Annotated in this window: 83 protein-coding genes, 2 pseudogenes and 1 CRISPR repeat array (1 of these 86 running past the window's edge); of the genes and pseudogenes, 56 read left to right on the top strand and 29 right to left on the bottom strand. The window is 38.2% G+C overall.

What is annotated here, in order from left to right; genetic code table 11:
* A protein-coding gene (locus ACM03V_RS10520) for a valine--pyruvate transaminase (RefSeq protein ID WP_414620723.1) crosses the window boundary here: on the bottom strand, positions 1-525 show its start. It extends 756 nt beyond the left edge of the window; only the first 525 of its 1281 coding nucleotides appear in the window; its start codon is at positions 523-525; its stop codon lies beyond the left edge, outside the window.
* 143 nt (positions 526-668) lie between these two features.
* Between ACM03V_RS10520 and ACM03V_RS10515 the strand changes: the two genes are divergently transcribed.
* Both ACM03V_RS10515 and ACM03V_RS10510 read left to right on the top strand, forming a co-directional pair.
* Complete coding sequence (locus ACM03V_RS10515; protein ID WP_414620722.1) at positions 669-1781, top strand: S-(hydroxymethyl)glutathione dehydrogenase/class III alcohol dehydrogenase; 1113 nt, start codon at positions 669-671, stop codon at positions 1779-1781.
* 274 nt (positions 1782-2055) lie between these two features.
* Positions 2056-2718: a Uma2 family endonuclease gene (locus tag ACM03V_RS10510; protein ID WP_414620721.1), complete on the top strand. Its 663-nt coding sequence runs from the start codon at positions 2056-2058 to the stop codon at positions 2716-2718.
* A 4-nt stretch (positions 2719-2722) separates the two neighbouring features.
* Here the strand turns inward: ACM03V_RS10510 and ACM03V_RS10505 are convergent, their stop codons facing one another.
* Positions 2723-3349: a type I restriction endonuclease subunit R gene (locus tag ACM03V_RS10505; protein WP_414620720.1), complete on the bottom strand. Its 627-nt coding sequence runs from the start codon at positions 3347-3349 to the stop codon at positions 2723-2725.
* A 55-nt stretch (positions 3350-3404) separates the two neighbouring features.
* Here ACM03V_RS10505 and ACM03V_RS10500 point away from each other — a divergent pair, with 55 nt between their 5' ends.
* Positions 3405-3965 carry a GNAT family N-acetyltransferase gene (locus ACM03V_RS10500; RefSeq protein WP_414620719.1) on the top strand — a complete coding sequence of 187 codons (561 nt, stop codon included), beginning with the start codon at positions 3405-3407 and terminating at the stop codon, positions 3963-3965.
* A 185-nt stretch (positions 3966-4150) separates the two neighbouring features.
* The gene (locus tag ACM03V_RS10495; RefSeq protein ID WP_414620718.1) at positions 4151-5266 is read left to right on the top strand and encodes an ABC transporter permease; all 1116 of its coding nucleotides are present in this window, start codon (positions 4151-4153) and stop codon (positions 5264-5266) included.
* Between the two features lie 138 nt (positions 5267-5404).
* On the opposite strand, the gene ACM03V_RS10490 is transcribed toward ACM03V_RS10495, so the two are convergent.
* Both ACM03V_RS10490 and ACM03V_RS10485 read right to left on the bottom strand, forming a co-directional pair.
* Entirely contained in the window at positions 5405-6127 is a 723-nt protein-coding gene (locus tag ACM03V_RS10490; protein WP_414620717.1) for a 4'-phosphopantetheinyl transferase family protein, read from the bottom strand.
* Positions 6128-6274: 147 nt separating this feature from the next.
* A complete protein-coding gene (locus tag ACM03V_RS10485) occupies positions 6275-7315 on the bottom strand; it encodes a YheT family hydrolase (protein WP_414620716.1) in 1041 nt (346 codons plus the stop codon).
* 156 nt (positions 7316-7471) lie between these two features.
* Here ACM03V_RS10485 and ACM03V_RS10480 point away from each other — a divergent pair, with 156 nt between their 5' ends.
* Positions 7472-8227, top strand: coding sequence for a response regulator transcription factor (locus tag ACM03V_RS10480; RefSeq protein WP_414620715.1), 756 nt, complete (start codon positions 7472-7474; stop codon positions 8225-8227).
* Positions 8228-8465: 238 nt separating this feature from the next.
* Here ACM03V_RS10480 and ACM03V_RS10475 read toward each other — a convergent pair whose 3' ends face one another.
* The gene (locus tag ACM03V_RS10475; RefSeq protein WP_414620714.1) at positions 8466-9383 is read right to left on the bottom strand and encodes a DUF6816 family protein; all 918 of its coding nucleotides are present in this window, start codon (positions 9381-9383) and stop codon (positions 8466-8468) included.
* A 558-nt stretch (positions 9384-9941) separates the two neighbouring features.
* On the opposite strand from ACM03V_RS10475, the gene ACM03V_RS10470 reads away from it, so the two are divergent.
* The 30 genes and pseudogenes from ACM03V_RS10470 (at position 9942) to ACM03V_RS10325 (ending at position 52621) form a co-directional block, all read left to right on the top strand.
* Complete coding sequence (locus tag ACM03V_RS10470) at positions 9942-10823, top strand: DUF4388 domain-containing protein (RefSeq protein ID WP_414620713.1); 882 nt, start codon at positions 9942-9944, stop codon at positions 10821-10823.
* A complete protein-coding gene (locus ACM03V_RS10465) occupies positions 10823-11380 on the top strand; it encodes a GTP-binding protein (RefSeq protein ID WP_414620712.1) in 558 nt (185 codons plus the stop codon). The genes ACM03V_RS10470 and ACM03V_RS10465 overlap by 1 nt, the downstream gene beginning before the upstream one ends.
* Positions 11381-11571: 191 nt before the next feature.
* The gene (locus ACM03V_RS10460; RefSeq protein ID WP_414620711.1) at positions 11572-12162 is read left to right on the top strand and encodes a roadblock/LC7 domain-containing protein; all 591 of its coding nucleotides are present in this window, start codon (positions 11572-11574) and stop codon (positions 12160-12162) included.
* Positions 12163-12299: 137 nt separating this feature from the next.
* A complete protein-coding gene (locus ACM03V_RS10455; RefSeq protein ID WP_414620710.1) occupies positions 12300-12758 on the top strand; it encodes a hydrocarbon-binding protein in 459 nt (152 codons plus the stop codon).
* A gap of 132 nt (positions 12759-12890) precedes the next feature.
* A complete protein-coding gene (locus ACM03V_RS10450) occupies positions 12891-13445 on the top strand; it encodes a protoglobin domain-containing protein (RefSeq protein ID WP_414620709.1) in 555 nt (184 codons plus the stop codon).
* A gap of 824 nt (positions 13446-14269) precedes the next feature.
* Positions 14270-15175, top strand: a complete 906-nt coding sequence (locus tag ACM03V_RS10445) for a WecB/TagA/CpsF family glycosyltransferase (protein ID WP_414620708.1) — start codon at positions 14270-14272, stop codon at positions 15173-15175.
* Positions 15176-15345: 170 nt separating this feature from the next.
* Positions 15346-16296 (top strand): beta-1,6-N-acetylglucosaminyltransferase, encoded by a 951-nt coding sequence (locus ACM03V_RS10440; RefSeq protein WP_414620707.1) that lies wholly within the window; start codon positions 15346-15348, stop codon positions 16294-16296.
* An 87-nt stretch (positions 16297-16383) separates the two neighbouring features.
* Positions 16384-17346, top strand: a complete 963-nt coding sequence (locus ACM03V_RS10435) for a glycosyltransferase family 2 protein (protein ID WP_414620706.1) — start codon at positions 16384-16386, stop codon at positions 17344-17346.
* Positions 17347-17348: 2 nt separating this feature from the next.
* Positions 17349-18770, top strand: coding sequence for an oligosaccharide flippase family protein (locus tag ACM03V_RS10430; RefSeq protein ID WP_414620705.1), 1422 nt, complete (start codon positions 17349-17351; stop codon positions 18768-18770).
* A gap of 108 nt (positions 18771-18878) precedes the next feature.
* Positions 18879-19862, top strand: coding sequence for a glycosyltransferase (locus ACM03V_RS10425; protein ID WP_414620704.1), 984 nt, complete (start codon positions 18879-18881; stop codon positions 19860-19862).
* A 110-nt stretch (positions 19863-19972) separates the two neighbouring features.
* Positions 19973-21130, top strand: coding sequence for a glycosyltransferase family 4 protein (locus ACM03V_RS10420; protein ID WP_414620703.1), 1158 nt, complete (start codon positions 19973-19975; stop codon positions 21128-21130).
* Positions 21123-22265 carry a glycosyltransferase gene (locus ACM03V_RS10415; protein ID WP_414620702.1) on the top strand — a complete coding sequence of 381 codons (1143 nt, stop codon included), beginning with the start codon at positions 21123-21125 and terminating at the stop codon, positions 22263-22265. Before ACM03V_RS10420 ends, ACM03V_RS10415 begins: the two co-directional genes overlap by 8 nt.
* A gap of 101 nt (positions 22266-22366) precedes the next feature.
* The gene (locus ACM03V_RS10410; protein ID WP_414620701.1) at positions 22367-23707 is read left to right on the top strand and encodes an O-antigen ligase family protein; all 1341 of its coding nucleotides are present in this window, start codon (positions 22367-22369) and stop codon (positions 23705-23707) included.
* A gap of 113 nt (positions 23708-23820) precedes the next feature.
* The gene (locus ACM03V_RS10405) at positions 23821-25881 is read left to right on the top strand and encodes a GumC family protein (RefSeq protein ID WP_414620700.1); all 2061 of its coding nucleotides are present in this window, start codon (positions 23821-23823) and stop codon (positions 25879-25881) included.
* Positions 25882-26864: 983 nt separating this feature from the next.
* The gene (locus ACM03V_RS10400) at positions 26865-27764 is read left to right on the top strand and encodes a WecB/TagA/CpsF family glycosyltransferase (protein ID WP_414620699.1); all 900 of its coding nucleotides are present in this window, start codon (positions 26865-26867) and stop codon (positions 27762-27764) included.
* Between the two features lie 230 nt (positions 27765-27994).
* Positions 27995-28969: a glycosyltransferase family 2 protein gene (locus ACM03V_RS10395; RefSeq protein ID WP_414620698.1), complete on the top strand. Its 975-nt coding sequence runs from the start codon at positions 27995-27997 to the stop codon at positions 28967-28969.
* Positions 28962-29900, top strand: a complete 939-nt coding sequence (locus ACM03V_RS10390; RefSeq protein ID WP_414620697.1) for a glycosyltransferase family 2 protein — start codon at positions 28962-28964, stop codon at positions 29898-29900. Before ACM03V_RS10395 ends, ACM03V_RS10390 begins: the two co-directional genes overlap by 8 nt.
* 235 nt (positions 29901-30135) lie before the next feature.
* A complete protein-coding gene (locus tag ACM03V_RS10385; RefSeq protein WP_414620696.1) occupies positions 30136-31062 on the top strand; it encodes a glycosyltransferase family 2 protein in 927 nt (308 codons plus the stop codon).
* A gap of 92 nt (positions 31063-31154) precedes the next feature.
* On the top strand, positions 31155-32624 hold the full coding sequence (locus ACM03V_RS10380) for an MOP flippase family protein (protein ID WP_414620695.1): 1470 nt from the start codon (positions 31155-31157) through the stop codon (positions 32622-32624).
* A gap of 185 nt (positions 32625-32809) precedes the next feature.
* Positions 32810-34060: a polysaccharide pyruvyl transferase family protein gene (locus ACM03V_RS10375; RefSeq protein WP_414620694.1), complete on the top strand. Its 1251-nt coding sequence runs from the start codon at positions 32810-32812 to the stop codon at positions 34058-34060.
* A 125-nt stretch (positions 34061-34185) separates the two neighbouring features.
* Positions 34186-35343: a glycosyltransferase family 4 protein gene (locus ACM03V_RS10370; protein ID WP_414620693.1), complete on the top strand. Its 1158-nt coding sequence runs from the start codon at positions 34186-34188 to the stop codon at positions 35341-35343.
* 8 nt (positions 35344-35351) lie between these two features.
* Positions 35352-36686, top strand: coding sequence for an O-antigen ligase family protein (locus ACM03V_RS10365; RefSeq protein ID WP_414620692.1), 1335 nt, complete (start codon positions 35352-35354; stop codon positions 36684-36686).
* Positions 36687-36771: 85 nt separating this feature from the next.
* Positions 36772-38799 (top strand): GumC family protein, encoded by a 2028-nt coding sequence (locus tag ACM03V_RS10360; protein WP_414620691.1) that lies wholly within the window; start codon positions 36772-36774, stop codon positions 38797-38799.
* Positions 38800-40429: 1630 nt separating this feature from the next.
* The gene (locus ACM03V_RS10355; RefSeq protein WP_414620766.1) at positions 40430-41263 is read left to right on the top strand and encodes a WecB/TagA/CpsF family glycosyltransferase; all 834 of its coding nucleotides are present in this window, start codon (positions 40430-40432) and stop codon (positions 41261-41263) included.
* A gap of 387 nt (positions 41264-41650) precedes the next feature.
* Positions 41651-43219, top strand: a complete 1569-nt coding sequence (locus ACM03V_RS10350) for a cation:proton antiporter (RefSeq protein ID WP_414620690.1) — start codon at positions 41651-41653, stop codon at positions 43217-43219.
* Positions 43220-44758: 1539 nt separating this feature from the next.
* A complete protein-coding gene (locus ACM03V_RS10345; protein ID WP_414620689.1) occupies positions 44759-46273 on the top strand; it encodes a pentapeptide repeat-containing protein in 1515 nt (504 codons plus the stop codon).
* A 590-nt stretch (positions 46274-46863) separates the two neighbouring features.
* A complete protein-coding gene (locus ACM03V_RS10340; protein ID WP_414620688.1) occupies positions 46864-48666 on the top strand; it encodes a pentapeptide repeat-containing protein in 1803 nt (600 codons plus the stop codon).
* A gap of 364 nt (positions 48667-49030) precedes the next feature.
* A pseudogene (locus ACM03V_RS10335) lies at positions 49031-49270 on the top strand (pentapeptide repeat-containing protein); the annotation flags it as partial.
* Between the two features lie 11 nt (positions 49271-49281).
* On the top strand, positions 49282-49599 hold the full coding sequence (locus tag ACM03V_RS10330) for a pentapeptide repeat-containing protein (protein ID WP_414620687.1): 318 nt from the start codon (positions 49282-49284) through the stop codon (positions 49597-49599).
* Positions 49600-50278: 679 nt separating this feature from the next.
* On the top strand, positions 50279-52621 hold the full coding sequence (locus ACM03V_RS10325) for a glycoside hydrolase family 31 protein (RefSeq protein ID WP_414620686.1): 2343 nt from the start codon (positions 50279-50281) through the stop codon (positions 52619-52621).
* Between the two features lie 105 nt (positions 52622-52726).
* On the opposite strand, the gene ACM03V_RS10320 is transcribed toward ACM03V_RS10325, so the two are convergent.
* Positions 52727-53266 carry a dihydrofolate reductase family protein gene (locus tag ACM03V_RS10320; RefSeq protein WP_414620685.1) on the bottom strand — a complete coding sequence of 180 codons (540 nt, stop codon included), beginning with the start codon at positions 53264-53266 and terminating at the stop codon, positions 52727-52729.
* Between the two features lie 119 nt (positions 53267-53385).
* Here ACM03V_RS10320 and ACM03V_RS10315 point away from each other — a divergent pair, with 119 nt between their 5' ends.
* Together ACM03V_RS10315 and ACM03V_RS10310 are read left to right on the top strand one after the other, a co-directional pair.
* Positions 53386-53793, top strand: a complete 408-nt coding sequence (locus tag ACM03V_RS10315; RefSeq protein ID WP_414620684.1) for a XisH family protein — start codon at positions 53386-53388, stop codon at positions 53791-53793.
* A complete protein-coding gene (locus ACM03V_RS10310; protein WP_414620683.1) occupies positions 53784-54119 on the top strand; it encodes a XisI protein in 336 nt (111 codons plus the stop codon). Before ACM03V_RS10315 ends, ACM03V_RS10310 begins: the two co-directional genes overlap by 10 nt.
* Positions 54120-54257: 138 nt before the next feature.
* On the opposite strand, the gene ACM03V_RS10305 is transcribed toward ACM03V_RS10310, so the two are convergent.
* The 6 genes from ACM03V_RS10305 to treS form a co-directional block, all read right to left on the bottom strand.
* Positions 54258-54968, bottom strand: a complete 711-nt coding sequence (locus ACM03V_RS10305) for a hypothetical protein (RefSeq protein ID WP_414620682.1) — start codon at positions 54966-54968, stop codon at positions 54258-54260.
* A 619-nt stretch (positions 54969-55587) separates the two neighbouring features.
* Positions 55588-57201 carry an ArnT family glycosyltransferase gene (locus ACM03V_RS10300; RefSeq protein ID WP_414620681.1) on the bottom strand — a complete coding sequence of 538 codons (1614 nt, stop codon included), beginning with the start codon at positions 57199-57201 and terminating at the stop codon, positions 55588-55590.
* Positions 57202-57324: 123 nt separating this feature from the next.
* Positions 57325-60117 carry a malto-oligosyltrehalose synthase gene (gene treY / locus ACM03V_RS10295; RefSeq protein ID WP_414620765.1) on the bottom strand — a complete coding sequence of 931 codons (2793 nt, stop codon included), beginning with the start codon at positions 60115-60117 and terminating at the stop codon, positions 57325-57327.
* 154 nt (positions 60118-60271) lie between these two features.
* Positions 60272-62104 carry a malto-oligosyltrehalose trehalohydrolase gene (gene treZ, locus ACM03V_RS10290; protein ID WP_414620680.1) on the bottom strand — a complete coding sequence of 611 codons (1833 nt, stop codon included), beginning with the start codon at positions 62102-62104 and terminating at the stop codon, positions 60272-60274.
* A 214-nt stretch (positions 62105-62318) separates the two neighbouring features.
* Positions 62319-64472 carry a glycogen debranching protein GlgX gene (gene glgX, locus ACM03V_RS10285; RefSeq protein ID WP_414620679.1) on the bottom strand — a complete coding sequence of 718 codons (2154 nt, stop codon included), beginning with the start codon at positions 64470-64472 and terminating at the stop codon, positions 62319-62321.
* Between the two features lie 284 nt (positions 64473-64756).
* On the bottom strand, positions 64757-68134 hold the full coding sequence (gene treS / locus ACM03V_RS10280) for a maltose alpha-D-glucosyltransferase (RefSeq protein WP_414620678.1): 3378 nt from the start codon (positions 68132-68134) through the stop codon (positions 64757-64759).
* A gap of 119 nt (positions 68135-68253) precedes the next feature.
* Here treS and malQ point away from each other — a divergent pair, with 119 nt between their 5' ends.
* The 7 genes from malQ to ACM03V_RS10245 all read left to right on the top strand — a co-directional run bounded on the left by malQ (position 68254) and on the right by ACM03V_RS10245 (position 76419).
* Entirely contained in the window at positions 68254-69768 is a 1515-nt protein-coding gene (gene malQ, locus ACM03V_RS10275; RefSeq protein WP_414620677.1) for a 4-alpha-glucanotransferase, read from the top strand.
* A gap of 270 nt (positions 69769-70038) precedes the next feature.
* The gene (locus ACM03V_RS10270) at positions 70039-70884 is read left to right on the top strand and encodes a DUF2382 domain-containing protein (protein ID WP_414620676.1); all 846 of its coding nucleotides are present in this window, start codon (positions 70039-70041) and stop codon (positions 70882-70884) included.
* A gap of 503 nt (positions 70885-71387) precedes the next feature.
* The gene (locus tag ACM03V_RS10265) at positions 71388-72272 is read left to right on the top strand and encodes a DUF2382 domain-containing protein (RefSeq protein ID WP_414620675.1); all 885 of its coding nucleotides are present in this window, start codon (positions 71388-71390) and stop codon (positions 72270-72272) included.
* A 176-nt stretch (positions 72273-72448) separates the two neighbouring features.
* Complete coding sequence (locus ACM03V_RS10260) at positions 72449-73339, top strand: DUF2382 domain-containing protein (protein ID WP_414620674.1); 891 nt, start codon at positions 72449-72451, stop codon at positions 73337-73339.
* Between the two features lie 581 nt (positions 73340-73920).
* The gene (locus tag ACM03V_RS10255) at positions 73921-74739 is read left to right on the top strand and encodes an SDR family NAD(P)-dependent oxidoreductase (protein WP_414620673.1); all 819 of its coding nucleotides are present in this window, start codon (positions 73921-73923) and stop codon (positions 74737-74739) included.
* 150 nt (positions 74740-74889) lie between these two features.
* Positions 74890-75192 (top strand): hypothetical protein, encoded by a 303-nt coding sequence (locus ACM03V_RS10250; protein ID WP_414620672.1) that lies wholly within the window; start codon positions 74890-74892, stop codon positions 75190-75192.
* 156 nt (positions 75193-75348) lie between these two features.
* The gene (locus tag ACM03V_RS10245; protein ID WP_414620671.1) at positions 75349-76419 is read left to right on the top strand and encodes a class I SAM-dependent methyltransferase; all 1071 of its coding nucleotides are present in this window, start codon (positions 75349-75351) and stop codon (positions 76417-76419) included.
* Positions 76420-76634: 215 nt separating this feature from the next.
* On the opposite strand, the gene ACM03V_RS10240 is transcribed toward ACM03V_RS10245, so the two are convergent.
* The 3 genes from ACM03V_RS10240 to ACM03V_RS10230 all read right to left on the bottom strand — a co-directional run bounded on the left by ACM03V_RS10240 (position 76635) and on the right by ACM03V_RS10230 (position 80747).
* Positions 76635-77204 carry a hypothetical protein gene (locus ACM03V_RS10240; RefSeq protein WP_414620670.1) on the bottom strand — a complete coding sequence of 190 codons (570 nt, stop codon included), beginning with the start codon at positions 77202-77204 and terminating at the stop codon, positions 76635-76637.
* A gap of 145 nt (positions 77205-77349) precedes the next feature.
* On the bottom strand, positions 77350-79908 hold the full coding sequence (locus tag ACM03V_RS10235; protein WP_414620669.1) for an EAL domain-containing protein: 2559 nt from the start codon (positions 79906-79908) through the stop codon (positions 77350-77352).
* Between the two features lie 176 nt (positions 79909-80084).
* Positions 80085-80747, bottom strand: coding sequence for a DUF928 domain-containing protein (locus ACM03V_RS10230; RefSeq protein WP_414620668.1), 663 nt, complete (start codon positions 80745-80747; stop codon positions 80085-80087).
* 533 nt (positions 80748-81280) lie between these two features.
* Here ACM03V_RS10230 and ACM03V_RS10225 point away from each other — a divergent pair.
* From ACM03V_RS10225 to ACM03V_RS10200, 6 genes and pseudogenes are all read left to right on the top strand, one after another.
* On the top strand, positions 81281-82996 hold the full coding sequence (locus tag ACM03V_RS10225) for a filamentous hemagglutinin N-terminal domain-containing protein (protein WP_414620667.1): 1716 nt from the start codon (positions 81281-81283) through the stop codon (positions 82994-82996).
* Positions 82989-85586 (top strand): CHAT domain-containing protein, encoded by a 2598-nt coding sequence (locus ACM03V_RS10220; protein WP_414620666.1) that lies wholly within the window; start codon positions 82989-82991, stop codon positions 85584-85586. Before ACM03V_RS10225 ends, ACM03V_RS10220 begins: the two co-directional genes overlap by 8 nt.
* A gap of 441 nt (positions 85587-86027) precedes the next feature.
* Positions 86028-86204: pseudogene (locus tag ACM03V_RS10215) on the top strand (ATP-binding protein); the annotation flags it as partial.
* A 246-nt stretch (positions 86205-86450) separates the two neighbouring features.
* Positions 86451-86666 carry a transferase hexapeptide repeat containing protein gene (locus tag ACM03V_RS10210; protein ID WP_414620665.1) on the top strand — a complete coding sequence of 72 codons (216 nt, stop codon included), beginning with the start codon at positions 86451-86453 and terminating at the stop codon, positions 86664-86666.
* Positions 86667-86965: 299 nt separating this feature from the next.
* Positions 86966-88432, top strand: coding sequence for a glycosyl hydrolase family 57 (locus ACM03V_RS10205; protein WP_414620664.1), 1467 nt, complete (start codon positions 86966-86968; stop codon positions 88430-88432).
* 219 nt (positions 88433-88651) lie between these two features.
* Entirely contained in the window at positions 88652-88975 is a 324-nt protein-coding gene (locus tag ACM03V_RS10200; RefSeq protein ID WP_414620663.1) for a DUF3084 domain-containing protein, read from the top strand.
* A gap of 71 nt (positions 88976-89046) precedes the next feature.
* Here ACM03V_RS10200 and ACM03V_RS10195 read toward each other — a convergent pair whose 3' ends face one another.
* From ACM03V_RS10195 to kdpB, 4 genes are all read right to left on the bottom strand, one after another.
* Positions 89047-90165 carry a sensor histidine kinase KdpD gene (locus ACM03V_RS10195; RefSeq protein ID WP_414620662.1) on the bottom strand — a complete coding sequence of 373 codons (1119 nt, stop codon included), beginning with the start codon at positions 90163-90165 and terminating at the stop codon, positions 89047-89049.
* A 132-nt stretch (positions 90166-90297) separates the two neighbouring features.
* Positions 90298-90870, bottom strand: coding sequence for a K(+)-transporting ATPase subunit C (kdpC, locus tag ACM03V_RS10190; RefSeq protein ID WP_414620661.1), 573 nt, complete (start codon positions 90868-90870; stop codon positions 90298-90300).
* A 3-nt stretch (positions 90871-90873) separates the two neighbouring features.
* Entirely contained in the window at positions 90874-91143 is a 270-nt protein-coding gene (gene kdpF, locus ACM03V_RS10185) for a K(+)-transporting ATPase subunit F (protein ID WP_414620660.1), read from the bottom strand.
* 103 nt (positions 91144-91246) lie between these two features.
* Positions 91247-93337 (bottom strand): potassium-transporting ATPase subunit KdpB, encoded by a 2091-nt coding sequence (gene kdpB, locus ACM03V_RS10180; RefSeq protein ID WP_414620659.1) that lies wholly within the window; start codon positions 93335-93337, stop codon positions 91247-91249.
* Positions 93338-93472: 135 nt separating this feature from the next.
* On the opposite strand from kdpB, the gene ACM03V_RS10175 reads away from it, so the two are divergent.
* A complete protein-coding gene (locus ACM03V_RS10175; protein ID WP_414620658.1) occupies positions 93473-94414 on the top strand; it encodes a lysylphosphatidylglycerol synthase domain-containing protein in 942 nt (313 codons plus the stop codon).
* A gap of 37 nt (positions 94415-94451) precedes the next feature.
* Here ACM03V_RS10175 and kdpA read toward each other — a convergent pair whose 3' ends face one another.
* Positions 94452-96146: a potassium-transporting ATPase subunit KdpA gene (kdpA, locus tag ACM03V_RS10170; RefSeq protein WP_414620657.1), complete on the bottom strand. Its 1695-nt coding sequence runs from the start codon at positions 96144-96146 to the stop codon at positions 94452-94454.
* A 417-nt stretch (positions 96147-96563) separates the two neighbouring features.
* Here kdpA and ACM03V_RS10165 point away from each other — a divergent pair, with 417 nt between their 5' ends.
* The gene (locus tag ACM03V_RS10165) at positions 96564-97658 is read left to right on the top strand and encodes a sensor histidine kinase (RefSeq protein ID WP_414620656.1); all 1095 of its coding nucleotides are present in this window, start codon (positions 96564-96566) and stop codon (positions 97656-97658) included.
* A gap of 4 nt (positions 97659-97662) precedes the next feature.
* Complete coding sequence (locus ACM03V_RS10160) at positions 97663-98340, top strand: response regulator (protein WP_414620655.1); 678 nt, start codon at positions 97663-97665, stop codon at positions 98338-98340.
* A gap of 428 nt (positions 98341-98768) precedes the next feature.
* On the opposite strand, the gene ACM03V_RS10155 is transcribed toward ACM03V_RS10160, so the two are convergent.
* Positions 98769-100130: a sensor histidine kinase gene (locus ACM03V_RS10155; RefSeq protein WP_414620654.1), complete on the bottom strand. Its 1362-nt coding sequence runs from the start codon at positions 100128-100130 to the stop codon at positions 98769-98771.
* 239 nt (positions 100131-100369) lie between these two features.
* On the opposite strand from ACM03V_RS10155, the gene ACM03V_RS10150 reads away from it, so the two are divergent.
* Positions 100370-100831: a VOC family protein gene (locus ACM03V_RS10150; RefSeq protein ID WP_414620653.1), complete on the top strand. Its 462-nt coding sequence runs from the start codon at positions 100370-100372 to the stop codon at positions 100829-100831.
* Between the two features lie 131 nt (positions 100832-100962).
* Positions 100963-101238: a hypothetical protein gene (locus ACM03V_RS10145; protein WP_414620652.1), complete on the top strand. Its 276-nt coding sequence runs from the start codon at positions 100963-100965 to the stop codon at positions 101236-101238.
* Between the two features lie 105 nt (positions 101239-101343).
* Here the strand turns inward: ACM03V_RS10145 and ACM03V_RS10140 are convergent, their stop codons facing one another.
* The 8 genes from ACM03V_RS10140 to ACM03V_RS10105 all read right to left on the bottom strand — a co-directional run bounded on the left by ACM03V_RS10140 (position 101344) and on the right by ACM03V_RS10105 (position 112029).
* Positions 101344-102273, bottom strand: a complete 930-nt coding sequence (locus ACM03V_RS10140) for an ABC transporter permease (protein WP_414620651.1) — start codon at positions 102271-102273, stop codon at positions 101344-101346.
* Between the two features lie 394 nt (positions 102274-102667).
* Positions 102668-103681 (bottom strand): ABC transporter permease, encoded by a 1014-nt coding sequence (locus ACM03V_RS10135; RefSeq protein ID WP_414620650.1) that lies wholly within the window; start codon positions 103679-103681, stop codon positions 102668-102670.
* Positions 103682-104080: 399 nt separating this feature from the next.
* A CRISPR array of direct repeats spans positions 104081-104624; the repeat unit is 36 nt; unit sequence CTTTCCGATACCTTTGCCCCGAAAGGGGATGGAAAC.
* Positions 104625-104841: 217 nt separating this feature from the next.
* Positions 104842-105492 (bottom strand): DUF4276 family protein, encoded by a 651-nt coding sequence (locus tag ACM03V_RS10130; protein ID WP_414620649.1) that lies wholly within the window; start codon positions 105490-105492, stop codon positions 104842-104844.
* Positions 105489-106577, bottom strand: a complete 1089-nt coding sequence (locus ACM03V_RS10125; RefSeq protein ID WP_414620648.1) for an AAA family ATPase — start codon at positions 106575-106577, stop codon at positions 105489-105491. The genes ACM03V_RS10130 and ACM03V_RS10125 overlap by 4 nt, the downstream gene beginning before the upstream one ends.
* 182 nt (positions 106578-106759) lie before the next feature.
* Positions 106760-108256: an ABC transporter ATP-binding protein gene (locus ACM03V_RS10120; RefSeq protein ID WP_414620647.1), complete on the bottom strand. Its 1497-nt coding sequence runs from the start codon at positions 108254-108256 to the stop codon at positions 106760-106762.
* A gap of 295 nt (positions 108257-108551) precedes the next feature.
* A complete protein-coding gene (locus ACM03V_RS10115) occupies positions 108552-109553 on the bottom strand; it encodes a BMP family protein (RefSeq protein WP_414620646.1) in 1002 nt (333 codons plus the stop codon).
* A 92-nt stretch (positions 109554-109645) separates the two neighbouring features.
* On the bottom strand, positions 109646-110410 hold the full coding sequence (locus tag ACM03V_RS10110) for a class I SAM-dependent methyltransferase (RefSeq protein WP_414620645.1): 765 nt from the start codon (positions 110408-110410) through the stop codon (positions 109646-109648).
* Between the two features lie 47 nt (positions 110411-110457).
* A complete protein-coding gene (locus tag ACM03V_RS10105; RefSeq protein ID WP_414620644.1) occupies positions 110458-112029 on the bottom strand; it encodes a metallophosphoesterase family protein in 1572 nt (523 codons plus the stop codon).
* A 321-nt stretch (positions 112030-112350) separates the two neighbouring features.
* Between ACM03V_RS10105 and ACM03V_RS10100 the strand changes: the two genes are divergently transcribed.
* A partial coding sequence (locus tag ACM03V_RS10100) for a HEAT repeat domain-containing protein (RefSeq protein ID WP_414620643.1) occupies positions 112351-115343 on the top strand: 2993 nt, incomplete at its 3' end.

Raw genomic sequence — 115343 nt, 5'->3', positions numbered from 1 at the left:
GGGACGATATTTAAACCTATGGGCTGGTGCGTCAATATCTAAAGTTGGTTTGTAAGCAAATAAAGCTTCGGGAACCAAACTAACTCCACCGTAGCCCGTATAATCGGGACTCAAAGGAAGAACAATTTGTTTGAGTTGATTATTAGTTGTATAACCGCCGAAGACATTTGCAGCGTAGAAATAAAGCGTTTGGCTGCCGGGAGTAATTAAAATATTGCGCTCGGTAAGCTCTAAGCCATAACGTTTGTTAAAGTCTTTGGCAACAGCTTCGATTAACGGCGTATAACCCTTAGAATAACCATACCGACAAACAACTTCACCATACTCCGCACTTGCTAAAAGTTCCGCAGTACAATCGCGCCACAGTTGTTCGACTTCGGGCAAAATCAACGGATTACCCGCACTCAAATTCATCAACTCCTGCCCAATACCTGCACGTAAAGTTTCATTGATATCCTTCATAATCGCTCTCACGCCGGTAAGCTTGGACATTTGAGCGCCGAATTTAGTTAGGGCAGGTTTCATAAGCAATCAATTATAAATACAGATATTTTAACTATAATATTCGATTGGCATCGAGAATTGGGTATGGGGCATGGGGCATGGGGGATTGGTAATTGATAATTGGTAATTGATAATTGGTAATTGAACGAACAAGAAGGTGAACAGTGGAAGTTAAAGCAGCAGTAGCTTATGAAGCGGGTAAGCCGTTAAGTATTGAAACGGTTAATTTGGAAGGGCCAAAATCTGGTGAGGTATTAATAGAAATTAAAGCCAGCGGAATCTGTCATACCGATGCTTATACGCTTTCGGGTAAAGATCCTGAAGGTTTATTTCCGGCTATTTTGGGACATGAAGGTGCTGGGGTTGTTGTAGATGTAGGAAAAGGTGTTACCAGTGTCAAAAAAGGCGATCGCGTTATTCCTCTTTACACTCCCGAATGTCGTCAGTGTGAATATTGTCTAAGCTTAAAAACTAACCTTTGTCAAGCTATTCGCACTACTCAAGGTAAAGGCTTGATGCCAGATGGTAGCAGCCGTTTTTCCATTGGCGATAAGAAACTTTATCACTACATGGGTACGTCAACTTTTGCTAACTATACGGTGTTGCCAGAAATTGCCGTTGCAAAAATTCGTGAAGATGCACCTTTTGAAAAAGTCTGCTATATCGGTTGTGGAGTTACTACGGGTATCGGTGCGGTTATTTACACGGCGAAAGTCGAACCCGGTTCAAAAGTAATAGTTTTCGGTTTGGGTGGTATCGGTTTAAACGTGATTCAAGGCGCAAAAATGGTAGGTGCCGATATGATTATTGGCGTAGATATTAATCCTGCAAAACGCGAATTAGCAGAAAAATTCGGGATGACACATTTTGTTAATCCCAAAGAAGTTGAAGGTGATTTAGTTCCTTACTTAGTAGATTTAACCAAAGGTGGAGCCGACTATACCTTTGAATGTATTGGCAACGTAAAAACAATGCGTCAAGCATTAGAATGCTGTCATAAAGGTTGGGGACAAAGTATTATCATTGGCGTTGCTGGTGCCGGAGAAGAAATAAGTACTCGTCCATTTCAATTAGTAACTGGAAGAGTTTGGAAAGGTTCGGCTTTTGGTGGTGCCAGGGGACGTACCGATGTGCCTAAAATAGTAGATTGGTACATGGAAGGAAAGATAAATATTGATGATTTAATTACTCATGTAATGCCGATAGAAAAGATTAACGAAGGTTTTGAATTGATGCATAAAGGCGAATCAATTCGTAGTGTAGTTACATTTGATTGATTAATTATATAAATGTAGAGACGTAGCAGTGCTACGTCTCCAAAATCTAGTTAATATTCAGGTGTAGGTTGGGTTAGACGCTTTTATGATTTAAAGTTTAATTACCGAATCTATATAGCGTCGTAACCCAACATCTTTAGCGGTATTCTGGCAATTTTTATTTATTGACAATACTGGTGTTGGGTTACGACACCATAGTTAAAATTATCGTTACAATCAATTTTAGTTTTGGTGTCTAACCCAACCTACAAATTGCAAACTACAAATACAAAAAATGGTCACAATTAACGAAATAATAAACAACGCTGATATCGAGCAATTTTTACCAGAAAAACGAGTTGCCGTCTTTAATATTACCTGGCAAGCTTACGAACAAATTTTAAACGCTTTAGGCGAAAACCGAGCGGCAAGGATACATTATTACCAAGGTGTTTTAGAAATCATGACTCCGTTAGAGGCACATGAAAGCAGCAGTGAAAATATAGGAATATTGATTCATATTCTTACAGAAGAACTAAACTTAAATATCAAGAGTTTGGCTTCAACTACACTCAAAATACCAAATAAAAAAGCTGGTGCAGAACCAGATAAATGTTACTACATAAAAAACGAGCCTGCCGTTCGTGGTCAAACCGTAAATTTAGAGATAGATCCATCTCCAGATCTAGTTTTAGAAGTTGATATTACTCATACCGATATTAATAAAAAACAACTTTATCAAGATATACAAGTACCCGAATTTTGGCGCTATAACGGTAAAAAAATAACTATTTATGTATTAAATCAAAATGAATATCAAGAATCAGAAACTAGTTTAAATTTTACCATATTAACTAAAGCAATGATTTATGAATTTATCTCGCAATGTCGTAACAACGGTGAAACTCAAGCAAAACGAGAATTTCGCAGCAAATTACGCGAAATATTAAATAATTGACACTTCATACCTTAATAACCAATTCAGCAACCCGCTTCAACACGCTTAAAACCTGTTCAAATTCACCATCTTTCTCAATTGACAAAGCATAAGAACGAGCATATTTTATTTCTTCTTGCTTAACTAATTTCACAAAAACAAATTCCCTCCCATTCACAAGTAACCCAAAACTAGGTTTTTCCCGATTCGGAGAATTCAACATATAAGCTAATGCTTCAGGCAGCGCTACCATCACATCAAATTTAGTACTCTTTGATTCAATTACAAGTATCCAAAAGTTTTTTTGCACCACCAAAACATCAATATTACCTTTTAACTTAACACCCTCTTCCTCTGCTATAATTTCCACAGAAGTTTCAGTTTCGATCTCAAAAGGTGGTTGATATAAACCAGCCAAATCCAGCAAAGGAGACAGCACCACCATTTTGACTGCTTCTTCTGAAATCAAACGTCGTCGAGTTAAATTAAAATAATTACTTTGAACTCGCTTTAAAGATTGCTTTTCTATTTCTGTTAACGGAGGTAAATTATCCATCCATTCAGTCAAAAAAGCTGTATCTGTAGAAAGCTGCAAACAAAACTTTTCTTCTAATTCGTAAAGGCTTATATCTCTAGCTTGAATTGTTTGCATAACAGGTAAAATGATCGGATTAATTTTACTCTATTTCATTATAAAACATAATAAAATGTTATCTCAATTTCCCGAATTAGAAACAAAAAACTTAGTCTTAAGACAAGTAAATCAATCTGACGCAGAAGCAGTTTATCAGCTTTTCTCAGACGAAGAAGTTTTGAAATATCATGATTTAGAAGCACTTACAAATCTCGAACAAGCAAAAGAATTAATCAACAGTTTTGACGAAAAATTTCATAGTCAACAGATGATTCGCTGGGGAATTGCCAAAAAAGAAGACAATGTTATCATTGGCACTTGCGGTTATCACAATTGGGTTAAAAACCACTTCTGTGCAGAAATTGGTTACGAACTTTCTCAAGCTTATTGGCGAAAGAGAATTATGACAGAGGCGTTAAGCGCTATGATAAAATTCGGATTTGAAAAGATGGAATTAAACCGGATTCAAGCAACGGTAATGTTGGAGAATATCGCTTCTATGCAACTTTTGGAAAAATTAGGTTTTGTACCAGAAGGTATTTTAAGAGAATACGGTTTTTGTAAAGGTGAATTTCATGATTTAAAGATGTTTGCTTTATTGAAAAAGGAAGCATCATCGAATTTTGGATTTTAGATTTTAGATACTTCGGTAAGCTCAGTACAAGTTTTGGATTTTGGAATCTTCACGAAATGTTCATTTCCCTGCTTTCTATCCTCATCCTCTAAAAAAGTTAAGATTTGTTAAATATTCCCAGGATTTATAATTTATCAAGAATAATGTGTGCTTTAACATTCATAACCAAATAACTCGTATAAATTATGAACTGGTGGCAAAGACTCAAGAAAAATCCTTTAGCGCGATTTGGGGCAATTTTACTGATAATCTTTTATATAACGGTAATTTTTGCGGATTTTGTAGCGCCTTATGACCCTTATTATTCGCAGCCAAATGGTTCCTTACTGCCACCAACTCGCGTATATCTAAATACCAGAGATGGAAAATTTATTGGTCCTCACATTTATCCGACTACTCAAGGTGATACGGATTTAGAGACTGGCGATCGCGAAATTATTGTAGATTACAGCAAACCTTCTCCTCTACGTTTATTTGTCCAAGGTACCAAATATAATCTGTTTAAATTTAGCTTACCGCTACCGCCGAAATGGCAGGAAGTCACGATATTTCCCGGTATTCCGTTAAATTTACATTTATTTGGTACTACTAACGATACAAGATTCAATCTTTTAGGTACCGACGATCAAGCACGAGATGAATTCAGTCGTTTGCTATATGGTGGAAGAATCAGCTTATTTATCGGAATTTTGGGTGTTGCGATTTCTTTTCCGTTGGGTATGTTAGTTGGGGGGATTTCCGGTTACTTCAGCGGTTGGACTGATTCAGTAATTATGCGGCTAGTGGAAGTACTGATGACTTTTCCCAGTATTTATCTTTTGGTTACATTAGGTGCAGTCTTACCACCGGGATTAAGCAGTACTCAACGCTTTTTACTGATTGTTTTGATTACTTCCTTTATTGGCTGGGCTGGTTTAGCGCGGGTAATTCGCGGGCAAGTTTTGTCAATTAAAGAAAGAGAATTTGTTCAAGCAGCCAGAGCAATGGGAGCTAAACCTTTATACATCATTCTTCGCCACGTTTTACCGCAAACTGCAACCTATATTGTTATCTCAGCAACCCTTTCTATACCAAGCTTTATCGGTGCAGAAGCGATATTGAGTTTGATTGGTTTGGGAATTCAGCAACCAGATCCTTCTTGGGGTAATATGCTATCTTTAGCAACCAATGCTTCTATTTTGGTACTGCAACCGTGGTTAATTTGGCCGCCAGCATTAGTAATTATCTTGACAGTTTTAGCATTTAATTTACTCGGCGATGGATTAAGAGATGCATTAGATCCAAGGAGTTTAGGACGGTAATTGGTAATTGGTAATTGGTAGTAGGTGAAAATAGTTTTGTAGGGTTTTGGTAAGAGTTCTCTGAGAAAGCTGAGAGGTTCGTAGTAGCGCTTCAGCGCATCCAGATTCCGCTCGGCACTGAAGCGCGATTACAAACCCTCAAGCAAAATAATCCCAATATTTAAACTGCAAATTTGTCCCCGCAACAGCGATCGCACCAGCGCAATTAGAAAAAGGCTTGATTTCTAACAAACTCCATTCACCAGAATTTGGAATATTTGGAATCATTAACTCAGCAGGTTGTTCTAGAGTTAGAGAAATTTCGACTTTCTGCAAATCTTTTAATCCCGTTCCCGTTGCTTTTAAATAAGCTTCTTTACAAGTCCAATACCGGAAAAATAGCTGTTGCTGTTGCTCTTGAGGAGCCGATTCGATGACAGCAAATTCACTTGGTGCAAAAAATCTTTGAGCTAAAGAAACCACATCGGTAGTAGAGTTAATACATTCTAGATCGACACCGATAGAATTATTTAAACTCACCGCATACAAAGCAAAATCTTGCGAGTGAGACACATTAAATTTGAGATTATTTTCGTGGAAATTTTGGTCTAAAAATGGTTTACCGCGAGCTTCGTAACCAAACTTTATTTTAGACGCTTCAATATTCAAATAGCGACCTAATATATTTCTAAGAATACCGCGAGCCGCAATAAAACGCTGCCGATGTTGCTCAAAATGAAATCTTTTGGCTCTAACCAACTCATCTTCCGAAAGAATCCGCGTCAAATCATCCAAAAATGGTATTGCATTATCAAGATTTTCTCGCCAAACATGAACTTCGTTAAATAATAATTCTATATTCGTCGGCGCTTTTAACCACATTTTACAGTTAGCAGTGAACAGTGAGCAGTTAGGAGTAATTCTGGTTAAAGGTCAAAGGTTAAAGGTTAATTGTATAAATATCTTGTCCTCCCCATCTCCCCATCTCCCCATCTCCCCATCTCCCCATCTCCCCATCTCCCCATCCCCTCACTCCATCCAATCCAACACCCGATTCCAAGCCCACCACGGGTCACTATCTCCGCATTCGTGCTGACACTGGTTGCTGCTTAAATAACCAACGTGACCGCCGTGTTTAGTAAGCATTAAGTCTATGGCTGGGTTTTGGGCGCTGGCTGCTTGTAATTCTGGGATGATGGCTGGTGCAAAAAATGGGTCGTCTGCGGCGTAAATAATTAAGGTTGGTTTGGTAAGGTTCGGCAAAAGATGTAGGGCGCTACTTGCTTGATAATAAGCTTCTACTGAGGGAAAACCTAATTTTTCTATCACCAATTCGTTGTCAAATCCCCATATGCTGTTTGCTCTTTCGATTGAGAAGGGATTTAAACTTCCTGGGTGAGTATCGTGAATTTTCCATGCCAGTTTTTTCAATGCTTTAGCAATTCTTTGTTCTAAAAATCTACCTACTGGATAACTTGTTAAATATTTAAGCGAAGGATTTGAATCTAAACTGGGACAAATTACTGCACCACCACCGATATCGCTTGATTTTATGTTAATTTCCGGATCTTTGGTGGAGTCTACTGCTGCTTTAATTCCCCACAACGCCAACTGCCCTCCCAATGAAAATCCGGTAAACCAAAATTTCGGGGGACATCCCATTGATAACGCTGCTGCGGCGATGCGAACGAAATCTTCTCCTTCGTACAACCCATCGCTGGTTAAAGTTGGCGATAATTCTGCTGTTTTACCGTGGGCACGCCAATCAAATAATACTACCGCGTAACCTTGAGCGTAGGCTTTACGTCCTAAAATTTTCAGAAACCATTCTTCTTCTAAGTCCCCGATAATGCCGTAGGTACCTACAATTGTTCCGCGAGCATTCTCTGGAATCGCGACTAAGCCAAATATCGGTACTCCTTGTGCCCCTGTAAATATTTGTTCTTGATAACTAGGCTCCGGTAGGTTGAGACTGGTTTCCCAATTATTTTTTCCCCACAATGCTGCACCGACTGTCATTGACACGCCGTTTCGTAAAAACCAAGGTGGATTGTAGGTTGAAGAATGCATTGTATAAGATATTCTGTCTAATTTGTAGTTTGTTTGAGAATATTTTAATTTTAAGCTTTATGTTAAATTTCAAATTTTTTTTATAATCATTAAAGCAATCTTTGTATTTTCCAAGGATTCTTAACTTACCTTAACGCCTAGTAACAATTTTTCATAATGCCGAGAATTCTTGTCATAGATGACGATCCAGCAATCTCAGAGTTAGTAGCCGTTAATTTAGAAATGGCTGGCTATGATGTTAGCCAAGCTGAAGATGGTATCAAGGGGCAGGCTTTAGCTCTCCAGCTACAGCCCGACTTGATTATGTTGGATTTGATGTTGCCCAAAGTCGATGGATTCACCGTATGTCAGCGCTTGCGGAGAGATGAACGTACTTCTGATATTCCGGTTTTAATGTTAACGGCTTTAAGCCAAACTCAGGATAAAGTTGAAGGCTTTAATGCTGGTGCGGACGATTATCTCACCAAACCTTTTGAAGTAGAAGAAATGTTGGCACGAGTAAGAGCATTGCTCCGACGTACCGATCGCATACCCCAAGCAGCGAAGCACAGCGAAATTCTTAACTATGGTTCGTTAACTTTGGTTCCCGAAAGATTTGAGGCCATATGGTTTACTCAAACGGTGAAATTAACTCACTTAGAATTTGAACTACTTCATTGTTTGCTGCAACGACACGGACAAACCGTTTCTCCCAGCGAAATACTCCGAGAAGTTTGGGGTTACGATCCGGATGATGATATTGAAACCATTCGCGTTCACGTTCGACACTTGAGAACTAAGCTGGAACCAGATCCTCGCCATCCCCGCTATATAAAAACGGTATATGGTGCTGGATATTGTTTGGAATTACCCAGTAATCCCCCATCAACTGAAGAATTATCAACAAAGGAAGTCGGAACTAGTCCAAATTAAGTTCCAGTTTTTTAAATAAATTAATTAATTACAAATTTCTCCCATGTCAATTTTTAATCAAAAAAACTTGGGAAACATTCTTCATGGAATTTCGGATTTTGAGTTATGGGATTTTGAGTTATAGGTTAGTAGTTAGAGACTTTAAATTTCTCCTTGTCTCCCCATCTCCCCATCTCCCCATCTCCCCATCTCCTTGTCTCCCCATCTCCCCATCTCCCCATCTCCCCCCAATTCCCAATTACTTAATAGGAAAAAATTCCAACCGATATTTATATAAAGCAACTGGTTTGTTAATTGCCTTAAAGTAATTTGGATCTTGAGATGATAGGTATACGGCTGTAACTTGATTCGCTTCAATCACTGGTTCTGATATAGATGATGTAGATAATAGTCTATATGCCGTAGTTGATTCTACTGAATTAATGTAGGGACGCGAACCGCCTTTAAATAGCTGTTTGAATACTTCCGTTGCAATAAATCTACCGTCTGCGCTGTTTTCAGTAGCGCGATTTTTGACTATGGAAATAAGTTGGCGATCGCAAATAACCTCTTCAACACATTGGCTCTGCAAAAATGTAATCTGACGGTTGGGAGAATCGGGATCTACTTTTACTGCTTTGACTGCATTGTTACCCAAAACTGCTCTTGCTAAGTTCAACCCGTTGTATGCGCGATCGGCAATTACAACCTCACCCCCTTCCCCTCTCCTTGTCAAGGAGAGGGGTGTCCGATAATTTACCTCATATCCTTCCCTTCTCCTTAATAAGGAGAGGGGTGTCCGATAGGACGGGGAGCCACTGCGTTGCTCTGGTTCCCTCCGTTGTAGCAAGTGGCGTGTGAGGTTTTCCGTTTTCGATTGTTCGACAAATCTTACCTTAAAACTAACTGGCACATCGAGATACTGACGATTACTTTCAAATCCCGGTGTCACAATATCTGGCGCTAAAGGAGCAACTAAATCTACTAAGGTACTTTTTACGAACCATTCTCCCTTCATCCATTGGGGATAAATTAAATCTCCTACCGCAGGTTGCACCTCGGTTAATTTCTCCCATTTAGGAAAATTTTCTAATCTTAGATTCAATTCTCCAGCATTAGCATTATCGGTACAGAAAATTGACAAAAAAGTCAAGCAAAGAATCAAAATCAGCTTCATAGTCAGTGTTTTCAATATATATTAATAAATGTTAATTATTCTCTGATTAACTGCTCATCCAATCAAACGAAATGTTGCGATTTATTTATCAAAATTAACGGTCTTCGTCAATAATGTATACATAAACATGGCTTTATGTAGAGGTAATGAAATAAACAATTATAATGGCGGAAAATGACATGAACTTTTTAGATTAAATAGCTAATACTAGCACCAACTATTCGAGTAATATTACAAAAATACAGATAAGTATAAATTCTGGCATTAATAGAGATAAAAATTTTATAAGTTACCTGAAATACATTATATATTTAATTGAAATAATACTTAATAGTGTTAATTGTTAAGGGTTATCACTTAGAATAGTGTAGTTAGTGAAATTGTATTGAATTTTATATGCCGATATTTGAGCTGCAAAGCTAGTACCATGCTTTTAAAACGATAGTATACGTCACAAGTCGGCTGCTTTAAGTTGCTATAAATTCCGGAAATCTAAGAATACAGGGTTGCAGTCTCAGTAACAAAATAAACATTATTATAAGTAATAATTAAACAATTATGAGTCTTAGCAGTTCCTTTACAGATTTTTCCTTAGCTGAGTTGTTTCAATTAATTGATCGAGGACGCAAATCGGGTTGTTTAAGTGTATGTAGTTTGCCAGATATTAATTCTGCCCAATCTAAAGCAAAATACTTTTATATTTGGTTTAGAAGCGGGCGTGTTGTTGCAGCGACACATCGTTTAACTGGTAGAGGTTTAGTTTCCAAAATTGCCCAAAGAAGTTGGGCAGAACCTTCTGTTATAGAAACTATTTATAGTAATGCATCTACAACTACACCTTTGGGTTTGCAGTTCAAAACTCAAGATATTTTAAGTGCAGAACAATTAAACTTATTATTTGCCAATCAACTACAGCAAGTTCGTCAATTATTTGAAATTCAAAAAGGCGTATTTAAACTAGATTGCAAAGCTGTTTTACCAATGTCTGAGATGACAGGATTAAGTTTGAGGGCGAATGAAGTCACTTTAATGGCTCTAAGAGTCTTGAAAAATTGGCAAGTTCTCGAAGATGCACTTCCAAATCAAGAATCCGGCATCAGAAATATTACTAAAAATCAACCGGAAATGCGCTTAAATCCCTTTGAATGGCAATTGTGGGAATTTGCTTCGGGGGATATTTCTATCAAAGATATTGCAGTTCAACTGAATCAACCAACCATCAAAATTCAGCAAGCAGCTTTCCGATTAATGCTTGTAGGTTTGATAGAAGAAGTACCCCAAATAGCATCAAATTGCCATGAGTACCATTATGATATGGATTTGACTTGGGTAAGCAAGTACGGTTCGCGAGCAGCTAAAAAATATCGAGAATCGCAAGCGCCCACAGTCAGTAGCTCGTTGCTGCAAAATCTTGTCGGGTATTTAAGGAGTAAAGCTTAATGTCATCAGAAATTCTCCGCATTGTAGTTACAGGAGGTGTAGGAGCGGGAAAAACTACGTTTATTCAGACAATCAGTGAAATTGATGTAGTTGATACCGATAAAAGAGCAACCGATGAGCTAGCCGAATTCAAGGAAAAAACCACAGTCGCTTTGGACTTTGGAAAACTAACAATTGCATCCAATCAATCATTACACTTATACGGTACTCCCGGACAAGCCCGATTTGATTTTATGTGGGACATTTTGATTGAAAAAGCCCATGCTTACATTCTTTTAGTAGATGCACATCGTCCGAATCAATTCCGTCATGCACGCAAACTTTTAAACTACATGAATCAATCTGCGTCCATTCCGGAATTGATTGGAATAACCCACACCGATTGTGCCGATGCATGGGAAATAGAAGACATAGCCTTAGCTTTAGGATTTCAAGACGAAACCAATTTACCCCCCATAATCACCGTCAACCCTAACCAACGCGAATCCGTATTTCAAGCATTAATTACAATTGTCGAGCAGTTAGAATCCAGCCGTGAAAGGGAGATGATGGGGTAGAGGAGTTAGGAGTTAAATTGAATACTGATAACTGCTCACTGTTTTGTAAAACATAAAGTATAAATAATCTTTTCTTATTCTCAAATTAACCTTTTTCGTTTTAAAATTTACCAAGTCTTGAGGATTACCATTTTTTAGTTACGCTTTCTTGTAATTAAAACTCAAGATCAAGCTAGCTGAGTCAGTAATAAATGCCTCTGGGTAAAATTATCAATCTTCTAAAGGGAGTATTTCAAAAGCTTCCTGCTGAGTCAGTAGATTCTTCGGAGTTACCCGAAACGGAAAACTATCCATCGAGGCAAACTACGGAAAATACTGATTTATCGCAAAAGAATGTTAGTGAAAATACATTCACTGAGTCTACTGCGGAAACTTCTCAAACATCTTTACCAACAATTTTGGAGGAACAAAAAATGATTAACGTTTCCATGCTGCAAGACGAACTGCAAAATTTTGTCAGTGCTGCTTCTGATGTTCAAGGTGCTGCTTTGGTAAGTCCTGATGGTTTAGCTTTGGCATCGGTTTTACCTGGAGGAATGGACGAAGAACGTACTGCTGCGATGTCTGCATCCATGCTTTCGTTAGGCGAACGTATTGGTAGAGAATTAGCCCGTGGAAGCATCGATAGAATTGTTGTAGAAGGTGAAAAAGGCTATGGAGTATTGGTTGGCTGTGGTGCTGATGCTGTTTTATTAGTTTTAGCTGGTGCGGGTGTTAAGCAAGGTTTATTGTTTTTAGAAGTTAAAAGAGTTGTTGCCAAAATTGCGCCGTTAATGGCTTAACTAAAAACTTCAAATAATCCTTATAGCGATGTTTGGATTGGCGATTTCATTTAATTTCAGTCCAAATTTTTTGCGCGGTTTTGATTCTCTTGCCACAAATAATTCAATTTTAATTCAATTCACTCATACTTAAATTTATGTTGCGTCAAACTTTAGGGGATTTTAGCAGTATTGTTTGCTTCAAAGCTGCAATAGTTGGAATGGAAGATGCTCTGGGAGAAAGAGCCGCTGCGATTGCGTTGATAGCGGCAGGTCGTCAGCGCGGTAAAAGTCTTGCCAAAGAATTAGGTTTAGAAACTTCTACTTCCTTGGATGAGATTGCGGCAAAAATGAGGTCTGCTTTTGGAGAAGAAGGTACAAGATTATGTACTGTTGAAAATATTTCTTCAGAAGGAAGCTTAATTAAAGTTTATACTTCAGAAACTCTGTGTTCTGCTGGTGAGGAAGAAGGTTCAAGTCGTAAATGCACTTATACCTTGGGAGCAGTATGGGGTGTTTTAGAGCAAGCTTTGAGCAAGCGCTTTCAAGGAAAACACACCGAATCCGTGCTTCGCGGTGGAAAAAATGATGTGTTTGAGTTTATGGAATTTCAATAAGTCATTTTGTGTTTTTTATCACCAAATGTAGCAAATTGACTTGACTTGGTTTCAGTATTAAACAATAAAAAGACTGATACGAAGATTTATATTTTTGACGATTTGTTTGATAAATAATAGGAGTTACTTGAAATGGCTATAGAACCACAAGCGTTTATGTCTACTTTAGAAAAGCGCGTTTGTTTAACAGCGGAAGATAAAGCGCTGCTTAAGTCTGAAGCAGATTGGGGAAAACAAATTGCTCCGGAAATGGCAGAACATTTTTATGCTTATTTAGGGCGCGATGAAGAAATGAATTCAATCTTAACCACCTCTGAAGGACGTATGCATCGTCTCCGAGAAACATTTATTGAATGGTTCCACGAAATGTTTACAGGCATGGATGAGTGGGGTAAAGATTATGCCGATCGCCGCTGGAACATAGGTTTAGTTCACGTTCGTATCGGTATCGGACCTCAGCACGTGGTACCCGCGATGGCAACCGTAATTAGAGAAGCTGGCAAGCAGGCAAAAAGTGACGGTAAAAGCGAAGAAATTAAAGACGCTTTGGGGCGAATTTGCATGATTGACTTAGCTTTTATCGAACAGGCTTACGTAGAAGTATCTTCAGAAGCTGTTTTGAGAGAAACTGGTTGGACTGAAGGTTTATTCAGACGTTTGATTGCTACTGGTGCTAATTCGATGTAAAGACTTTCTCGATCAAAAATGCAAATCGAAGACCACACAATGTTATAGAAGATAACGGACATCAGGAGTTAGAAATTGGAAATAAGATATTTCTTTCTCCTGATTTCATCAGTTTAAAATTACTGATTAATTAAGCTTATAAAGCATTTTATTATACTCATGGTTAGCATAATAGCTCGATCAATATGTCGCTAACTCTCAGTTGATAAAAATTAATACCACAATAAATAATACTTTATTGATATGCTAAGAAGCCTTGAGAGAAGATGTAGAAAATACATTAAAGCACAAGAATTATATTATTTAAAGTTATTTTAAGTAAATTGTCATCATCCAAGAATATATCAACAATATATAGATTTTCAAATAACTCCTTTTTATTCATAATTTTTTTATTTGTCAATAGTTGATTCGGTAATTTGATATATTCTAACTTTCGGGCTATTCCTATAGATAAAATTAACTAGTTGCAGTATTAACTTACATTTTCTTCATTTTCTTTGTCTTTCCTGACTTTTCTGTCTGTATGAAAAGTTTAGGATTTACTGTTTTATAATTTTTTACTTAAAAATTGTATCTAGACATACTTTTATTTTTTAAATCCTTAATTATACTGACCGCAGAAAAATAAAGTTGAACGGGTGTTTCTACCGAAGCGATTTAATCGCTTTGACAATAAGACTTCTGACCGCACAATATGTAATTGTGAGGGTCGTACTTTTTATTGTTGTTAAATAAACTGTACGATTCCTTGTCAGTTTTTTTGGTAATCTACATAGTCTAGTAAGGTCTGCTTATTCACGTTTGCAGGGCAATTATTGTGTATGGCAAGCTCTTTTTCCTTTTTAAGAACACATGAGGATCTTCATTCCGATCTTCAAGTAGAAAATACCTATAATCAAACAGTAAATGATACTCAAATAGACAAACCCACGGCTTTAAGTGTCTATTTATTGGAGCGAAGAATAGACTGTATGTCTATCTCTTCAATTGTGGAAGCAATTCATAAAGCTTGTAGAGAAAACAAGAAAATAACTGTGGCGAATTATAATATTCACAGTTTCAATTTATCTATGCAACTGCCTTGGTATTACGAATTTCTTCAAAGTGCAGAAATTGCTAATTGCGATAGTGTTGGAATATTAAAAGCAATCGGGTATATGGGATTGGATTTACCTTTAGATTATCGAACTTCCTATACGCTTTTAATGCCTACAATTTTAGAAAACTGCGATCGCAAAAATTATTCAGTGTTTTTACTGGGTGGAAAGCCTCAATATTTACAAACTGCGATTGATAATTTGCAATTTAAGTATCCTAGAGCTAGTTTTGCTGGACATCATGGATATTTCGATAAACAAGATCCTCAAGCAAACCAATCGGCTATTGACAAAATCAATCAGTTCAAGCCAAATGTTTTGATTGTAGGTATGGGAATGCCGATTCAGGAACATTGGGTACAGCAGCATCGCCATTCTTTACAAGTTAATGCGATCATGCTTGGTGGAGCAATTATTGATCGCATGGCTGGAGCCGTTCCAGACTGCCCGCACATGATATCTGACGTTGGGCTTGAGTGGTTTTATCGCTTCTGTCGCGAACCGAAACGTTTAGCAGCGCGTTATTTGCTAGGAAATCCGGCTTTTGCATTACATATAGCTTTAGCAATGTTTCATCAAATGTCTTTACGAGTTGAATTAACACCGAAATTAGAAAATTTAGATTTATAGCAATAAAGGTTTGTAGTAAGAGTTTTAACTCTCCAAGGACTAAAGTCCTTACTACAAACCCCTTAAAATTAAGGCTAATAAAAGTTTGTAGTAAGAGTTTTAACTCTTGCCTATTTCCTACTCTCTACTACCTAAAACGCAACAAAATTATTACTTCGATTGGTAAAATAATGAAAATTTGTTATTTGATACAAACTCATCAAAATCCGGAGCAAATTTATCGTTTGATTAAAACAATTCAAACGTCGGAAACTGACAATCAAATAATTATCAGTCATGATTTTACTACTTGCAATTTAGATATAAATAGTTTAGAAAAGAATAACGTTAAAGTTTTAAACGGAAAGGGAGGACGTGGAAACTTCTCGTCAGTGCAATCCTACTTAAATGCTATAAAATGGCTAGTTGATAATCGGATCGAATATGATTGGTTAATTTATATATCCGGACAAGATTATCCAATTAAACCAATAGCAGAAATTGATCATATTTTATCAAAAACCGACTATGATGGCTTCATGGAATACTTTAATGTTTTTTCATTACTAAGTCATTGGAGTATACAAGAAGGTCAAAGCCGCTATTTATTTCAATACCAATCGGTTGAGTTTCTGAAAAAACTGCCAAATTGGCTAAAACAGTTATTAACACCAATAAAAATTATCAATTATTTACAGCCTTTCTTCAGAATTAATTTGGCATATGAAATGTTTGGTGTACGAAGGAAATCATTATTCAATAAAGATTTTCTTTGCTATGGTGGTTCTTTTTTCACAAGCTTATCTAGAAAATGTGTAGAGTATTTGCATACTTTTTGTCAAAAGCATCCGGAAGTAGTCGAATATTATCAGAAAGTATGCGTATCGGATGAATCTTTTCTGCAAACAATTTTAGTCAACAGTAGAAAATTTCATTTATGTAATGATAATAAATTATACTTTGATTTCTCTACAACTCAAAATGGGCGACCCAAAGTTTTAGGCATCAGCGATTATAATGCAATATTGCAAAGCCATGCTCATTTTGCAAGAAAGTTTGATATGGCTCAAGATCGAATAATTTTAGATATTTTAGACGAAAAAATTACGGTTCTTCCCCACTTGTTATCCGGCATGAAATAGTCGTAGAAGAAAAAACGGGGAACGGGGAATAGGCAACAGAGAATTCCCTAATCCCAATTACCAATTACTAATTATCAATTACCAATTATGCCCAAAATACCAAAAGTTAGCGTTATAGTTCCTGCTTATAACGTTAGCAAGTATATTCAAGACGCTCTAATTTCTTTAGAAAAGCAAACATTTTCAGACTTTGAAGTATTGATTGTTGATGATGGTTCAACTGATGATACTGCGGCTGTTGTGCAAAAATTTACTCAGCGAGATTCTAGATTTAAGTTATTAGAGAAAGCGAATGGAGGCTTATCTTCAGCCCGCAATTACGGTATTAGTCACGCCCAAGGTGAATATATTGCTTTACTCGATGGCGATGATGTTTATCACAAAGATAAGTTAGCAACTCATGTCGCTCGATTGTATAGTAGAGCCGATGTTGGGGTAGTTTATAGCGCTTCGCAGACGATTCGCGATGATGGTAAACCAACGTTTATTAGTTTGAGCGGTAAACCAGTTCATCCAAATCCTCTATTAGCTTTACTGTGTAAAAACTTTATCGGACATGGTTCTAATGCGGTGTTTCGTCGTTGTTTGATTTCGGAAGTCGGCGGGTTTAATGAAAGCTTGCTTAGTTGGGAAGACGTTGATTTGTGGTTGCGAATAGCTGCCACGCAAAAATGGCGTTTTTATCGGGAAAAACGGATTCTATGCTACTATCGCGTGCGTGCTTCTGGATTATCTTTTAATATCGCGCAAATGCAGGCTTGTGGCGAACAGGTTATCAAAGATGCTTCTCAACGTTCTCCAGAAATTAAACCGATGTTACCGACTGCTTACGCTTATATGTATCGCTATCTGACTCGCTTGTCTCTTCAGGGTGGAGATATAGAAACAGCGCGTAAGTTTATTAAACAAGCTTTGATTTGCGACAAGTCAATTTTTTACCGCGATATTCGTTCTTTACTGACTCTGATATCGGTACGTTTGTCACCATTAGCAAAACTAGCCATCGTCCATTCTATTGGTTTTGCAAAAACAGCAAAAGGTAAGCACTGATAGTGAAAGCAACTGCACTTTTCAAAAATGGTTTATGGATTTCCTATGCGACATTTATCACCCGTATCTTTGCGTTTCTTAGTAGTCTGGTTTTAGCAAGGCTGTTACAACCATCTGATTTCGGAATCATCGGTATTGCCTATGTTTTCTGGTCTTTTTTCTCATTGTTCATTCAAGGCACAGCGGGTGCTTTCATCATCTATAAAGGTATAGAACATCCAAAATATGTCAACACTGCTTACACTATTAGCTTACTAGTAGGATTAGCTTTAGCTGTGGGAGTGGCAGTAACAGCTCCCTTAGTGGCTATGTTCTTTCAAGAGCCAATATTAACGGGGATATTATTTGTTTTTGCGTTTAATCTATTACTGTCTTCTGCTAGTAATGTTTACTCTAGCGTGATGACAAGGCAGATGAAGTACCGGGCGATCGCAAATATCACCTTAGTTAACTCGATTACGCGACTAATTTGCACTACAGGTGCTGCATTATTGGGATTTAGTTATTGGTCTTTTGTGATTGGTGATACTGCTTCTTGGATAGTTAATTGCGTTCTCAATAGGTACTATTCCAAGTATGAATTCCGCCTGCAAATTGATTCAGAAGTTAAATCTGAAGTTCAATCTTTTTACTTTAGTACTATTGCTTCTAGCTTCGGTTTATATACCAATTTCAACATAGATAATTTTGCTGTAGGAAAACTTTTAGGTAGTACCAGCCTTGGTTATTACAATCTTGCCTATCAACTAACAAATGCATTTTCAACCATTGTGGGTGCTATCTTTAATCAACTGGGAATGCCAGTATTTGCTCAATTACCACAGGAAAAGCAAGAAAATATTCTCCTAAAAGTAGTAGAACAAACCGCAATTTTAACGGCTGCAATTTGCGCTCTAATTTTCCTAATAGTAGATTCGCAGGTAGTAACTTTAGTTTTTGGAGCAAAGTGGCTGCCTATTATACAAGTAATTCCCGGTTTACTAATTTTTTCTTATTTTCGTATCATTAATTCTTCACTTTTTTCAATGCTAGTTGCTAAAGGTCGTCCCGATATCAATGCTAAAGTAAACTTACAGATTGCTCCGATTGCAGTTGGTAGTTTTATACTTGGAGCGAATTTAGGTGGAATTGTAGGAGTAAGTTTAGCGGTTGCAATAGTATTAGGAATTGGCTGGACTCTTTACTGGTGGTGGGCAGCTTGTCGAAACTTACACTGGTCATTTTCTAAATTTATTACTCCCTGCTTTATTCCGATTTTATTAATTATTCCAGGCTTAGTACTTTCAGTTAATTTACCCCTATTTATTCGACCATTTGCGTTTATTTCAATTTACTTAATTGCCATACGTGTTTTTCAGCCTCAGATATTTATGCAGTACAAAAAAAAATTCAATCAATTGGTTAGTAGTGCGATCGGTGGTTGAATTTGATATTTTAATCCGGCGGTTGAACCTGGCGGTTGAAACCGCTGCTACACAAGCAAAACCCACCTCCGTGGGTTATAAGATTCCCTGTTCCCTATTCTCTTTAAAATGATAAATCACACACCACTTATATCTGTAATTATCCCTGTATACAATGGAGAAAAAACAATTGGTGAAACAATTTATTCTGTTGTAAATCAAACTTATAAAAATCTAGAAATAATTGTAATCAATGACGGCTCTCTGGATTTAACTTTAAATGTAATTTCTAATATTAAAGATACTCGTTTAAAGGTATTTTCTTATAAAAATGCTGGTAAATCAATTAGTCGCAATCGTGGAATTGAACGAGCTGACGGTGAATTTATTTCCTTTCTGGATGCTGATGATATTTGGACTCCAGATAAACTTGAGTCGCAATTAAAAGCTTTACAGGCAAATCCTCAAGCCTCAGTTGCTTATAGTTGGGTTGATTATATTGATGAATATGGCGAATTTTTTCGTCATGGCAATCATATAACTATTAATGGTAATGCTTACGAAAAAATGTTGATCCAAAACGTTTTAGAAAATGGCTCCAATCCTTTAATTCGTAAGGAAGCATTAACTGAGGTTGGTTATTTTAACCAGTCATTAAAGCACGCTGAAGATTGGGATATGTGGTTGCGTTTAGCGGCTCGCCATGATTTTGTTACGGTATCACGTCCTCAGATTTTATACCGTACTTCTTCTAAATCTTCTTCTAGTAATGTTTTGGCAATGGAAAAAGTTTGTTTACAATTTATTGAACAAGCTTTTATCAGCGCTCCTACATCGCTGCAATATTTAAAAAGAAAATCTCTTGCAACCCTTTATAATTATCTGACTTTTAAATCATTAGAATCTCCTTCGGGACACAAAAGCGCTATTACAGCTATGCGATTTTTTTGGAATGTCATTCGGAATGATTTATCAGTAATTATTCAATGGCAAACCATCTCTAAAGTATTATTCAAAATTTTGATGGTGTTTCTTCTCTCACCCCAACAATATAAAGGTTTGAAAATTAAACTTAAAAGGTTTTTTGTGAAAGAGAACCCGGTGATGGGGTGATGGGGAGATGGGGAGATGGGGGGATGGGGGATGGGGGGACAAGGGGACAAGGAGAATTTTAACCTTTAACTCCTAACTACTAACTACTAACTACTAACTACTAAAAATAAATGTTTAATTTTGGTTTTATTGTAGAGCAGGCGCTGGGACATATTACTCACTATCAGAATTTAAAATATTGGGTAGATAAGGATACTAATATTAAACCGAATTGGATGCCTGTGGGAGCAAGCACAAATGATATTTGGGAGAAATTGCCGGTTATTCGGAATAATTGGTCGCTGCAAGTTAGTTTGCGTACCCGTAAGGCGATAAAGACGGCGATTAAATTGCAAAAACCAGATGCATTGTTTTTGCATACCCAAACGCTGGCGCTGTTTTCTATTCCTTTTATGCATCGCATACCAACAATAATTTCTACCGACGCTACACCTTTTAATCTCGATAGTATTGCTACTGGCTACAACCATAAAGTCGGCGGTAATTATTTAGCGGAACGTGGTAAATATGAGTGGAATAGAAGTACATATAATGCTGCCGCAGCAATTATAACTTGGTGCGAATGGGCTAAAGATTCGCTGGTTCATGATTATGGGATACCTGCCGAGAAAGTCTTGGTAATTCCACCAGGTGTCGATTTAGAACAGTGGAATTTTAAGCACAATCCCAGTTTAGAATCTATAGAATCTACTCCCGAAAATCCTTTACGGTTGCTGTTTGTAGGAGGAGATTTTGCTCGTAAAGGTGGTTATACTCTACTGGAAGCTTTTCTTAACGGTTTAGATCGCGATTTTAGGCTAGATATCGTTACCAAGGATACCAACTTAAAACGGGAATTAACCGGAATCGAGAACATCCGGGTATATTGCGATTTAACTCCTAATAGCCAGCGTTTAAAACAACTTTACGCTCAAGCAGATATTTTTGTCTTCCCAACACAAGCAGATTGCTTACCCAGTGCGATTTCCGAAGCGATGGCAGCAGGTTTACCAGTCATTACTACTGATATTGGTGCTTTGTGCGAGCAAGTTGAACATGGAGTTAATGGCTTAATTGTGCCACCATCAGATGCTACAGCTTTGGCGATCGCACTGCGAATGCTCAAAAATAATCCAGAAAAAATACGATGCATGGCTGCCGCGAGTCGTCGGATAGCCGAAAAGCGTTTTGATGCTCAACGCAATTATGGTGCGATTCTCAACTTAATGAAAAGCATATCCCATAAATCTGGGTTGCAATATAAAGCGGGGAATCTTTTCCATGTCTAAGACACCCCCCGATATTGCCATCTTTCTGCGCTGTCTTTATAGCGGTGGTGCGGAACGAGTAGTGTTGAATTTAGCTCGCGGTTTTGTACGGCAAGGGCTGAAGGTTGATATGGTACTTGCAAAAGCCTGCGGTTCTTTATTAGAACAATTGCCGTCTGAAATTAGACTGATAGACTTAAAAGCAGAATCCAAGATTAGTACTCTGCCTAAATTAATTAAATACTTGCGAGAGGAAAATCCGGAGAGTATGTTAGCAGCTTTACATTATCCTTGCGAAATAGCTCTCCTAGCAAAACGCATTGCTAAGGTACCAACCAGAATAGTAGTATCCGAACACAATCATCTTTCTTTAGAAGCCAAACGCATTTCGCAACTTTCAGTACGTTTGACACCACTTGCAGCAAGACTTTTGTACCCGTGGGCTGATGGAATCGTCAGCGTTTCCCAAGGAGTCGCAGAAGATTTAGCCAAGGTGACTAAGTTACCCAAGAAACGCATCGATCTAATTTACAATCCAGTGATTAGTCCCGAACTGTTTGTTAAAGCACGAGAAAAAATAAATCATCCGTGGTTTCAACCAGGAGAACCGCCAGTTATCCTAGCTGTAGGAAGATTGCATTTGCAAAAAGACTACCCGACTTTATTACGTGCATTTCTCCAAGTCCGACAATTACGTCGATGTCGGTTAGTAATCTTAGGGGAAGGGCCAGAAAAAGATAATTTAACTAATTTAGTTAACGAATTAGGGTTACAAGCAGATGTTGCAATGTTGGGTTTTGTCGATAATCCTTATGCTTACATGGCTCATAGTGCAGTTTTCGTATTATCCTCTGCTTGGGAAGGTTTTGGTAACGTGATTGCAGAAGCCTTAGCAGTTGGAACTCCAATAGTATCAACAAATTGCGAAAGCGGCCCTGCCGAGATTTTAGCAAACGGTAAATATGGTGAATTAACCCCAGTCGGCGATGTCAAAGCTATGGCAGAAGCTATTTTAAGCGTACTCGCAGGCAACACCAAACAAGTAGATGCCCAATGGCTAAATCAATTTCAATTAGAAACCTGTGCCGAAAAATATCTAAAGGTATTGCAGTTACCAGTGAGCAGTGAGCAGTTAACAGTTAGGAGTAGTAAGTAGAGAGTAGCAAGTAGGTAAGGAGTGATGGTTTTTTATCCCCTTGTCTCCCCACTCTTCCCCCTCTCCCCCCTCTTCCCCCTCTTCCCCTCTCTCTTCTAAAGATGTTCGCATTCAACCCTCCAGTTAAAACCCGCAATCAATCTAATTCAAAATCCGAAGCTAAATCATTTGCTGAACGGATAATTTACTGGACAATTGTTTTGACACCTGTTTGGTGGCTGTTGGGATTGCAAACTATTATCTACCCGGTTGTGAGCGCGTTTTTGCTAATAGCTGGCTTACGTCTAGATAAGCTGATTAAAAAATCTTTACCGATTTGCAATTGGGCATGGTTGGGAATGGTTTTTGCCGCACTTTGGACGAATATTTTCGGGTTAGAAACAATCGGCTTTGAGGCTTTAAAAACAGCAGCGACTTTGTTTACTTTATTTAAAGGCTATTTGATGATATTTGCCTGCATGACTTTACCCTTTTGGCATCGCATCAGGGTACAAACCATTACAAGGGCTGTATCGTTGATGGCAACTAGCTATTCAATACTTTTAACAATTCAACTTTTAATACTTTTTGGTTTAGGGCCGCAAGAACATTTTTTACCACCTTTAGCTCGTTTAATTCCAGGTGAAAAAACCAGCTTGATGGTTAAATTTGCCGAAATTCAACCTTTTTTCGGCATTCCTTTACCAAGAACAGACCTTTATACAGCCGATCCTCCGATTTTAGGAGTTTGCGGTCTTTTATGTTTCTTCATGTGCTTAAGCGAAACTAATAAAAACTGGCGAAAATTGGCTTTAGCTGGTAGTTTTATTAGTTTAATAATTTCTCAAAGTCGTCTTGCTTGGGTATGTTTTCCCTTAGTTTGGCTAATTATATATTGTTTCCGCAGCGGGTTAGCTCGACAAGCTTATTTATGGGTAATATCTATTATTTCTTTATTCGCTGCTGTATTGAGTTTGACTATAAAAGATTTAATTGCTTCACCTTTAGCCACTTTTAACAGCGCTCGTGCGGATTCATCAAAAGATCGAGAATATATTGTGAGTGCAACTATTGATGCGTGGAAAGAATCGCCGTGGCTGGGATGGGGAATTATGGAGAAAACAGCAAGCTGGGGAAACGGAGCTTTTGTATTGCCTTTAGGAACCTTTTCTTCCTATGCTCAAGTGCTTTATGTACACGGTATTTTTGGATTTATTTTCTTTGTCACCGCTCTTATTTCAACACTGTGCAGCTTTTGGCAACCTGCTATTAAAGGAAACCAGCTTTGTCAGCGGGCATTCGGTTGTTTAATCGCTTTATATTTACTAATTCACGCCACAAATTTAACCTGGATGGTGATTTATTTCTGGTTCTTTTTTATCTGGTTGGGAGCGATTCTTTCTCAACTACAACAGCAAGGATTAGATGTTACCGAATGGGAAGAATTATCAAATCGATTTTAGATTTTAACAACGGATGTTTTTAACAACGGATGCGTTTGGTTTGTTTTGGATTTTGGATTTTAAATTTGAACAATTCATAACTGTTCACTGATAACTGATAACTGATTAATATTATGAATAAAATAACTGCGATCGCGATTAGACATTGGAAGCCGGTAATACTCTGGAATCTTTTGATTGTAAGTTTAACTGCTTATATCGCCACAGTGACACCACAAGTGTGGAATGCTACAGCACAATTGACGATTCCTGCAACAAATGGCAATTTGGATGCTAGTTTGGGTATTTTGGGTTCTTTTAGAAAAGATTCCAGTGGTATTTCTGCAATTAGCGACAGTCAATTACAAATGCAAAAAAGCATTTTAACCAGCGATAGTTTGATGGAAAAGGTACTTAACATAGATCCACAAAAAACTAATTTTAATAGTGTAGGTGGTTATAAGTCGCTATTTGAAGTTTCTGTTGATGAAGCTTCGCGCATCATTACCGTAACTACTAAAGGTTTGTCACCTGAATTAGCTAAGTTACGAACGAATAATCTCATAACTTTATATCAACAGCGCCTTAAAGAACTCCGACAGCAAAATCGTTTATCAAAAAGAGAATTTAGTGCGGTTGAGTTAGAAGAAGCTGGCAATAATTTGATGTTGGCGCAACAAACTTTAGCACAGTTTAAGCAATCTAGCGCATTAGTTGATGCAGAAGAACAAACTAAGGCTATTGTTACCACAATTGATAGTTTAACTAAAGCTCAATTAGAAGCAGTATCTCAAGCTGAATATAATCAAAATCGCGTTAATACTTTGTCAAATATGCTGAGTATGTCGTCAAATCAAGCGATTCGTTCTTTAAGCTTGGGTGAAAATAGGGACTATCAATTTATGAGAGGAAAGCTAGCAGAAATCAAAGCCGAATTATCTAGTTTGCGTGCTAAGTATACCGATAATCATCCCGCCGTTCGAGAACTTTTACAGCAAGAGCAAGTATTATCAAATCGGATACAAAACCAAGTCAAACAAACTGCTGGTGGTATTCCCATCGACACTACAGTAAGCGGTGAAGGTGAAGGGCGTGCTGGCTTAATTGAACAATTAATTTTGGCAGAAACTGAAGCTTCCGGTCAACAACGTCGCGCTCAACTGATACAAAGTCAAATAAGCCAGCTAAAAAATAACTTAAATTCTATCCCCGAACAACAAAAGAGATTATCAGAACTTCAACGCAGTGTTGATGTTGCTGAAGGAGTTTATAAAGGTTTAGTTGCTCAAGTTCAGCAAACTAATATTGATGTTTTTGATGTTTATCCTAATGTAGAAATATTAGATTCACCTAGAGCTAGCAATAAACCTATTTCTCCCAAAAAATCCTTAATGATTTTAAATGCTTTATTAGCAGTAATAACAGGCAGCATTGCTTTAATATTACTTTTAGAAAGACGCAACCCATTATTAAGTCCTCAAGATTTGAAAGATATGAAATTTCCAATGGTTGTTTCTATCCCCCGACTTAAAAATGCGGATCTAACATCTGATGATGATGATAAACAGGTAAATTTTCAACGTCTTGCTTCAGCACTTAGTTTACAACCTTTAAATAATCGTCATCTTTTAATTACCAGCGCGATGGAAAGCGAAGGTAAAACAACTGTAACTTTAGGGCTAGGAAAAGCATTAGTAGATTTAGGTTTTCGAGTGTTGGTAGTTGATGGAGATTTTATCCGAGCAGAATTAACTCAAAACTTAGGTTTCACTCAAGAATTAAACATTACAAACGAAGTTATCTCCATAGCACCCAACTTAGATTTATTACCTACAACACCACGAAGCGGCAAAATCGTAAAAATGGTATCCGAGGGAAGGTTTCAAAAATCGTTAGCAGATGCCGAATCTCATACTAAGTACGATTATGTTTTAGTTGATACTGCTCCGGTAAGTGCTACAACTGCTACAGCATTAATGACTGCTCAAATTCCGAATGTATTGTTTGTCGTCAAACCGGGTATGAGTTTCAGTAACTCAGTTCGCGATAGCTTGCAGCAGTTAATGGAACATCAGGCTCAAGTATTAGGTTTAGTTGTCAATGGTGTGGAAATGGATGCTAAACCTTATAAGCAGCGGTTAGTCAATGAACAATTAACAATTAACAATAGAATTTACGTAAAAAACTCGCAATGACAATTAGACATCTCCGAAAAAGAAAAACACCCCTCTCCAAACCTCTCCCCCACAGGGAGAGAGGCTTTAAAACCCCACTTCCCTGCTCCGGGAAGGGGGGCAGGGGGGTTAGGTTTACGTATAAAATTAAACTACCTAAATGTTTTCCGGAGATGTCTATTCTATTCCCCCCTGAGTTTAAGAAGTTTCACATTTAACAGGAATATTTTTCGTACACATTGGAAGCTTATCTTTTCATATGTAATAATAAATGCTTGAAAAAGCTACGTATAATTAAATAAGCTTCATAGATAGAACTAGCTATTTGTGCCCACTTTCCATTTTTAGGGAGTGGGTTTTTAAAATCTTTCTCCGTATCAATATTAATATTAGTAGTAAATATAATGCAATATTTGTTACTTAATATATTTAATTTTTAATAGTTTATTCGGATAGCCAAAGATATCACCAATCCTTCAAAACACCCTTTTAATTACAGCTACAAAAAAAATGTATGATAAATAACTTGACAGTTGGTGATTTTTGATTATATTGGTATCTATAGAGACAAATAATTATAGGTTGCTGTTTCTACCAGAGTAAGTCTATTTTCATGCCAAAAAATAGCGCTTTGTAACAAAGAATTTTGCATTTCACTTCCCATTGCACTTAGACGTAAGCGCATGGTGTTTTTTTTGAGCATCGAACTATATCATCGAAATCTATGTTAACTTCCATGCCAGAGGTTAATTCTGAGAACAAAACAATTGATTCCGTTTGTGTTTCCGGCGGATTAGTGAAGTAATCAAGCTTACTATATTGCTTGGTATATTTAGCGTTTGAAAATGCGTTATTTGGTGCCAAAGCAACATTTTGATTAGCGATCGATTGCTGAATTTTGTTTGCATTTACTAAAGGTACACGATAAATTTACCATGCATTTTTGCAGGTTAAATTGTATTGTTATGTATCGGCTGCTTCAAGCTATTTATAGGTAACTACAAATGAAAAATTTTCATTCTCGGCTACTAGAGTCCCAAATTGATGATGGCGTTCGATTGAAAAATACAAGCGGTGAAGTTGCTAGTGAAAAAGAAAAAGTAACCGCTTTAAGCGTGTATTTGTTAGGGCGGCGAATTGATTGTATGAATATCTCTTCGATTGTAGAAGCTGTTCGGAAGGCTTGTATAGAAGGCAAACAAATAACCGTAGCACATTACAATATTCACGGCTTCAATTTATCACTACAATTCCCTTGGTATCATCAGTTTTTGCAAAGCGCAGATATTACTAACTGTGATGGCATGGGAATATTGAAGGCGATCGCCTTTATGGGCTTGGATTTACCTTTAGATTATCGGGTTTCCTATACCTTGTTAATGCCCGAAATATTGGAAAGTTGCGAACGGAATGAATTTTCAGTATTTTTCTTGGGTGGAAAGCCCGAAAATTTACAAGCTGCGATTGATAACCTGAAATTAAAGTATCCAAAGGTTCGTTTTGGGGGACATCATGGATATTTTGATAAAGAAGATCCACAAGTTAATCAAGCTGCCGTAGAGCAAATCAATCAGTTTAAACCCAATATTTTGATCGTAGGTATGGGTATGCCAATTCAAGAATATTGGGTACAGAAGCATCGCCATAGCTTACAGGCGAACACTATTATGGTTGGTGGAGCGATTATCGATCGCATGGCTCGAATAGTTCCCGACTGTCCGCATTTTATATCTAATTTAGGTTTTGAGTGGCTCTATCGTCTCGTGCGCGAACCTAAACGGCTTGCTGCTCGGTATTTGTTAGGAAATTCGGCTTTTGCGCTACAGATTGCTTTGGCAATTTTTAATCAGTCGTTGTTACGAGTAGAACTTACTCCAAAGGTAGAAAGCATTGATTTGAATTAGTAATCTGGTAACTGAAAAATAACGGGTGGGGAGTAGGGAATGGGCAACAGGGAACAGCCATACAACTGACATCTTGCACCATTTTCAACACCGACTGGGAATTTATTCCTGGGCTGCACAAACAAAGTCGTCTTTAGACGACTAGGTATGGGATGAGAGTGTGTTTTAACATACTTTGCATATTGCCATGATTATTTACCAAATATATTTCAAAATAAGGAGGGGATTTTTTGAAACCCTTAGTTAGTGTAGTAATTCCCACTTTTCACAGAGCGCAATTAGTAAAGCGTGCTGTCATGAGTGCATTGACGCAAAGTTTGCAGGAAATAGAAGTTTTAGTCGTCATAGATGGAATAGATAAAGATACAAGTTTAACGCTTTGTGAAATAGATGATTCGCGACTGCAAGTAATTGAATTATCTACAAACCAAGGAGCCTGTTTTGCTCGCGATTTTGGTGTTAAATCTGCTGTTGCAGAATGGATTGCTTTTTTAGATGACGATGATGAATGGATGCCGCTAAAGTTGGAATTACAGCTTGAGATAGCAAAGGCTTCCGATCATAAATTTCCGATTGTTAGTAGTTATCTAATTGCGAAAACACCACAAGGTGAAGCGATTTGGCCCCGTCGGCTTCCCAAAAAAACAGAGCCTCTGTGCGAATATTTATTTGTTCGCAATACTTTATTTATGGGAGAAGGATTAATTCAAACCTCAACTATATTTACCAAAAAGGAGTTATTACAGAAAGTATCTTTCGATAACCATCTTAAGAAACATCAGGATTGGGATTGGATTTTACGGGCAATTTCCATTAAAGATGCAGGATTGGAATTTGCACCTCAAGTACTGGCAATCTGGAACTTAGAAAGAACGCGCCAAAGTTTGAGTAAAAGTTTTTCTTGGCAATCTTCACTTAACTGGATTCAAAGCAGACGAAATTTAGTTACCCGAAAAGCTTATTCATCTTTTATCCTGGCAGAAGTCAGTGCGCGGGCTGCTAAGGATGGCGATCGCCATGCATTTTTACTTCTGTTGCGCGAAGCTTTTCGATTTGGAAAACCTCAACCAATGGATATTTGCCTGTATTTGGGAATGTGGATATTTCCTCAAAGTATTAGAGGTAGATTGCGAAATATTTTGAAGCGAAAACCCAAAGTAATTGCTGTAGAGATCAAGTCAGAAGGAGCGATTTTTAATGTTTGAGATACCAAAAGTAAGTGTAATAGTTCCGGCTTATAATGTCGGCAAGTATATTCAAGAGGCTCTAGTTTCTTTAGAAAAGCAAACATTTTCAGATTTTGAAGTATTGATAGTTGATGATGGTTCAACTGATGATACTGCGGCTGTTGTACAAAAATTCTGTCAGCGCGATACTCGTTTTCAGCTATTAAAAAAAGAAAACGGCGGTTTATCATCAGCACGCAACTACGGTATTCGTCATGCACAAGGTGAATATATTGCTTTACTCGATGGTGATGATATTTACCATCGAGATAAAATAGCAACTCATATAGCTCGATTGTATAATCAACCTGATGTTGGGGTAGTTTACAGCGCTTCGCGGACGATTCGCGATGATGGAAAACCTACATTTATTTGTTTGAGCGGTAAGCCAGTCCATTCAAACCCAATGCTCGCCTTACTTTGCAAAAACTTTGTCGGACATGGTTCTAATGCAGTTTTTCGTCGTTGCTTAATAGATGAAGTCGGGGGATTTGATGAAAGCTTACGCAGTTGGGAAGATGTGGATTTATGGTTGCGAATAGCTGGAACACAGAAATGGCGTTTTTACCGAGAAAAGCGGGTTTTATGCTACTATCGCGTGCGTTCATCTGGATTATCTTTCAATTTCGTACAAATGCGGAATTCTGGGGCAATTGTCATTGAAACTGCTTATCAACGTTCGCCAGAGTTGATTAAGCCAATGTTACCAACCGTTTACGCCTATATGTATCGCTATCTATCGAGGTTATGTCTTCAGGGTGGCGATATGCAAACAGCCCGCGATTTTATCGATCAAGCTCTGGTTTGTGACAAGTCTATTTTCTATCGGGATATTCGTTCTTTATTAACTTTGGTATCGGTACGTTTATCACCCGTTGCCAAATTCGCTATTGGGCGATCGCTCGGTTGAGTTATTTGTAAAACACCAGCAATAGAGCTAGTACTCGAACACATAAATAATAAGAGGTAATCATGGCTCGTAGTAGCGCTATACTCGCCTCATCTTTCCGAATTAGGAGACGCTTAAGCGCTACTACAAAACAATAAGAATTAATGTTGCGGAGTAATTAAAAAAAAGGAAAACGTACAGATTTATTTTTCTTCCCCATTCCCACTTCCCTACCCATTCCAATCAAGGAGAAAAAATGCGAGTTGCTGTATGCATAATAACTTGTCAACGTTCTGAAGGCTTAAAACGTTTGCTTAATGGTCTAAATAAACTCAAATTTAAACTTTGCGAACAACCTTCTCTAGAAATTATTGTTGTTGATAACGACGAAAATTGCTCTGCTCGTCAACTTTGCTGCGGGATGAATTCGCAAATTAAATGGACGCTAAAATATTGCGTCGAGCCACGTAGGGGAATTCCTTTTGCTAGAAATAAAGCCATTAATTGCGCTGGAGAAAGTTTTGATTTTATCGCTTTTATTGATGATGACGAAGTTCCTCAAACATCGTGGTTAGATCAACTTTTGCACGTTCAAAGTTTATATAGTGCAGATGTAGTTGCGGGCCCAGTATTACCTTATTTTCATCAATCTGTTCCCAATTGGATTATAAAAGGAGAATTTTTTGAGCGCTTACGTTATTCTACAGGTCATATTATCGAAGGAGCGGCTACTAATAATGTGTTGATTTGTAGAGAAGTTTTGCAAAAATTGCAGCCATGTTTTGATGAGCGTTTAGCATTAACTGGTGGTTCGGATTGGCACTTTTTCCGACGTGTCTTTTTTGCAGGTTATAAAATGGTATGGGCAAACGATGCTTTGGTTTCAGAGTGGATACCGGCGAGTCGTGCTAATTTAGTATGGCTGCTGAAGCGGAATTATCGATTGGGAATTACTGAAAGTTTCTGCGAAGTCGAATTAAATCCTTCAGTTTTAGTGCGAGCTACGTGCATTTTCAAAGGAATTAGACGAATCATCAAAGGAACTTTATTTATTCCACTATCTTTAATTTGGGGTAAACATGAAGTCTTTCAAACCTTGAGATATATTTACCACAGTGCGGGAATGCTTGTAGGTATAACAGGTAAGAAATATCAAGAGTATGAAAAAATTCACCAAGTTTAAACGGTTGTCAATAAACTAATACAGGCTTCTTTTTCTATTCCCCGTTCCCTATTCCCTATTCCCTATTCCCTATCTTGACGAAAAGGTAATTAATGAACAATCTCAAAGAAAAAGCAATCAAAGGCGTGGTTTGGACTGCAATGGAAAAATGGGGCAGCCAAGTTATTTCCTTTGCTGTTTTTCTTATTCTTGCACGTTTACTTGAACCCGAAATTTTTGGTTTAGTAGCTTTAGCCAACATATTCTTTGCTTTGATGCAGGTATTCCTCGATCAAGGATTTAGTAAAGCGATAATCCAACGTCAAGAAATAGAGCGCGAACATTTAGATACTGCTTTTTGGACTAACATAACTATTGCGGTACTGCTATTAGGAATTAGTCTTGCTGGGGCTGGATTTATAGCTAATTTATTCAAACAACCTGCACTTACACCGATTATCCGTTGCTTGTCATTTAATTTTGTATTTGCTGCTCTTAATAGCGTACAAAGCGCCCTTTTATATCGGCAATTAGCTTTCAAGACTTTAACTACTCGGACACTTTTGGCAACCTTTACAGGTGGTACGGTTGGTGTAGTCATGGCATTTTTAGGATTTGGTGTTTGGAGTCTTGTTGGGCAACAGTTAACTAATGGTTTTGTAGGGGTTTTAGTTCTGTGGTGGAGTACTGATTGGAAACCAGGATTTCAAATTTGTAGAAAGCATTTTAAGGAATTGTTTTCTTTTGGAATTAATGTAGTTGGGATTCAAATACTAGACTTTTTTAACCGTCGCTCTGACGATTTGTTAATTGGTTATTATCTGGGTTCTGTTGCTTTAGGTTATTATACGGTTGCTTACCGCTGGTTACTGATTATGACGCAGTTATTAACGAGCGTTACCAATCAAGTGGCAATGCCTGTATTTTCTAAACTACAAAAAGAACCAGAATTATTAAAACGTGGATTTTACACCACCACACAATTAACAAGCTTAATTTCCTTTCCTGTATTTACAGGTATGGCAGTATTGGCACCCGAAATAGTCAAGAGCTTATTCGGAGAAAAATGGATGCCTAGCGTTCCAGTTATGCAAGTTTTGGCTTTTATTGGCATTCTTCATTCTCTACAATACTTCAATGGCAGCATAATTATGGCGATGGGAAAGCCTTTGTGGAAGCTGAAGCTCAACTGCTTGCACGCTACGGCGAATGTAATTGCTTTTGCCTTAGTTGTGCGCTGGGGAATTCTAGCAGTGGCAGCAGCCTACGTTATTCGCGGCTATCTGCTTTCACCAATAGAACTATTTATCATCCGCAAATTAATTCCTATTAATATCGGTACATATCTTCGTCAATATATTGCTCCACTAATAGGAACAATCGTAATGGCAACCACAATGCTGGGATTCAAATATTTATTCGGTAATTACTTAATACCTCCTGCATTATTAGTCATTTCTACGATTTTAGGAATAGTAACTTATACGGTGATGATTATACTTCTGGCACCCAAACTAACACGCAAAATATTTAAGACTTTTCACCTAGCTATGCCTGTAAAGCTTAGAAATATCAAAAGATAAAGGAACAGGGAACGGGGAAAAAAGACGGTATTACTTTCTTCCCGGCAGAAGATTACTAATTAAAAAAAATCGCAGAGGCGCAGAGTACGCAGAGGAAAGAAGTAAAGAGAGATAGACAATTTTAGAGCGGAAAAGAAGTAGTTATTTCAGTTTTTGTAAACAATCTCAATGTAGAGAAGGTAAAAATGAAGATTAAACAGTTTCTAAAGTTTTCGATGCTCGCGTTGTACGCTAATTTATTGCGATTAAAACGAGTTTTTCAATGGAATCAAAAACAGAACGATTCAGTTCTTTTACTTCCTCCAGCAAGATTTGGCAGCCTTGGCGATGAAGCAATGATCACCGCTGTAATAGAATATTTTAAAGGTGAAGGTGCAAAACAAATAGGCTTTATTTCCTATAGTTTAGCCAGTAACTGGGAGAATTTTAAGCCCGCAGTTACAGGAATTAATACTGTTTGTCATTCATTAAGTGATTCTTGGAAAGAGAATTTTCATCTCGTGACTGTAGCTAGCCGTTATGATAAATTTTATTGTTTGGGAGCAGATGTAATGGATGGTTTCTACAGCGAAAAATCTTCTCTTACAAGATTGAAATACGTTTCATTAGCCAAGCAAACAGGAGCAGAAGCTGCCATTCTTGGCTTTAGTTTTAACGAACAACCAGCACCCAAAGTTATTCAAGCTTTCCGCAATTTATCTTCGGAGATAAAACTATATTCACGAGATCCTGTTTCACATAAACGCTTAATTAATTACCTACAACGTTCCGTCACTCTTGTCGCAGATTTGGCATTTCTTTTACCCCCAGCGGAAAATCCAGGAGCGTTGTCTGAGATTTTACAATGGATTAAACTTCAGCAGCAGAATCAGCGAATATTGATTGGTATTAATGCAAATTCACAGTCATTCTCTAATATAGATAAAGAATCAGTTCATGAAATAATCAAAATTTATGTAGATACTTTGGTTGAAATTCACTCAAAATATCAAAAATGTAGTTTTGTATTGATTCCTCATGATTTCCGTAACACTGACAAGCAGTCGAGTGACATTAGGTTATCCGAAGCTATACTAAACGCCCTTCCGAAGGGAATTCGATCTGATTGCGTGAAAGTACCAACACCTTTTAGTGCAGCAGAAATTAAGTCTGTATGTAAACATTTGGATATAGTTTTGACTGGGAGAATGCATCTTTGCATTGCCTGTTTGAGTCAAGGTACTCCTGTAGGCTGTATAACTTATCAAGGTAAATTTCAAGGGTTATTTGAGCATATTGAACTAGATGGAATGCTGATCGATCCAGAGCAGGCTTGCCAACCCGGATATCTCAGTAATTTCTTTATTCCTCTCATACAGCACAGAGAATATAACCGTCAGCGCATACAAGAAATTATTCCCAAAGTTAAGCAGTTAGCACTAGCCAACTTTAAATAGTAGGTTTCATTTGTTCCGACGGGTTGTAGAGACGTTATATATAACGTCTCCCGACGGTAACAGGAAAAAGAAACCATTCAAAATTCATACAATCGTGTTAATTTTCTATCTAATTAATTAAAAATATGAACAAATTACAAACACCCACAGAAGCTAATTCGGACAAATCCCAATTTGAACTTGATCGCATAGTTGAACAAGTTAGCCGCACGAATAATTTAAAGGCAATCTTTCTACCAGTATTCGATACAATAAATCCTTACCAAGAACAATTAATTGAACATTTAGTTGACTTGGGTATGCAAATAGAGAAAGGTAATCCTAGCAATTACCTTATCCCAACTGTAATCAAAGAAGGAAAGCCACATATCTTACATTTACATTGGCTGCATCCTTTATTTGTGAGAAGCAATTGGCTAAAATCCCTTATTAGATTAACCATATTAATTACCGAACTCTATATTCTCCGACTCATGGGTGTCAAAATAGTTTGGACTGCCCACAACCTCAAAAATCATGATAGCTTGTACTTGAAATTCGATCAAATATGTACCAGGTTTATAGCTAAAATTAGTCATGGAATAATTGCTCATTCTCATACAGCTAAAGCCGAAATTATCAAAACATTAGATATAAAAGATCGGAATAAAATATTTGTAGTACCTCACGGCAATTATATTGGCTACTATGATAATAATATTGGTAGAGTAGAGGCACGAAAAAAATTAAATATCCCAAATCAAAAGATTGTAATGCTATTGCTTGGTTCGATTAGGAGCAATAAGGGAGTATTAGAATTAATTGAAGCTTTTAAACGATTAAAACAGGAAAAAGTAGAATTATTAGTTGCTGGCAAACCAGCTAATAAAGAATTTGAACAACTCATAAAGCAGAAAATATCAGAACATGAGAATATCCAACTAAAATCTGGATTTGTCCCCGATGAAGAAATTCAAACATACATGAATGCTTGTGATGTGGTTGTATTTCCTTACCAAGAAATTCTGACATCAGGTGCAGTATTCTTAGCTATGTCATTTAGTAAACCATGTATTGCTCCCCGTAACTGCTGTTTGGGTGAAGTATTAGATCATGATGGAGCTTTTCTATATAATTCAGACTGCCAAGATGGTTTATTGCAAGCTATGGAATATGTAATAAACAATCAGTCGAAACTGATAAATATGGGCAAACATAATCTTCAGTTAGCCGAGCAATTCAATTGGAGTAAAGTTGCCGATATGACAATCAAACTTTATCGAAATTGTTTAGTTAAATCGTAAAATTTGGAATGTCAGACACAACCTTTAGTACGCAAACATTTACAAAGTACGGCTTCAAGCTAGGTAATCTGTCACTTGCCGAAAAAGTGATTTACTGGACAATTATCTTGACACCTTTATGGTGGATATTAGGAATACAAACTATTTTGTACCCAACAGTTGCTGCTTTTTTGCTAGTAGTTAGATTCAAGTTTGACAAAATCATCAAAGGTTCGCTGCCAATTTGTAATTGGGCTTGGCTGGGAATGATTTTAGTTGCGCTTTGGACTAACATTATAGGATTGGAATCAATAGGTTTTCAAATATTAAAAACAGCAGCGACATTGTTTACTTTATTTAAAGGTTACTTTTTGATCTTTGCTTGTCTAACATTACCATTTTGGCATCGCATCAGGGTAAAGGTAATTACGCGAGCCGTTAGCTGGATGAGTGCAAGTTATTTAGTTATTCTTACGATTCAATTTCTGATACTTTTTGCAATAGGGCCTCAAAAATCTTTTTTACCTCCACTAGCTCGTTTAATACCGGGAGACAAATTAAGTTTGATGATTAAATTTGCAGTCATCCAGCCTTTTTTTGGTATTCCTTTACCTAGAACAGATTTATACACGGCAGATCCTCCAATTTTAGGAGTTTGTGCCCTTTTATGCTTTTTTATATGTTTAGAAGAATCTAACCGCAGCCTGCGTAAAGTGTCTTTAATTGGTTGCTTAGCTGCACTATTAGTATCTCAAAGTCGTCTTGCTTGGGTATGTTTTCCGTTAGTATGTAGTATTATATATTGTTTTCGTAGCGGGTTAGCTCGACAAGCTTATTTATGGGTAATATCTTTGCTAACTTTATTTGCTGCTGTATTAAGTTTGAGCCTTAAAGATTTAATCGCTTTACCTCTAACAACTTTTAATAACGCTCGCGCTGACTCTTCTAAAGATAGAGAATATGTTGTAAACGCAACCATTGATGCTTGGAAAAAATCACCATTCGTAGGTTGGGGATTTATGGAAAAAACAGTAAGTTGGGGAAATGGAGCTTTTGAAATGCCCTTGGGAACGTTTTCTTCATATGCTCAAGTGCTTTATATACACGGTATTTTCGGTTTTATAATCTTTATTTTGGCGCTAGTTTCAACTTTGTGTAGCTTTTGGCAACCTGCTATGTTCGGAAACATAATTTGTCAGCGAGCATTTGCTTGCTTAGTGGCTTTATATTTACTTCTTCATGCCACAAATTTAAGTTGGATGGCGATTTATTTTTGGTTCTTTTTTATTTGGCTGGGAGCAATTCTTTCTGAAGTGCAACAGCTTAATGTTACCGAATGGGAAGAGTTATCAAATCGATTTTAGATTTTGGATTTACAATTTTAAATTTGAATAATTGATAACTGCTCACTGATAACTGCTCACTGCTCACTGATAACTGATTAATATTATGAATAAAATAAGTGCGATCGCCTTCCGACATTGGAAACCTGTAATGGTTTGGAACCTATTCGTTTTAGGTTTAACTGGTTACGTCGCAACAGTTACACCCCGCGTATGGAGTGCAACGACACAGTTAACTGTTCCTGGAAGCAGTGGTAATTTAGATGCTAATTTAGGTATTTTGGGTTCTTTGAGAAATGATGCTCCTAATATTTCTGCTGGAAATAGTCAATTAGAAATGCAGCAAAGAATTCTCACCAGCGATACCTTGATAGAAAATGTACTCAGTATAGATCCAGAGAAAGCTGATTTTGCTAGTTTATCTGCTTACAAATCGCTATTCGAGGTTATCGTTGATGAAAATTCACCCATTTTAACTATTAACGTTAGTAGCTCAACTCCAGAATTAGCAAAAATCCGAGCAAAAAATCTCATCAATTCCTATCAAAAGCGACTAAATCAACTTCGCAAACAAAACCGTTCATCTAAAAGACAATTCAGTGCGGTTGAATTAAAAGATGCTCAAAATAATTTAATTTTGAGACAACAAGCTTTAGCACAATTTAAAAGAAGCAGTGCATTGGTTGATGCTCCAGAACAAACAAAAGCGATTGTGACTACGATTGACACTTTAACAAAAGCACAATTAGAGGCATTATCTCAAGCCGAATATAATCAGAATCGTGTTAATACTTTATCAAATCTTTTAAGTATGTCCTCCAACCAAGCAATTCGTTCTTTAAGCTTAGGTGAAAATAAAGATTATCAATTCATTAGAAATCAACTATCAGAACTAAAAGCCGAAATAGCGAAGAAACGTACTAAGTATACTGATAATCATCCCGTACTCAGGGAACTTCTACAAGAGCAACAAGTATTATTAGATCGAATGCAGAGTCAAGTAGAAAAAACTGGCGACGGTACTGCTTTTGACACAACCGTAAGCACAGAAGGAAAAGGACGTGCTGGTTTAATAGAAGAATTAGTCTTGGCAGAAACCGAAGCCTCCGGTCAACAAAAACGCGCTAAACTAATACAAAGTCAAATAGATACGCTAAAAACTAATTTAACTTCTATTCCTAATCAACAAAAAAGGTTGATAGAACTTCAACGCAATGTAGATGTCGCGGAAGGTGTTTATAAAGGTTTAGTTGCTCAGGTACAGCAAACTAATATCGATGTTTTTGATGTTTATCCTAATGTGGAAATATTAGATTCCCCTAGAGTTAATAGCAATCCTATTTCTCCAAAAAAATCGTTAATGATTTTAAATGCTTTTTTGGCGGGAATCATTGGCAGTATTGCCTTAATTTTATTCTTAGAAAGACGCAATCCATTATTAACTCCTCAAGACTTAAAAGATATGCAATTTCCTATAGTTGTCTCTATTCCCCGATTCAAAGGTGGCAAACTAAAATGGAAATTAGATGATGATAAACAAGAAAAGTTTCAACGTCTTGCTTCAGCCATTAGCTTGCAATCTTTAGATAACCGTCGTCTATTAATTACCAGCGCCATGTCAGGTGAAGGTAAAACAACTGTAACTTTAGGGTTAGCAAAAGCATTAGTCGATTTAGGTTTTCGAGTATTGGTAATTGATGGAGATTTTATCCGAGCAAAGCTGACTCAAAATTTGGGTTGCGCTCAAGAATTGAACATTACAAATACAGTTATTCCTATCGAAGCGAATTTAGATTTATTGCCTGCAACACCACAAAGCGGCATTGTGAAAATGGTGTCTCAGGGAGGATTCCGACAATCGCTGATAGATGCAGAAACCCACAATAAATACGACTATGTTTTAATTGACACTGCTCCGGTGAGCGCTACAACTGCTACAGCATTAATGACGGCTCAAGTTCCCAACGTATTATTTGTTGTCAAGCCCGGTATGAGTTTTAGCAACTCGGTTAGCGATAGTTTACAGCAGTTAATGGAACATCAGGCTCAAGTATTAGGTTTAGTTGTCAATGGTGTGGAAACGGATGCTAAACCTTATAAGCAAAGTTTGCATTCGCTTGTACAGCAGATTTGATTTCAGTTAAGATTTACGCACTCGTAACAACAGATAAGGCTTTGTGAGAAAAGGCACGTCATGACTTCAGTAACGAGTTTTTTGCTATAACTCAAATCTTGCACCATTCGAGGGCACGCATAAAGAAACCGAGTTTCTAACATTGGTGCAAGATGTCAATTGTGATAGACTTGAATTCGGCTCTGCCCTTCATTCATCCTAAAGGTAGAATCTGTAAAATTAAGAATTCATTATTAAAATTATTTTGTCTGTAAATCATAATACCTCACTAAAAACACCATACTTCGGCATCTTAGTGTAAATTAATTCTTTTTATGGCTCGATTGCGGATATTTATGCTTGTAATCTGTATAATGCTTTATCTGCATCAAAAGGCTTTAGCCATTTTTGTGTTGAACTTTTTAAGATCGCTCTTAGCCTTGATTAAGCGTATCTTTTTGATTTTTAAATTCTATCTCGAGCAGAATACTATGATATGTGCAATATAGCTTCTATCTTAGGAAGTAGACGTTTGGATTTAAGGTATAAAGTAAATATACTTGTATTTTAATACTTACTTGACATATTAAGATAATTTCATATACTGATATTTATACCCAATTAACACCTGAGTGTTTTTACTGTAATTGCGCTATTTTTTGCCAAGATAGTGTATTATCGCAGAAACGCTTACAGTAGATTTTTTATTGTGCCAAAATGCAAAGATATAAATAGACTTTAGTTAATTGGCTAAATCAGTTAAATTTCAAATTAACTTGAATTAAACGTTAATTAAGGTAAATAAATTCCGTTTTTAGCGGATTTATATGCTTGCAATTAGGATAATAACTTCTTTTGCTAAGTATGTTCCTCAAGAAAATTGTAATTACCTCCTCTATCCCTCTTGAGTGTTTCCTAATAGTAAGTAAGCAATTTTATAGACATATTGCTTATCGAACAGAACTATTGAATTTTTTCCTCTTTAGGTTCGCGAAAGCTGGATGAATTCTAAATAGCTATGATTTGTTTACCTTTCTTTTTGTTAAAGGTTTAGTATACGACTACCACGAATTTTTGACAGGGCTGAATCATTTTATCTACCAAAGGCTTACTAATGTTTAAGCAGATTTGTCTAATCAAATACTTTCTTTTTTCGGTGGCACGGACTCTATTCAATAAAGATTATTTTCAATCGAAAAATACGCAAAACAAAGCTATAAATACTATTATCTTACAAAGAATAATTGGTGTAAAGTGGTAAATATTAACACTGCATTTTTTGATATATCTATATGACAAATTAAATAAATATAGGTTAGAAGTTTTTTTAAGTTACCTGCATAATATAAACAGTGTTGTCTAGTAGCTAAATTAAATGATTCCGAAGAATAAGCTACTTTTTGGTATATAGTGAATTCACAGGCTTTTCCTTAATTTAAAAAGGATGTTTGGAGTATTCATTCTCCCAATGCATTCACAGAATGTATCACGTTCCAAACTCAAAGGTTAGATAATATATTACCAACAAAGTTCAAAATTGATTTGAACAAGATTAGTTTTGCCTTATTATTATCTCTTTGCAAGTGTGTTTCTCAAAATAATATCAGCGAGGTCAGACAAACAATTATATTCTTTACTCATAGATAAAAACATGAAGCAAATTAATTTACTCAATCTGAATATTCAAAATATTACTATGTCGGAGCTTTTAGAAAAGCTTCGATTTGGTGGTGTTGTATTTACTCCAAACTTAGACCATTTGATGAAGTTACAAAAAAACTATAACTTTTATCAAACCTATAAAAAAGCCGATTATGTAGTTTGTGATAGCAAAATACTAATGTACGCATCAAAGTTTTTAGGTACTCCACTTCAAGAAAAAATATCTGGATCTGACTTATTTCCAGCTTTTTATAATTATTACAAGAATGATAGTAAAATGAAAATTTTCTTATTAGGAGGTATAGGAAAAACGGCGAAAATAGCCCAACAAAAAATTAATTCAAAGGTTGGTAGAGATATGATCGTAGCGACCTACTCACCTCCTTTTGGATTTGAAAATAATCAGCAAGAGTGCCAAAAAATCATTGACTTAATTAACCATTCAGGAGCAACCGTACTAGGTATTGGTGTTGGTGCCCCAAAACAAGAATTATGGCTCGATCAATTTAAAAATCAATTAAAAAACGTTAAAGTATTCTTAGCGATTGGCGCAACAATTAATTTTGAAGCTGGTGATATCAAACGTGCGCCCAAATGGATGAGCGAAATTGGTTTAGAATGGTGCTATAGGCTTTTATCTGAACCTAAGCGTCTCTGGAAAAGATATTTGCTTGATGATTTACCATTTTTCTGGTTAGTTTTGCAACAAAAATTTCGACTTTACAAAAACCCTTGGTCGTCAGTTCAGCAATATCATTCGACGATGTTGAACTTTAAAAATCAAACGGTCAAAAACGAATCGAAGATTTCAAAAGAATGCTAAAGAAAACAGTTATAAAAACTAATATTAATTAGTAATATCTAGTTGATAGCAGGAAGGTGGAGAGAGAAGAAGAAGAAAAAACCATTCATTAGCGATCGCCATACACTCGTTGTTTGATCGCCCCCAACGTGCTTTGCATTTAACGCACAGAATGAAAAAAAGCCAGATTGTATAGCCCAATAAGGCGATAAATATTGATCAACTTTGTTGCCAGCCACGAAAAGCAACAAATGTTTAATTTTTTTGTACAGATATTTTGTCTAACAACCGCCTAAAATGGATTGTTGCAACCTCAAATGTTTGGCAGATGCTCGTAATAAAACCAGCAGGAAAGCCAAATATGAATATCGGGGTGCGACAAATAAAAACAAATCTACAAATTAGGCTATGGCAATTGAAGCTGCGGTGGGTGAATCTGCCGGTATCGAACAAAATCTCAAGCAATTTCTCTTAGTACTGTCCGTATCTCTAAGCGTAGCGACGTTACCGCAAATTTTTAGCTGGTTTCGCCAAATCCCTTACACTTTATTGTTGGTAATCGCCGGTTTGGGTTTGGCGTTTATTGATGTACGGCTGGTAAATCTTTCTCCCGCATTAATCCTAGCGATTTTCCTGCCTCCTTTATTATTTGAGGCAGCATGGAATTTAAAGTGGTCGAATTTAAAGCGAGATTTCTTTCCTATAACTCTTTACGCTGTAGTCGGAGTTGTAATTTCCATTGTTGGTGTAGCGCTGGGTTTAAATCAAATTGCTGGCTTACCTTTAACTACAGCTTTACTTATAGGTGCAAGTCTTTCTGCTACAGATCCGGTTTCGGTAACTGCTTTGTTTCGCGAATTGGGAGTTGACAAACGCCTTACTACTTTAATGGAAGGGGAAAGTTTGTTCAACGATGGGATGGCAGTTGTTGCTTTTGGTTTCTTGGTTGCGTTGCCTTTGGGAACGGCGAAACTAGGAGTATCAGAAGTTGTCTTAGAATTAATTAGCGTTATCGGTATCGGGCTTGCGGTTGGTGGATTAATTGGTTTTGGTATCTCCTACCTAACTCAAAGATTTGATTTACCGTTGGTAGAACAATCATTAACATTAGTATCAGCCTATGGTACATATATAATTGCTGAAGAATTCGGCGGCTCCGGTGTAATTGGAGTTGTTACCACCGGCTTAATTTTAGGTAACTTTGGTTCCCGAATCGGCATGAACCCGCGTACAAGGGTAATTGTCAGCGAATTTTGGGAATTTGTCGCTTTCTTTGTTAATTCAATAGTTTTCTTATTAATTGGCGATCAAATAAGATTTTCCAACCTTGCAGATAACTTATTAATTATTGGCGTAACCATTGCGGGAATGATTGGATCGAGATTAATCTCCGTCTACGCTTTAGGTTTCTTCAGCAATCGCATAGTTAATTCCAATATTAGTTTAGCGGAACAAACAATACTTTGGTGGGGAGGTTTGCGGGGTTCGGTTTCTATTGCTCTAGCATTAAGCGTACCAACTATATTAGGTAAAGAAAGAGAAGACATCATTTCTACAGTATTCGGCGTAGTTTTATTCACTTTATTAGTACAGGGATTAACTACGAAACCTTTACTAAAAAAGCTGAATCTTCTCGGCGATCAACCTTTACGTCAAGAATATATGCAGTTAGTAGCCCGTGAAAATGCCCTACAAAGAGTTTTGAAATATTTAGATGAAGTAGACGACGAACGTCCCGGACTTGATATGGAATTTTGTCGCTACCAAGAAGCATTAATAAAAGGAGAATTGAGTAATATATCAGGAAAGATTGCTAAATTACAGATTGAGCATCCCAGCTTAAGAACATTTGCCAGCGAACAATTACGAAACGAACTATTAGCAGTAGAAGCCGATACTTATGCTGAATTTGTGCGTAATGGTCGATTAAATCAAGAACTTGCACCTTTGTTGCAAGAGGTTTTGGAAGAAAATTGATACAGGGCAAAGGTTAAAGGTCAGTTTTTGTATGTAGGGTGCGTTAGACTTTGGTCATAACGCACCGAAAACAATACTGGATCGTTGTTGCTTACAGGTTAAATTAAAATACTGATTCATTTGTATTTCTGGAAATATAAAAAATTATATTTTCTTAAGAAAATTATCTATTTAATACTTACACTTTTTTAATTGACTTTCTATTTATGAGTCTATACTGAACTGACTATTCAGTTATGGAAAACTAAAGAAATTATAAACTTTCTGTAAAGTAAAAAAAGCAACTTTTATTTTTTGAATGTTTTACGCAAACAGAACTGTTTTTATACTACGAACAGAGAAATAATATTTTTTATTATACTAACCCAAATGCACGTTAGCAGAGCGTTTCGGAGATTTTGCCTTCTCCCAAAATGATATTTGTAAGTCGTTTTTAGTCTAAAAGTCACAAAGGTAGTAATCCTAGGGTGAGGGGTGAGACCCCTCTTGAAGTTTAAGAAAAATTAGGAGCTAATTATATTTGTAATCTTTTGAATACTACTAAAAAAACTTACGGATGTTAAATCATGGGTTTAAAGTGTTAACACTTCAGTGGATAAATTTTGTTTAAGTTAACACTTTGGGGGATAAAATTTTGTTTAAATGTGTTATCATTCTTTTGCTACATTAATTTTTTTGTAAGTATGTTTAAGTCGATACTCTTGCTGTGTAAGGGGTTAACTTAATCATTAAATAATAAACTCAAAGGATAAAGTAAGTAACGGTTTTTACTAAGGTTTCCGAGAAATCCTCATGTGATAAGCTAACGCTTTTTATGGATTTGGTGGTCTATCAAAAGTGTTTTCTAGAGGCTTTCTACTAGTTTTTCAAGGTAGCATTGGAGAAAGTTTTGTCTACAATGCTCTAAATGTTTGCAACCTTATCTCTTAGGGACTTCTAACTTGGAAAATATCCAACTTGGATTGTGTATGTAGTACGAATCGAAAAGCTCTCTTAAGACATAGAGCCAGCAAGATGCTTATCCTTGCGGACACGCTTTACTAACGCACTCCTATCATTGGATAAATTATTTTTTGGAAGTTCTTTACAGCTTTAAAAACTCGACAAATTTTTGTGTTCTTTGCCGAAAAAGTTAATATTAAAACCATTGGTATTTGACAACAGTCCTGTAGTTCTGTTTGTTGAATCACCAGACTAAGTAGAAGTTCGCAAAACAATGGCTAGAGTATTTGTTAAGTACACGCTACGCAAACACTTTTGAGAATCAAAAATCATAGATTTCTGGCTATGAAACTCCAGCGAAGTAACTCTTAAAAGATTAGTTTTCAAGAGTTTATTGAGCGCTATTAATTCCTATCCGAATTCTATTTACTCCCAGGTATTGAATATGTTGACAGAGTGCTATTTACAGGATTACTGCTTCAAATCTCCTCTCATCATGTCTTTTTTACCCCTCTCCTAAATTCTGGAGGGGGGTAGATATGGTGAGCTTGTCGATCAACTTAATCGTTTTTTGATTTTTGAAGGAGTACTGAATTTATGGCAGTCCAGAATTTTAACGAACAGACTCTGATTAACCAAAGTTTCCATGGTCAGAATCTTAATGGTTCTACCTTCGTGAAAACCAAGTTTGAAGGTGGTTCCTTGGTTAACACACGTTTGAGAGGGACTAACTTTAGCGAAGCAGAATTGTTAGGTGTGAATGCAACTGGTGCTAATTTTCAACCCAATAACAATTTCCAGACAACCAGCTTCGCTAAAGCCAAGTTAGAGGATAGCAATTTCACCAATGCTAACTTCCAAAATGTGCAATTCTCAGATGGTGTAGAATCTGCTGAAATCATCGGCGGAAATCTCACTGGAGCTAACCTTCGGGGAGCTAATCTGTCTGGAAGCAAGATTGAGGGTGTCACTATCGGTAACAACACCAGATTTATCTTGGCTAACCTCAGTGATGCCGAACTTAGTACTATCTCAAATGGTAATCCTAGCTTCCAAGGTGCTAATTTAACCAATTTATCAGCTGAAGGTAGCGATTTAAGCGGTGCTAACTTTACTGCTTTTAATGGAACAGCGACTAACTTCACAGGCGCACAACTAAAGGGTGCTGATTTATCCGGTAGCAATTTCACAGGTGTTTCTGTACCAGGGATTTCTTTTGAAGAAGTCATTTTAAGTGACGCTAACTTGACAGATGCCAATTTTAGTGGAGCTGTCTTAGATAAAGCTAATTTAAGCAACGGTACATTTATCGACGGTGCTGATGCTGGTACAGTTGGTACTAACTTCTCCGGTGCCTCACTTGTTGAAGTAAATGGAGTTGGTGGCGACTTCACAAATGCTTCCTTTGTCAATGCTGACCTCAGCAAAGCCGACTTTACAGGAGCTAACTTCACTGGAGTCGATTTGACTGGCGCTATCTTGACAGATACTATTCTTCCTGTCAGTGGAATCACTGGAACTGCTGGTGCGGATTTATTAATTGGCACAGGTTTACCTGACTTAATTGACGGCTTAGCAGGTGCTGACACTCTCCGGGGCTTAGGTGCTAATGACACTTTGTTAGGTGGCAATGGTGCAGATAGCCTCGAAGGTGGAGATGGTGACGATTCTCTTGATGGAGGAGCAGGAAGAGATACTCTACTAGGTGGTAACGGTATTGACCTTCTATTTGGTGGAGCTGGCAACGATGTTCTCAACGGTGGTGAGGGCAACAATATCCTCGACGGTGGTGATGGTAGCGATACCTTAATTGGTAGTTCTGGCACTCTTGAGGGTGAAAATGAGATTATCCTCGGTTCTGCTGACCTTTTCAGTGGTGTAGCTAGTGTTGACACCATTCAAGGCTTCTTTGATGGTCAGGATGCGTTTGAATTCTTTGAAGACCCCGCTGGACTCTTTGAAATCGACCCTGGTGATTTGCAGGTCGTAGGAGTCGGCAGCAATGCTGTAATTCAATGGGATAATCCGTTGACTGCTGCGGAGACCTTCCAAGATATTGCGATTGTTCAAGGTGTATCCGTCGAAGTTGTCGAGGCTAACTTGGCTCTTTAAGGTTATTCACGACAAGCAATAGCGATATTCTGTTTCAATGGTTTGAGAAGTAGTTATGCAAGACAAATTCTGTAAATAAATGGTAAATAGCAACCATTATTGCCTTGAGAAACGTTTACCCAAGAAAAAATCAGTTTTTTCGGGTCAGTCAGTTGGAGATTCATCAGTAATCAATGTTTGAGACACTTTATTTCTGGCAAAATAAGGTGCATTGCTCTCAATCAACTGTCTATAAGGTTTCTGGCATTGCTTGAATACCGATTCTAAATTTACAGAACAGGTCTCGCACAATACGGCTTCAATTACTATTTACCAGATTGGTAATTTTCCAAAATTAACATGGGGTGAGGTTGTTTTGCAACCTCTCTAATTTCCCTTTTGGGTTTGTAGATAATCTCATTCGTCGGGTTTTTATAGGGCTTATCTTGTCAGTTTTGCCGAAATTTATCTAGGCTCTTATTTTGGCAAAGGTATTGCTTGTATTACAGATATTTATGCTAAAAACCCGACTGCCCGAAACTACTAACAGACAATATTTTTTTGCAATTTTTTGCAATTTTAAAAATTTCAAATAAAAGAGGTATCTAGTTATGGCAGTTTTCAATTTTAGCGAACAAAAACTGGAAGGAAATAATTTTAATGGTCAGAATCTTAATGGTTCTAACTTTTTTAAAACAGAATTGCTCGGTGTTTCATTTGTGGATACATTGCTCAGAGGAACTAACTTTGAAGAATCAAAGTGGTTAAATGTAAATGCTTCCAATGCTAACTTTAGACCTAGTGCAAATTTTCCGACAACCACTTTCTTTAAAGCAAATTTAGAGAATGTTAATCTGAGTGGTGCGAACCTACAAAATGTGAATTTGTCAGAAATTAGCATTAATAAGGGTATTAATCTCTCGAATGCCCAATTACAGAATGCCAATTTGTTCAAAGCTGATATCAGTGGTGAACAGTCGGAGCGTCCAAATTTTACTGGGGCTAACTTGACGGGAGCTAATCTAACTGAAGCCGGTTTGAAAGCTGCTAATTTAACAGATGCTAATTTGACCAATGCTAATTTGCAAAAAGCTAGCCTTGAAGAAACTATTTTAGTGAATACAAATTTCACAGGAGCTGACTTTAGGGAAAGCAATTTCACGGATATTACTCTGAGTAACTCTATCTTTGATTTGGCAAACCTCAGCGATGTGCAGTGGAGTGATGTTTTGCCAGCTTCGGGAAGCTCAACCAATTCTAGTTTCCGGGGTGCTAATTTAACCAACTTTAGCGCCGAAGACTTGAATCTTGCTGGTGCTGACTTCACTAACTTTGATGCAAGTAACCCGACTCTACTGACTGGTATTAGTCTGGCTGACACTGTACTTAATGGGGCTAATTTTAGTGGTGTTTCTGCTGAAGGTATCTTCCTTGAAAAGGCTGATTTAACTAATGCTAACTTGAGTGGGGCAGACTTCAGTAATGCCAATTTAAAAAGTGCAATTCTTACCGGAGCAAACTTAACGGGAGGAATTCAACTTGATGGTGCATTTCTCGAAGAAGTAAATTTAAGTGGAGTTGACCTCAAAGATGGTAATTTAGCTGGTGCTAACTTAAATAAAGCGAATTTAAGCAACGGTATATTTATAGACAGTGCTGATGCTGACACAATTGGTGCTGACTTCTCCGGTATTTCATTTGTTGACGGTATTGCAATTGGTGGTAACTTTACGAATGCTTCCTTTAGAAATGCTGACCTCAGCAAAGCCGATTTTACAGGAGCTATTCTCACTGGAGCCGATTTCACTGGTGCGAATTTGACAGATACCATCCTCCCCCCAATTATTCCCCCTAATACAAACCCTGCAACTAATGGTGCGGATTTACTTACAGGAACAGCCCTGGCTGACTTGATTGATGGCTTAGGAGGAAATGACACTCTCCAAGGTTTGGATGGTAATGACACCTTATTAGGTAGTGGAGGTGCTGATTCCCTTCAAGGTGGAGCCGGTGACGATTCTCTCGAAGGAGGGAATGGAGCAGACACCTTACTTGGTCAAGCTGGGAATGACTTCCTCTTTGGTAACGGTGGTAATGATTCTCTCCAAGGAGGAGGTGGAGAAGATTTCCTCGCGGGAGGAAACGGTAATGATACCTTGGTTGGTGGAGGAGCAGCCGATGAATTTGAAATCGGTCAAGGTGGTACTGATATCATCAAAGACTTTGTGGATGGTGTTGATGTATTTGCCTTGTTTGAAGGAGCAACAACAGAAATCGAATTTACTGACTTGACAATTGGAGCAGACCCTGGTAATAGCAACAATACTTTGATTTCCTTGAGTGCTACTAACCAAATTATTGCAATTGTAGAGGGTGTAAATTCCAGCTTAATTACCGTAGCTGACTTCGATTAAGTTGATTTTATAGGGTAGGGCGATGGATAACGCATTCGTAGTGCGTTATCCATCGCATCGCACTACCGAACACCTATCAAAGACGCAGTGACAAACTACTAATCATTTTTCTCTAATGAGATAAAAATAGTCATTGCAAGCCCCTTTATGATTAGGGTGCGAAATTTGAGATTAGAAATTTGAGATTAATTTATAGCTTGTGTGCAATATGTTCACAGATTTCTATCTGTTCAATTACGACTTCAAATCTCCTCTCATCATGTGTTATTTACCCCTCTCCTAAATTTTGGAGAGGGGGAGATATGGTGAGGCGAGTTGATCGATTTAATTGTTTTTTGATTTTTGAAGGAGTACTGACTTTACACAAGCGAATCTAATTGAAGCGAATCTAAAAGCTGCTGACTTAACAGGTGCAACATTAGTAAATGCTAACTTGAACGGAGCTAGCCTTGAAGAAATTATTTTACAGGATGCAAATGCTAGAGGAGCAGACTTTAGCAATACCAATTTCACTGATATCTTCTTGTTGAATAATAATTTTAACCTTGCGAACTTTGAAGGTGTCTCGTTTAGCGATGTCAATTCATCAAAGGTGCGAATTTAACAGGGGCTGATTTGACTGGAGTTAACCTGAGTGGGGCTGACTTGACAGAGGCTAATCTTACTGGTGCTGAATTGGATGATGCCAATTTGTTTGGTGCTATTTTAGACAAAGCTGATTTTACCAGCAGTATATTTATTGATGGTGCTGATGCGGATACACTCGGCGCTGATTTGTCAAGTATCTCGTTTGTTGATGGTATTGCCATTGGTGGTAATTTTACCGACGCACTTTTCGTTAATGCTGATTTATCAAAAGCCAACTTTACCAATGCGATTACAACTGGTGCTAACTTTGCTGGTGCGAATACCACTGATACTATTGGGCTTTAAAGGTGAGAGGTGAGGAGGCAACAGTAGTAATTTAGGTAATATTGAGTAAGGGTGTGTTGGCTTTGGCTGACACGCTCTTTTTAGGTTAAAGGTTAGAGGATGTTTAACAAATATCCGGCGGTTAAAACCGCGACTACACAAGCAAAGTCCACCTGCGTGGACTTGACAACCCGCGACGGCGGGTTTTGTTTTTGTAGCTGCGGTTTCAACCGCTATTAATAAAAAATAATTACTCATTTTAAACGTTTAAAAATAAATTTATTTTTGATATTCTTAAATTGATAAAATACTCATCATAACATCGAAATTTTTACTTCTAACCCCTCACATTTCTAAACCCAGAAGTCGGGTTTCTTATAGACAGGACTTAGGATATTGCCACAAATAGACATCTCCGGAAAACATTTCTATGGTTTTAAATTACACACAAACCGCGAGCCCCCCTACCCCCCTTCCCTATGAGGGAATGGGGGTTTTAAGCCTCTCCCCCAGTGGGGGAGAGGTTTGGATGCAGTTCTTTTTCTTTTCCGGAGATGTCTAATGGTTGATGGTGCGTGACGCTACAAACTTTATAGAACCGTTCAAATTAACTCTGCGGCGTCATACACCCTACAATAAAAAAGTGCCAGTTGCCGCCATTCCTAATAGAAACCCGACTTCTCACCTCTAACCTATTATCATGCCAGAATTCATCGGACAACTCCCCAAACGCGAACCTGCTTGGAATGCAATATCTTCAGTACAAAGCTTCCAACGCACTGCACAAAAACTACATTTCGACTGCGGTAATAATTCTCGTCTGACTTTAACCATCCTTGCAAATAATTTAATTCGAGTCCGTTTTTCTCCCAATGGAGAGTTGACACCGAGACGCTCTTGGGATGTCAATTTACCTGACGAAGAATGGAATGCTGTAGATTTTGATATTGAAGAAACTGACGAATTAATTACCGTCGAAACCGAGAAAATCAAGGTTTGCGTGCAGCGAAATCCTTGTCGGGTGATGTGTTTCGATAAAGCTGGCAATCCTTTCGCTCGCGATACTGATTTGGGAATTGCTTTTCATCAAGGTGAAATTTCTAATTGGAAAGAAATTAGCGCACAAGAAAGATTTTACGGTTTTGGAGAGCGATCGGGATTATTAAATCAGCGAGGTAAGTATTTAACTAATTGGACTACCGATTGTTTGGATTACACCATGCTGACGGATGAGATGTACCAAGCGATTCCGTTTTTTATGTCTTTGCGTCCAAATGTCGGTTACGGGTTGTTTTTCAATACTACTTTTTGGAGTCAGTTTGATGTTGGTGCGACGCAATTAAATACTTTGCAATTAAAAACCCAAGACACCGAACTCGATTACTATATTATTTACGGCCCCGAACCCTCAAAAATCCTTGAAATTTATACCCAGCTTACCGGAAGAATGCCGTTACCACCGCGTTGGGCTTTGGGTTATCATCAATGCCGTTGGAGTTACGATTCGGAAACCGAAGTAAGAGAATTAGTTAAACAGTTGCGCGATCGCCGTATTCCCTGCGATGTCATCCACTTAGATATCGATTATATGCAGGGTTTCCGAGTATTTACTTGGAATAAACAGCGGTTTCCCAATCCCAAAAAGTTGATTGAAGAGTTATCGCAACAAGGAATCAAAGTTGTTAATATCATCGATCCAGGAGTAAAATTCGACCCAGAGGCAGATTACCAAGTCTGCGATGAAGGCTTAGCAAAAGATTATTTCATCCGTAAGGCAGATGGTCAAGTGTTCCACGGTTATGTATGGCCCGATAGAGCAGTTTTTCCGGATTTTATGCGTGCTGATGTGCGGGAATGGTGGGGGAATTTACAGCGCAATCTTACCGATGTTGGTGTGGCTGGTATCTGGAATGATATGAACGAACCAGCTTTGAACGATCGCCCTTTTGGGGATTTGGAAGGAATTAAAATCACCTTTCCTCCTGATGCACCTGCGGGGGATGGGGAAGATAAAACGACTTGGAAGGAAACCCATAATTTATACGGAATGAATATGGCGCGTGCTTCTTGCGAAGGGTTGCTGAAATTGCGCTTTAATAAGCGTTCTTTTGTGTTGACTCGTTCCGGTTTTGCGGGAATACAGCGTTATTCGGCAGTTTGGACTGGTGATAATCATTCTAAGTGGGAATACTTAGAAATGTCCTTACCGATGCTGTGTAATTTGGGATTATCCGGTGTGGCTTTTGTCGGTGCAGATATAGGTGGATTTGCTGGAGATGCAACACCAGAATTATTCGCTCGCTGGATGCAATTAGGAATGCTTTACCCATTGATGCGCGGTCATTCCATGATTGGAACTAAGCGTCACGAGCCTTGGGAATTTGGTCAAGAAGTAGAAGATATTTGTCGTAAATATATCGAATTACGCTACCAATTATTAGCTTATTTCTACACTTTATTTTGGCAAGCATCGACAAAAGGGGAACCCGTTTTACGTCCGTTACTTTACCATTATCCCGATGACGTAAAAAGCTATGAAATATACGATCAAGTATTAATAGGTTCTGCGATAATGGCAGCACCAATTTATCGTCCAGGGGTAGAAAATCGCATGGTATATTTACCTGAAGGTACCTGGTATGACTGGTGGAATCATCAATACTATCAAGGTTCTCAAAATATTTTGATTGATGCACCTTTAGAAAAAATGCCTTTATTTATAAAAGAAGGTGCAATTATTCCTTTGATTCGAGTAATGCAATACGCGGAAGAATTACCAGTAAATGAAATGCGGTTGTTAGTTGCACCAGGTACGGGAGAATTTACACTATATGAAGACGACGGAGATACATTTGCCTATCGCGACGGTGAGAGTTGTACTACACAATATCGAGTTGATTTAGAAGGAAGTAAAGTAGTAGTTGAAATTGAAGATAGAATTGGAAAGTGGACTCCCGACGAACGTAAAATTGTTGTTGAAGTAATAGGTAAAGGGGAGCAAGAATTTATAGATGATGGTAGTAAAAGAAGATTAGTTTTTTAATAATAAATGTAGAGACGTAGCAGTGCTACGTCTCTATTTGTCGGTTATACACGAAAATGCAACTAAATATGTAAATAGAATGAGAATTAAATTAAGATTTAGAAATTATTTAGTGTTTCTATCTCTCATGTAATGGCTTTTAACAAGTGTATTATTATATATTTCCGTTTTATTATGTATGAACTTAAGCCTTTTATCAAGTTTATCAAATAAAGGAAAGCCACTTCCCAAGATAATTGGAATTAGTGTAATAATCATTTCATCAATCAAATCTTCTTTTAAGAAACTTTGTATTGCTCCACCACCATCAATATATAAGTTTTGATATCCTTGCTGATTCAATTGATTAATTAACTTCTTTATATCACCGCTAACAATTTCAGCTTTATCAATAATCTCTTCTGGAAGTTTTGTCAAACTATTGCTTAACACAAAAATAGGTTTGTCATAAGCCCATTTATCAAAAGTTAAAACCTTTTCAAAAGTATTTCGTCCCATCACGATGGCATCAATACCGCTCATAAATTCAGCATACCCATAATCGCTTTGTTCGGGGTTGGGTATCTCTAATAGCCAATCTATACTGCCATCGCTTGTAGCAATAAATCCGTCTAAGCTGGTTGCTATATATACGTAGTTCGTCATTGATTATACTTTATACATTAAGAGCATCAAGCAATTCCACAAAACAGATAATTAATTTACAGATTTTACAGATACAATTGTAATTAAGGCCATATTTCAAGTTTCATTTTAAGATTGTAATGGCAAAAGACCGTTTTCATTACGCAGTTAGAACAGCTTTAGAAAAAGAAAGATGGACAATTATCGCCGATCCTTATGAAGTTAGTGTCGGTGATGTAGACTTTGAGATAGACTTAGCAGCAGATATGCTCGCAGCTGAACGAAATGGCGAAAAAATTGCTGTTGAAATCAAAAGTTTTATTGGACGCTCGAATGTATCAGACTTTCATACAGCTTTGGGGCAATTTATTAACTATCAGTTGGCTCTCGAAGAATTTGAACCCGATCGAAAGCTTTATCTTGCAATACCTTTGAATATTTATAATTCATTCTTTCAACGTCGTTTTACACGTTCGGTAATTGAACGCACTCAAATAAATTTAGTAGTTTATGATGAAAAAGAAGAGGTAATTGTCCGATGGCTATAGAGAATTATCGTCAAATTATCCAACAATTAATATTAGAAAAGCAAGCGCGTAAATCATACCCAGAACAAATTGAGAAGCAAGCTGTTTTAGATACCGAACGCGACCATTATTTGTTACTACATACAGGTTGGCGTGATGATAACCATCGTACCCACGGATGCAGCCTACATATTGATATCAAAGACGGTAAAATATGGATTCAACATGATGGAAGTGAAGCCGGAATTGCTACCCAGTTATTAGAATTAGGAGTACCGAAAGAAGATATTGTATTAGCATTTCACTCTCCCTATATGCGGGAATTTACCGAATTTGCTACACATTAACAGTGAGCAGTTACCAATTAGATTTGTAGGTTGGGTTAGACAGGAAAGCAAATTAGGTTTGTAACTATAATCTACATTTTCGTGTCGTAACCCAATATCAAGATTGCGGATGAATATTGCGAAATACCGATAACCGATTTAATTTTCTTCACCCGTAGCAAATGGTTCGTTAGTATTAGTTTCCAAAACTCTGATTCGATTTTGTAATTGCTGGACGTTTTGAAGATTAGAACGCTCTAAAGAATAACCAAACCAAACGACGGTACCACTAAATACGGTAATTAAACCAACCAAGACACTAGCAAGCATTCTAACTTGCGATCGCAAATATTTAACTTCGCTATTTTGGCTTTGTAACTGTAGGAAAGGATCTCTTGTTGCAGTTTGAATTTTGTCAGTTAATCGAGCTTCTAATTGTGCATCTTCTAGTTGTACGCTAGAAGTTGAATATTGATGCTTATTGGGTTCGGGAGGTAATCCTGCTTCTATTTCTGCTGCTTGTTTAAGTGTAGTTGCTGGTTCAAAAGCTACTTGAGTGCGAAGCCAATTCACAATTAAATTAGGACAATTTCTCTTATACCATTGCCATGCAATAACTTTGACTGCTGGTTTAGATCCTCTAGCAATCAATTTCAAGCCTTTATTTAAAGTTCGAGAGCGAAACTTTTGGTTTATCAGATTGATGTAACCTACATCATAAAGAGAATCTATAACAAGTTTAATTGTTGGTTCTTCTCTATAGGTTAAATCTTCCAGCAAAAGAAGAACGTTATGCATTTTTTCTTCTTCTTTCTTTTTTACTGCTGATACTTTTGTTAAGTCATCCAATTCTTCTATATGAGTATGCATAGTATTTTTGCTGGTAGCAAGTAGCCTTTTTTTTAGCTCTAATATGACAATTTTTTCACAAACAAACTTGAGCAGGCAAGTTCAATTTTTATAAATTAAGATATTCTCTCACAAACATAAATTATCAAAAGTTTTTACCGAACTTCATATTATTCTTTTTGTATTCTATCTCAAAGATAAAATCAACTAATACCATTTCTTTATTACAGGAATGGCCGCAACCGCAACCAGAAAGTAGGTATTCCCAACTCTAAGATCCCCGCAACCCCCCTTTTTAAGGGGGGCTTTGCGTAAGTCCTATATTATAAAGATGCGCCGAATTTAGCCCACGCAGGTGGGCTTTGTTGCTATAGCCCCAGCCTTTTAGGCTGCGGGTGATTAAGCGCGACCTCATATAAAATTGATTAATAATTTTTGATTTGTTGAAAGCATGGATGAAATAATATACATATAAAAATTAAAAATTAAATTATTTAGTAAGACAATTTTAAAGCTGGTAAGCTGTTGAAGAGGATTGCCTTAAGTATGATTTTGTTTTATCTTCAGGGGTAATTTTGTCTAATTGCTATATCGTTTGCACTTACGAACGTTAACGTGAGTTCGATGGATGACCTTATTTTTACTTAAAACTGACAAGTCGCCATTGCCTAAAATTCCCTAAAGAACGATATCTCTCAGAAGCAAGATTAAATTCTGGACTAACCCATGCGTAGCTCCCAGATGGCAGTTGCGAAAGTTGATGATATCGCTGACCCCAAAGCGGAGTATAAAAAGTTAACAGTAATAAAGTTTTATTTCCTCCAGTAGTCAAAGCTTCTGTTTGGCGAACAACAAAATTAATTTGCTGATTTTTTACTACTGATGCAACTTCTTTCTGTTGGAAAAACGGCTTAATATCGGGATTGTAATTACCGATTAATCCAACTCCACCAGCAGTTGCGATCGCCAACCAACAGGGAACCAGCAAACCAGCAAACCAGTAATTAGCTGTAAGAAATTTTTGCTTTAGATGATGACGTACAAACCAGAGAATAGGTAAAGATAACCAACCACTACCTAAAACAATTCCGATCAAACTAACTTTTTGAATATCTAACTCTTCGCTATTACCAATATCGAGTATACCGCTATAAATCGCAGTTCCAATGGTTAGTAAAAGCACACCCAGAAGTCCAAAAGCGTAACTTAAATTACGGACAAAACCTTTCCCTTGTAAATTACGCTGTTCGTAAATTGTACCCAACCAATCTACAGCAATTGCAGCTAATATTGCCAGAAATGGATAAAGTATTAGCGCATAGTGAGGTAAGCGGGTAGAAACCAAACTAATAATAATTAAGATAATTAAAGGATAGCCAACTAACACTAACTTATTATATTTACGTCCAACACGTTTGCGAAGTACGATAAAAAACCCGATTAGACTAAATATTGGCCAGGGAAATGCTTTAAGCGGAATATTCCACAAATAATATAAAGGAGAATGGTTATTACGTTGTTCTAAGGTAATTCTGCTAACTAGCGCAAAGAATTGGTCAAATACAATTTGTCCATGACGTTGCCAACTTAAGTAAAACCAAATAATAGTAGGAGTTAAACCAAAGATAAACCCTAAATACAACATCGGGTTTGTCAAATGTCGGCGATCGCGATGTTTTAAAATTAAATAAGGCAATAAACCAATAAATGGCAAAAAGATTAATTGTCCCCGGAACAAAAAACCAATTCCAATACTAAAACCAGCCGAAAAACTCCAATAAAAACGAAATTTTTCTGACAATTCCGCTTTTAGCAAACACCAAATTCCGAAAAGAGCAATGCATACTGTAGGGATATTAGCCGTAGCTAAACTACTTCCTTGAAACCAAAGAAATGAAACAGCCAAAATTGCCGCACTTAACCAAGCTATACGCTTATTACCGACTAAAATCTTGGCAATCTCATAAGTAAGTAGGATACTCAAAACACAAGCAATTTGTGCGGGTAGTCGCGAACTGAATTCATTTATACCAAATACTTTATAAAATAATCCCAAGCACCAGTAATAACCTGGTGTTTTCTCATACACCAATTCTCCCCAAGACATAGGAGTAATCCAATCGCCAGACTCTAACATCCATCTAGCGCGTATTCCATACATAGCCTCGTCTTGAGCCATCATACTCAAGGAATCTGAATGAAAAAGCAATAAGGGAATTACCCAAATAATTAGCGATAAATAAATTAATGGCATCGATTTATTTACGTAAAAATATCAGTATAAGATGTTTTACATATACTGATTTTACATCTATCAAAAGAAAGATGCAGTTATTTCTCAACTTCTAACTCCTAACTCCTAACTTCTAACTCCTTCCTACTTATTTACCAACAAAGCAACGGGGAAATCTTGCAGAATATCTCTTACCCAAAGAGCATCTTCCCCATCTACCTGTTTTCCAGTAAAAACATCTTGCCAAGTATTAGTCGAATCAGCAGGGGGAACAATGCGAGTTTCTTGCCAAACTTGTTCTCCGAAGGGATATTCGCCTTTTTCTACTAAGGAAGTAAAGAAACGGGGTGCAATTACAATTATTTTTTGTTCTCCCAATTCTCTACTGAATCCGACAATATGACTTTTTAAGCTGCCCACTACACTTAATTTTTCGTAGGTACCCCGTTGAAATAAATCTAAGTATTCTCCACGTGCTTGCAAGGTTTTGTAAATCAAAAACAGCTTGATTCTTCCATCTTCGGGAGTTTCGAGCAACTGAGGAATATAGTCGAGTAAATCAGATCCTGTTTTAGACTTGATTTCTTCAAGATATTTCTGCCTTTTATCGAAGTCTACCGGACGACGGTTATCTGGATCTACCAAACTTAAATCCCAAAGTTCGGTTCCTTGATAAATATCGGGAAGCCCTGGTGCGGTAAGTTTGAGTAATGCTTGAGAAAGAGAACTTAAGATGCCGTAATGCTGAATTTTTTCTTGAAAAGGACGAAAAGCTTTTAAGAATTGATTGTCTTCACTATCTTTTAAAACTCGTTCGGCAAAGTTAGTAAAACCATCTTCGTAATCGCTATCATTTTTGATCCATGCAGTGTGAACCTTTGCTTCCCGAATTGCTTTGATAATATACTCTTTGATTCGTTCTACAAATTCGGGATATTCATCTTTACTGAAAGGAAAAGCACCGATAAGGGTTTGATAGAACAAATATTCGTCATTGTAAGTTGGTATATCTCGTCCGCTGACGTAATCTTTATGAGATGCGTTAATATCGCGCCACTGTTTTAAATTTTGCTCCCATTCTTCGGGAATCTCAGATAAAACATTAATTCTAGTTCTGACATCTTCCCCGCGTTTGGTATCGTGGGTGGATGTGGTATTCATTGTATGGGGCCAATTTGCAGTGGTATTAGAATTGTAAGTGTGAAAATCTTCTAAAGATACCCCAAAACTACCTGGATGCGAACCAACTTCATTGAGCGAAACCAATCTGTTGTATACGTAGAGTACGGTATCTTCCACACCTTTCGCCATCAAAGGGCCGGTAAACTGCTGTAATCTCATCAAGAAACGCAACCATTCTTCTCTATTTTCTTCTGGAAGGTTGTCGTCATACTCTAATAGTAGGAATTTTTCAATAAAATCGAGTTCGTTGAGGAAGTTAGGAATATTCTTTTTAGCTTGAGTCATTACTTGCTCAATATATTCCCTATCTGCCGAACTTGCTCCCCCGCTATTAATATAGGTGCGATAAACCGGGAATAATGCCAAAATTTCCACTAAAGCCGATTTTAACCCGTACATTGTGAAATCGCTAGCATAGCGGTAGCCAGCTGATATTTTTTTGAACAGGTGAGCTAAATTATCAATATCTCCCGCTAAATGTCTGGAAATAATTAATCTTTTGTTTTGATCTATCAACTCTTCACAGGAAACAGCTTTACCAATAAAGCGATAATAAATTTCATCAAATTGTTCTTCATTTGATTCGTCGCAGAAAATACCGTTAAGTTGGTTAAGAAAGTCATATCCCGAAGTTCCTTGGATGGGCCAAGTTATCGGTAATTCTTCTTGAGGTTCGAGGATTTTTTCTACAATTAGATAAACTTCCGGTGCTTTTTCCCGCAGTCTATTCAGATATTGCGCTGGGTCGTACAAACCATCTATATGGTCAATTCGCAATCCATTAAACTTACCTTCTTCAACTAATTGTAAAATCAGTTCGTGAGTAGTTTCAAAAACATTCTCATCTTCAACACGAAGCGATATTAGATCGTTAACTGTAAAAAAGCGTCTGTAATTAAGTTCTTCATTACCAACTTTCCAGTAAGCAAGACGGAAAAACTGCTCTGTTAATAAATTTTCTAATAAATCAAAGCTTTCCGGTTTTCCTACTTCCCCATTAAAAGTGCTAACATTTTCCTCAATATATTGTTTTACCTCTTCAGAACCATTCCACAATTCCCATAACATCCTTTTGATAAAGCTGATTTGGTCTTCTCTCTCTCTTCCTTCCTCACCCGATGGAATATATTTTAATGTATAAAGAACACCCAAAAGTTTAACAAAAGCAGGATTGTCTCTACCGAGTTTCTCCTGCAAGCGTCCTAAATCGTATGTAAGAACTTGGCTGTAAGATTCGATGCGGATCGGAAATTTATTCTCGTAATAATTGATAGTTAAACCACTTTTTTCGTACTGAATTTGCAATTCACCACTTTCGAGGCAATCACCGCAAAACTTACCTAAAAAAGGTGCTAATACCTTACAGTTATTTTCCGGGTAATGGTGATTCCAATCAATATCAAAAAAGTCTCTATATATAGAATCAGCACCATTTTCCAAAACATCCATCAGCATCTCATTTTGGCTACTAAAAGCCATATGATTGGGGACAATATCTTGAACCCAATTGATATTAAGATTTTGAAGCTGTTCAACTAATTGATCAAATTTTTCCGCACCTCCCAATTCCGGGTCAATTTCACGAGGATTTACCGCATCATAACCGTGGGTACTACCTGTTCTAGAAGTTAGAATTGGAGAAGCATATAAATGAGAAACACCTAACTGTTCTAAATAAGCAGCAATAGCTTTTGCAGCATCAAAACCAAAGCTAGGAGTAAACTGAATCCGATAAGTTGCTAAAGGTATTTGCATCATAACGATTTTGGATTTTATATTTTAAAGATAGTTGTTAGTTGTTAGTAGATAGTAGATAGTTGTTACTTCTTAGGAGTGAGGAGTTAGGAATTGTATTTTTTCTACCCCATCACCCCATCACCCTATCACCTCACTGCTCACTGCTCACTGTTCACTGATTACTGTAAACCACAACGCTGTAGGGATTAATCATCAATTCTGAACTACTAGATCCATCAAGTTTTTCTGGCATTTGGGAACCCGTTCCTCCCCAGGTTTCTTCGCTTGAATCAAGTATTTTTTTCCAAGTTCCACTCTTGTTATCATCTGTAATTTTAACAGCTTCCGAGCCAAAGTTAAGCCAGCAAACAATTTGACTGTTTTGATGGTGTCTTTTAATGCATAAAACTTGTTCTGGTTCGATTACCGAAGATCCTAATTGATTCCGATCTAAGTTCCTCAATGCTGGAACATTCTTTCGCATTTGCAGTAATTTCTGATGAAACAACCACAGCTTTTCATGCTCCCCAGTTTTACGCTTGTCCCAATTTAACTGCGATTCCTTAAATGTTTCCTCTGCTTGAGGATCTGGTGCTTCTTTACCGTCAATTTCGTGGAATGCTGCAAATTCCTCTTTTCTACCTTTTCTGACTGCTTCGATTAAATCGCGATCGCCATGACTAACAAAATACAAAAATGGTGCAGTCTCTCCATATTCTTCACCCATAAATAACATCGGAATGTACGGTGAAAGTAAAAGCGCTGCTGCTGTCAGTTTCAAGGCTTCAAAGGATATCAAATTAGAGAGTCGATCGCCTAACATTCGATTTCCTACCTGATCGTGGTTTTGGGCACACACCACAAACTGACTCGAAGCGCAACCCTTGGGGTCATCACCGTGATATCGATGGCGATGGGGAGAGTAATCCCAAGTATAAACAAATCCTTGGCGATAAATCTTTGCTAACTGCTCTAAACTGCCAAAATCCTCGTAATATCCGTTTTTTTCGCCAGTTAACACCGTATGTAAAGCATGGTGAAAATCATCACTCCATTGAGCATCAATACCGTATCCACCAACTTCTTGAGAACGAATAATACGCGGATCGTTGAGGTCACTTTCAGCAATTAAATAAAATTGACGATTCTTTTTCTGCTCTAATTGAGTTACAGCCTCAGCCATTTCCGCCAAAATATGCTTTGCGCCAAAATCGTATATAGCATGAACTGCATCCAAGCGTAATCCATCTAAATGGTAATTTTCCAACCAGTAAAGAACGTTTTGGACAAAGTAATTTCGTACTCCATCGCTATAGGAATCATCAAAATTAATTGCGCTACCCCAAGGAGTCTTGTATTTTTCGGTAAAGTAAGTTCCATAACCCCAAAGGTAATTTCCTTCCGGCCCAAGATGGTTGTAAACTACATCTAAAATTACCGATATCCCTTGCTGATGGCAAGCATCAACCAGTTTCTTCAAACCATCAACACTGCCATAGGAATTTTGAACGGCGTATGGAAAAACACCATCGTAACCCCAGTTTCGACTTCCTGGAAACTGAGCAACAGGCATGATTTCAATTGTGTTTACGCCCAATTCCTTTAAATCCGCCAATCGGGGAATAATTCCTTCAAAAGTTCCTGCTTCGGTAAAAGTTCCTACGTGCAACTCGTAGATAACCATTTCTTCTAAAGGAACACCTTGCCACTTGTCATCGTTCCACTTAAAGCTGTCATGGTCAATTACTTCCGAAGCACCATGAACCCCTTGGGGTTGAGAATGAGCGGCGGGATCGGCTGCATCCTTTTCACCATCAAGTTGATAATAATAGAGACTACCTGGTTTTATATCTGCAATTGAACCGCGCCAATAACCCCGTTCATCTTTTTCCAGAGGTACGACTTTATCTTGGGGTTCGACTAAATGAACGGCAACTTCTCCAACCAAAGGTGCCCAGAGAGTGAAGTTGCAAGTATTGTTTGAATATTGAGAACCGATATGCATTTTTGTATTGGTAGTTGCTAATTGGTAGATGGGGGAGAGGGGGAGAGGGGGAGATGGGGAGATGGTGAGTCCACTCTCGTGCGGAGGTTCCCTCCGTTGAGAGAAGTGGCGAACCCGAAGGGGGAGATGGGGGGACAAGGGGATAGCATTTAATCCAAAATCTCCTAACTCCTAACTCCTCACTGTTAACAGTTAACTGTTAACTGTTAACTGATTACTCATCATCATATTCATGGCTTATTTGTCCAAGCCTCTGAAGTATGGTTATGGAACGCGGTTCTACTTTGATTGGTTTGTCTTCGATGTAGCGTTTACCGCGTTGAACAAATCTAGGCTTAGTGGTATCAACGATAGTTAGCCATTCCCATTCCTGCATTTCTGGAGGAATGATAAATTCCAACATTTCGTAGTGAGCGTTAAATAAAATAAAGAAGCTTTCGTCAATGATGCGTTCGCCTCTTGGCCCTGGTGAACCTATTCCCTCACCATTAAGGAAAATTCCAATGGCTTTAGCAAAACCGCTATTCCATTGATCTTCCGTCATTGTAGTCCCATCGGGGTTAAACCAAGCAATATCGGTAACTTCAATACCGCGAATTGCTCTTCCTTGGAACCACTTGCGCCTTCTAAATACTGGATGTCGGCGACGAAAGTCGATTAATTGACGGGTAAAGTCGAGTAAATTCTCGTTTTCTTCTTGTAATTCCCAATCCAGCCAGGAAATCTCGTTATCTTGACAGTAAGGATTGTTGTTTCCTCCTTGGGTTCTTCCCATTTCGTCACCCATTACGATCATGGGTACTCCTTGGGAAAGTATTAGCGTCACTAAAAAGTTTCGTCGCTGCTTTTTACGCAGTTTCTCAATTGCAAAATCATCTGTTTCTCCTTCTGCTCCGCAATTCCACGAACGATTATGACTTTCTCCATCGCGGTTATCTTCACCGTTGGCATCGTTATGCTTTTCGTTATAGCTAACTAAATCATTCAACGTAAAACCATCGTGAGCGGTGACGAAGTTAATACTAGCGCTGGGGCTGCGTCCGTTTAACTCGTAAAGGTCGGAGCTACCTGTAAACCGATAGGCAAATTCTGCTAAACTACTGTCTTCTCCACGCCAGAAGTCTCGCACTGTATCGCGATATTTTCCGTTCCATTCCGACCATAATAACGGAAATTCACCTACTTGGTATCCTCCCTCACCTACGTCCCAAGGTTCGGCAATTAGTTTCACGTCGGCTAAAACTGGGTCTTGGTGAATAATATCGAAGAATGCCGCCAGCTTATCTACTGCGTATAATTCTCTAGCCAATGCCGAAGCTAAGTCAAAACGGAAACCATCCACGTGACATTCCAATACCCAATACCGCAAACTATCCATAATTAATTTGAGTACTTGGGGATGGCGCACGTTAAGGGAATTACCGCAACCAGTAAAGTCCATGTAGTAGCGCAAATCGCCGTCTACCAAACGGTAGTAAGAAGCATTATCGATACCGCGTAAGGATAAAGTAGGTCCCATGTTATTGCCTTCACCCGTATGGTTGTAAACCACATCAAGAATGACTTCCATCCCTGCTTGATGCAGCCGCTTGACCATATGCTTAAACTCTTTAAGCTGCTGTCCCAAACTACCGCTAGCGCTATAGCCGGAATAAGGAGCCAGATAAGAAATTGAGTCATAGCCCCAATAATTCTTCAAATCGCTACCAACTAAATGTCCCGGTTGCGATAAAAAGTGATGTATGGGCATCAATTCCACCGCCGTTATACCCAAAGACTGGAGATGAGAAATAGCCGCAGGGTGGGCTAGTCCGGCATAAGTTCCCCTTAATTTCGCCGGGATTTCTTCATGTAATCTAGTAAAACCTTTGACGTGAGTTTCGTAAATTATCGTTTCGTGCCAAGGAATTTGTAGAAGTTCATCTCCTTCCCAATCAAAACTTTTATCTACAACTACCGACTTGGGAATTAAATGAGCATCATTCAATTCTGAAAATCCTAAATCATCTTTCGGATCGTCCCAGCGATAACCAAAGATTTCTTCACCAAAACCAATTTCTCCATCAACCGCATAAGCGTAAGGATCGATGAGTAGCTTATTTGGGTTAAATCTGTGCCCTTCCTGGGGAGCAAACGCACCGTGTACTCTAAACCCATAACGCTGCCCTGGGCCAATAGAAGGAACGTAAGCGTGCCACGTAAAGTTACTAACTTCTCGTAAAGCCAATCGAGTTTCTCGTCCTTCTTTATCAAACAAGCATAACTCCACCGCCGTGGCGTTTTCTGAGAATAAAGCGAAATTAGTACCCTTGCCATCCCAGTTAGCACCTAAAGGATAAGGCTTACCGGGCCATAGTGAGAGGTACATACCATTCTTTCTCCTAATAAAAATGAATTATTCTACAATCCTGCTAAATATTAAATCCTAAATATCGAATGTTAAATAAAATATTAAATCTTCTCAAATTATTTTAAGCCAGTATGGAGTCGTAATTATGTTTTATATCTATAGATAGATGGGGGATTAGGCATTGGGCATTGGGAATTGGGGAGACAAGGGGACAAGGGGACAAGGGGTAGATAATTTTTAACTCCTAACTCCTAACTCCTAACTCGTCTTATGCCCCATGCCCCATGCCCTATGCCCTATTCTTAAGCCGTTTCCAGCAGTTCTAAAATACGATACAGCGGAACTTCTATCCAGTTAGGACGGTTTTTGAGTTCGTGTTCTAGTTCGATGATGGCTTTTTCTAGTATGAATCCATCTAAAAGTAGTTGTAGTTCTGATGGTTCAGATGGTAGGAAGGGTGCGCCTTTGGCTGCACTTAAGTACGATTTCAAGAAGGCGATACTTGACCAAGTGTAGAAGAATTGCGCCCACTGTTCCATTAATGGCTGGTCGTCTGGAAGAATAATACCGCTTTCTTTTTCGTTGCGTAAACCGATGCGGCTGGAGTAGTAGAAGGATTCTAGCATTCCGGCGACATCGCGCAAAGGCGATCGCTTCATCCGTCGTTCGCTTAATGGACGGGTTTGATCTCCTTCAAAGTCAATGATGATAAAGTCTTTACCCGTATATAGCACTTCGTTGAGGCACAAGTTCCCGTGGGTACGGGTTCTCATGGCGTTAATTTTTTGGTTGAGTATTGATTTTAGTCGAGCTAAGATCATTTCTCGATTGTTCAATACTACTTGTGCTACAGGTTGCAAATCGCTCGGTAACTCTACCAAACGCTTTTTCAACAGCAACAACACTTGTCCGGCTTGATTCCGCATATATTGGTAAATCGAGCGCTGGTAAAAGGAGGTGAATGCTTCTGGGGCAAAGTTGGGGTCATCTGCGTCAGATGCTAATGCTAAGTGCATTTCGGCTGTACGTTCGCCTAATAGTTGAGCATTCCGCAAATAGGAGCCAATCATTTCCTGAGCTATTTCAGGAATTTCGGTTTCTAAGGCTGCTGTTAATAAGGTAGGAGGTAAATCGATATCGGCAACAGCGTCTATTTGCCTTACCTGTACTTGTTCAAAGAAGTCCCGCAAGCTATCAAGGCTATATTCCCAGCCATCTCTGATATCGGGAATATATTTTTGCACTATTCCCACAGTCATAGTCTCAAAGCCTTTGCGGCTGTAATTCAAGCTACCGGCAACAGGTGCAAAGTTTTCTGCTTTGGGTAGTCCTTTTGTCGCCGAACTGTGGGTGAGAAACTGACCTACTTCTAAATCCGGGTTGATGCCTTCTCCTACTACTTTGCGGAATAATTTGCACATCAGGCGATCGCCATATATTACGCAGGTGTTTTTATGTTCTCCACGTAAAAGATGCGCTTCAAGATTGGCTTTTAATCCGAAGTTAGAACCAGCACCAGCTAACTCTGTAAAATCTTTGCTAGATTCTGCAACTAGTTCGCCTGCCATGCCTTTGTAAGTATTGTTGTTGGCGATAGCTTCGAGGGGGAAGTTAAGAAATTCTTTGTCTGCTAAGGCATCAAATAACACCCCTGTTTGTTTCTTGCTGCGTATTTCGATATTGGCTACAACTTCTTCACGGTAAGAGCTAAAGCGTTCGTGATTGATACCTTCGGGTTCGTAAGCTAAAGGTAGTACGTAGGTTTCGGAGTCGCCTTCGGTGTAGTCTAACTGTATTAAAACAATTGCTGCTTCCAAGGAACGGAAAGAAACGGGAATTGCTTCAATCATGTGAGAAGACTGAATTACCCGATTTTTACTATCAAACCAGCTACAGGCACACATATAATCTGGCAACATTTCTTCTAATGCTGCTTTTGTTTCAGATTTAGCAAAGATATTCCGCCAATTGTCGCTGACTACTATTGTCGGTATTTGGTTCTGAGGTCTTACCGGACAGGTAATATTTGTTTGAACGTCTAAGGTAAACCAGTAAAACGCATGGGGCGCTAAACTCATGAAATAAGGTGAATCGCCAATCGCAGGAAATGTGGTGCGTCCGAAGATTTCCACCGGAATCATGCCGTCAAATGCCGTCAAATCCAACTCTACTGTCTGGACGAAGCGAGACAAGTTGGTCACAACCAGAATGTGTTCCCCGTTGTAAGTACGAGTAAACGCTAAAACCTTGCGATTTTCTGGATAAAGTAACTCAAAAGTACCCCTACCAAAAGCCTGAAAGCGTCCGCGAGTTGCGATCAAACGTTTCGTCCACCACCATAGCGAATTGCGGTTTTCTCGCTGGGCTTCAACGTTGACTGCCTCAAAATGGTATTCTGGGTCGATAATTACTGGAGCATAAAGCTTGTGGGGATTGCAACGACTAAAACCACCATTGCGATCGGCGCTCCACTGCATCGGAGTTCTTACACCGTTTCTGTCTCCCAAATAAATATTGTCCCCCATGCCGATTTCATCGCCGTAGTAAAGCACTGGCGTTCCGGGTAAGGACATCAGCAAAGCATTCATAACTTCTATGCGTCGTCGGTTGCTGCCCATCAAAGGAGCCAAACGGCGGCGAATACCCAAGTTTAATCTTGCCTGCTGATCTTGAGCGTAGACGCGGTACATATAATCGCGGTCTTCATCGCTGACCATTTCCAAGGTCAATTCATCGTGATTCCGCAGGAATAACGCCCACTGACAGTTACCCGGAATCGGCGGCGTTTGCTGCAAAATATCGATAATCGGGAAACTATCTTCCATTTGCAGCCCCATGAATAAACGCGGCATCAAGGGGAAATGGAAATTCATGTGACATTCATCCCCATCGCCGTAATACTCTACAGCATCTTCGGGCCACTGGTTTGCTTCAGCCAGCAACATCCGATTGGGATACTTCTCGTCCATGTGTTGGCGTAATTTCTTCAAAAAGGCGTGAGTTTCCGGTAGGTTTTCGCAACTGCTGCCTTCACGCTCGTATAGATACGGTACGGCATCCAATCGCATCGCATCTACACCCAAATCCAACCAAAAATCTACTACATCAAACAGCGCTTGCTGCATTTGGGGACTTTCAAAATTCAAATCCGGTTGGTGAGAATAAAAACGGTGCCAATAGTAAGATTTTGCAACGGGGTCCCAAGTCCAGTTAGAAGTTTCAAAATCCTTAAAGATGATTCGTGCTTCTTCATACTTTTCTAGAGTATCGCTCCAAACATAAAAATCTCGTTCCGGACTACCTATAGGAGCCTTACGCGCCTTCTGGAACCAGGGATGCTGGTCGGAAGTGTGATTAACAATCAACTCAATGATTACCCGAATGCCTCTTTGATGGGCGGCACTCAAACAAGCCTTGAAATCCTCCAGATTACCGTATATGGGATTAACAGTGGTATAGTCTGCGATATCGTAGCCATCATCTCGCAAGGGAGAAGGGAAAAAAGGTAGCACCCAAATAGCCGTTACCCCCAAGTCTTGGAGATAATCTAACTTTTCGGTTAATCCTCCAAAATCGCCTATACCATCACCGTCGCTATCTGCAAAAGCACGCACTGGCACTTCATAGATAACTGCATCTTTAAACCACAGCGGATCATCTTTCAACAATGGATTTTGCATAATTTTTTTTTACAGCCCTTATTTCCCATAAGCTATCTTACTAATATATAAATCAAGCTACTGGTGAAATCTTGACAGTTTGTTAGTTTGTTATTGTTTTAGTTTATTGGGGTCATTACATGAGTTTTGAAAGAGCAAGTGGAGTTCTGCTCCATCCTACTAGTTTGCCAAGTAAATTTGGCATCGGTGATTTAGGTGAATCGGCTTATAAGTTCGTTGATTTCCTGGTTTCAAGCGGTCAAAAGTTATGGCAAATTCTACCTTTAGGCCCTACAGGTTACGAACATTCACCCTACACGATGAATTTTAGCGCCTTTGCGGGAAATCCTTTAATGATTTCTCTAGAACAGTTGCTAGAAGAAGGTTTGCTGACAAAAGAAGAATTAACTCCGCTAGAAAACGTCAAAACCAGTCCAAATAGAGTTGACTTTGATGCAGTCATTCCTCACAAAACAAAAATTCTCCACTCAGCTTATCAACGTTTCGAGCAGTCTTTAGCAAAAAAAACTAATTCAGAATTTGAACAGTTTTGCTCAGATCAAGCTTCTTGGTTGGATGATTATGTGCTGTTTATGGCACTACTAGAAGCTAACGATTATAAAGCTTGGAATTTTTGGGATAGTGCTGTAGCTCGTCGCGAAAAAGATGCGCTCAAAGCTGCGGAAGATAAATTAAAAGACAAGGTATCTTACCATAAATTCTTGCAGTTTAAATTCTTCCAACAGTGGAAAAAAATACGCGACTACGCCAATAATAAGGACATCAAAATAGTTGGTGATATTTCAATTTATGTTTGTCATAACAGTTCCGATGTTTGGGCAAATCCAGAGATATTTCAACTAAATCCCGAAACCCTTGAATCTGCATACATTGCCGGAGTACCACCAGATTACTTCAGCGCTACCGGGCAGCTTTGGGGTAATCCCGTTTACGACTGGGATAAATTGGCACAAACCGATTATGCTTGGTGGATAGAACGTTTTCGGGCAACATTACAATATGTAGACATCGTTCGTATCGACCACTTCCGGGGATTTGAAGCATATTGGCGAGTACCCGCAGGAGAAGAAACAGCCATCAACGGCGAATGGGTAAAAGGGCCAGATGCCAAATTCTTTGAAACCTTGAATTCTGCTTTAGGTAGTTTACCCGTAATGGCGGAAGATTTAGGAATTATTACCCCCGAAGTAGAAGAATTGCGGGATAGATTTGATTTCCCCGGAATGCGTATCTTACAATTTGCCTTCGGTGGAGAAGACGACAATCCTTACTTACCGCATAACTACATTGAAAACTGCGTCGTATATCCCGGTACTCACGATAACGACACAACGATTGGGTGGTGGAATCAAACCGGAGATGCAGAAAAGCAGCACGTAGCCAGATACTTAGAATATTCTTCACCCGAAGAAATCAAAGAAATCAACTGGGAATTTATGCGTATGGCGCTATCTTCAGTAGGAGACTTAGCCATTCTTTCAGTCCAAGACATACTAGGCTTAGACAGCAGCGGTAGAATGAACGATCCCAGCGTTAGTGCCGGAAACTGGCGTTGGCGCTACGAAAGTTCCGACCAACTTACCCCCGAATTGAGTCAGCGGTTGTTGGAAATGACCCAGGGTTCTAAGAGGTAAGGATTAGGGAGAGGGGGTGATGGGGTGATAGGCAGATGGGGAGACAAGGAGAATTTTAACCTTTGACCTTAATTACTCACAACTCCTAACTCCTAACTCCCAATCTAAAATCTAAAATCCTATTCCCTATTCCCTATTCCCTATTCCCTACTCCCCATTGAACTATAGACTGATGACAGGTCAAAAAAATTAAGTCGCAAGCAGGAAGAAAAGATAGAAGTAAATTTTTTACACTGATATTCAGATGTAAACAAATTAGAAATAACTTCTATGGCACTATATAAACTTGAAGATTTCGACCCCAATTATAAAGAAGTTTTTGGTGGTGAAGATATTAAGGAAATGTCTCTTTATACTCAGGGTGGAGACAAAATTGGTTCCGTTCATGATGCTTTGGTAGACCATGAAGGTCGTTTTAGATATTTAGTTATTGATACTGGTCCGATATTTTTAGGAAAGAAAGTTTTATTACCAATTGGTCTTTCACGTCTCGATTACGGTCAGAAGCGTGTTTATGTGGATGGACTCAATAAAGAGCAAGTAGAAAACTTGCCCGAATACGATGAGAACATGACCGTTGATTACGAGTATGAAGAGAAAGTACGCGGTGCTTATCGTGCGCCAGAAGCTAAAAATGTAGCTTATAACAAAGACACTTATAACTATCAAAATGATGCTTCGTTATATGATTTGAACGACCGCGACCACTCTAATATTAAACTTTACGAAGAACGTTTAGTTACTAGCAAAAGCCGCATCAAAACTGGTGAAGTATCTGTTGGTAAACATATTGAAACCGAAACGGCTAGAGTTTCAGTACCAGTTGAAAAAGAACGAGTTGTAATTGAAAGAACTACACCTACAGGAGAAGCAACTGTAGTAGATCCTGACAAGGTTAACTTTGGTGAAGGTGAAGTTGCACGAGTTGAGCTTTACGAAGAACAGGCTGAAATTAACAAAGAAGCATACGTGCGTGAAGAAGTAAAAGTTACGAAAGTTGTCGAGCAAGACACTATCGAAGCAAAGGAAACAATTCGTAGAGAAGAGTTAGATATCGATACTCAAGGCGATTTGCGCGTCAACGATACTAATCCTGGTACAAATAAACGCGTTTAATAATCAATTTTAAATTAGAAGAATTTACGAATAATAATTAATATTGCAATATAGTATATTTGAATTATTCGTGAACATTAAAAAACCCTGCTTTTTCAAAGAGGCGGGTTTTTTAATACCTGATATTCCAATCGGTAAAATAAAATTTTTATATAACTCTCTAAAGTTAGAGATTAATTTCTATCTTTAGATTGTTGAATTATAAAAAATAGTAGCTATTAAAATGTTTTGTGCTGAAGTGAGCAACAGCGTATTCTATAAAAATTCAATATTTTAATTGTAATTATCAAGATCGATCTATCTAACTAAATATCGAGTTTACAACCGGCGCAATACCTTGATTCATATAGGAAATATAAATTCGTTAATTCTCAACTCAAACATAATATACTACTTCTGATTGTGCATCATAAACTTGAAGTCAGTCGCGGGGAAGATGAATTTAAAAATGGTTTTTTTTAATCTTGTTAATAACAAAGAATAGAAATAGGAGAGAAAATTATATGGCACTTTATAAAGTTGCAGATTACGACCCAAATTATCGCGATGTTTTCCAAGGTCAAGACATCAAAGATATGACTGTTTACGCTGAAGGTAGTGATGATAAAGTTGGTACTGTTAGCGATATTTTAGTCGATGATGAAGGTCGTTTTCGCTATTTAGTAGTTGACTTAGGTTTCTGGATTTTTGGTAAGAAAGTATTGATGCCTGTTGGACGTACTCGCATTGATTACAATGCAAGCCGCATCTACGCTCTTGGCATGAATAGAGCGCAAGCTGAAAACTTACCCGAATACGATCAAAACCAAGTTGTAGATTACGATTACGAAGAAAGTGTACGTGGTGTATATCGTACTCAACCTGTAGAGAAATCGGCAGCATTAGAAGATTCCGCTCCCCTCGATGCACCAGCATATACTGGAGCAACTCGTGCCCAGACTCATACCCGCGATACTTATAAATACGACAACGAACCTCATCTGTACAATGTAAACGATACAGACCATCAAAATATCAGACTTTATGAAGAGCGTTTGGTTGCTAATAAACACCGTCGTAAAGCTGGTGAAGTGGCAGTTGGCAAGCACGTTGAAACTGAAACTGCGCGAGTTTCCGTACCTGTTGAAAAAGAGCGTGTAGTTGTAGAAAGAGTAACTCCTACAGATGCAGGTAGAGCAGTTGCTCCCGGTGAAGCTAACTTTAAAGAAGGTGAGGTAGCTCACGTAGACCTTTACGAAGAGAATGCTGATGTTCGTAAGGAAGCATTCGTTCGCGAAGAAGTTAAAGTTAAAAAAGAAGTAGAGCGCGATACCGTTGAATCTCAAGAAACAATTCGTCGCGAAGAGTTAGATATTGATAGTGGTAACTTACCAACAGATAGACGATAATATCTGATGATCAAACTGGTTATTAGTTATTAGTTATTAGTTATTGGCTAATAGCTAATAGCTAATTTTTCGTTAAGAGAGAACAGAACCTGTACGCTGGTAAATAAAAGCGTAATTCTAGATTGAGCGGTCGAAAAATCAAATATTATTCCTATATAATTTCTATATAAATATCTATGAATAATCAAATCACTGATAATAGTAATAATAGTTCTAATCAAACTAATCAAAAATCAAAAAGAGTAGATAATTTACTAGATAAACTTAAACTTAAAGTTAAGAATTTTGATGTAGTTGATAGACAAGGTAGATTAATAGGTAAAGTTCAAGATTTGATGGTTGATGCCAATCGTCAGCTTAACTTTGCGATCGAAAGATTATCTCAAGGTAATGAGACTAATCCTTTTTTGCTATTGAATGGCAAATTAGTTCGTAAAATTGAGCCAAAGATTCAGCGTATTTTTACAATTATTGATGAATCGCAATTAACACAATTACCTGAATATACAGAAAAGGAAAATAAAGTAAATAATATGACAGATAATCTAAATACTCACCAGCCTATTGACTATAAAGCAGATTCAGCTACTCCAGAAAATTCTCAAGAGAACCATTCAGAATTAGAATTTGTAGAGGAAATTGAAGAAGATATAATTCGTTTGTTAGGGGAGCGCTTGGTTGTTGAACGTAGCAAGCGCAAAATCGGTGAGGTTATTATCCGTAAAGAAATCGAAACTCGGATGATCCAAATCCCCGTCAGACGTGAAAAATTGATTATTGAAGAACCAGGTCTTGAACCCAAGCAGCTTGCTGAAATTGATTTAGGTGAAGAAGAGATTTCACAAAATGAATTTCAGCAAAATCAATCGATGGTTAGTAGCGATATGAGCGGTGGGTTAACTGTCACTGGTGAATTTGACTCACCTAAGATTGCTTCTTTGATCCTTAACGCTATTCAATTGGAACAAAATCACGGATGTAGAAAGGTACGAGTCAGTATTCTTGTAGAAGACGAAGAAAGACAGCAGAAATATCAAGAATGGTTTCAACGTACTTCTAAACCGTAAATAAATTTAATATATCTCAGAAATATTTCAAAAATAATTTAGAGACTTGCTATGGCAAGTCTTTTTTATTATCTATTAATTTTCATCAATTTCCCCTATCTTCGATGATTTATTATCACTTTGAAAAGGTATCTTGCGTAACCAAAATCTCTGAATTATCGGGGATCGCTGTGATTTCGGAACAACTATTAAACAAAACTTATCTGAAATAATATTATTCATATATACTATGTGTAAAGAACTATTAAGAAATACTTATTAAAGATTGTTGCAATAGCTTGATTTAATTGTTAAGGTATGTGTGATGAGAACGATAATGTAAATTCTTTTCTGGGAGATATATAACTTATCGGCTATATCTGCAACTAACAATTGTCAAAAATATTGGTTTAGGAACTGTAAGAGAGAGAAAACTGACCATTATTGCAAATATTTCAACTCCAGTAGAAAAATAAACCATAAACAGCTTGTTTATATAGCTGCGAAGAGATTTCACTTTTGTCGATATCCGTGTGAATCCCGATGAAAATATATCGGCAAAGAGCAATATTGCACCAATACTTAAAGTATGGAGGATAAAAATGAATATTCAAGGATGTACAGCCTTAATTACTGGAGCTTCTCGTGGTATTGGAAGGGCGATCGCACTGGAATTAGCCCAGCAAAAAGTCAAAAGATTGATACTAGTAGCCCGCTCCCGCGATAAGTTAGCCGAAGTTGCCAAAATTGTTGAACAAATGGGAATAGAAGCGGTAATCATGCCGTTAGATTTGACAAAGCCAATGTTTGTAAAGGTTGCAGTGGCTCAACTTTGGCGCAGTTATGGTTCAATCGATATGTTGGTAAATTGTGCTGGTGTAGCTCACCAAAGCTCATTTTTGCAAACTAAATTACCTCAAATCCAAGAAGAATTATCTTTGAATCTGCTGGGAACTTACACCATGACACACATGGTGGCACGACGGATGGTAAAACGAAACCAAGGCACGATTGTCAATGTATCGAGCTTAATGGGGAAAGTTGCGGCTCCAACGATGGCGACTTATTCAGCGACTAAGTTTGCAATCTTGGGATTTACCGAAGCCTTACGTCGCGAGTTAGCACCGCATAACATCAAAGTAGTCTCATTGCTACCAACATTGACAGACACCGAAATGGTGAAAGACTTGCAACTATATCGCGGAGTGATCCCGATGTCACCAGAAAAAGTAGCGCAAGCATTTGTTAAAGGATTGAAGAAAGACTCATCAGAGATTTTAGTTGGCTGGCAAAGTCATTTAGCAATATGGTGTCAGCGTTTGGCACCCTGGTTATTAGAGATAGTCTTGAAACTTGCATCACCTTCCTCTAAAGCACCGAGGATACAGCAGTATTATCAGAGGTTGGTGGGTAGTTGGTAATTTGGAAAAATTAGAGAGGGGAGAGTGGGAGGAGGGGGTAGAAGGGGTAGAAAATGTATTGTAAATATTGAGTTGGGTTATGACACGGTTAAGATAAATTGATATTATTTACTTGAATCTATTTTTCGTGTCTAACTCAATTTACTAACTATGAGTACTTCACGTCTATTTTCAGTACTTGATAAAGCTTTACCCGACGAAAAAATTATTCAAGATTTCTCGGATAGGATTTGGAACGATAAGGAATTAAATGGTACATATGTTGAATTAAATAATGAATGGAAATTTATTCCAGACAATGCTCCTTTAGATATCGTAACAAAAGCTTTATTTAAGGAATATTTTGAGATACCATTTGGGACATATAAGGTTATGGTGGCAATTGGGGGGAATTACAAATCAGGAACATGGATTTTTGACAGCAAAATATTGTTTTGCAACGCTTTATCATAATGATGAGTGTCAATTATTTACGATGGATTTCCATTTATAGAATGAGATAGATATTTATTTTTCCTGTTTCTAATCATTTGCCTTTCTCAATTGCATATAGTTATTTTTTCTTCCCTATTACTTCCTTATAGCTAACAACGACTAGGAAAACAGAAAATGACTTTACAAACATTAGATGAAAACAAAGCCGAAGCCTTCGCAGGAAGGATGCTTGAGATTTTAAATAATGGTGCGATCGCGATTATGATTTCTATTGGACATCGGACTCAACTTTTCGATACTTTAGCTACATTAACACCATCGACAAGTCAGCAAATTGCCGATGCAGCTAATTTAAACGAACGCTATGTAAGAGAATGGTTGGGAGCAATGGTAACGGGTAGAATTATCGAACATTATCCAGATAATAATACTTACTCTTTACCTCCAGAATATGCACTATTTTTAACAAGGGATGCAAGTCCCGATAATATGGCTGGGTTTGCTCAATATATCCCGCTTTTGTCAACAGTAGAAGATAAAATAATCGATTGCTTTTATAACGGTGGTGGAGTTCCCTATTCTGCTTACAAACGTTTCCATCAAGTAATGGCGGAAGACAGCGGGCAAACAGTGGTTGCAGCTTTAGAAGAATTTATTTTACCGCTAATCCCTGGTTTAGAAACAACACTGCAAAATGGTATAGACGTACTTGATGTGGGTTGCGGAAGCGGGCGTGCGTTAAATTCTCTAGCTAAAACTTTTCCTCAAAGTCGGTTTACAGGTTACGATTTTTCCGAAGAAGCTATTACTACAGCTAAAAGTGAAGCTAAAAAACTTGGTTTAACTAATATCCAATTTCAAATTAAAGATGCTGCAACCATCAACGAATCTGAATACGATTTTATCACAACATTTGATGCCATTCACGACCAAGCCAAACCAGACGTAGTTTTACGGGCAATATTTAATTCATTGCGTCCCAACGGTATCTACTTAATGCAAGATATTCGGGCTTCTAGTCATGTTGATGGTAATTTAGAACATCCGGCAGCACCGTTATTATATACAATATCCTGTATGCACTGCATGAGTGTTTCTTTAGCAGCTAATGGAATGGGGCTTGGTGCAATGTGGGGAGAAGAAAAAGCTTTAGAAATGTTAGAAGAAGCAGGTTTTACCAGCGTAGAAATTAAACGGCTCGATCATGATTTTCAAAATAATTATTACATTATTAGAAAACAATGATCAATTATCAATTACCAATTACCAATTACCAATTACCAATTATAAATTCATTTTTATGTGTAAACTATGTGCTTTGAGTATGCGTTTTCAGCAACGGAATAAAGTTAATTACTCGCTTTCAGATACCAGTAAACTATCTGCACTCGTTAAACGTAAAATTGAAGCCCAAACAGCTAAAGATAATTGACAATTGATAATTGATAACTGCTCACTGCTCACTGATTACTGTAAAAGCGGAAATATCCAAACAAATAAACCACATTCACGGATATCATTAAACCTCTAACCCAATAAGAACGAAATCCTGGAAATAAATAAACAGTGGAAGCTAAAACCAGCGACATTTCTATAAAAGCTACTATTGCTCCATAATGATTGGCATCCCAATAAGAAAAATGGCTAATAAAACGGTAATTGCTAAATGGGTAAAAGTGACGGTGAGCATCATCGTTGTGAACTGGTAAATCCAATAAAGAATGCATCACCATACTAATAAATCCGATTTCTACAACTTTCCATTTTGCAAAATGGCAAATTAAAACCCCTATCAAAGCTAGGGGTATCGAGTGAAAAATGCTGACGATATTTTGCCAAAAAGGTTCAAAGTATATTTCACCCCAAATTTTACTACTCGGATAACGGTAAACGAATTTCATTAAAAAGTAGAATATAAAAATCGGTACATCTGGTAAAACTGCACCGATAAAAATTGCCAAACTGGCTTTATTTCTAAGTTTTTCACTGAAAGCAACTAAATTGAGAATAGCGTGAGATGGAGTATTCATTATTCGATTTTAACAACGGATGCTTTTGTTTTAGATTTTGGATTTTGGATTTTAACGACGGATGTTTTTAACAACGGATGCGTTTGGTTTGTTTTGGATTAACAATTGTAGAGAGCTCCGCACTGCTACGTCTTTACCCTATTCCCTATTCCCTATTCCCTATTTCCCCCTTTGCAATATTCAAAAATTTACTCGCATTATCGCTATCTAATGGCTTCGAGAATAAATAACCTTGTCCGTATTCGGCACCTAGCCCTAGAAGTTTTAGCTGTTGCGATTTTGTTTCTATACCTTCAGCAACTACATCCATTCCCAAGTTATCGCTAAGCATGATGATAGTTTTAACAATCGCTGCATCTTCATCAGCATCAGTCATGCGACTAACAAAGGAACGATCGATTTTTAAAGTATTAATTGGAAAGCGGTGTAAATAACTTAAAGAAGAATAACCCGTACCAAAATCATCAATGCTTAGCTGTAGGTTTAAACTCCTCAGATGCAGCAGTATAGATATAGCAGCTTCTACATCTTGCATGGCTACACTTTCAGTAATTTCTAATTTTATAGTCTGTGGATTTATCCCGGTTGCGTTGAGCAGTTGTTGAATTACTTCGACTAAATTTTCTTGAGCTAACTGATTTCCCGAAAGATTAATACTCATCATCAGTGGCGGGTTGGAAGGGAATTGTGTTTGCCAAACTGATAACTGATGAAAAGCTGACTCTAAAATCCATTCTCCCAAAGGAATAATTAGCCCCGTTTCTTCTGCTACTGGGATGAATTCTACAGGAGAAACAAATCCTCGCTGGGGATGATTCCAGCGTACAAGTGCCTCAAAACCAGCAATTTGATTGGTTTTTAGACAAATAATTGGTTGATAGTTTAAATAAAATTCCTCTTTGTCTATAGCCCGACGTAATTCTGCTTCTAGCTGCAAACGGTTTTTGCTATGAGTATGCATACCCGTAGCAAAAACTTCGTGACGGGATTTACCCAAGTCTTTAGCTCGATACATAGCTGTGTGGGCATCTCGCAGCAAATCCGCTGGTTGATGTTTGAGTTGCTGTTGATTGAAAGCTATACCAACACTGAGACTGGTAAATATTTCTTGCTGGTTAATTTTGAAGGGCAAACTCATTTCTTGTTGTAGGAAATCCGCTAATTGAATTGCCTGGTTGCTTTCTGCTACATTTTCGATCAAAATAGCAAACTCATCTCCTCCAAGCCTTGCTAAAATTCCCTTTCCTCCTAGAGATGCTTTTAATCTATGAGTAAAATCAGTTAAGAATTTGTCGCCGAAATAATGACTAAAACTTTCATTTATCAGTTTGAAACTATCGATATCTAAAAACAGTACGGCAAATAGGGGATTTTGGTTTTTTACATCGGTAATCGCCCATTCCAAATGCTGTAAAAAAAGTTGTCGATTGGGTAGTCCAGTTAAGGGGTCGTAATAATTGTTATAAACTGCTCTATAAGCAAGAATAGTGATATTTGTAGCTAAAAATGCGATTGCTGGTGGAATGAAGGGAATCCAGCCTGCTTGGATAAAAAAGCCAAAACAACAGGTAAATAATATTCCCAAGAAAATTATTGTTACTAAGATTTGCAAAAATGGATGCCGTTGTCGCCATGCCAACCAACCCCCAATAAAAGCCCAACTCCATACCCACAAAATTTCTATCCATTCATACCAAAACCAAATCAGCGGTTTTCGATCTAGGATCGTGCTAAGCAGTTGGCTGACAAGTTGAGCGTGTAGCACTACCCCTGACATACTGTGATTCGCTGACTGACTGGCATTGTAGGGAGTCAAGAAAAAGTCATTGGCACTAGGGGCTGTAGCACCAATCAACACTACCTTATCTTTTACCCATTTTGGATCGACTTTACCATTTAAGACTTCCCCAAGCGATACCATTCGTGCTATACGCTGCTCGGAACGATAGGAAATCATGATTTGACGACCAGCATTATCAAGATTTTGATACCCACCTGCACGAGCATCTAACCGAGGAAATACGGTGTTACCAAAATGTAGTGCATCCGATGTTACCTTTAAGGAAATATCTTTTTTTTCTAGGTATTTAAGAGCTAACCGCAAAGAGAAAGAGTAATGCTTCTTCTCGCCTTCGTAGCCAAAAAGAAAATTCCGACGGACTACATTATCATCATCAATAACAATGTCGTTAAAACCGAGTTTGTCTACAGCCATACCGGGAATGGGAGAAACACCTCCTACGGCAGTATCGCCAATGTAATAAATACCAACAATATTATCAGCTTCAAGCTGTTTGAGTAACTCCTCGCGCCCCGGTGGTTGAGGGATATTGCGGTAGAGATCTAAACCAATAACCTTTGGCTGAAGCTGCTGTAGCTTCTGCAACGCTTGAGCAAGAGTGCGATCGCTAATCGGCCATTGATTCTCTTGAAAAATATCTTCTTCGGTTATTTCTACCACCAATAAACGTGAATCCTCAGCCTTCTCCGGTTGCAAGCGCACCATATAGTCATAGCTAACTAATTCCAAAAACTGCAACCAGCCAATTTGTTTCACACCCCATACTAATGCAGTCATGATAATGCTGGCAGCAACCACCGATTGTTTCGGGTTGAGTGCGATAAGCGATATTTTGACTTGACGCTTGCCACGACTACTAATTGCAGATATTAGAGATAAAAATCGTTGGGAAAATTTAGTCAACACAAGAGAGGTAAACTGATTATTTTTGCATTTAATATCAATAGGAGTTAGGGGTACGATGTTCGTAGTAATATTGCATCACATTAATTTTAAAAGGTTCGTAGTAAGCGCTTAAGCGCTCGGATTTAAAACTAAAATCGGCACGTAGAACCCAGAAACACTTATGTAGTGAACTACTAGATGTTGATATTCAAAAGCGGCTCAAGGGATATTGCACCTAAGTTTTCCTGCTCTAATAATTCTTTCCATTTAGCAGCCAATTCGGAATCGTTGGGATTTTGACGGCGCAACTCTGCCAATTTAGCTAATCCATCTTGCCAGTAATTAGCATTGACTTCTCCTCGTTTAATCCACCCATCTACAACAATGTCATAAGCTCGACTTTGAGAATTACACACAATTGACAAGTACCAACGAATTTTCCCGCCTTTCTTAAGTTCGATCGTTTCAGGTACGCTGACAGTTATAATTCCCGCAGCATCACTAGTTTGAAATTTCTTTTCATAGAGTGGGTTATGTTTTGCATCTGCTATCACAAATTCCACATCCATAGGAGCAGATGTTTTAGGTAGGTGGAATAACAACTTTGGATCGTTTGATTTGGTTAATACCTGTTTATTTTCTGGTACCAAAGCCATTAAGTGCCCAGCAGTGTGCTTATCGCATCCCCGAGAGGCAGCCCCCCGTCTACGATTTGAAGAAGGCAAGCCTTCTTTTTCTTTTTGTTGAGTATTAGATTTCTGTGAGGTTTGTGCCGTCACTTGAGAAGGCAAAAGGTAGGAGCAGGTAAGTAGAGTTGTCAAAAATATTGTGGTAAATGCTTTTTTATTAAAATTCATTTTTATTATTATCCCTGATTTGATACTTTCATTCGCATCAACTGTCTTATCTCTATGAATAGCCCATATCTCAATAAAATACCAGAGCAAAACTTCCGATTTCGCTCTTTTTATATCGCACCAATATAATATGTGAGCGATTATTTTTTAGTGTTCTTACTTAAGTAATAACCATGAAAAAGTAATCTCTTTAGCTAAATTTTATTGCTTGATTATTAAGAGCAAAATCAGCATATTTATTAGACTCAGATCGAAGCTTTGCTTAAATATCGAAATGATGTGAGTTTAACGGTAAGTTTTGGGCAATATGAAGAATGTAAGTTCTATTATTGCTTTTACCCATCCTGTTAGTTTATGCCATTCGAGATCCCCCTAATCCTTCTTTTTAAGTAGGACTTTAACCCCTCTTTTTAAGCGGGGAAGGGGGGATCAAACTTTGCGGTGCAACATTTCTACATAATCGAATACTTGTAGATTCATATCTTAATTTTTAAACGCTATTTCGCTCAGAAAACAGGGAACTACCAACGATAATGCCTAATAAGCCAAATATAAAATTCAAAATACCGAAAACACCGTGTTTTTACTATATTGCAATAGCTATCGGCATTACTAGTTATTTCAGTAAAATCCCCGTAGGCAAAGCCCAAATTTCAGGAGATGGCACTCTCCCTATATCTACGGAAGTTTCGCCAGGAACGAAGAAAGGGCTTGATTTTTTAATTACAGGGGGAACAAAAGTAGGCAATAACCTCTTCCATAGCTTTAAAGAATTTTCTGTTTCTAAAGACGGCTCTGTAATTTTCAAAAATGATTCAAATCTTGCCAATATCATCAACCGCGTCACGGGTAATTTGGAATCGAATATCAACGGTTTAATTCAAACTCAAGGTAACGCCAACTTTTTTCTAATTAATCCCAACGGTATTATCTTTGGTTCAAATGCTTCCTTAGATATTGGTGGTTCGTTTATTGGCAGTACAGCTAGCAGCATCAAACTTTCCAATGGTGATGTATTTAGCGCTACTAATCCGCAAAAACCTCTGCTTACGATTAGCGTTCCTTTAGGTTTGCAGTTTGGCAACAAAACTGAAGCTATTATTAATCAATCTCAAGCTGATGGACTCCAGGGGCTAGCTAATACTACCTTGGCACTTGTAGGGGGTGAAATCAAAGGAGATGGTGGCAATATCAGCGTTCCCGACGGTAGGATCGAGTTAGGTGCCGTTAAAAATAATAGTTTAGTTAGCTTAATTCCAAACTCTCAAGGATTTGCTTTGGGATATGTAGATAACCAAAACTTTAAAGATATTCAACTCGATAAATCTTCGCTTGATGGTGGTAATATTCAGTTTCAAGGTAAGACAGTAACTTTGAATCAATCCCGTCTTTTTACACAAACATCATCTGGGATTAAAACCGATGATGGAATTAGTATTAAAGGCGATCGCCTGAATATAAATGACTCTTCGATTCGGGCGATAGCACTTGGTGTCGAAAGAGGTGGGGATGTCATTCTCAAAGCCAAGAAAATCGACATTCAAGGAGCGCAGACAATCGTTTCCGCAGAAACCCAGGGCACGGGAAATGTAGGTAAATTAATCATTCGTGCCTCGAATCTGAAATTAAACGATGTGAGTCTTTTAGTTGCGGAAACCACAGCATCGGGTAATGGTGGTGATGTGTTAATAGAAGCTCGAAAGTTAACTATCGGCGATAAGGCACGGGTAGGGATCGAAGTTCCAGTAGAGGAATTTGGCGAACAATTACCAGTCAAAGCTGCTGATTCTATCGATCCTATAGAAAATGGAGAATTACTTGGCGATCGACTAACTAAATTCAGCGATTTTACAGTAAATGCCTCTGAAATATTATTGCAACTACCCCAAACAGCCACAGATGCTTCAAAATTAATTGCTCAAAGCTGCAAATCTAGATCGAATTCGGGTAGTAAATTCTTCATTACTGGACGAAGTGGTTTAGCACCAAGCCCCGATAGCATCTTAAGTAGCAGTCAAATTCTGCCAGATTTAGCAACTACCCCAATCGGTACAAATAGTATAAATAGTAAAAGAAATCTATCTAGATACAGAGCCGCAGCATCACCCCAGACAATTCCCCATTCTGCTTCGGCGATTCTAGAAGCCCAAGGAATAGTGGTGAACGATAAAGGAGAAATATTCCTAGCAGCACAAGCTCCAAATCTAAATTCCCACACTTGGCTAAGAGCGAGGAATTGTCATGCTTAAAACAAGTTGTTTATATTTGGTAAGTAAAAACCGTTGGTTTCGTTTTTATCTAAGGATTTTATTGGGAATAGTTTTAACCCTTTTATTAGCTATTGAAAGTGTATTTATTCCAGCAGTACAAGCAACACCACAATCGGTAGTAAAAACATTATCTAATGCAGCACAACAAGAACAACTTGGCAGAGAATATTATCAAGCAGATCGTTTTTATGCGGCGTTAGAAATTTGGCAGCAAACTTTGCGGGTATACCAATATAGAGCAGATAAACTTAATCAAGCCAGGGTTTTAAGCAATCTTTCCTTGGCTTATCAACAGCTAGGGCAATGGAAACAAGCAACCCAAGCAATTACCGACAGCTTAAAATTAGTACAGCTTAGTAATCCCTCATCAAAACAATTAAAAGTATTAGCGCAAGCCCTAAACACTCAAGGAACTCTCCAATTAGCCACGGGAAAACCGCAATTAGCTCTCTCTACCTGGCAAGAAGCAGCAAATACTTACAAAAAAGCCAAAAATGAAACTGGAGCTATTCGCAGTCTGATTAATCAATCCCAAGCTTTAAAATCTTTGGGATTATATCGCAAAGCCTTATCTACCTTAGAAGAAGTGAATCAAATTCTGCAAGAGCAAGCAGATTCCCCAACCAAAGCCGCCGCACTACGTAACTTGGGTACCAGTTTACGCTTAGTAGGAAACTTAGAAAGAGCTAAGGAAGTTTTGAATGCAAGTTTGACGCTGGCTCAAAAATTGCAGCTACCATCAGATATTAGTTCTACTTTACTGGCTTTGGGAAACGTTGCTTATACCAACCAAAAACCCGAATCCGCTTTAGATTTTTATCAACAAGCAGCAATATTTGCAGCTTCGCAATCCGATCAAATTAACGCCCAATTGAATCAATTAAGCGTGTTAATTAAGATGGAAAAATGGGTAAATGCACGGTTGCTAGCAAGTAAAATACAACCACCATTAATTAAACTTACCCCAAACCGGACAACAATTTATGCTCAATTGAACCTTGCAGAAAGCTTAATTAACCTGCATCTTGCAAATTCCCATACCCCCGACATGGCAACAATTGCAGAATTAATCGCCACCAGTTATCAACAAGCGGAAAACTTAGGAGACAAACGGTTAGAAGCATATGCACTGGGAAAACTCGGTAGCCTCTACGAAAAAACTCAGCAATTGTCAAATGCTCAAAAATTGACCGAAAAAGCTTTAATGCTAGCCCAAGCCATTAATAGCCCAGAAATATCATATCGCTGGCAATGGCAACTAGGAAGAATTCTCAAAGCACAAGGAAATATCGAAAATGCGATCGCAGCTTATCAACAATCGGTTAGCACTCTACAATTTTTACGTAGCGATTTGCTAGCAGTAGAATCCGATATTCAATATTCATTTCGGGATAGTGTAGAACCAGTTTACCGAGAATTGGTTGCTTTGCTTGTGCATGGTGAATCATCAGAATCCAATCAAGAAAATTTGTTGCAAGCCCGTGAAGTGATTGAATCCTTACAAGTTGCAGAATTAGAAAACTTCTTTCACGAAGCTTGCCTGGATAGCAAAACTGCTGAAGTTGAGCGCATTGATACTCAAGCCGCAATTATTTATCCTATAATCCTTAAAAATAATTTAGAAATCATTCTCAGTTTGCCACAGCAGCCACTACACCACTACACCATTGCTGTACCTCAACAACAGCTAGAAACAACTGTAGAAAAGCTGCGTCAAAATTTAGTTATTCGTACCAGATACAGTTTTATGCCTTTATCGAAACAACTGTACGACTGGTTAATCCGTCCATTAGAAAAAGAATTAGCTAGTAGCGGAGTTAAAACTTTAGTGTTAGTACCAGATGGAGTATTGCGAAATATTCCCATAGCAGTACTCCACGATGGCGATCAATATTTGCTCGAAAAATACAGTATTGCCTTCACACCAAGCTTAAAACTACTACCACCACGCAAGCTACAGCAAAATAACTTTAAAGTACTCGGAGCAGGGCTAAGTGAAGCCAGACAAGGATTTTCAGCTTTGGAATTTGTCGAAGAAGAATTTAAGAAAATTAAATTGGAAGTTTCAAGTACAGTTTTATTAAACCAGAAATTCACCCGTGAAAATGTAGAAAATAACTTGCAATCAAATTCTTTTCCCATCGTCCATATTGCTACTCACGGTCAATTTAGTTCCAAGGCGATCGAAACGTTTATTTTAACTTGGAATGACCGGATTCGGATTAATGATTTAGATAACCTACTCGATCGCAGTCAACTGCCCCATCAGCAAGCAATTGAGCTTTTGGTGCTTAGTGCCTGTGAAACCGCCGTCGGCGATAATCGTGCAGCCTTGGGGCTAGCAGGTATAGCAGTCAAAGCAGGGGCACGCAGTACTCTAGCAACATTATGGCCAGTTAATGATGAATCAACAGCAAATTTAATGGGTCAATTTTACAAAGAGTTAAGTAATACCAAACAAAATAAAGCTGAGGCATTACGCAATTCTCAATTAGCTTTATTGAAAGATCCAAATTACGAGCATCCACTTTACTGGGCACCCTATATTTTAGTAGGGAATTGGTTGTGAGGGAGTAGCGAGTAGGTTGGGTTAGACACGTTTGGGAATTTTACTTTTAACAACAATTTTTTTAATCGTGTCGTAACCCAACATCTTCTAAGTTAACTCTCATTGATTTGTTAAAAATCTCTTTTTGCATTCAGAGATTTATTAACCAAAAATATTTAATTAATACATTAAATTAGCTATTACCCATAATCCAACGAGTGATGTAAAAGCTCCAGCCCAAAGCATCCAAGGTTGCATAAATGTTATCTCCCAAAATTTGGTTTATATATTAGTTCTCTAAATCAATTTTAAAAGATTCACTTATTTAATTAGCTCTATCTATAGTTAAGTACAAGCGTATCATTTGGTATAGAGCTAGAGACATATATAAGATAAACTCAAAGTGTCCGCCATTCGTTAATTATATGTCTCGCTGGTCCCTGTAGAGCAGACAAACACTATATGCTCTCAGCTACAAGTCGTTTACCCGACTTAGAAATGCTCATCGAGCAAGAAACCTATTTTGTCGTTCACGCACCTCGTCAAACGGGTAAAACAACCGCGATGCTAGCACTAGCTAAACAGCTGACAGAAAACGGACGTTATGCAGCAATTATGGTATCGGCAGAAGTCGGTAGTTAGTAGGTTGGGTTAAACACGTTTGGGAATTCAACTTTTAACAACAATTTTTTTTATCGTGTTGTAACCCAACATCAAAGCGTGTTTGTCTCGGAAGGGGTAATGTTGGCAAGGGGGTGCTATATGAATTTCGATATTGAGAATAACTATTAAAAATGCGGCTAACCCAACCTAGTGTCTCTTGTTTGCTATTATTAAAGGCGAATATCTTAGCAAAAGCTTATAGCCTTAATAAGGTAGAAAACTATGTTAGACGAAAATATTTTAGAGCGTCGTTTATTAAACCTTGAGAAAGCAGTTTCCGCTCTCGAAAGTAAGGTTGAAGGCAAATCCTTAGAAAACTGGTTAGAACAATTGATTGGCTCGGTTTCTGATGAAGAAGCGTTTTTGGAAGCCTTAGAATATGGTCGTGCTTTTCGGAAATCGGGTAAATTGACTGATAAAGTATTAAAGGGTTCGTAGTTGCGCTTTAGTTAGCTAATAGGTTAGGTTAGACACGTTTGGGAATTCAACTTTTAACAACAATTTTTTTAATCGTGTCGTAACCCAACATCAAAGCGTGTTTCTTCCTGAAGGGTTAATGTTGGGAAGGGGGCGCTACATGAATTTCGGTATCAAGCATAATTATTACAAATGCGCCGTGAAGGCAACAAAGCTGCCTGTCTTCACAGCAAACAATAATAAACAATTGATAATTAATATACACCCCCACCCTACAGCGAGTGATAATTGAACATTGATAATTGTTAATTGATAACTAAATGCCTACTCTAACAACCCTACCCGCTTTACCAGAAACTATTGACGGCTTACCCAATATCTCTGGTAGTGAAAAACAGGTTCTAGAAGTCGTAAACCAAAATTCACCCGTTTTCCTTCCTACAACAAATCTCCGCTTAGAAGACATCACCGCGACTTTCGCCGTAGCGCTGCATATGCACCAACCGACAATCCCCGCTGGTGCAAACGGCGAGTATATCAGCCATCTGCAATATATGTTTGAACACCAAGGTGAAGGTGACAACCATAATGCAGGCCCTTTTGCTAATTGTTACAGCCGCATGGGCGATATTATCCCCGAATTAGTCAGTCAAGGTTGCAATCCTCGCGTGATGTTGGATTATTCTGGCAATCTGTTGTGGGGATTTCAACAGATGGGGCGCAGAGATATCATAGACAATCTTAAACGTATCACCTGCGATTCTACATACCAACCTTATGTGGAATGGTTGGGTACCATGTGGGGACACGCCGTAGTTCCTTCTACGCCGATTCCTGATATAAAATTACACATTCAGGCATGGCAGCATTATTTTGCAGCAATGTTCGGTTGGGATGCTTTAGCGCGAGTTAAAGGTTTTTCTCCCCCTGAAATGCACCTCCCGAACCATCCCGATACTTTATATGAATATGTCAAAGCTTTGAAAGAATGCGGTTACAAGTGGTTGATGGTACAAGAGCATTCCGTACAAACACTTAACGGCGAAGAATTAAAGAATAAACATACACCACATAAACTTGTAGCTAGAAATTCTCAAGGTGAAACCGTAAGTATTACCGCTTTGATTAAAACTCAAGGTTCCGATACTAAATTAGTTGCTCAAATGCAGCCTTATTACGAAGCGAAATCCTTAAGCTCGCAAGGTAATGAAAGTTTCCCACCAATAGTTACTCAAATTGGTGACGGTGAAAACGGTGGTGTAATGATGAACGAATTTCCCCCCGGCTTTAAGCAAGCTTGGCATGGTATGAAGCAAAATGCTGGGGGAACAAAAGGAGTTGTTGGAGTTAACGGAACGGAATATTTAGAATTAATTGAAAATGCTGGTGCTAAACCGGAAGATTACCCAGCTTGTCAGCCAGTGGGACAACATTTAATTTGGGAACGAGTTTCAGATTCTCAAAATGTAGAGCAAGTTATAGAACAGTTGAAACAAGAAAATTCCAACTTTCATATGGATGGTGCTTCTTGGACAAACAGTATCAGTTGGGTAAAAGGATATGAAAATGTATTAGATCCGATGAATAAACTTAGCAGCTTGTTTCATCAGAAATTCGATCTATTATTGCAAGCTGACGAATCAGTTACTCAACAAACCGAATACCGCAAGGCTTTATTGGACAATTTCCTATTGCAAACAAGCTGTTTTCGTTATTGGGGACAAGGTACTTGGACTGACTATGCAAGAGAAATTTACCAACGAGGGGAAAAGCTGCTTCAAGGTTAAAGGTTAAAGATTAAATTAGTTAGGAGTTAAGAGTTTGTAGTTTGTAGTTTGTAGTTTGTAGGTTGGGTTAGGCACGCGAAGAAAATAGTTTTTAGCGAAAAATTAAAAATCGTGCCGTAACCCAACATCTAATTTTCGGTATTGTAGTTCAAACTATCAAAATTTAGATATAAATTAAAAGTAGTAGACTAAAGTTGTAAGCCTTTTAGTAGTTAAAATATGACTACAGCCTATATTGTATTGGCGATTTTGATGACAGGGGGTACTATCTCCACTTTGGGCGATAGCGTTAAAAGAAAAATTCGTAAAGAACGACTTTCACTATTTAATCTCCGTCCCAAACATACGATATCATTAGTAGCGATGCTGACAGGTATGTTAATTTCAGCATCAACCCTTTTGATTTTATTTGTGGCTGACAAAGATTTGCGAAGAACAGTATTTAAACCAGAACAAATTCATAGAGAAATTCAAAGCAAACAGGAAGAGATAAAAATGGGAAATCATCCCCAATTGGAAATTAATAAAATTGGAAAAAGTTAGTAGGATGTAATGACTAATTATAATGAACCTAAGACACCTGACAAAATATTGTTAACTCCTAATTTTCATAACTAAGTAGCAATTATATGTAAATCAACGCTAGTGAGAGCTTCCATTAAATTTTGTACTATTGAGCCTTTAAAGAAAATCTCCCATCGAGAACGACGAGTTTCACCAATTACAATTTGAGTAATACGCTCTTTTTTAGCAACATCAATAATAGCTTTTAATAAATTTGAAGAGTTAACCTGTAAAAATTCTCCCCCGAATTCTTCAGATAAACGTTGGCAAGTTTCAACGTGTAAAGTTTCTTGGCGAGAAAGAAAACGTCCAGTATTATTTACAAATAATATATATAATTTGGCATTCATGAAATTGGCAATACGTGCGCCACGTCGCAGCAGTTGAATTGTATTTGGATAAGTAGAAACGCAAACCAATATCCTTTCTTGTATATTGCAGTAATTTAGATTATTCTCTTCAATTTTTTCTTCTTCAATATTATCAGCAATTTCTCGTAAAGCTAATTCCCGTAATGCAATCAAATTGCTTTTTTTAAAAAAGTTTTGTAGAGATTTGTCTATTTTTGCTGGTGCATATATTTTTCCTTCTTGCAACCGATCTTGTAAAGTTTCGGGAGTAACATCGACAACAATTATTTCATCAGCTGCTTCTAAAACGCTGTCTGGAATGCGTTCGCGCACTACAACACCAGAAATTTTTAATACTAAGTCATTAAGACTTTCCAAGTGTTGAATATTGAGTGTGGAATAGACATCAATACCCGTCTCTAGAATTTTTTCTACATCTTGATAGCGTTTTTCATATACTGAACCAGGCACATTCGTATGTGCTAATTCATCAACTAATACTAACTGTGGATTGCGAGCAATTATCGCATCGGTGTCCATTTCACTAAGCCATCTTCCCTGCATTAAAATCTGTTTGCGAGGGATTATTTCCAAATTTTGGGCTTTTTCGGCTGTTTCTACACGTCCGTGGGTTTCTAAAAGTCCAATAACAACATCAATCCCTTGTTGTTTCAAGCTGTGAGCTTCTTCCAACATTCGGTAAGTTTTACCAACTCCAGGAGCCATACCGATAAAAATTTTATGTTTTCCGCGTTTTTTAGGACGTTCGTATTGATTAGATATGTGTTGATTAGATACAGTTTCGTTCGATTCAAACATAATAAAAAACTAACTACAATAAAAATATTAAGTTTGTAGTAAGCCCTATCTGGACTCACTACAAACTATTTCCTCTGCGTCACTCTGCGATAACTCCGCGTTCCTCTGCGTTTAACAAAAATATTAGGGATTCTACAATTTATCCAAAGCCAAATTTAACTTCAAAACATTAACTCCCGGTTCCCCGAATATTCCCAAAAATCTCCCATCTGTATTTTGCGAAATCAACGGTTGAATTTGTTCTACAGAAATATTTCGCGTTTTAGCAACTCGTGCTAATTGTGATAGAGCCGCTTCTGGGGTAATGTGGGGGTCAAGGCCAGAACCAGAAGCATAAACCAAATCATATGTAGGTTCAATTCCGGCTTGTTGCAATTTTTTGATTTCTTTTTGAATGCGAATAATTAATTCTGGATTACTAGGAGCAAGATTACTTGCACCCGATACTCCTGTGGGTGCAGCGTCTTGTCCTTCGCTGTAATTAACCGTGCTAGGACGACTCCAAAAATAACGGTCTGAATTGAAACTTTGTCCAATTAAAGCACTACCAATAACCTGTCCTTGGTTATTAGTTATTAAGCTACCGTTGGCTTGATAAGGAAAAGCAACTTGCCCTAACAAGATAATTAAAAATGGATAAATTAAAGCAGTCAAAAGCCAAAGTGAAAACGTATTGCGAACTGCAATTATAAATTCTCTAGCCATGATTTAAAAACGCTCCGGTTGTAAAATTACAGTAAATAAATAAATACTAAGTCCAACAGTTACTAAACCTAAAATTCCCAAAGCGTAAGCAGTAGTACGCTCAATATCGGGAGTAGCAGCGTAGACCGCAGGAGCAACAATTAAATTCAAAAACAACCCCAAAAATATCCATAAAGGAAACTTTTGTCGTCGCCATTCCGACCAAATGAAGCGGATAAAATCAACATGGTTTGTAGTCACAAATACTTTTTGTTTTAAATTAATTAGTTTCATGAGAATTCTGAGTTTAGGATGGGAAGAATCTTTTTTTAACGCAAAGTAACGCAGAGGTAAGCGCGGAGGAACGCGGAGTTTTTGAGTTGAGATGTTGAGTAATTTATGCTAAACCTACAGCGGTAATTAAAACATCAATTATTTTCACGGCTACAAAAGGTGCAATTACACCACCTAAACCGTAAATAAAAATGTTGCGACGTAACAGTTGATTGGCAGTTAAAGGACGAAATTCTACACCTTTTAGGGCTAAGGGAATTAAGGCTGGAATAATTAAAGCATTGTAAATTAATGCCGATAAAACTGCTGATTGAGCGCTGGTTAAACCCATAATATTCAAAGCACCAATTCCCGCAGCTGCGAACATTGCTGGAATAATTGCGAAGTATTTGGCAATGTCATTGGCAATCGAAAAAGTTGTTAGCGCTCCACGAGTAATTAATAACTGCTTACCGATAGTTACCAAGTCAATTAACTTTGTCGGATCTGAATCTAAGTCCACCATATTTGCCGCTTCTTTCGCCGCTTGAGTACCGGAATTCATAGCTACTCCGACGTTTGCTTGAGCTAAAGCTGGTGCATCGTTGGTACCGTCTCCCGTCATCGCTACTAATTTACCCTTGGCTTGTTCGGCTTGAATCACGGCAATTTTGTCTTCGGGTGTGGCTTCCGCAATAAAATCATCTACCCCCGCTTCTTTGGCGATTACCGAAGCTGTAATGCGGTTGTCTCCTGTTAACATTACGGTACGTACCCCCATACGTCGCAACTGGTCGAAACGTTCGTTAATACCCGGTTTAACAATGTCTTTAAGATAAACAACGCCGTAGGTTTCGCTACCCCGACAAACAGCAAGGGGCGTACCTCCTAAGTTGGATACTCTTTCATAAGCTACATCTAAATCATCTGGGGGTTGTCCATTGCGCGATCGCACAAAACCGCGAATTGCATCTACCGCACCTTTACGTATTTCCTCACCGTTAGGTAAATTGGTACCGCTCATGCGGGTGCGTGCGGAAAATTCCACACCCTCAGCTTGTGTTCTATCAAAATCAATCTTTCCCCCCAACTTTTCTGCTAAACGTAGAATTGATTTACCTTCGGGTGTGTTATCAAATAAACTAGCAGCTAACGCCACCGATGCTACTTCCTTAACCGAGTGTCCGTTGACTGGGATAAATTCTTCAGCAAGACGGTTTCCTAATGTAATCGTTCCGGTTTTATCCAGCACCAAAGTATTGATATCGCCGCAGGCTTCCACTGCTCGTCCAGAAGTCGCCACAACGTTAAATTGAGCTACCCTATCCATTCCGGCAATCCCGATCGCACTTAATAATCCCCCGATAGTGGTAGGTATCAAAGCTACCAAAAGAGCAATCAAAATCGCGATGCTGACAGGACTATTTACATAAATCGCTGGAGTTGGAATGGTCGCTACCACAATCAAAAATACCAGCGTTAACACTGCTAATAACACTGTCAAAGCGATTTCGTTAGGAGTCTTAGAACGTTCCGCACCCTCAACCAGCGAAATCATCCTATCGATAAAACCTTTACCAGGGTCGGAGGTAGTACGGATAATTAGCTCATCGGAAACTATAGTAGTACCACCAGTTACCGAACTCGCAACATCAGAACCCGGTTCTTTTAATACAGGTGCAGACTCCCCAGTAATTGCAGATTCATCAACAGAAGCCACACCATCGATAACTTCACCATCTGCTGGAATAACATCACCAGCAATGACTTTAATTCTGTCTCCTTTTTGCAAACTGGTAGAACTTACTTCCTCAATTCCACCATCTGGTAAGAGTTTGCGAGCAATGGTGTCTCCTTTAGTAGAACGCAAGGCATCAGCTTGAGCTTTACCGCGTCCTTCCGCGACAGCTTCGGCGAAATTGGCGAAGACAACTGTAAAGAAGAGAATAACTGTAATTAAGCCATTAAATAAGCGTTGGTTCTCCCCTGCGACTGCACCAAACACGTAGGGGTTAATAGTTAAGATTGCGGTGATGACTGTACCAATCCATACCACAAACATTACCGGGTTTTTGATGGTATTGCGGGGATTGAGTTTAACAAAAGCTTGTTTAAAAGCGCGTTGGTAAATTTTGTTCCTATTCGCTTTAGGTGCATTTCCCCTTTGGGAAGGCTCAGGTTGTGGTGTTTTTGCTGGTCTTTGTTTGAATTTCATAGTTAGGATTTAGGAGTGAGGAGTTGAAAATCAATATTGGTGAAAAGATTTTTAACACAATAAAACAGCGTTGTTTATTGTTTTTAACAGTACCTAGTAAATGCAACAGATTTATAAGTCATGTTCTGTAAGATTATGGTAAATGAAAAACTAATTAATCGTCTGGTTCCCTTTTTCGGTTTGATAATTTTAGTAATATGTTTGTCGGTATTGAGCGCAGAACTAAAGGATTACCAATTAAAAGAAGTAATAAAGAGTTTAAAAGCAATTTCGCGGTATAGATTAAGTTTGGCAAGTGGTTTTATGGCTTTGAGTTATTTCGCGTTTGCCTGCTACGATTTTATTGCTTTTCGCTACCTCAAATACTCTTTAAGTGCGGGAAAAATCCTATTAGTAGGTTTTATCTGTAATGCTATCAGTAACATTGTTGGTTTTGAGGCTTTATCTGGTGGCGCAATTCGCTATCGTTTTTATTCTCACTGGGGAGTACCAGCTCGAACAATTGCTTCAGTTCTTGCTTTTGAAAATATATGTTTTTGGTTGGGATTGTTTGCTGTAGGTGGAGTAACTTTTCTAATAAAACCTTTAACTTTACCCCGATTACTAAAATTACCTTTCGTCTCAGCCTATCCCATAGGATTGATTTTTTTATTCATTGTAATTTCATACTTAATACTTTGCGCTGTAAGAAAACAACCATTAAGAATTAGAGGTAAAACTTTTGCCATCCCAAGTTTAAAATCATCTCTTGCCCAAATAATTGTGTCTTTTTTTGACTGGTCATTTGCTGCGGCAGTACTTTACATTTTGCTTCCAAATAATAACCCTTTAACTTATCCTGGCTTTTTTGGTATTTATTTATTAGCGATGTTTGCTACTATTATTAGCCATGTGCCTGGTGGTTTGGGTGTATTTGAAACAGTTATTTTATTGTTATTACCAAAATCGATTAACTCTACTGCGGCTTTAGGTTCGTTATTAGCATTTCGAGCAGTTTATTATTTATTACCTTTTCTAATGGCGGTGGTATTACTCGGTGGATATGAAATTCAAAGGAGATGGGGAACTGGAAAATAAAGCTTAAAGTAGTTTTAATTTCTTCCCATCCCCATCCCTAACCCACTCCCGATGCAGTTCTAGCAATCAGAAAGGCTTCGGCGATCGGTCCGAGAGCGAATACTGGTAAAAAGGTTAATGCGCCTAAAATGAGAATTACCCCTGCTGTAATTCCGGTAAATAATCCGGTATCGGTTCGCAGGGTTCCTGTGGTTTCAGGAACGGGTTGTTTGTGCATCATTCCGTCGGCTAATAACAACAGCGCAATCAGCGGTAAGTAACGTCCTCCGATTAAAGCTACACTTGTGCTTAAGTTCCACCATACGGTTCCATCGCCTAAACCTTCAAAACCAGAACCGTTGTTAGCTGCGGCGGATGCGTATTCGTAAATTACTTGGGAATAACCGTGAAATCCTGGATTGGTAATTCCTGATAGTGTGTCGGGAAACGCCATGACGATGGCACCGGGAATTAAAATCATGATGGGATGAACTAGTAAAATGACACTAGCTAGGACTATTTCACGTTTTTCGATTTTGCGTCCTAAAAATTCCGGCGTTCTCCCTACCATCAATCCGGTAAGAAATACTGTCAAAATCAAGAATATAAATAAATAAGCGGTTCCGGTTCCCTGTCCACCCCAAACAATTTGTAAGAATAGATTGAACATTGTTACCATACCACCACTGGGCATCAGGGAATCATGCATCCCGTTGACCGCACCGCACATTGTCCCCGTTGTCGCTGCTGCCCAAAGTGCAGTTAAAAATGCACCGAAACGAACTTCTTTTCCTTCTAAATTGGGTGCGTTTGTATCTAAAATTGAGTTAACTATCGGGTTTCCTTGATATTCGCCAATTGCAGCTACGGTAATTAACGCCGCGAAAATCACAAATACCATCCAAAATAACAACCAGGCTTGTTTGGTATTCCCCGCAATAACGCCGTAAGTGTAAATTAGTGAGGCGGGAATCGCCATCATAATTACCGTTTCTAACAAGTTGGTCAAATTATTGGGGTTTTCAAAAGGATGTGCCGAGTTAATTCCAAAGAAACCACCACCGTTTTCACCCAGTTCCTTGATAATCTCAAAATGAGCAACGGGACCGCGAGCGATATATTGCGTAGCACCTTCTAAAGTTTGTGCGGTTGCGGGTCCAGCTAAGGTTTCCGGTACCCCAGCAGCGAGGAGAATTACAGCCCCAACTATAGAAATGGGTAGTAAAATCCGGGTAATCGACATAGTTAAATCCACATAAAAATTACCTAAATCTCTACCAGTTAACCCGCGAATAAAAGCGATCGCCACCGCAATACCCGTCCCCGCAGAGGTAAACATCAAAAACCCCAGGGCTAGCATTTGGCTAAAGTAGCTGTAGGTGGTTTCACCGGAATAATGCTGTTGGTTGGTATTAGTTACAAAGGAAATTGCAGTATGTAAAGCCAAATCCCAACTTGGTGCATCTAAATTTATTGGATTAAGCGGTAATACTCCTTGCAAGATGAATACCAAAAACGCAAACGCGCCCATAATTAAATTACTAAAAATCACAGCGCGGATGTATTGCCAAACTGTCATCGAACTTTGACGCAATCCCGATAAACCGTAAATTAAACGTTCTAGAGGTTTCATTACCGGGTCTAAAATCGTTTTTTGACCTAGAAAAACCCGTGCCATATAACCGCCAAGCAGGGGAGTTATTGCTACTAAAATTACCAAAGTAATGGCAATTTGGATAAATCCTAATAACATATCTTTATTTACTGAAATTTAGAAAAGTTCTTTTCTGGACTTATATTGAAATCACTTTTTTATTATCTTGTCTATTTGAAAAAATCACAATATACAAGTTGTATAAAATATAGTTTATGTGTTTAGTGCTTGATTTAGCAAGCGTTTATAAACGTTTAGAACAGTTATATATCAAAACACGTAAGTCTGTTGTAACCAGCTATAAACTAGTGGTCTGTCCGATTATAAATAATTTAAAGCCCTGACTACTAAGCTTCTCAAAATCAAATAAACATAAAAATAATCCTTCAAGAATTAAACCAAATATTTTTTGTAAATAAGATAAATTTAATAAAACAATATTCTGAAGATAGATATACGAAATATTATTTATCTGGACATCACTAATCCAATAAAATCAATTATTTGTGACCAAAAATGCTAAACAAACAATTCAACCGACTTCAAGCTTTAATACATTTGTATACATCTCGTCAATGGCTAATTGTCGCTATATTTATTTTGGTTGTGATTTTAGAATATTCCACGCCCCCTATTTATGTCTTTGGATATCTATATATAGGTGTAGTAGTTTTAGCAAACTCGCGTCTGAGCCAGAAAACTACTGCTTGGGTGACAATAAGCGCGATCGCCTTTACAATCCTTAACTTAGTAATTCCCGGTGTAGAAACCATTACTTTACCGACAATTGCAAACCGCTCGATTGTTGTTGCAGCGTTGATTGTCACCGGGTGGTTGAGTAACCGTAATCGTAAATACGAAGAAGCTATAGCGCGTCAAAAAATGCAAATATTAGCGCAAGAGAAAACGGCTTCGCTAAGAGAAGATTTTGCTTCTACCCTCACCCACGATCTGCGAACCCCACTTTTGGGAGCAATAGAAACCCTCACAGCCTTTGAGTCAGAAAAATTTGGTGCGGTAACTCATAATCAACATAAAGTTTTGCAGATAATGAGGCGATCGCATCAAAATACTTTAGAGTTAGTGCAAACCTTGCTCGATGTTTACCGTAACGATACTCAAGGTTTACAACTGCGTTGTTCATCTATAGATTTAGTCGCGGTAGCAGAATCAGCAATTTCGACTGTTGTTGAATTAGCATCGACTCGCCAAGTATACATTCATCTGGGTTTTGCTGATTCTGAATTTCGTTCGCGAGCTATGGTGAATGGAGATGACTTACAACTACAGCGCGTTTTTGTCAACTTAATTGCTAACGGGATTAATCACTCGCTACGGGGTGGTAAAGTAGAAGTTGTGTTTGTTCCCAACGGGATTAACCATACAGTCAAAATTATCGATCAAGGACAGGGAATTACAGAGGAAGAATTACCGCTATTATTTGAAAGATTTTATCAAGGACATACTAACCGTCAAGCTAAAGGTGCGGGTTTAGGGCTTTATTTAAGTCGGCAAATAATTGAAGCGCATGGCGGTAAAATTTGGGCAGAAAGACGTAAAAGTGGTGGAGCTATCTTCGGGTTTAGTATACCTGCTTTTGTTAACAATTAGAGTAATGAAAACAGAGCCAATAAAAATTTTATTAGTAGAAGACGACGAGTTGTTTAGATTAGGAATTTCCACGCGACTGCATCAAGAAGTAGGGTTGGAAATTGTTGTCGAGGCTGAAGATGGAGAAACCGCGATTGAATTATCTTCTCAACTACCATTAGATATAGTTCTTTTAGATGTAGGATTACCCGGTATAGGTGGTGTAGAGGCCTGCCGTCAAATAAAACAACGTCGTCCGAATTTACCAGTATTAGTTTTAACTTCCCATTCTCAAAAAACTTTGATTGCTCAATTAATTGAAGCAAAAGCCAACGGTTATTGTTTAAAAGGAATTCCAGCCGAAAACCTGATTTTAGCCATTCGTTCGGTAGCGTGTGGTGCTTCTTGGTGGGATAGTACAGCTACCGTAGAAATTCAAACGACTTTTCAATCTTCTCAATCTAATGTCAATTCTATAGCTATATCTTCTTCTGATAATAATTCCCTAACTAAAAGGGAACGGGAAATATTAACATTAGTGGTAGCAGGTAAATCAAACCAGGAAATAGCAGAAAATCTTTTTATTACTGCGGGTACGGTACGGGTTCACATTCACGCAATTCTGCAAAAACTAGATGTCCGCGATCGAACTCAAGCTGCAATTGTCGCAATTAAAAAAGGATTGATTGATGCTAAATATTAGGTAGTTGGTAATAGGTAATAGGTAATAGGTAATTGGGTAAAGCTCTTCGGAGAATGCAATTAAAAGTTTAATAGCGTTTAAATAGGACTAAAATTTTACCCTTTATAACTAATAAAAACACTTACTGACAGATGCAACGACTGTTTTTTTAATGAAATATGATTGGTTCTTCAGCACTTGGTATGCTAATTAAATAGTCGTAAAAAGGCAGAAGGCAGAAGGCAGAGGGCAGAAGGGAAAAATAGTTGTAGAAGGTATTTTATATGAATAAATACTTTAAAGTTCTTACATAACAAGTGTTTCGGGCTTTTTAACTGAAGATTTAGCATACTATGTAATGAAGAGCCATATGATTTAGATTAAGTACTTTTAATTATCTCAATCCCCAATTACCCATTACCCATTACCTATTACCTATTACCTAATTATCAAACCAAAGGTAAAAGAATTTCAAATTCAGTTCCTTTATCAAATTGCGAAGAAAAATTTAATTTACCACCATGTCTAGCTGTAATAATTCGATAACTTACAGCTAAACTTGTTTCTTTATCAGCCCTTTTTTCTACAGAAAAAGATTCTTGAATTTGCTGTTGAAATTCGGGTGACATTCCTGGCCCATTATCTGCAATGTGAATTGATACCCAGCGAGAATCGGGTAAGCCTGGTACGTTTGATGGTTGAGAAATAACTTGTGTAACTATTTCAATAGTAGGTTTATGCGAACTGTTGTCAGATGATTCTGTTTCAAACTGGTGTCGAACTGCATCATCAAGTAAAATATCCACTGCCCTACTTAATATATTCATAAATACTTGGTTTAACTGTCCGGCAAAACAATAGACAGGAGGAAGATGACCAAATTTTTTAATAATATTAATTTCTCCTTTCAAACGGCTGCCGATTAACAATATAGTACTTTCTAAATTAGCGTGTAAATCTACAGGTTTGGGATAAATTGCATCAATATGACAGAAATTTTGTAATCCAGTAACTAGTTTTTTTAATCTTTCTGCACCAGTCCGAATACTTGCAAGTGCTTGTGATAAATCAGATTCTAAAAAATCAAATTCAATATCTTGTTTTAAATACAGTACATCATCTGGAGTATTTGCTGTATTGTTATCGTAAATTTCTATTAACTTAATCAAATCTTTGCTGTAATTGGAAACGTGGGTTACATTACCCCAAATAAAGTTTACGGGATCTAAAATTTCGTGGGCTACACCATCAACTAAACGTCCCAGACTAGCCATTTTATCATTTTGAATAATTTGCGCTTGGCTGCGCTCGTACCTTACCTGAGTTTCGATTCCGCGAATTTGCCAAGAAGCAATATTTAACTCCTGCATATCCAACAACCTGTACTTATCTGATGTAGTTTTTACTACCACGGGTTCCGAGAAAAATTCTGGCGATCGCCTCAACGAAAACTGCATCGCATTCAAAATCGGTGTAGTATCTGCCAACTCTAAAATCGGCGTGCGACCATAGCTATACAATATACTTAGCGGTTGATGTAAAAATAAATCCTGTCCGAAAGGACGAATCAAAAATTCCAACAATTGCCTTCTCGAAAGCATTCCAGCATATCTACCCTCGTCGAACAAAATTGCTCCCGGCAACAAGGGATATTTTTCAAACACTTCAGCTACTTCTTTACCAGTAAAACTCATCTCTACCGAAAACTCATAGAGCGGTAATTCCAAAAGTTTCGACTCCAAACCGAGGTCGCTATCGTTACCCTCAATTAATAATGGTGATGAAACTCGCGAACTAAATTCCTGTTGCACTGCAAACCCTGTTCCTAAAATATGGATAATAAACTACCGTAATGCTAATTAAATAACATTCTCATCCGTTGTAACATTTTCAACTCTATCAGTCTCCGATCAATAAACAATTATCAATTAACAATCAACAATTGGTATTCGATAACGGATAATATGTTATGTACCCGCATCATCAGAACGTTGGTATAGCGTCTGCGGACGAGATGCGATAACTGATAATTGATAATTGATAACTGATTATGCTATCTAACACTCAGTCTTTAAATAAGGTTATAACAACCGGAAGCCTGCGTAGAGTGCATCATATTGCACTTAACGTCCAGGATATGCAGGCTTCTCGCCATTTTTATGGAGAAATCTTAGGTTTGCACGAACTTACGGGTGATGAAGTTCCAGAAACTTTAATTAATTTAGTTAAAGCGGGAAAAGTTGCGAACTTTAAAACTCCCGACAATACTATATTAGATTTATTTTGGGAGCCAGAATTATCACCACCAGATCCAAATCCCGAACGTGGTTTTACAAGAGCTAATCATCTGGCATTTGATATAGCTCCCGAATTATTTGATAATGCAGTCGAAGTACTCAAACAGCATCAAATAAAAATTGCTCAAGAACCCGTCACCCGTCCAACGGGAAGAGGAGTTTACTTCTACGATCCAGATGGGTTTATTGTTGAGATTCGCTGTAACCCGGAGTGAGGAGATGGGGGGATGGAGAGATGGGGGGATGGGGAGACAAGGGGACAAGGGGAAAATAATCCAAAATCTAAAATCCCATGTCCAATTCCCATTGATAATTGATAATTGATAATTGATAATTGCTCAAAAGAATGTCCCAAATATATCAAACTGTAGAAGAAGCATTTAAAAGGCCGATGGTTTCCTACGATCCATCAAGACAATCACTGAAAGCTTGGGTAATGTTTTGCTTGCGAGATAAAGGTTTCAAGGTAGTATACGCGCAAAATGCAGACTTTGCCATTGAAAGAAAAGGTGAAAAATTTTATTTCAAAGTATCTGAAACAGCCGAAAATTTAGACAAAGAATTCAACTGGGTAGTTTGGGATAGTAGCGCTAAAACTGCGATCGCTATTCCCGCTGAGTGAGAGGGGGAGATGGGGAGATGGTGAAGCCACTCTCGTGCGGAGGTTCCCTCCGTTGAGAGAAGTGGTGAACCCGAAGGGGGAGAATTTTAACCTTTAACCTTTAACCTATTTTTCTTGACTGTAGGGAATACCTAAAGCTGCGGGAGGTGGGGATTTTTTCATAAAACCAACTAGGGCTAACAATGCAACTGCATAAGGTAACATAATCAGAAATTGATAGGGTATATTCACCCCCAAAGCCTGAATTCGCAACTGTAAAGCTTCCGTCGCACCAAATAAAAGACTCGCTAATCCACTACCTATAGGATGCCATTTACCAAAAATTAAAGCGGCTATGGCAATAAATCCTTTTCCCGCAGTCATCCCTTCAGCAAAGTATTTTATCTGTACTAAACTCAAATAAGCTCCTCCTAAACTGGCAAGACAACCACTTGCGATTACTGCCAAATATCGAACCTTTACAACTGAAATTCCCGCAGTATCGGCAGCTTGGGGATATTCTCCGACGGCACGCAATGTTAAACCGGGGCTGGTATGAAAGAGAAAATATGTACTAAAAGTAATTAAAAATATTAATAAATAGACGAGAATATCTTGTTGAAATAAAAGCTCGCCAATAAAAGGTATATTCGCAAATCCAGGAATCCTAATTGCTTTAATTCCCGCTAACTTTTGCACGCTACCATTATTAAACACCAACCGCGCCGAAAATGAGGTTAATCCAGACGCTACCAAATTAATCGCTAATCCAGACACTAATTGATTAACCCGCAAACTCACGCACAAAAAAGCATGAAGCAATCCCACCATACCCCCAGCAATAACAGCAGCCAATACTCCCAGCCAAGGATTACCACTGTAAAAAGTAGCGGCAGCACTAGTAAAAGCGCCAGTTAATAACATTCCTTCCAAAGCAATATTTAATACTCCCCCGCGTTCTGAATACATTCCACCCAAAGCCGCAAAGGCAATGGGAACGGCTAAACGGATGCTTGCTGCTAGATAATCGGTGAAGAAATAATAATTATTAGTCATTAGATTTTGGATTTTAGATTTTGGATTTTAGATTTTAGATTTTAGATTTTAGATTTTAGATTAGACATCGCAGGAATTGAAAATACCCCTCTCCAAACCTCTCCCCCACTGGGAGAGAGGCTTAAAAAAACCCCATTCCCATGTCCTTGGGACACGGCTGCGCGAACATAGGGAAGGGGGGTAGGGGGACTCGCGGTTTGCGTGTAATTTTAAACCATAGAAATGTTTTCCGGAGATGTCTATTGGGGATTGGGAATTGGGGATTGGGTTTTTTTCGTTTAGAAAATAGCAAGAGAGCAAGATGCTCCCACTACGAATACTTTGATGATTCCTATCTTCCCATTACCCATTACCCATTACCTATTACCCACTACCAATTACCCATCCCCCACTATCATTTTTTCGATTCCAAAGCCAAACCGATTGCAATAAACAACACCGTTAATCCCTGAATTGCAAATACTACCGTCACCGGAACACCTGCGCTACGCTGCATTACATTCGCACCACTCCGCAATGCTGCAAAAAATAAAGAAGCTAATACCACACCCAAAACGCTACCACGACTGAGAAAGGCGATCGCGATCGCGTCAAATCCATAACCGGGTGAAACTTCTTCAAATAACCGATATTTCAACCCTATCACTTCACAACTACCAGCTAATCCAGCCAATCCACCCGCTAAAATCATTACTAGCATTATGGTTCGTTTTACGGAAATTCCAGCATAGTTAGAAGCAATCGGGTTAAATCCCACTGTTGTAATTTGATAACCCAAAGGAGTTCGCTGCAATAATATCCATAAAATTACAGCTGCTAACAAAGCTAGAAAAATTCCTCCACTTGCCAAACCTCCAGGTAACATTGGCAATTGAGCAGATTTGGCAATCAATGGTGAATAAGGGCTGGGTGCATTTTCTGCTTTGAGGGGATTCTGCACCAAATAACTAATTAAATTTACCGCAATATAATTGAGCAGCAACGTGGTAATCACTTCATTTACACCCTTGATTGCTTTTAAATAACCGGGAATCCAACCCCAAACCGCACCAAATAAAAATCCAACGAATAAACCCAAAGGAATATGAATAAATGCTGGTACTTGCACGTACAATCCGACTAAAGTACTTCCCAAAGCACCTAGATAAATTTGTCCTTCCCCGCCGATGTTAAATTGTCCGGCTTTTAAGGCTATCAATACTCCTAAACTGGTAAATAATAAAGGAGTCATTCTAGTTAAAGTATTGCCAAAACCATAATAGTCAAATAGCGACTCTTGAAAAAGCGCTGTATATGCTGCGATGGGATTTGCACCAGCGAGGATAATTAGAATTGCACCTACTATTAAAGCCGATGCAATGGCAATTATCGGTGAGAGGATTGGTAATTGGGATTTAATACGGTTCATTAATTGGGAATTTAGAGTTACTGAATCCGAGTTTAAATTTATCTTATATTGTTAGGTTGTTGATTCATAAGTCGATTGCGGGCGATCGCGCTAATTGAAATAGTTTAAACTTATGTATCAACAATAAAATTTTTATAATGTAAACTTTTTGATTTATTGCTTGATAAATATCAGTAGTTAATGTATCTTACTTGAGTTAGTTAGAAGTCGAACTAAATCGACACACTAGCTCAGAACGTTGAAAACCCTATGATTTCGTTGGAGTGTGTCGATTGCTTACCCAGTAAGGGTTTCAGGCGACAAAAATGACCATTTTCTCGAAAAAACTTTCCATTTTTTCGGAGTGTGTCGATTGGGGTATCTCAAATCCCCTCTGTGTAAGGGTTCCAGAAGTGAACTCTTTCCGATACCTTTGCCCCGAAAGGGGATGGAAACACCAAATTTCTGCAAATTTTCACTTCTTCAAGTCTTTCCGATACCTTTGCCCCGAAAGGGGATGGAAACGATTTGCAATCTGTGTTGAAACTTCAGTGCGCTGTTCTTTCCGATACCTTTGCCCCGAAAGGGGATGGAAACTTTCGCTATAGCTAATATTAGGATATAGTTCACGAAACCTTTCCGATACCTTTGCCCCGAAAGGGGATGGAAACGTTACAGCTTGAAATTTCATTGTGATTTTACAAGCTTTCTTTCCGATACCTTTGCCCCGAAAGGGGATGGAAACTTTTGCGCCTCTTGTTTGGTTTGACCCAATGTTCCTTTCCGATACCTTTGCCCCGAAAGGGGATGGAAACTCTTAGTTGCGGCGGGAGCAACGAAAACATTTTGCTTTCCGATACCTTTGCCCCGAAAGGGGATGGAAACGAGTCCTCCTGCTTTAGGGCAGGATCTTTCGTAAGGCGAAAAACTTTCCGATACCTTTGCCCCGAAAGGGGATGGAAACATCATACGGGAAAGGTTTAAATTACATCTTGCAGTAATCTCGCTAAACGAAAATCTCGCCTTGAAATCAATTTCAAGGCTTATAAACAAAGTACGTTAAAACGCACTAAAAGACTTACTCAGTCGTCAAAAGAGCGACTTTGTATGTGAGCCTGGGAATTTATTCCAAGGCGATATTGTGAATGTCACATACCTTACAACTTTGTAAATTATCTTGCTCAAATTGTCACAATACTTTCAATCCGCAACAACCATTTATTAAAATGCTGACATTCCAGACGGATTTTATCTAACCCAATATCAATAGCAAGTAAGGAACCATGCAGTGGTTTATCGTATCCCTGACAAGAATTACGAATCCTTTTTGATGGTGCTGTTAAGGGACTATCATTAATATGTTCGGGTGAAGAAAAAGCATTACGTTCGGCTTGCAAAATACTTACAGCAGTTTCATCGAACCACTCAGCAAAAGCTTGTGGATTGCTGTATAACAAACCTTCAAATTCATGAACTATTAAATTTGGGATAAAATTTTTGTGCCCGATATCTTTACCAATTTCCCTTTCTAAAAATTCTGCTTTCTGTAAAGGCTCGTTGATTTTTGCTAGCGAACTGCTTCCTGGAAAGTCATTAGGTAAAGCGTACATATCAAACATTGTGGTGACAAATGCTTTTGCATCTTCCAGACATTTACGATTAACTTGCGGTTTTATTTTTGCGTAGCTGACTACACCACCTTTTGCAGCTTTACTTGTTTTTACCAAAATTGGATTGAGGTAGATATTTTGATTGATAAAATATTCGTAGAGCAGTTCTCTGACAAAAGTTTCTTCGGTTTGTCCTTCAACAAAAACGTGAACTCGAATCATTTTGTAGGTCTACCTCCGATCAGGTTTTTCTTCCAAAGTTCTCCTAAGCTATAATCTTCGAGCCATGTTTCTAACTCCTGCTCTTTCAACCTACGAAGTGAAGAACAACCTTTATTACGGTCAACAACTATTACATCTGAAGCGTTAAATTCGTTAAGTAATTCGACTGACTGAGTAGAAACAATTACCTGTTTAGAAACAGTCCGTATTAATGAAGCCAAAACCGTAATAGCATAGGGATGAAGACCAAGTTCTGGCTCATCAACTAATATTGTCTCCGGTTGAAAATCTTCTGGTTGTAAAAAAACTGTTGTCAGACAGATAAAACGTAGCGTACCGTCGGAAAGCAAATGTGCTTTGAAGGGAATATCATGTCCCTGCTCAAACCATTCGAGTTCAATAAAATCGTTATTTTGTGGTGATGGACGTAGGTAAAAGTCTCCAAAAAACGGTGCAACAAGCCGAACAGTTTTAACTATTTTCTGATAGGATGACGGGTAATTCTCGCGCAATAGATAAAGAAAAGCTGCAAGATTTCGCGCATCAGGACGCAGGTAATTATTATCATTAATACCGTGACGCTGTTTTACATAAGCACTATCGCTAGTGTCATGAAAATGATAAACCCTCCATCCCTGCATAGCAGACAAAATATTTGCATGAATTCTTGTCCCAGTAAGAGAAAAAGCCTTTGTCTCAAAATGACCTTTTCCTAGTTCATATTCACCTTTTAGATTCCACCAAAAAGACTCTTTGATAAACATCAAACGATTATCTTGAGTTGCTGCTAACGCTGCGAAATAGCCGTTATTACCAAAATATAGCCGAAACTCTAACTGTTCCGTTGTTTTCCGTCCGAAGTGTAATAGTGAATCGGGACTACCTTGACGACTGACAAAAACTTGTAGATTCTCCTCAAGTAGCTGCTGCATCATGCGAAAAAAACCGATAAAATTGGATTTTCCCGCTCCATTAGCACCAATTAAAACATTTATCTTATTGAGTTCAATATCGCATTCGACAATAGATTTGAAACCTTTTAAAACTATTCTCGACAGTTGTTTTTCGTTAATAGTCCCCGTCATTGAACAGTCTCCTAATATGCCAGCTTGCTATCTGGGGTTTCGTTTCGACGTTTACCATTCTCATAATAGTACTTTCACATCTTTATTTTTGATTATATGGAGTTTTAAACGCAAAGGAGCGCCGAGGAAAGCGCAAAGGAACACAGAGGAGAGGTATTTGAAAACTCCACAAACCTTTGCGTTTACCTTTGTGTCCCTCTGCGTTTAAAAAATATATCTCCCCCTCCTCCTCCCATCAATAAACCAACTTCTTCCACTGTCGCTGTCTTCGCATCTAATACACCAACAAACTCACCCCCATACATCACCGCAACGCGATCGCTAATTGCCATCACCTCTTCTAACTCAGTAGAAATGTATACAATGGCGGCTCCCCGCTCTTTTTCTTTTAATAACCGTTGCTGTACAGTTTCGGTGGCTCCTACATCTAAGCCTCGTGTTGGCTGCATGGCTACAATCAATATAGGGTTTCCCGCTAATTCCCTTGCTAAAACTACCTTTTGTTGATTTCCCCCTGATAGCTCCCAGACTTTTACATCAACCCCCGATGCTCGAATATCAAATTCTTCGATTGCAGAAATTGCCCGATTTTTAATTATTTGTGGTTGTAATAAAAAATTACGACATAATGGTAATTTTCTAAAAGCTTTTAAAATCAAGTTTTGAGCAATACTATATTGCAATATCAAACCCATTTTTTGCCTGTCTTCGGGGATGTAACCTGTATTTGAATTTTGGGTAAATTTAATTTCTCCTGCTTTGATATTTCGGACTTTTGCTAAAGCATCGGCTAATTCTCGCTGTCCATTTCCATCTACTCCAGCAATACCTAAAATTTCTCTTTCTCTGAGTTCAAAAGATATATTATTTACAGCATTTACACCTCTATCGTCTGCTACTTGTAAATTATTTACCGATAAAACTACTTTTCCAGGTGTTACGGGGGATTTATTTAATTGAAAATCAAATTCTCTTCCCACCATTAATGCTGCTAATTCTGAAGCAGTAGTTTCTGAAATATTTTTATTTGCGATTACTTTACCTCGTCGTAATACCGTTACGGTATCGCAAAGGTTCATCACTTCTTCTAATTTATGGCTAATAAAAATAATCGTATTACCAGTATCTGCAACTTGACGGAGGATTTTAATTAAAGATTGAACTTCAGAAGGTGTTAAAACAGCAGTTGGTTCATCGAGAATCAACAATTTAGCTTGACGGTAAAGAACTTTGAGAATTTCTACTCGTTGCTGGGTTCCTACAGGTAAATCTCCAACTTTTGTTTCGGGGTTAATTTCTAAGTTATAGGAGTTGGATAAAGTGGCTATTTTCTGTTGTTTTTGTTTAAGATTTAATGACCAATTTCTATCAATTCCGAGAATAATATTTTCTGTGACGCTTAACTGCGGTACTAGCATAAAATGCTGATGAATCATGCCAATACCGAGTTTAATTGCTGTACTTGGTGATGTAATCTTTACTGGTTTATTCTGTAAATAAATTTGTCCGCGATCGGGTTGATAAAAACCGCTAATTATATTCATTAAAGTGGTCTTACCAGCACCATTTTCTCCTAAAATAGCGTGAATTTTTCCAGATTCTATCTCAAAGCTGATATTATGGTTAGCGACGAAGGCACCAAAAGATTTTGTGATATTTTCTAAACGTAAAAATGACATTTTTTTATTTAATAATCCAAAATCATTTTAACCTCACTTTACCTCCAGCTTCCCTCTCCTTAGTAAGCCTAACTTGTACAAATATCTCGGAAGATCCCCCTAAATCCCCCTTTGGAAGGGGGACTTTAACTCCTATTCCCCCCTTTTTAAGGGGGGCTAGGGGGGATCAAAACGTTAGCAACTTTACTTTAGAAGACTTCTGTGTACACCGTAGCCTTAGTAAGCAGAGGGATTAAGGGTGAGGTTGAAGCTATATTAATGATGGTGCGTTGCCTCCCCTACATATTTTTATTAACTAAATTTTGATTTTATTATCTATTATTCCCTGCTTTGCATCCATTGCCTTTTTCTGAACATCTTCCGGCACCATATCACCAAATTTTCCTAAGCTGAGAATATCGGATTTTTCTAAACCAATTTTATAAATCTCACCTTTCAATTGTTTACTTTTAGCCAACTCTGCTATATAAGCTATTGCTAAATCCATCCTTTTAACAGCACTAGTTAAAACTGCTTTCGGTGCTATTTCTAATTGATCGTTTGTATTTCCAAAAGCATAAACACCTTTTTCGGCGGCAGTTTGTAATACTCCTGGTGATGCGCTATCCAACCATTGATAAACTACATCAGCACCAGTAGAAATCAAAGCTAATGTAGCTTCTTTTGCCTTAGCTACATCATTCCAATCTCCCGTAAAAGTAGAGGAAACTTTGATTTGAGGATTGACTGACTTTGCACCTAATTCCAAACCGCGTAATTCTTCCTCAGTCGCGGCAAATTTTTGTCCGGCAATATAAGCTAGTTGATTTGATTTTGTCATGGAAGCTGCAACAATTCCACATAAATAACTAGCTTGTTGGTGATTTATACGTAAAGCTGCAATATTTTCTCCTTGAACTGCACCATTTACACCAACAAAAAATGTGTTGGGAAACTGAGGAGCTACTTGTTGAATTGCTGCATCAAATTGTCCTCCGTGGGCAAATACGAGATTATAATTCTTACGAGCAAAATCTGTTAAAATCTCTGTTTGGTCAGCTTGAGAAACTTTTTCTACAAAAGCAGTTTCTACACCTAATTTTTGCTTGGCTAATTGTACACCTTCATAACCAGATTGATTCCAGGCTCGATCGGTAATTCCTCCCGGAAGAACAATGGCAACTTTTGAAATTTCCGCACCATCTGTAGCCGTGGTTGTCGAACTTTGGTTATTACTGCAAGCTTTCAGTAGTAAGCTAGTACCAAAAACTGCGGAACTGTACCAAATAAATTGACGGCGACTGAAATTAATTGACATAAAAATAAAAAATGCGATCTGTTAAACGTGCGTTTGGTGCATCGTAGAAACCCCGCCAGCTTTTTCTCCTCCCCCCTATCCACAACTAACAACTAAACACTAACTTCTTTCTCAAATATCATCAAATGCTGTTGGGGAAGCAATTCTTTAGTTTCTTTCCAAGTTAATCCTACAGCTTTCATTTCTTTTTTAACTTGCTTTTGAGTCATTTTATGCAAGCGTTTGATGGCAATAAAAGGATTTTCACCGCGATATTCAACCAGCACTGCTTTCCCACCTGGTTTGAGCGATTTTACAACCCCTTCCATAACTTCTTTGGGATATTCAAACTCGTGATAAGCATCTACCATTAATGCTAGATCGACGCTTTCGGGTGCTAAATTCGGATTAGTAACTGTTGCTAAAACAGGTTCTACATTATTAATTTTGGTTTTCTTTTTATAAAAATCGATAATATCCAACATTTCCGGTTGAATATCAACAGCAAATACCTTTCCATCCGACACTTTAGGAGCGATGCGAAAACTCATATAGCCCGTACCAGCACCGATATCCGCGACAACATCGGTATCTTTGAGATCGAGAGCTTGAACTATTTTACTCGGTTGTTCTTGGGTTTCACGGGTAGGTCTTTCCAACCACATCGCACCTTGATGTCCCATAACTTGAGAAATTTCTCTACCCATATAAACTTTACCAATACCATCCGAACTAGCAGAGGATTTTTGTTGGTAATCAGTTGATGTATTGGCAATTGCTGTATTAACAGGATAAAACAGCAACCCAATTACTATCAGTAAGATAATTCCAGTAGAACGTAAAAAAGTTAAAAAATCTAGTCTATTACTATGGTTCATTTTAATCAATTATCAATTACCAATTACCAACTCATCACTGTTTACTGTTAACCGATCGCAAAGGGTTCCACTTCAGGATAATTCCATTGGTGTCCAAAACGTTCGGCGACAAATGGTTTGACAACAAACTTAACAGGATTGCCTGGTTTGACATCAATTCGTATTCCGGAATAGGGGGAGCGTTCTAATGATGCGTAACCTTTGCGACCAATAAAGAGTAAAGACTCAGCAACTTTACGGTTAGGGCTACCGGGAAGATAATCAAAAGTTTCCATTAATTCCGATCCCATATCTCGCTGACGACGGGGATAATGCCCGCTTCCGCCGCTGACGATACAGTTGATGTGCGAGTCTGCGTGTCCGGTATCGGTGGTGACAAGATGTTCTAAACAGTGAGCGTGTCCGTTTAGGATTAAGTCAACAATTGGACGTTTCTGATTCAAGCTACCGATAGTTTGAGCAACTTGATCAAATACCCACCGCAGACGACGACGCACGGCTAATGTTTGCGCTTGATTCCACTTATTCGCCTCTGTAACGTAGGGTGGATGGTGAAAGAAAACGATGCGAGCGCGAACTTCTGAATTATTCCAAGATTCAATCAGCCTTTGCTTAAACCATTCAAGTTGTTCAAAATCAACTTGTGGATGATGTGATGCTAGCTGTTTTTCGATGTCAACTTTGATTTCGTTGATTTGGCTTAATATTGCTTCGAGCGTATCGCCTTTTTCGGCATCTTCGGGATTATCCAGGTTTAATTTATCGTATTCCTCTAGAATCTGCTGTTCTTCAATATCTATTTCATCGCGACGCTGAGTTAAAGCTTTTCTGCGAATATCTCCTTGTGGTGTTTCCGGTATCGGTGAAGGGTCGTTAATAGTATTTGAATCAAGAGCAAAAAAGTCAATACCGCCGTAACGAAACGTATAATAGCGGTTTGGTAAACGAGTAAAATGTCCCGGCTCGTAGCGCAAACAGCGTCCGTTGTCGGTTTTTGCGATGTAATGCTCGTCTAAATGAGACTCTAATTCTTGCTCTTGATTGAATCGTGCTAAATAATCAAGAAATGCCTTTGCATAAGCATCACCTTGTTCGGAACCATGCCAGCCAATTTCAAAATCTTTGTAGCGAAATAAACGGCGTAACCCGATCGTGGGGCCTGTAATTGCCCGATATCGCAAAGGTACATCATAATAATCGTGATTCCCCAAAGTTGTCAGAATCGGAGTATCAAACACCATGTTGTCATAAGCAATATTTTGGGGATTTTCACCACCTTTCAAAAACTCGCGATAGGGTTCGATAAAATTTGCTGGATAATATTCGCGAGAGCCTACAGTATAAATGACATCGCCAGTGTGCAAAACAAAATTACACTCGTGACGATGCTGAAGCATCAACTTAGCAATTTCTCGCTGGGGATGATATCCATATTGACAAGTTGTGCCACTGTCACCGATAACCATAAAAGAAAATTCTTCACTATCTTCTTTACCGTCATCGATAACCATACTGGTTTGATCGATTCCCCGTTGCAAAATACTTTGATGCTGCCATCGTACCCGCTGCTTCATTTTCTCGATTTTTACGGGAATTGCTGGCTCCAATATCAAATCCATCGCTGATTACTCCGGGTAACGAACGCATTTTGATTGTAACCAATTGTTACGTTCTGGGGAAGATGTAATTAATAAACCTGCTGCTACAAGAAGATTAATGTAGAGACGTAGCACTGCTACGTCTCTACACATTCAGCAACGCCCGGTTTTAAGCCCTAATCAATTAAGACTTTGCCGTCACGGTACGATAAATCAATACAGCATTTTTAACATCATTAGCTAACACCATCTTTTTGTAGAGTGCATAAGTTTTAGAAAATCGCACCTACCTATTAATAAGAATAAACAAACAATTATACTAACTGGGTAATGTAGATTGCGATGAATAACAGAAAGAAGAAAATATTAATTTTGCTATCCAATCCCAGAGGAACTTCTAATATTGATGTTTTACCTGAAGTTAGGAATATAAAAGAAGCTTTAAGGAGAGCGAAGCATCGAGAACGCTTGGAGATAATATGGGAGTCAGCAGTTAAACGAGAAGATTTAAGGCGGCACATTTTAGATGTTAAGCCACAGATTATTCATTTTTGTGGACACGGCACCACCGAAGGATTAATACTTGAAGATGACAGGGGACAGCCAAAGCCGGTTAGTAATGAGTTTTTGGTAGATTTATTGCGAATTTATCACAACCGCATAGAGTGCGTGTTGTTCAATGCTTGTGATTCTCAACCTTTAGCTAAGGAAATTTCCAAGCATCTTAACTACGCAATCGGGATGAGTCAGCCAGTCAAAGATCAAGCCGCAATTACCTTTTCTCAAGCTTTTTATGATGGGTTGGGTGCGGGAGAATCCATTGAACAAGCGTTTGAGTTAGGTCAAAATGCTGTTCTAGGACAAACTTCATGGGATAATGCACGCAGCCGTGAGTTTGTACCTGTTTATGATGATGATAATCCCCGCAAACGGGAGCATTTAATACCAGTTCTCTTTACAAATCCCCATCCCCAAGAAATTAAGCCGTTATGGTTGAATCCACAAGAGGAGCGTCAAGCTGTTCGAGAACTTTTGCACGAAATTGAAAACGGTAACAACAAAATTCGCCTGTTTCACGCTGATCAGCCGATTATTCTTAAAGACCAATATATTCCAATTCAAGTGACTTTAGAACGTCGCTATCAACATACGGTGGAAACAACTTGGAGCTATGGAGAATCGGAACAGGAACTAAAACGAATATATGCTCTCAAAGGTATCGGTGAGTCAGAAATTCAGCGTCAGCAGGAAGATTGGGAGAAAGCCAAACAAAATCAGTCGCGCATTGTGGTACTCGCCGATCCTGGTATGGGTAAGTCAACTTTGTTACGAACTGAATCATGTACAATTGTCGAAAAATCTTACCAGGTTTTAGACAATCAACAACCAGTAGAAAACATAGTCATTCCTTTGTTGATTCGATTGTCTACTTTGGCTGAGAAAATTACAGAAATGTCACCAGTAGAAGCAATTCTTAATATTGTTCGGGAAAGACATTCAAATATATTAAGACATCATCAAAATACTAATATTGTCGATTTTCTGAATGATTTCTTAAAACAACAGTTACTTACTGGAAAATGTTTGCTGTTGCTTGATGCTCTCGATGAAGTTCCCCAGCAAAAACGTTTTCAGCTTTTAGAGAAACTGAATAATTTTGTTAGAGCTTATCCAAATTGTCAGATAATCGCTACCTCTCGGATTGTCGGCTATGGTGGTAAATTGGTTGATGATGCCAAGGAAATGGAAATCGTTCCTTTTAACCAAGAAAAAACCGAACAATATATTGAAACTTGGTTTAATAATGCTCGGGAATACCTCCAAGATACTTCCGTGACAGCAGAGGGACTAATTCAAGCTTTACGCGAGCGTCCCCAAATTGGCGGATTGGCTCAAAATCCCTTGCTATTATCGTTGATTTGCAGTTTATATCAACAAGATAAACTGAAACTCCCAGCTAGAAGGGGGGAAATTTACCAACAGTCGGTAAAATATATGCTGGCTAAATGGAGTCATGACAATTCACGCAAAAGTGCAGATGAAGTAACGGTGGAATCTAAAACTGAACTGCTCGAAAAATTGGCTTATGAATTTAGTCGCAAAGGAAAAGAAGTTTTTACATTGCGGGAACTGCGTCGTGTAATCAAAGATGATTTAGGCAACAATGATAATGAAACCAATCAATTGATTAATCAACTCTCCGAGCAAGATGGAATTTTGCAAAAGTTGAATTCAGATGACAATGAGCAATACTTATTTTTACATCGCACTTTTCAAGAATATTTTACCGCTTCCTATCTGAATCACAAAATTGAGGAATCAAGGGATTATGGCATTAACTTAGTAAAGCAAAATTTGTGGAATTATGATTGGCACGAAACAATAACTTTGCTGGCGGGTTTGATGAAGAAGCCGATAACGTTAATTGAGGCGATCGCCAATGAGGCAGATGATATTTTTCAAACCCAGTTGCTTTTAGCAGGTAGGTGTATTGCTGAATGTCCGAAAATTTCCTACCTGCTAATAGACAAGACAATCGAGCGCATCTACCAATTTTGGCTGATTTATCCCCAACTTGATTTTACTCGCTCGGTAGTTGTAGCGATTGGACAAACCCATGCAAAATTAGTTGAGAAGCTAATCAAAGCCCTACAGGATGAGGACTCCGATGTTAGATGGTATGCAGCCTCGGCATTGGGAAAAATTGGGGATAAAGACGCAGTTCAGCCTTTAATCAAAGCCCTAAAGGATGAGGACTTCCTTGTTAGAATGTATGCAGCAGAGGCATTGGGAAAAATTGAGGATAAAGCCGCAATTAAGCCTTTAATCAATGCCCTACAGCATGACGACTCCGTTGTTAGAATTAGAAGAAGAGGTGAAGCCTCTGTTAGAAGCAATGCAGCCGAGGCATTGGGAAATATTGGGGATAAAGCCGCAGTTGAGCCTTTAATCAATGCCCTACAGCATGACGACTCCGTTGTTAGAAGCAATGCAGCCGAGGCATTGGGAAAAATTGGGGATAAAGCCGCATTTGAGCCTTTAATCAAAGCCCTACACGATGAGGACTCCGGTGTTAGATGTAGTGCAGCCGAGGCATTGACAAAAATTGGGGATAAAGCCGCATTTGAGCCTTTGATCAAAGCCCTACACGATGAGGACTCCGGTGTTAGACGCAATGCAGCCGAGGCATTGAGAAATATTGGGGATAAAGCCGCATTTGAGCCTTTAATCAAAGCCCTACACGATGAGGACTCCGGTGTTAGATGTAGTGCAGCCGAGGCATTGACAAAAATTGGGGATAAAGCCGCATTTGAGCCTTTGATCAAAGCCCTACA

The sequence above is a fragment of the Calothrix sp. CCY 0018 genome (assembly GCF_963920925.1).
Taxonomy (GTDB): domain Bacteria; phylum Cyanobacteriota; class Cyanobacteriia; order Cyanobacteriales; family Nostocaceae; genus Rivularia.
This window is presented reverse-complemented; position numbering and strand designations above follow the sequence as displayed.

Bases quoted from the DNA above. Each gene is read 5' to 3' on its own strand.
- kdpC (WP_414620661.1), bottom strand. From the start codon at position 90,870: ATGGCTAGAGAATTTATAATTGCAGTTCGCAATACGTTTTCACTTTGG.
- ACM03V_RS10350 (WP_414620690.1), top strand. From the start codon at position 41,651: ATGGCAATTGAAGCTGCGGTGGGTGAATCTGCCGGTATCGAACAAAAT.
- ACM03V_RS10225 (WP_414620667.1), top strand. From the start codon at position 81,281: ATGCCTAATAAGCCAAATATAAAATTCAAAATACCGAAAACACCGTGT.
- ACM03V_RS10250 (WP_414620672.1), top strand. From the start codon at position 74,890: ATGAGTACTTCACGTCTATTTTCAGTACTTGATAAAGCTTTACCCGAC.
- ACM03V_RS10210 (WP_414620665.1), top strand. From the start codon at position 86,451: ATGTTAGACGAAAATATTTTAGAGCGTCGTTTATTAAACCTTGAGAAA.
- malQ (WP_414620677.1), top strand. From the start codon at position 68,254: ATGAGTTTTGAAAGAGCAAGTGGAGTTCTGCTCCATCCTACTAGTTTG.
- kdpA (WP_414620657.1), bottom strand. From the start codon at position 96,146: ATGTTATTAGGATTTATCCAAATTGCCATTACTTTGGTAATTTTAGTA.
- ACM03V_RS10425 (WP_414620704.1), top strand. From the start codon at position 18,879: ATGATAAATCACACACCACTTATATCTGTAATTATCCCTGTATACAAT.
- ACM03V_RS10305 (WP_414620682.1), bottom strand. From the start codon at position 54,968: ATGCATACTCATATAGAAGAATTGGATGACTTAACAAAAGTATCAGCA.
- ACM03V_RS10105 (WP_414620644.1), bottom strand. From the start codon at position 112,029: ATGGATTTGATATTGGAGCCAGCAATTCCCGTAAAAATCGAGAAAATG.
- ACM03V_RS10320 (WP_414620685.1), bottom strand. From the start codon at position 53,266: ATGACGAACTACGTATATATAGCAACCAGCTTAGACGGATTTATTGCT.
- ACM03V_RS10125 (WP_414620648.1), bottom strand. From the start codon at position 106,577: ATGACGGGGACTATTAACGAAAAACAACTGTCGAGAATAGTTTTAAAA.
- ACM03V_RS10145 (WP_414620652.1), top strand. From the start codon at position 100,963: ATGTCCCAAATATATCAAACTGTAGAAGAAGCATTTAAAAGGCCGATG.
- ACM03V_RS10445 (WP_414620708.1), top strand. From the start codon at position 14,270: ATGGCAAGCTCTTTTTCCTTTTTAAGAACACATGAGGATCTTCATTCC.
- ACM03V_RS10115 (WP_414620646.1), bottom strand. From the start codon at position 109,553: ATGTCAATTAATTTCAGTCGCCGTCAATTTATTTGGTACAGTTCCGCA.
- ACM03V_RS10465 (WP_414620712.1), top strand. From the start codon at position 10,823: ATGTCATCAGAAATTCTCCGCATTGTAGTTACAGGAGGTGTAGGAGCG.
- ACM03V_RS10150 (WP_414620653.1), top strand. From the start codon at position 100,370: ATGCTATCTAACACTCAGTCTTTAAATAAGGTTATAACAACCGGAAGC.
- ACM03V_RS10375 (WP_414620694.1), top strand. From the start codon at position 32,810: ATGAAGATTAAACAGTTTCTAAAGTTTTCGATGCTCGCGTTGTACGCT.
- ACM03V_RS10245 (WP_414620671.1), top strand. From the start codon at position 75,349: ATGACTTTACAAACATTAGATGAAAACAAAGCCGAAGCCTTCGCAGGA.
- ACM03V_RS10420 (WP_414620703.1), top strand. From the start codon at position 19,973: ATGTTTAATTTTGGTTTTATTGTAGAGCAGGCGCTGGGACATATTACT.
- ACM03V_RS10415 (WP_414620702.1), top strand. From the start codon at position 21,123: ATGTCTAAGACACCCCCCGATATTGCCATCTTTCTGCGCTGTCTTTAT.
- ACM03V_RS10370 (WP_414620693.1), top strand. From the start codon at position 34,186: ATGAACAAATTACAAACACCCACAGAAGCTAATTCGGACAAATCCCAA.
- treY (WP_414620765.1), bottom strand. From the start codon at position 60,117: ATGCAAATACCTTTAGCAACTTATCGGATTCAGTTTACTCCTAGCTTT.
- kdpF (WP_414620660.1), bottom strand. From the start codon at position 91,143: ATGAAACTAATTAATTTAAAACAAAAAGTATTTGTGACTACAAACCAT.
- ACM03V_RS10200 (WP_414620663.1), top strand. From the start codon at position 88,652: ATGACTACAGCCTATATTGTATTGGCGATTTTGATGACAGGGGGTACT.
- ACM03V_RS10260 (WP_414620674.1), top strand. From the start codon at position 72,449: ATGAATAATCAAATCACTGATAATAGTAATAATAGTTCTAATCAAACT.
- ACM03V_RS10110 (WP_414620645.1), bottom strand. From the start codon at position 110,410: ATGAACCATAGTAATAGACTAGATTTTTTAACTTTTTTACGTTCTACT.
- ACM03V_RS10315 (WP_414620684.1), top strand. From the start codon at position 53,386: ATGGCAAAAGACCGTTTTCATTACGCAGTTAGAACAGCTTTAGAAAAA.
- ACM03V_RS10495 (WP_414620718.1), top strand. From the start codon at position 4,151: ATGAACTGGTGGCAAAGACTCAAGAAAAATCCTTTAGCGCGATTTGGG.
- ACM03V_RS10475 (WP_414620714.1), bottom strand. From the start codon at position 9,383: ATGAAGCTGATTTTGATTCTTTGCTTGACTTTTTTGTCAATTTTCTGT.
- ACM03V_RS10205 (WP_414620664.1), top strand. From the start codon at position 86,966: ATGCCTACTCTAACAACCCTACCCGCTTTACCAGAAACTATTGACGGC.
- ACM03V_RS10400 (WP_414620699.1), top strand. From the start codon at position 26,865: ATGAAAAATTTTCATTCTCGGCTACTAGAGTCCCAAATTGATGATGGC.
- treZ (WP_414620680.1), bottom strand. From the start codon at position 62,104: ATGCATATCGGTTCTCAATATTCAAACAATACTTGCAACTTCACTCTC.
- ACM03V_RS10460 (WP_414620711.1), top strand. From the start codon at position 11,572: ATGCCTCTGGGTAAAATTATCAATCTTCTAAAGGGAGTATTTCAAAAG.
- ACM03V_RS10140 (WP_414620651.1), bottom strand. From the start codon at position 102,273: ATGACTAATAATTATTATTTCTTCACCGATTATCTAGCAGCAAGCATC.
- ACM03V_RS10380 (WP_414620695.1), top strand. From the start codon at position 31,155: ATGAACAATCTCAAAGAAAAAGCAATCAAAGGCGTGGTTTGGACTGCA.
- ACM03V_RS10325 (WP_414620686.1), top strand. From the start codon at position 50,279: ATGCCAGAATTCATCGGACAACTCCCCAAACGCGAACCTGCTTGGAAT.
- ACM03V_RS10165 (WP_414620656.1), top strand. From the start codon at position 96,564: ATGCTAAACAAACAATTCAACCGACTTCAAGCTTTAATACATTTGTAT.
- ACM03V_RS10440 (WP_414620707.1), top strand. From the start codon at position 15,346: ATGAAAATTTGTTATTTGATACAAACTCATCAAAATCCGGAGCAAATT.
- ACM03V_RS10175 (WP_414620658.1), top strand. From the start codon at position 93,473: ATGGTAAATGAAAAACTAATTAATCGTCTGGTTCCCTTTTTCGGTTTG.
- glgX (WP_414620679.1), bottom strand. From the start codon at position 64,472: ATGTACCTCTCACTATGGCCCGGTAAGCCTTATCCTTTAGGTGCTAAC.
- ACM03V_RS10230 (WP_414620668.1), bottom strand. From the start codon at position 80,747: ATGAATTTTAATAAAAAAGCATTTACCACAATATTTTTGACAACTCTA.
- ACM03V_RS10360 (WP_414620691.1), top strand. From the start codon at position 36,772: ATGAATAAAATAAGTGCGATCGCCTTCCGACATTGGAAACCTGTAATG.
- ACM03V_RS10405 (WP_414620700.1), top strand. From the start codon at position 23,821: ATGAATAAAATAACTGCGATCGCGATTAGACATTGGAAGCCGGTAATA.
- ACM03V_RS10450 (WP_414620709.1), top strand. From the start codon at position 12,891: ATGGCTATAGAACCACAAGCGTTTATGTCTACTTTAGAAAAGCGCGTT.
- ACM03V_RS10355 (WP_414620766.1), top strand. From the start codon at position 40,430: ATGAAGCAAATTAATTTACTCAATCTGAATATTCAAAATATTACTATG.
- ACM03V_RS10385 (WP_414620696.1), top strand. From the start codon at position 30,136: ATGCGAGTTGCTGTATGCATAATAACTTGTCAACGTTCTGAAGGCTTA.
- ACM03V_RS10505 (WP_414620720.1), bottom strand. From the start codon at position 3,349: ATGCAAACAATTCAAGCTAGAGATATAAGCCTTTACGAATTAGAAGAA.
- ACM03V_RS10195 (WP_414620662.1), bottom strand. From the start codon at position 90,165: ATGTTTGAATCGAACGAAACTGTATCTAATCAACACATATCTAATCAA.
- ACM03V_RS10455 (WP_414620710.1), top strand. From the start codon at position 12,300: ATGTTGCGTCAAACTTTAGGGGATTTTAGCAGTATTGTTTGCTTCAAA.
- ACM03V_RS10135 (WP_414620650.1), bottom strand. From the start codon at position 103,681: ATGAACCGTATTAAATCCCAATTACCAATCCTCTCACCGATAATTGCC.
- ACM03V_RS10220 (WP_414620666.1), top strand. From the start codon at position 82,989: ATGCTTAAAACAAGTTGTTTATATTTGGTAAGTAAAAACCGTTGGTTT.
- ACM03V_RS10310 (WP_414620683.1), top strand. From the start codon at position 53,784: ATGGCTATAGAGAATTATCGTCAAATTATCCAACAATTAATATTAGAA.
- treS (WP_414620678.1), bottom strand. From the start codon at position 68,134: ATGCAAAATCCATTGTTGAAAGATGATCCGCTGTGGTTTAAAGATGCA.
- ACM03V_RS10390 (WP_414620697.1), top strand. From the start codon at position 28,962: ATGTTTGAGATACCAAAAGTAAGTGTAATAGTTCCGGCTTATAATGTC.
- ACM03V_RS10265 (WP_414620675.1), top strand. From the start codon at position 71,388: ATGGCACTTTATAAAGTTGCAGATTACGACCCAAATTATCGCGATGTT.
- ACM03V_RS10240 (WP_414620670.1), bottom strand. From the start codon at position 77,204: ATGAATACTCCATCTCACGCTATTCTCAATTTAGTTGCTTTCAGTGAA.
- ACM03V_RS10365 (WP_414620692.1), top strand. From the start codon at position 35,352: ATGTCAGACACAACCTTTAGTACGCAAACATTTACAAAGTACGGCTTC.
- kdpB (WP_414620659.1), bottom strand. From the start codon at position 93,337: ATGAAATTCAAACAAAGACCAGCAAAAACACCACAACCTGAGCCTTCC.
- ACM03V_RS10120 (WP_414620647.1), bottom strand. From the start codon at position 108,256: ATGTCATTTTTACGTTTAGAAAATATCACAAAATCTTTTGGTGCCTTC.
- ACM03V_RS10435 (WP_414620706.1), top strand. From the start codon at position 16,384: ATGCCCAAAATACCAAAAGTTAGCGTTATAGTTCCTGCTTATAACGTT.
- ACM03V_RS10345 (WP_414620689.1), top strand. From the start codon at position 44,759: ATGGCAGTCCAGAATTTTAACGAACAGACTCTGATTAACCAAAGTTTC.
- ACM03V_RS10500 (WP_414620719.1), top strand. From the start codon at position 3,405: ATGTTATCTCAATTTCCCGAATTAGAAACAAAAAACTTAGTCTTAAGA.
- ACM03V_RS10130 (WP_414620649.1), bottom strand. From the start codon at position 105,492: ATGATTCGAGTTCACGTTTTTGTTGAAGGACAAACCGAAGAAACTTTT.
- ACM03V_RS10300 (WP_414620681.1), bottom strand. From the start codon at position 57,201: ATGCCATTAATTTATTTATCGCTAATTATTTGGGTAATTCCCTTATTG.
- ACM03V_RS10270 (WP_414620676.1), top strand. From the start codon at position 70,039: ATGGCACTATATAAACTTGAAGATTTCGACCCCAATTATAAAGAAGTT.
- ACM03V_RS10480 (WP_414620715.1), top strand. From the start codon at position 7,472: ATGCCGAGAATTCTTGTCATAGATGACGATCCAGCAATCTCAGAGTTA.
- ACM03V_RS10255 (WP_414620673.1), top strand. From the start codon at position 73,921: ATGAATATTCAAGGATGTACAGCCTTAATTACTGGAGCTTCTCGTGGT.
- ACM03V_RS10470 (WP_414620713.1), top strand. From the start codon at position 9,942: ATGAGTCTTAGCAGTTCCTTTACAGATTTTTCCTTAGCTGAGTTGTTT.
- ACM03V_RS10160 (WP_414620655.1), top strand. From the start codon at position 97,663: ATGAAAACAGAGCCAATAAAAATTTTATTAGTAGAAGACGACGAGTTG.
- ACM03V_RS10485 (WP_414620716.1), bottom strand. From the start codon at position 7,315: ATGCATTCTTCAACCTACAATCCACCTTGGTTTTTACGAAACGGCGTG.
- ACM03V_RS10510 (WP_414620721.1), top strand. From the start codon at position 2,056: ATGGTCACAATTAACGAAATAATAAACAACGCTGATATCGAGCAATTT.
- ACM03V_RS10340 (WP_414620688.1), top strand. From the start codon at position 46,864: ATGGCAGTTTTCAATTTTAGCGAACAAAAACTGGAAGGAAATAATTTT.
- ACM03V_RS10490 (WP_414620717.1), bottom strand. From the start codon at position 6,127: ATGTGGTTAAAAGCGCCGACGAATATAGAATTATTATTTAACGAAGTT.
- ACM03V_RS10410 (WP_414620701.1), top strand. From the start codon at position 22,367: ATGTTCGCATTCAACCCTCCAGTTAAAACCCGCAATCAATCTAATTCA.